The organism is Psychrobacter sp. ANT_WB68, from assembly GCF_008369115.1.
In the GTDB taxonomy this organism is placed as follows: domain Bacteria; phylum Pseudomonadota; class Gammaproteobacteria; order Pseudomonadales; family Moraxellaceae; genus Psychrobacter.
The window spans coordinates 1-115,343 of sequence record NZ_VOAZ01000004.1 but is presented as its reverse complement, the minus strand read 5'-3'; the positions used below and the strand labels follow the sequence as shown (position 1 = coordinate 115,343).

Below are 115,343 nucleotides of genomic sequence, written 5' to 3'. Positions count from 1 at the left end.
ACAATGTGTCTGCGCGCGCGATATCCGGTGTGCCAAAAGATAAATCCAGCAAACACGGCTTGAGTGGCAAAACTTAGTAACGCACCAATGGCGTTACTCTTTGCGACAACAAGCGCACTGGCATCACTCCCCAACCAGACGACATCTACTATCCAACCCATCACAATGAGGATAAATAAAATCCATGCTTGGCGTTTTAGGTAAATACCAATTTTATCTTTTTGGGTGCGTTTGGCAGGCTTGGTCATCGATATTTTTATAGCTCTATAACGTGGGGATAATGTAGCACAATTGCGACAAGGTTATCCGTGAATGGCTCACTCTACAGACGTTATCTTTTAACCAAATTAAAACGCCACTTATTATAGGGAGCAAGGCCATTTTAAGCAAGTAAAATATGCTTTTTATCAAGCATTTACTTGTTTAGCAGCCAAAACCTCTCTACAAAGTGAATAAAGTATGGCTAATACTCCATAAAACAGCATTTTATCTACTATTCACTGAAAATTACTAAGCGCACTGCGCCTTACTTCTTTTTTAAAAGACCTTTTTTAAACAGTTTTACTAACTGTTATTTTGCGAGCCATTCATTGAACGGCACTGATTAAAAAGTGCTTATGCGATACATTGGCGGATTTGCTGCGCCATTGTCTGCCAACCGCTGACAAAATCCTTACTATTGCTCATATCTTCCGCTTGCACGGTAGCTTTCACGGGTTGTAACTTCGCAAGCAAACCTTTAGCAGGACTGATCGGGCTGACCAAACACATCTGTTTGACTGGGCGCTGCTCATTCAACCAACGTAGTTGACTGGCTTTTGGTGCCAAATGATGGTCCGTGCTTAGGCTGCCAATCAGCTTTAGCTTAGTGCTGTCTTCCATATATTGATAAGCATCGTGATACGCCCAATACGGTAGCGCTTTTTGAGTAGAATTTTTACTGGCTGCTGCCACTGCTCTATTCATGCGCTGGGCAAATTTTTGTGCATTGGCATGGTAGAGATTTTTATATTGTGGATTGGCATGACTATGAATGACGGCAAGCGCCCGAGTAATGGCTTTAGCATTTTCGGGATCGAGCCAAATATGCGGGTCTAAGGTGCCAGCAATAGGTTTACCTTTGACATCACGTAACGGATGACGCTTAAACGCATCAAACTTAAATAAAGCAATCGCATTTGGCGCGCTATTAAGAGTGCTTGCTAAATTATTTTCTAGTGGCTCACCGAACCAAACCACAAACTTGCTATCCTGAATCGCTTTGATATCGCCCGGGCTGATACTACCATGATGCCCCACCTCCCCTGCTTGCAACAATTGCTTAGCAGATGGCGTACCTTCTGTCACGGCTTGGCTTAGTAGAAACAGCGGATAATTACTCACACTGACCGTTGCTGCTTGGGCGCTCATCATTAACGAGCCAAATATAATGACGCCAGTCGTTAATGATCGCTGTAAGGTCATAGGTAAACTTATAAAACTTTTAAAGAATGAAATCATAATGGCTGCTTTTGAGGGTCAATGAATAATAGTGCGAATAATCATTTTAAGACATTGTTTTGATTAAAATAGGCACATGTACCGATAAGTTAGAACGACATACGCGCTTTTCTATCTTAGTATGTTATACTATAACAATATAAAAAACCATCATAAAAAGTGCCTTGTATGAAAGTGCTGGGTTATGTTTAGTTTAGGAGCTTGCTTCATGTCTAGTCATTCATCTGTTTGCGATCATGTGCAAGATTTCACACCGTCCGATGTGAATGAGCGCCTCATGGCCGCAAAAGAGCAATGTCGCTCAAACGGTGCGCGCTTTACACCGTTGCGTCAACAAATCTACCAACTGGTTTTAGAAGCCAATAAACCAGTGGGTGCTTATGATTTGATCACGCAATTGCAGCAAATGCGACTTAATGAGCCTGAAGCCAAAAACCCTGCCTCAAATAAGCAGACAAATAATCAGATGCAAAAAAACGTCGCGCCGCCGACTGTGTATCGCAGTTTGGAGTTTTTATTGAGTGAAGGCTTGATTCATCAGCTAACCTCTATCAATGCTTATGTACCTTGCTGTCATCCACGCGCGCAGCATACGGCAGCATTTTTAATCTGTGCGCAGTGCCAGCGTGTGCAAGAATGTAGCAGTTTACCGGTGCAAGAAATCATGAGCTTTGCGCAACGAGATGTCGGCTTTACGGTAGAACGCAGTGTCATTGAGCTCAGCGGTCGTTGCCAAGCTTGTCAATAAAGCAGTTGATTGTCAGCATTTTAGGTTAACGCTTTTATCCTTAGCTATGCTTTTATATTTAGCTATGACGGTTCCTTTACTCACTTATCATTAACATATCAGTAATGCCCTATGACCTTATCGACTTCACCAACCCAGCCACCCTCTGTCATTGATATAAGTGATAGGACGATGAATAATGCCCCCAAATTACTGAGCTTAAGCGATATCAGCTATCATATCGGTCAGCAACGCATCCTCTCGCATATCGATATAGATATCGCTGTCAACGAAACGGTCAGCCTCATAGGTCCTAATGGCGCGGGCAAATCAACGCTAGTTAAACTAGTTTTGGGTTTGATCGAGCCGACGAATGGACAGATAACCCCGCATCAAAAGTTACAGCTGGGTTATGTGCCACAGCGTTTTACGGTACCGCCCATTTTACCGTTACGCGTTTGTGATTTATTGGGCCAAGCAGACAAAAAGCGTTTAACGGCTGAGCAGCGTCAATTCATATTTGAAAACTTATCCTTAACGCACCTGCTATCACGGCAAATGCTGCATTTGTCAGGCGGTGAAACCCAGCGGGTATTATTGGCGCGCGCTTTATTAGATAAGCCCAATTTATTGATTTTAGATGAGCCGATGCAAGGGCTTGACCCTGATACTGAGGTGTGGCTCTATCAGTTTATTGATGAGCTACCGGAGTTTTTACGTTGCGCCATGTTGGTGGTTTCGCATGATTTGCATTGGGTCATGAAAGGCAGCAGGCGGGTCATTTGTCTCAATAAACATATTTGCTGCGAAGGACAACCGAGCGAGCTTGCCATTAGTTCGGAATTTCAAAAGCTCTTTGGACACCATTACGAGCAGCCGTACGTCCATCAGCCACACGCTTGCGAGCATCATGCCCCAAGCGAGATATAATCAACAACTAATCTTCTTAAAGCAAAAAATCGCCTTGTATTTTTTCTAAAAACGTTACGGATATCTATTATGACCGCTTGGTTAGCAATCATTGCCCCTGCTTGGATCGCTGGCAGTATTTTAGCCTTACTCTCTGCGCCCTTAGGGTGTTTGGTATTATGGCGGCGCATGGCATTTTTTGCCGATGCATTGGCGCATGGCACTTTGCTAGGGGTGGCGTTAGCAGTATTGTGGCAATTACCCATGGGCATTGGCATTGCCCTTGTCAGTGTAATGGTAGTGCTAGGACTGGTGTTAATTGATGATGAGCGTTTGCCCGTCGATGCGGTGTTGGCCGTGGTTGCAGTGTCGCTATTGTGCTTGGGTTTATTGACGTTAACCCAGCTGACCGATCAGCAAGCCAATGTCTTAGGTTTTTTATTTGGCAATTTGCTCGAGCTTGATTGGGCAGATTTACCCTTAATTGCAACCAGTGTTTTGGTTGGCTTAGGGTTACTTATTTATATATGGCCGGCACAAATCAAACTGGCTACTCATGAGGCATTGGCACGAATTCAAGGTATCAATCCCACCCGTCAGCGGCTGTTTTTTATGGGCGTATTGGCTGGGTTTTGTGCCATTGCCTTGCAAGCAGTTGGTAGCCTTTTAATCAGTGGTTTACTGGTATTGCCCGCACTGACAGCACGTCTATGGTCAGCCTCGCCAAAACAAATGGTCATTATCGCTTTGATTATCGCACAACTTGGCGTCACGCTTGGCGTTTGGGGCAGTATTTGGTTTGATATTCAGACTGGACTTGCTATCGTCTTAGTGCTCGCAATTTTATTCTTTGTTGCGCTGATTGTCTCAAAGTTAATAAACATAAAATCAGGCACAAAATCCCTAATGGCAAAATTTTGGTCAGCACGCCACTAGATATCTAGAGATATGGCTGTGTTTATACCTGTCACAATAATGATTCTTTCAGTGATAAAACAGCTATTCAATTAGCCTTTATCGAACTTTATTTCATCAATATTGCTAGAGCTTTACACGTTATAATGTTATAAACTTTCTCTAATACTATTAAGAATATAGTTAATAAATTTTATAATCAAACCAATGCCTTATAGGTTTTTTTGATTTGATATTACTCTAAGTTGATATCGTTTTGATTGATAAGGGACTGAATCCAATGCTTAGCTATCCTGCCAGTGCTATCAGCACGCCAGACGGACAGGTAAATATTCTGCAAATTACTGATTTACACTTATCATCTCATGTGCCTGCTGCGGTTAACGAAACCAGCAGTGAAGTGGCAATTTGCCAGTACAGCTTTGAGGCAATTATCAAACAAGCCTTAAGTGAAGATCGCCGCTGTGACTTAATCATTGTCACAGGTGATTTGGTCAATAGAGTGCAGGCGGAGATTTACGATCATATTTTTGAGGTTTTGCAGGCGACCGGAATTCCTTTTGCTTGTATTGCAGGCAACCATGATGTCACCGATGAGAATGACAGTGAATTACCATTTTTCCAGCGTCAACTGCTCGCTAGACCGGCGGACGGGCGCCTACTGAGCCGACATATTATTGAAACAGAGCATTGGCAAGTACTGTTATTAGACTCCTCTATCGCTGGCAAAGTAGCAGGAGAATTAACGACAACCGACATTGATTGGCTATGCGAGCAGCTAGAGACTTGTACTAAGCCTGCGCTCATCGCCTTACACCATCATGTGATACCGGTTGATTCTGACTGGATTGATCAGCATATGGTAGAAAATGCGGATGCTTTTTGGCAACGAATGGCGGCATTTGAGCACTTGCAAGTGATTATTAGCGGGCATACTCATCAAGAGCAAGTCCGTTACCGTCAAGGGGTAACGGTGTATAGTACGCCTTCTACTTGTTATCAGTTTAAACCTTTTGAGGACGACTTTACTTATGATAAAAACGCCCTACCTGGATATCGTTGGTTGCAATTAGCCAACAATGGAAAGGTTGCAAGCTGGGTCGAAAGACTAGATACTTGACGACCAGTTTTATTGGCAAAAATTTGGCTAGAATAATAGCGCCAGAGCCTGTATCTTATACTGTTAGCCAATGTAAGAAAAAATAAGCACGGTCTAAGTTTTATTTAGACGAAATTATAATAGCTAGGATGGCTAAATTGACCACAAGCTAAGTTTTCACAGTCAGTAATTTGTCCAATTATTTAACAGCCAGTATTTAAATAAATAAATTCATGACAATATACTTGACCATTGATAGGTCGCTATCGTCCTATTGAGATAACCATATTATTAGATCAGCTGTGTTACTTGTGTTACTAAGTGGTAAAACGTTTTATAAAGGGACAATTTATAGCGTTTGGTAAATTTATAACGTCTTGTCTTTTGATATGTCGTTTTATTGAATTAATTTGAAAAAGTAGGATACCCATATGAGCACCCTGACCACGAATCCGAGTGATGTAAAATTTACCCCTTATGTACCTGCCAAAGACGAAGAGTATATGTCTGATGAGCAATTGGCGCATTTTAAGGCAATTTTATTAGATTGGAAGCACCAACTGATTGGCGAAGCGGATCGTACTAAGACTTATATCCAAGATGAGTCCAGCGCCATGCCAGATATCAATGATCGCGCCACTCAAGAAGAAGAGTTTGCCCTGACCTTGCGGACACGTGATCGTGAACGCAAGCTGATTCGCAAAATCGATAAATCTATCGCCGAAATTGAAAATGATGATTACGGATTTTGTGAAACTTGCGGCGTAGAGATTGGTCTACGTCGTCTGGAAGCCCGTCCAACAGCGACCCAGTGCATTGACTGCAAAACTTTATCTGAGATTAAAGAGCGTCAAAACCAAGGTGCTTAAATCCAGCTAATTAAAGACAGACAATCTTAACGTCAAGATAAACACGAGCGACCATTTATTGGTCGCTCGTTGCATTTTATATTCTTACTTTTTATAGGTCTTCATATTTATTGACACGTCACCAACAAAATAGGCATATTTGATAAATATCTTTTTAGCGATTTATTTATTATCCTACTTATATTCCCTACTTTGAAAACCATTCCTATTCCTATGCCAATTCCAACTCCAGCCGCATTGTCATCACAACCTATCGGACGTTTTGCCCCTTCACCCACTGGTGAGCTTCATCTTGGTTCATTAACGACGGCGCTTGCCAGCTTTTGTCATATCAAATCTATCGGTGGCAAATGGTTACTGCGTATCGAAGACACCGATACTGAACGCTGTGATGGACAGTTTACTGAGCAGATTTTGATAGATTTAGAGGTACTTGGGCTGCACTGGGATGGTGATGTCATCTACCAATCCGAGCGCATTGATATCTATAATGATTACTTGTCTTCGAGACTGCACTCACTGACGTATGGCTGTCAGTGCTCACGTAAAAGTCTTGAGCGTTACTGGGAGCGAAAAGCGATAGGAGAAAGCGCTGGCCCGCAACAGGCCAACCAGAAACTTCTGAACAGACAACGCTATCCGCGCTGCTGTCTAAATGCAGGTTTTGATAAAGACCAAAATAAGTTACGGATACAGTTGCCAAACTATCGCATGGGCTTTAAAGATGGTATTCAAGGCGTGCAATGGGATAATCCGCAGCAAACCCTAGGAGATATGGTAGTGCGTCGCCAAGATGGCATGATTAACTATATTTTGGCTGCTAGTCTCGATGATGGCTTGCAAGGGGTGACGCATATCATGCGTGGCTTGGACATTTTGCCGATGACCACGGCGCAAATCAGCATCATGCATGCCGCACGCTTACCGGCTATCGATCATTGGTATCATTTGCCGCTGATATGCAGTCCTGACGGTCAAAAGCTGTCTAAACAAAATCTTGCTCAGCCTATTGATACCCGCAATCCAAGCAATCTAATCGCGCATGCTTTAAAGCTATTGCAGCAGCCTGTCGTCGATAGTGATACCCCGACAAATATGCTTAAACAAGCGATAGCACAATGGGATAACTCACCGCTACAAAATATGCGGTCTTTAAATATGCCTAGCATTTAATATCATATATCTAATCAATAATAACGGCACTGGCTTTTTTCGATCTCAGGGCTTTCTTTATGAATTTTTAGCAGTACCGCTACCATCACTAAGCTTATTAACATTGATGAACCACCATAACTAAAGAATGGCATGGTCAAACCTTTGGTCGGAATCGCCCCCATATTCATCGCCGCATTAATAATCGTCTGCGCAATAAACACCACCGCAATACCAAAGGCGGTATAACTCATCCGCATCTGCCGACGTTTAAGCGCGTTATAACTGATGCGCATCGCACTACCGATAATGAGCGCCTCAAGTATCAAGATCATCGTGACCCCAACGAAGCCCAACTCTTCACCCGTAATTGCTAATAGGAAATCCGTATGTGCCTCTGGTAAATGCGACAGTTTCTGTACGCTTTCACCATAACCAACACCGGTAAACTGCCCACGACCAAAGGCAATTAAGCTGCGTGCCAACTGATAATCCGTATCTTGCACATCATCAAAAGGATCCAAAAACGACATCACTCGCACAAGTCGATATTGTACGGTCGCCACCATTAATACTGCACCGCCAACGGCGACAGCACCGAGCGCGATAAACTGCTTATAAGGCGCGCCTGCAATATAAAATATCGCAAAAACTGTGCCGATAATAACCACAAACGAGCCAAAATCTGGCTGTGCTAATAATAGAACGGTGATTAGTCCGACCACTATCGCAATGCGTAAAAAGCCATCCCAGCCATTACGGACCTCAAAGGAGCGCCGTACCACAAAGTCTGAGACAAATATAATCATTACCAATTTGGCGAGTTCTGCGACCTGAAAGTTAAAGCCGCCTAAACTTAGCCAACGCTTCGAGCCGTTGATGGGCGTGCTGAATAAGGTGGCGAATAACAATAGCCCCGTAATCGCCAATAGCATGAACTGGGTTTCAGTCTTATATAGCCTTTTTAGAGATACTGCTTTATAAGAAATACCAGCGATAAACAGACCGATACCCATGTATAGCAGCTGATTATAAAAGAAATGTAGTTCCGTCATGCCGCGACTGAGCGCAAAAGGAATAGAAGCCGAAGCCACCATCAATAAACTGAGCACCAGCATACAGCCGACACTCGATAATAAAGTTGCGCGCGCTGATGGCATGGAAAGAATGCCATTCGAGCCGGTAGCTTGTGGCGATTGAGGGGTCGAACGAAAAAGAGAAGAGAGCGCCATAATTTTATATACACTAGCAAACGAAAAAACACGGCGTTTATAAAACGCCACCGTTTAAAAAATATGAAATAGATTTTATCCAATAGATAATAGCAGACAGCTGATCTTTGACAAACCTTGCTTTATTGGCTGTTTACCTTGTCGATATTGAGTAACGACATGGCAAGCTGCCTCGTTTGGCTGGTTTGTTACCAGCTTCTCCGTATGCCCCACTGGCTATATTTGACAGTAGCAGCAATTTATAAGCAAAACAATCATTTATCAAAAAACGCCTGCCATTTTCAGCAAAATAATTAAATCATCTAAAAAGCTGATGGTCATACCATCTAGTGACAAGCTATTTCAGGACAACCTATCTTATGACACATTGTCCAATTGCCTAACAAGCTGACTAAAGTGCTCGCCACGGGCAACAAAACCACTAAACTGATCAAAGCTGGCGCAAGCGGGCGACAATAGCACCGCTTGTACTTGCGATAAGCTGCTTGCCGTGACTTGTTGAATCATCGCAAAAGCGCCTTCTAATGTCTGACATTGATGTAATGAGACATTGTCATCACGGATACCTGCTGCTCGTAAATGCTGCTCAATTTGCTGACTATCTTCGCCAATAAACAGCACTTGGCTGACGTACTGATTGATAAAAGGCGTTAATTCGCCAAATTGCTGCCCCTTACCCTGACCGCCCAAAATTAACAACAGCTTCCCGTCTTTGGGTGCATATACTGCCCCCAAACCTTCGACAGCGGCCATCGTTGAGCCAATATTGGTACCCTTAGAATCATTAAAATAATCAATTCCATCGACCGTGGCGACATACTCGCAGCGATGTTCAAGTCCTGTGAATGCTTGCAAAGTGTTAAGCATACTATCAAGCGGCAAACCGGCAAGCTCGCCAAGTGCCAAAGCTGCTTGCGCATTGAGCAAATTATGACGACCTTTAATGCGCAGTTTATCCGCCGATAGCAAACGTTCTGTCCCGCGTGCCAGATACGTCTGCCCCTCTGAGTCGGTAATAAGCCCATACTGACCTTTATCAGGGGCATGAATACCTGTGCTCAAGCGTGGCAAATTATCCGCTACCAACGGGCGCGTCAAGGCATCTTCGCGATTGATAACCACTGATTTGGCACCTTGAAAGATACGATGCTTGGCTTGATGATAGCCGAGCATATCGCCATGACGGTCTAAGTGGTCAGGTGACATATTAAGTACCGTTGCCACCTGCGCGCCTAAATTGGTCACGGTCTCTAACTGGAAGCTCGATAGCTCAATAACGGCCAACTCCATCTCGCTATTTGACAGTAAAGTCAGTGCTGGTACGCCAATATTGCCGCCTACGCCAACATTGACCCCAGCATCCGCCGCCATTTGTCCAACCAATGTGGTCACAGTACTCTTGGCATTAGAGCCAGTAATGGCAATAATTGGTACGCGGCAAGCCTCACAAAACAACTGAATATCGCTAACGACCGGAATATTTGCTTCTCTAGCAGCGGCAACTGCTGCTGTTTTCAATGAAATGCCAGGGCTAATAATAATCCGATCGGCTTGTTGCAATAACTCTGCATCTATCGCCCCGAATTGGCGAATCTTAACGGCCGCAGGTAACTGGTCTGCTAAGGTGGGGTTCACTTGATTATCAGTCACGGCGACTTGGTAGCCTTGTGCGGTCAAATAATGCGCCACCGACAGTCCCGACTGCCCCAAACCAACCACGACTTGTAAACCACTGCCTTTATGAAGTAAGGCTTCTGTTGCGGTGCTGGCGGTCATATCTATTCCTTCTATCTATTGAACAAACAAAATTGTATCAAGTATTAAGCATATAGGTTTTATAAGCAGCTTGGATATAAACCTAGCTCTAGGTATACGCGCTATATATCGCCTGAGTGAGACGCTTTAGATGAAGAGCATCATAAAGGTATCACTCGGATTTCGGTACTGGTTTTTTGAGACTTTGCGTTATTATGCGCCTGTTTTTATATTGAGTCGCTAATGCTATAATAGCTGACTCAATAGGAGCCGCTATTATAGATAGCGCCATTTTGACCAAGTATTCAATTTAGCATTTTAGTTTAGCATGTTGTCACACGTATCGCGCTACTGTCCCATCTCTTCAGCAACGATTCATATGGTGGTAATGGTATGACAGGCAAACTCTGCCCTATATTTTGGTGCTTTTGTCTGACAGATTATTTATCTTCTTCTACCACAACAGATCATTGCCAACACTTATTCATCATTTTAAAGACTGTCATCATATTGATTATGGGTGATGGCATTTGCGATACCGTTATAAAGGTCGATAGATAGCCAAATAGCTAGCTAGTACTAAAGTAGATAGTCGTGCAAAAGCCATATTGCTGCATGATTACCTATTTAAAGAACGATTATCTGCATCTATCGCTATGACCTATTTTTTATAATGTAATTATGGTCGATATCATGCTCGACATAGTTAGTCACGATACAATCATTTCATCGCTAAGCTTTAAATGATTGCTTTTTTTGCCTCTAACCCTATGCAGTTTACTTATGACATCTTTTTTTGGCAGTTTGCGTGAAGAGTGGTTTTCCAATATTCGCGGTGATACGTTATCAGGTTTGGTGGTAGCACTGGCCTTGATTCCAGAAGCGATTGCCTTTTCTATTATCGCTGGTGTCGACCCAAAAGTCGGTTTGTATGCATCTTTTTGTATCGCTGTGGTGATTAGTTTTGTCGGTGGACGTCCGGGTATGATTTCAGCCGCGACCGGTGCGATGGCATTGGTAATGGTTGATTTGGTTGCCGAGCACGGTTTGCAATATTTACTTGCTGCGACCTTATTGTGCGGCGTTATCCAAATAATCATGGGTATCTTAAAGCTTGGTAACTTGATGCGCTTTGTGTCGCGCTCGGTGGTCATTGGTTTTGTCAATGCACTGGCGATTTTAATATTTGCTGCTCAGTTGCCTGAGCTTAATCCGATGACTGAGCGTGTCGGTATGACAGTTTATATTATGACCGCAGCTGGGTTGGCGATCATCTACTTATTTCCGCTGATTCCTAAAATCGGTCGCGTGATTCCGTCACCGCTGATTTGTATCGTTGGCTTGACTGCTGTCGCCATGTATATGAATCTTGATATTCGTAACGTCGGCAGTATGGGCGATTTGCCAGATTCTTTACCCGTGTTTTTGTTGCCTGATATCCCGCTCAACTTGAATACCTTACTTATCATCGCGCCTTATTCAATCGCACTTGCCATTGTAGGCTTACTAGAATCTATGATGACCGCGACCATTGTCGATGAATTAACCGATACGCCAAGTGATAAAAACAAAGAATGCCGTGGTCAAGGTATGGCTAATGTGGTGTCGGGATTTTTTGGTGGTATGGCGGGTTGTGCGATGATTGGGCAGTCGATGATTAACGTCAAATCAGGCGGTCGTACGCGTTTATCAACGCTCATAGCCGGTGTGGTGCTACTCATTATGGTGGTATTCTTGAGCGAATGGGTGAGCCTGATACCGATGGCAGCATTGGTGGCCGTTATGATTATGGTTTCTATTGGCACCTTTAACTGGCAGTCTATTCGTGAATTCAAAACCCATCCAATGTCCTTTAACATCGTTATGCTAGCCACGGTTTTGACCACTGTCTTTACCCATAATTTAGCCTATGGCGTCGGCGTTGGCGTGCTGCTTTCAGCTTTAGCGTTTGCCAACAAAATCGGGCAATTCTTAACTGTCTTCAGTGAGTATGATGACAGCAGTAATAGCCGTTATTACTACGTGCAAGGGCAAGTTTTCTTTGCGTCTACGACCCAGTTTTTACATAGTTTTGATACCAAAGAAGCCTTAGACAACGTACAAATTGACGTCAGCCAAGCCCACTTTTGGGATGTGAGTGCGGTTGACGCTTTGGACAAGCTGGTCATGCGTTTGCAACGCGAAGGTATTGATGTCAAAGTGGTTGGACTCAACAGCGCTAGCCGCACCCTTATCGATCGTTTTTCAATTCATGATCGCCGAGATATTGGGCTCTTGGATTAAGCAAAACTGCATAGGTATTATCAAGCTGAGATATACGCTTGGTTTATTTATTAGCAATTATATTGGTATATAAACACAGGCTCGCTGGTTAAAGGTATCTCTTTAACCAGCGAGCCTGTGTTTTCATTATTGAGATATGTGGTGCCTTTATGAGTAATTTGAAGCCAGATAGCGTGATTGCCTGCTTAGACTGTCCTAATCATGTGCAAGCTGTTTTAGATGCCAGTATGTGGGCGTCTATTCGCCTGCAAGCTCCCATCGGTCTGCTACATTCCGTGCCAAGCTTACAACAAAAAGCAGCCGTTGATTATTCAGGTTGCCTAAATATTGATGATGAAAATGTCTTGCTAGATCAATTTACGGCAAAAGAACACTTCAGCAATAGTGAACTAAAAGCCCAAGGTAAGCTGTTGCTACACCAAGCTACCAGCTACTGCGAGCAGCAACGTCATAAAATCAAGACCTATACCCTACATCGGCATGAACACTTGAGTGAGAGTATCGATTACGTCGATGACAAAGCGCAATTAATCGTTATCGGTCATCATGTCACCTGCAAATCAACCTTGAGCCAGCTTATACGGTTGAGCCACTGCCCCATTTTGGTGACTCATGCACCATTTTTGCCCCCAACCACGGCGTTATTCGCTTTTGACAATAGCCCTACCTCGAATAAGTTGCTTAATTGGCTGTGCAAAACGCCGCTTATTCGTGCTTTGACAGTGCATATTGTCATGGTTGCCAAAGAAAGTGCAGAGAACTGCGATGCGTTACGTGAAGCCTATGCGCGTCTAAAGCAAGCTGGTATCAAATCTAAAAAAGCCTTACTTGATTGTCACGATGTGACGGCCGCCTTAAACGATTATCAAAGCAAGAATGACATTGGTTTGCTCATGACCGGTGCTTTTGGGCAACCACGTTTGCTAGCGTTACTAAAAGGTAGCGAGACAAAAAAACTGCTCGGCCGCACAAAAACCCCGTACTTACTCTTCCCTAAGGCATAAGCAAACATAACACTGCTACTTTATTTTATTGTAGAGGCTTAATTTTAAGCGTGATTTATCGCGCTTTGAATATCCCATCTAGCTTAAGCTTCTACAACTTCCTCCTGTTATACCTGCCCTTTTCTTTGCCAGCATCTTTTATCAAATCATCACATGAAATAAAGTGATAGCCTCCCCAAGTGGTTAAAAAGTTGGTTATAATAAAGTTTTCGTTCATTCAACGTTAAAGGTTGATTTCACTAACTTGTATCAATAAATGTGCTATTTATCGTTATGATATAAGTGCTATTCATTGTCATTTTTATAAGTGTTTTTGAGCGCCTGTGTGCAAACCTACTTACCCCCTTGAGTAGATTTGGCACAGTTCTTGAAGCACTGTCCGTAAGCATGGCAATAGTACGCGGCAGCAAACTGCATCTATTAACCTGCGACATCGCCCATATAAGGATTTTTTTATGAAGCTAATCACTGCGATCTTAAAACCGTTTAAGCTCGATGATGTGCGTGAAGCGCTTTCTGACATCGGTGTGAAAGGTGTCACCGTCACTGAGGTCAAAGGTTTTGGTCGGCAAAAAGGTCATACCGAGCTCTATCGCGGCGCCGAGTACGTGGTGGACTTTTTACCCAAAGTAAAAGTCGAAGTGGCGGTGATGGATGAAATGGTTGAACCTGCTATCGAAGCCATTACTCGTATCGCAAGTACTGGCAAAATTGGCGACGGCAAAATATTTGTGACCAATCTTGAGCAAGTCATTCGTATTCGTACGGGTGAGACAGGTCCTGATGCTATTTAATACTTAAGCGCCAGACCACCTATGAACACTGATTGATAGGTCATCTCGATTTCTATATTGCATATATTCAAGGGGGAATTAACATGCAAAATCAAATATTTGAGCTCCAGTACGCGCTAGATACGTTTTACTTTTTAATGTGTGGGGCGCTAGTCATGTGGATGGCCGCCGGCTTTACCATGTTAGAAGCAGGACTGGTACGCTCAAAAAACACTGTCGAAATCCTCACCAAAAATATAGCCCTCTTCGCCACCGCCTGTAGCATGTATATGATATGCGGTTATGCAATTATGTATGATGGCAATCTGTTTTTGACTGGTATTGCCGGTACTGAAACCTTAGTAGCAGACGCGTTGGCAACCTCAGCTGAAAACGGCTTTGGCGGCGATGCCGTTTACTCCCGTGCATCTGACTTTTTCTTCCAAGTCGTTTTTGTTGCTACCTGTATGTCAATCGTTTCAGGTGCGGTGGCTGAACGCATGAAATTGTGGTCTTTTTTGCTCTTTGCCGTCGTCATGACAGGCTTTATTTACCCGTTAGAAGGCAGTTGGACGTGGGGCGGTAAAGAAGTCTTTGGTTTATATAGTTTGGGCGACTTGGGCTTCTCAGATTTTGCTGGCTCAGGTATTGTCCACATGGCTGGAGCCGCTGCCGCGCTATCAGGTGTCTTGCTCTTAGGAGCGCGCAAAGGTAAATATGGTCCTAATGGTGAGATACGCGCCATTCCGGGGGCCAACTTGCCACTGGCTGCGCTTGGCACACTAATCTTATGGATGGGCTGGTTTGGCTTTAATGGTGGCTCAGTGTTGAAGCTTGCCGATATCACTAGTGCCAATTCCGTCGCTATCGTGTTTTTGAATACCAATGCCGCCGCTGCGGGTGGCGCCATTGGCGCACTCATTATCGCTCGAATCATCTTTGGTAAGGCAGATTTGACCATGCTCTTAAATGGTGCGCTAGCAGGGCTCGTCGCTATCACCGCCGAACCTTTGACCCCTTCAGCGCTTCAGGCAACGCTATTTGGAATGGTAGCAGGCGTCATTGTAGTGATATCAATCCTAGTATTAGATAAAATCAAAATCGATGACCCAGTCGGTGCTATTTCGGTGCATGGCGTGACTGGCTTTTTCGGCCTACTGTTGGTCCCGCTGACCAATCCTGCCGCTACCTTGCTCGGTCAAATTGCCGGTGCCGCAACTATCTTTACTTGGGTGTTTATGAGTAGTCTGATCGCTTGGAGCATTATTAAACTGGTGATTGGTCTGCGTATCTCTGAAGAAGAAGAATACCAAGGGGCGGATATAGCCGAATGCGGTATGGAAGCCTATCCAGAATTTATAAGGTAAATGCTATCTACGATGGTTTTACTGTTGATAGATTGATCATCAATAAAACCAGTATCACTAAGTCTATGATTAATAAAAATCCATACCATTAAAAATCCCGCAAAACCTTTCGGTTATGCGGGATTCTTTATTCTTTATTAAGACTTATCCTAATGAAGAAGATGCAAGTCACTTAAACTTATTTCTTTTTCCACGTTTGGCTACGTGAGAATGGCCCTAAGTGACCTTTTAGATCCAAGGTGCTGCCGCTTAAGTTAGCGGTCAACTTATAAGTCTTGTTCTTTTCAGGGTCAGTGATCTTACCACCACTATATTTACCATTACCATCAGCTTTTAGTCCAGAAATGATCGTCATACCAACGTGCTTCTGACCTTTCTCTGACACAGTACTAATCAGCTTACCCGTTAACACACCATTTGACTCAGTGATTTTAACCACGCCTTTTGGCTTGCCTTCGTCATAGGTTTGCCAAGTAGTATTGGCTAATGGATCAGCGGCGAATGCCATGCTTGCGAAACTAATACCAACAACTGCTAATGTAGTTTTTGCAAATAATTTCATAAATTGACTCCCTTCATTCAATGATAATTAGAAACACTGTGTTTCTGATGTCCTACGCTTATCCTTTTATCAACAATCTTTTATTACCAGCAAGTCAACTCTATACTTAGTTTAAGTTAGTGACCAGCATTAGTCTTTAATTAATGCCTAGCTTTTCATAAAAAGTTTGATCGACATAAGCGATGTCTTGACTCATTATAAGCAATTTTTAGGTTTTGCCTAGTAATTTTTTATAGTTTATTATTTCTATAAAATCAAAAGCATATCAAACAGTTATAGGAACGGATTGTCTATGATTTTGCCCGATTGGTCATCTTTTTCTTTTGACTTGTCATTATTATTACTATATTGACTTCTATTTTCAAATGCCAGCATAATTTTACTGGTGAGCTCGTGTAGCTGCTGTGCTTGCTCATATCCCGCTTCATCAAAGACCAGATTAATGTCACCATAAATAATAATTTTATCTTCTTGATTTTCAATTATCAAATCACCAATCTGCATACTTTGATGATTATTTGCAAATGGGTCAATCATTTAGTCCTCCTTTGCCTTAATAGTGCATTACGTAATCTTTCAATGCTGTGGGGATTTAGTTATATTCAAACGACTTATGCCTGTAATTGTGCCATGAGCCAGTCAACGATTGCTAGGACAAATAGCATCCAAACTGGCTCTTCTTGTGAGGTTTCGGGCACATCTGCTACTTCGCCAGCCTTTAACGGCAAATCAAATGCTTGTGCTTTGGTCTGCGCGTCAAGTACGGGTAAAACGTCGATGCCAATTTTGGTGGTTAATTCATCAACACTAATCACATCTATACGCTCTGATTCATCATTGGGCGCATAATAAACCCCTGCTTGGTTACTCGCTGGTATATATACCGCCTTAAAAAAATGACTGGGTACGAGCACACGATCTGCCAGTTGTGTGGTCTTTTTACCAGTAAATGCCACCCCTGTAATCGTGTAAACCTCACCGTACTGCTGGGTTAAATAGCGCGTAGCAGATTCAATATTGCGCCAAATATAACGATTATTACGCGGTGACTGTGGAGCGATATTGGCAAGACTAAAGCTATCGTATTGTTGGCTGCGGTTGGCCATATTGCCATTGGGTGCTAAGTGTCCACGATCGTAACCAGAGCCTGAATAATCAGACAGTTTGGCGCGCATGGATTTTGGCAGGCGGCTTTCTTCATGAAAGCTGTCTTCACGGTCAATTGCTTTGGCTTGCTGCAGGCGCTTACGGTCTAAATGCTCTGCCGACCACAGTGGGGTACGCGATACACCAGAATACATGACGGCAAAACCGTCCATACAGAGTGCTTGGGTATTGTTACTGAGCTTAGGGTTGGTAAACTCAGGGTACACGCCACCATAAAAAGATTGGCTACATTTACTCAGATCATCAGCCTGTGCAGACGATAACCCTATTAAGACAGTGAACACTGTCATTATGATGTTATTTTTAACCCGTGCTTTATCTTTAAAAAAACTTATCATGCCACTTTCAACCATCTATGCCTGCCATTACGTATGCGCTATCCTAGCAGGCACTTACCAATAAAGAAAGATGCCGCGTAAGTGGTGACATTTTAAATGCTATCCGCTATACTTAGGCAGCCAAAAATCTTGGTCTTGCAAAAAACGGTGAAGTGGGTGAGTGGCTGAAACCGCACGCCTGGAAAGTGTGTATACGTTCATAGCGTATCGAGGGTTCGAATCCCTCCTTCACCGCCAATCTTATATAATACCTCTTTTCCCAATCTGTCCCATCTTATCCTAAACGACCCTTAAAACCTTTAATAGCAAGACTTCCAGTCTATGCTTATTATCTATTGCTGTCCCAATCATTCCCGTTCAATCCTATGTATCCCACGTATTGTGTTGGTCTATTCGTTGGTCTATTATTCATATACACCTCAATTAGACCAACATTCTATCTAGATTTATACGCCTTAGAACAACATAATCGTCTCTAGGCTTTAAACATATAGCTTGTAGGTACAAGGAATAGACCAGCATGTTAAGTGATGCCAAAATTCGTAAGCTTAAGCCAACTGATAAATGCACCCCTTCTCGTCCAGACAAATATAGTGATCAGCAAGGTTTGCAATTACTGGTACGTAGCTCAGGAACGCGAACATGGGTAAGCGCTTATCGCTTTGATGGTAAGCAGCAGAAAACTACTTTAGGTACATACCCAAAAATGGGTTTGGCAGAAGCAAGAATAGCTAACGCTGACATTAAAGCTTTAGTAGCTAATGGAATCAATCCAAAGAATAAGAAGCGTCAAGACAAGCTTACGAATGAGCAAGCCAAAATGTTCAATGATTATGCGCTTGAATGGCTAGAGGAGCGTGAGCGCAACGTAAAGCCTCGCACCTATCAGCAGGACTATAATCGCATGTACAAAGACGTTATACCTAGCTTTGAAGGCATTGCTTTAAAAGACGTATCGTTCGAAGACTGTAAATTAATGGCAGATGACATTGAAAGTAGGACTAATAATGAAGGCACATCACCACGAGAAGTAACCAGACGCACTATTGATCTCGTTGGAAACATTCTTAGAAGAGCTATGAGAGAGCGCCTAATCGAAGTAAATCATACAGATGGACTTAAAGAGCTATATCCAAAAGCGAAGACTAAGCACATGAAACACGTTGAGCTCAGTGAGTTACCTAAGCTCTTACAAGACATTGAAAGCTATCATGGTCATGATCAAACTCGATTGGGTATGAAATTTCTAGCGTATTCTTTTTGTCGTACTATCGAACTCAGAATGATGAAATGGAAGCATATCGACTTCCCTAACCGTCTATGGCGTGTCGATATCGATAATCTTAAGATTGCGCGTAAGCACGTTGTTCCTTTATCAGATCAAATGCTGGCAGTTTTGGAAGAAATGCAACCCATCACCGGACGATACGAATACGTGTTTTATCATACTGGTATGCACCAGCCTTATAGTGAAGAGTTTGTTAATAATGCTCTAGACATCCTTGGATATGGCGGTAAACAGACTGGGCATGGCTTTCGTCACATCGCCTCAACTAACTTAAACGAGCTTGGCTACATGGGCGATGCAATCGAAAAGCAGATGGCGCATGATAAAAAAAGCAGTATTCGCGCAGTTTATAACCACGCGCAGCACTTAGAAGAGCGCCGTAAGATCATGCAGGTTTGGGCTGATTTTTTAGATTTGCTTAGAGACAAAGGCGAAGTTGTAGACTTCCAGACAGCCCGTAAACAGATTGAAAAATCACTTACTGAAAAGGCTAAAACAACACTATCAGACATGGATAGCGATACCTTGATAAAGGCCTTGATAAAGAAAGGACTTAGTTCTGAAGATATACAACGGCTAGCTCGCACAGTCCAATGAATATCGTTATGTTGATCGTGTGCTACATAAGCAATGCCATATCTGTCTCTGCGCTATAACTGTAAATTATAAAATAGATTAGATCAATTATCCTTATCTAGCTCTTTGTGCTCTTTTGCTATCCATTCATTGATGAGCTTATTTGGTGATGTACCATAAAGCTCAGAGAGCGCACTTAGCTTAACGAAATTTCCTTTAGTTATATTTACCTGACACTCGCTTTTTTCTACGACTTTAACTTTGCGATGAACTCTACCGTTCCAAGCATTTTTCATACTATTCAAATAATAATCTCTTACGTTATTTACGTTTTTCTCTTCCCATTTACCACCTTTTTTTATTGAAGGATAGATATAGCATTCTTCACTCGATAAATCAGGTAAGCAATCAATGGATGCTAAAACTTGCGCATATTTTTCTTCGGAGTTAGCAGGAATAAAAGCCTCTGATACAATCATTTTATTACAATCTATTAGATAATCAAATAAAAAATCTATCTGACAGTCATTACTTTTATCTATCCATTTGACAGATTTACTTTTAATTCTTTGTTCTAAATATAGTTTCTTAAAAAGACAAATGACATCTAAAATAGATTCAATATTTTCTGTTCTATTAATTAGTATCGGGGAAAAACTAAAAATACCCATATTACTTCTATTAATACGGCTAACTCTAACTATCAATTGAATTAAATCTAAATAGCCCTTTTTATCCAGAGCTGGCATAGGGATGCCTGAATCTAGTATTTTCTTTCCCAAATATAATGCTGATCTTAAATCATTTAAAGCCCAATAAAAAAAACTTAAAGGAATAGTATGAGTAGCTTTTTTTTCAATTAACAAATCAACTCCAATGTCTTTACTAAACTTATTCCTGTTAATCTTCTTTAAAAGTAAATTATATAAATCGTCTTTCTCGTAAAAAATATAATTACCTTTATTGTTATATAAGTAATCCTCGATATATAACAGAACCCTAACGTCAGAAACTGTCATACAGTTTAAAACCTCACTACATCTTTCTAGATTTCTACCTCTTAAATATCCATCACTTAATGTGACTCTATTCTGTAATTTGCTCATCAGGCTCTACTTAGACAATAATAACTTACGAGAATATATAGTATTTCCATAGTTATTTAAACTAAAAAACAAATATTACATAGCATAATGACCAGTATTAAATAATATATATAAAATAAATCATAGTAAAAACGTACTATCTTTCTCTACTAATACCAATATAATTAAGCCATACAACCCATTTTTTAGATAATTATACATATGAGATCGCATAACTAGGTATGGATTTCTTATTTACAACGAAATGTATATTTTAGAGACCTATATGACTTAACTCTATTTTCGATATACTTTGTTTCTTTCCCTGTCCTACTCGTATCCACATGTTACAAATGAAAGAATACTTCCGAATGCTTCGTAATTCTCTTAGCAGGGTATATATATTATCTATTAATACACTACTTCAGTATTACAATTATCAGAATCAATAGTTGATCTAACATCCTAAAATAAAACGCGCCTCCTTCACAGTATGAAACTATACTTTACAGGAGAAATAAAATGCAGTATTACACTCTATCTTTCAATCAACTACTAACAGAAATTGATGTATTCATTGACCGTATACTAAACGATAATATGAATGCTGACGAAACAGCACTAGTATTAAATAATTTATATCCAGAAATGAAGTGTTATTATGATCACAGGCTAACTTACACGGAGACTGTGAAATGGTTTATCGATACTTGCGGGATATCCGATACTGAATATTCTTCTTCAGAGACAGAATGGGATTCTGAATCCGTTGACCGATTCATTTATAAAATAAAAAAATATTTACCTGAATACCTTCAAAGTAGAAAAAAATTTGTATTGGAAGAGAAAAGAATAACAAAATCTTTAAATACATATTTAAACGAACTAATTGATCACTATGCCCGGCTTTTATTTGTGAGAGTTGATTTACACTATCGTGTGGACTATCAAGACGGGGATGGCATTGATTCTTTTGATTACTATATGACAAGGTTTAAACAGCATATGAGTAATAAGAAAGGGTGCTTTAAAGGATTGGAAGGTTATGCGTGGTCGTTTGAACAAGGATACCAGGGAAGCTGTGGCTTACATTGTCATCTGCTTCTAGCATATAACGGAGAAAAGCACGAAGAAGGTGAGGCCTTTGGGGAAATGGTTGGAGAAAAATGGATGTCCTTCATTGACGGGCAAGGACATTACTTTAATTGTAACGATAAAAATTACGTCAATAGGTTCGAAAGATTAGAAATAAGAGGAGTTGGACGTATTCATCGTAAAAATGAAACTGAAGTCCAAAATGCTATTAAAACGCTAAGCTACTTAACTACTAAAAAAGACAAGTATGAACAAAGATTAAAAGCCAAATTGCCTGGCATGCGTACCTTTGGACATGGTACGTACCGCAATACAAAACGCCGAGGACTACCACCCATAACAAAATAATTTCAAATGTATATTACTGTAATGAGATAGTGCATTCGTAGTTATTACAACGCCTCATCCAACCAATAAAGGTCTGCCTAGTGCAGGCCTTTTTTATGCCCAGAATAATAGGAGCCCTTATGAAATCCATCTGTCCACATTGCCACTCATCTGCTGTCTACGAGCTGAGCAATGTTACTAGCAGCAATCTTATCGAAGAGATGTTATCCCCCACGGTGTTAGTCGGTCTTAGCGTCAGTCTGTGTAAATCACTTAAATTTCATCCAGTGATAGGCGTTATTGCAGGGACTGCTTTAGCAACCGTTGTCCAGCTCACTCAATCAAATAACACTTTATCAATGCTGGTCAATCAGCAGTATTGCTGTAGTAATTGTTCTCACATTTTTAATTAATTAACCAACTAACTCAATAATGAAAAGGAATATAATCATGGCACATTTAATCGAATCAATGGCATACGTTGGCGAAACCCCTTGGCATGGCTTGGGTAATGAGCTGTCACCAAAGCAGCCACTAGAAGTATGGGCTAAACAGGCAGGGCTTGATTGGCGTATTGAATCATCGGATGTCAGTTACATGGCAAATAACGATAAAGGGCATAATCTGATTCTGCCCTTTGCTGAGCAGAAGGTTTTATACCGCTCTGATAACTTTGAGCCGTTATCGGTCGTTAGTCAGCGCTATCAAGAAGTACAGCCGCGTGAGATCCTAGAATTCTATCGTGATCTTACGGAACAGTCTGACTTTGAGCTTGAGACTGCTGGGGTATTGAAGGGTGGTCGTAAGCTATGGGCATTAGCCCGTACAGGCCAGTCAGCAACGCTTAAGGGCAAAGATGTCAGTAATGGCTATCTGTTACTTGCAACGGCTTGCGACGGCACTCTAGCGACCACAGCACAATTCACATCGATCCGTGTGGTCTGCAATAACACTTTAGCAATTAGCTTAGCAGACGGTTCAGGAGGCGTGGTGAAAGTACCGCATTCCACCTCGTTTGATGCCGATAAAGTGAAGCAGCAATTGGGCGTATCGGTTAAGCAGTGGGATGAGCACTCTTATGAGATGAAGCAGCTATCAGAGCGCCGTGTGACCCAAGCTGAAGCGGCTAATTATCTCAGCCGAGTATTTAACGATCAGGATAATAACATCATCTTATTTAACAGTGCCAAGAAGGAGAAAGACGCGGTTCCCAATGCAAAAGCCATGAATAAGGTGATGCAGATGTTTAACGGTCAAGGTCGTGGAGCCGATCTTGATGCGGCTCGTGATACTGCTTACGGCTTGCTGTGTAGCATTACTGAGTACGTTGATCATGAACGCCGAGCAATGAATAACGACAACCGTCTTAACTCAGCATGGTTCGGTGCAGGGGCAAAGCTGAAGCAAAAGGGCTTAGAGGAGTCATTACTGATGCTTGCTTAACCAGCCACGTTTAAAGCCCAACAACAAAATTGACCATGCCCTTGAGCGTGGTTTTTTTATGCCATCTTTTTAATAAATAGTATTAACCAATAACAAATCTAACGAAGGAGTTCATCATGAACACAATCGCATTGAAGCATATCGCTCAGCTAAGACAAACCAAGCGTGCAACCGTTAAGGTGAAAGCGCCCATCACCACCGCTCAATCAACCACTGCAAAACGTCTGGTCAATACCAAAAATTTAAGTCATGAGGAATGGCTACAAGTTCGCAAGCAAGGCCTTGGTAGCTCTGACGCAGCAGCTGCCTGTGGTATCCATCCGTACTTGTCGATGCTGGAGCTGTGGATGATCAAGACCGGTCGTCTACATTCACACCTAGACGATAATATTGATGGCTATTCTCCCCTGTACTGGGGCAATACGTTAGAACCCATGGTCGCTAAATATTATCAACAGCACACAGGCAATAAAGTACGTAGAGTAAACGCTATCTTGCAGCATCCTGATCCTGACACCCACTTTATGCTGGCTAATTTAGATTACGCAATCACGGGTAATGATGAGGTGCAGATATTAGAGTGTAAAACCGCAGGGGAACATGGTGCCAAGCTGTGGAAGCATGGCGTGCCTTTGTATGTGACTTGCCAAGTGCAGCATCAGCTAGCCGTCACTGGTAAACAGGCTGCGCATATCTGCGTCTTAATCTGTGGACACGAAGCGAAGATATTTAAGGTTGAGCGAGATGAGCGCCTAATTGAATCCATCATAGAGCACGAGCGGCAGTTCTGGGAATACGTAGAAACCGATACACCGCCAACGCCTGATCATTCTGAATCCGCAGCTCGCGCCTTAAAGCTGCTTTATCCAATCCCTGAGCCGTCAAGCAAAGTTGATCTGAGTGAAGATGACGGAGCTAATAAGCTGTTTGAGCAACTGCTTAGCTACCGTGACTATATGCAAGAATTAGAGCAGCGTCATGATCAAGTAAAGCATCAGCTACAAACGTTAATTGCCGACAATGAGATTGCGGTATTCGAGAAAGGGGCTATTTCATGGAAGCGCTCGAAAGACAGTGTTGGCTTGGATAGCAAAGCGCTAACCAAAGCGCACCCTGAATTGCTTGAGCAGTTTAGTAAAATCCGTCAAGGCAGTCGTCGCTTTGTCATTCTTAACGACAGCTAAGCTAATATTCACTCAACCACCAACAAATCAATCTAGTCAATAAACTAAGCGCATAACGAGCCCACCTGTAATAGGTGGGCTTTTTTTATGGCTAAACACATTTTACTAAATACATAAGGAATATCGCCATGATTAAAGGTCTCACCATAACCCCGCCAGTTCTTGGTCGCATCAGCATCGGACGTGTCATCCAAAAAGATGGCAAGCGTTTACCTGCTAAGGACGACCAATTCACTATTACCAGCCAAGTGCAGAATAAAGACGGCTGGATCAATCATCCACTAGATGAAAAGCTACGTGCAAATAATGAAGGCAAACTCAGACAAATACCGGTACGCATGCTGTTTAATGATCCTGAACTTAATTTGCGAGCTGAGTACACGCTATTTGATAGACAAACCGGACGCCCACTATGCGTCGGCGACGGTGAGCAGTGTCAGCGTCGAACCAGTAAAGGCGTTGAAAGCCATCCTTGCCCGTCGCCTGATCGCTGTCCACTGGCACAAGGCGGTGCTTGTAAGCCTTATGGCAGACTGTACGCCAATCTGTCTGAAGACGATGAGCTTGGCACGTTTATCTTTCGTACCACAGGCTTTAATAGTATTCGCACACTAGCAGCACGCTTAAGCTACTTTGCTGCGATATCGGGCAATAAGTTGTCGTGTCTGCCACTACAGCTAACCCTACGTGGTAAAAGCACTACGCAAAGCTATCGCACACCAATTTACTTTGTGGATCTAACGCTACGTGATGGTGTAACACTAAAGCAAGCGGTACAGGATGCGCAAGCAATTGATAGCGAGCTGAGTGAACATGGCTTTGATCAGGCAGCGTTAGAGGTAGCAGCTAAACAAGGCTACGTGAACTCATGCTTTGAGATTGATGGCGATGATTTATCTGATGTTGTTGAGGAATTCTATACGGTGGACACAGAGAGTATCGGTAGTAATCAGCAGGCTCATGTGAAAAACAGGTTAGCTAATCATAATGTGACCAGTATTGAGCAAGGGCTAAAACAAAGTGTTACAGCAGTAAGCTAACGCATTCAAAGCAGATACAGAGCATAAAAAAGGAGCTGATCGATTCAGCTCTTTTTTTCATTGCTTCAAAGAGGCGAAGCGATAGGACTGTATGGGATAGAGTGAAAAAATATGGGACTCGATAAGTATATGAGAGGAAACGCTCTCATTCACTTACAAGGAGCAAATCATGGAAAACTTAAACGACAATATACAACACAACTTATCAGCTTCTAGTACATCACATATACCGCGCATGTTATCGCGCAAGCAGGTCATACATCACACTGGGCTTGGTAATTCGACGATTTACAGTATGCTAGATAAGAAATCTAACCGCTACGATTCAACATTCCCTTGTCAGGTAAATCTATCACGAGGGCGAGTAGCATGGGTTGAGAGTGAAATTGCAAAATGGTTAGAAGATAAGATGGAAGCTAGGTTCCAATAGATAGAGTAAATAAGCCACAAAATGTGGCTTATTTTTTTTGAAAAAAATAATGATATTTACCTAAGTATAAGGTATCTACTAAAAATAATTTAGTGTTCAAAAACTACAGTTTTGTATATAGTAACTCCGAGTATAAACAAATATAGGGTTTCTTAATATATTCTCAAATTTTATTTTTTGAATATTCAGAAAACAGGCTTATGAATAATTTAGTTCTAGCTGCAGCACTATCTATCTTTGCTCTATCAACTGATGCCGCCATCACTAAGATTAACAATTCACTTGCTAGTAATTTCAAAGTTGAAAATCTACTATTCTCTGAAAGTGCTAGCGATGCACAAGGTAAAAGCTTGCTATATATGGTGAGATAACTAAATGCGAACATGCTCAGTAAGCGCTTAAGTGTAGAAATACTAACTTAGATCAAGATAAGAATAGGATAGCGTACCATGCGAATCGATATATCCATGTGGTTAATTGGGGCCGCTTTGCTATCTGTAACTGCATGCACACCCGCTCAAGACGAAAGGCTTAAGTTCGTTTCTGGTTACATTACGGTGCATGAAGCGTTTTGGAGTGTTGATCATAAGACACCCTATCCTTTCACCACATCAGGCGAGATATCCTGTGTTTATTACCCTAACGGTGTTGAAGTGTATTTCGAGCCACTAGGCCATATCGAAGACTCATCTATTGGCACGCCTTTGAATAAAGCCGCTGCTGAAGCTCTAAAGCGTAATGATATGAAACCTAATGTGCCCTATAGCATCAAGAAGGGTGCAGATTTGAGTGAAGCTATAGAAGCTGGGTTGAAAGCGTGTGATGAGATGCAAGCTTAACGGAACAAAATAAAAAAAATTTAAGAAATATATTTTGTAATTAACTTTAAATAAGGATGCTGAATTTTGAATTTCGATGACATGAAAGAAACTCTAACTGACCTAATTAAACTATACCGAAAAAGAGGATCGTCCCTTAGAAGTCAGGTCAACCCTCTTATTAATAAGTCCGGACTTATCACCCAAGCTTCTTGGAATAATACATTTACTCATCTTGAGCAGTATGAAGAAAGTGAGATTACTAGAGAACAGTTTTCTGCGACTATAGAAGCGTTTAGAAAAGATTTATTTAACAAAATTTTATATGATAATAAATTTATCAGCATAATTAATAAACCTTCAAACTATGCTGAAATAAAACAATGTCTAGAGGCATTTACTTCTGAACCTTTCGATGACATCAATGCAAGTAAATTAATAGAAGATGAAGATGAAGATTGCTGTTACAAATCAATATCAGGATCTACTACTACATATATTTTTAAAAAGATCAGAAAATATAGCGTAAAAGAAGATTTAAAAGTGAGTGCGCTAAAGCTTGAATATCAAAATGATGGCTACGACAAGTTGTTTGCCTATGTTGATATTTCTCTGCCTTGCTTTGATAGCATCATAATGGATGATGAGAGGAAAATTATAATTCTAGCCGCAGACTTATCAAGTATTTTTCAAGTCGATAATTTACGTGGAGCCGTAGCTAGTTTAAAAACTATAATTAGAAAAGGTAGCTCTGAGGAAGTTAAGATTTCAGATAAAAATACGAATTTTTTTCCAGCAATTCAGAAGTTCTATGAAGAAGTTATTGGTAATGTTAAAGAGTTAGCCTTTAAGACCGATGACGGTGTTGCACATTATGAAAATGCTAAAAGAGGTATCTCTTGCATCAAAGATGGGGATTTTCATATTGGAGGGACAGATGTAGCAGATATTGAAGCTTATAAGATTAGAAAAACATATAGTACATCTGATGTTAATCAAGAAAATTCAGTTTATTTAGTAAGCTCTTGGTATGTTTTAAACGGGAATTTGGGAGAAAGAAAGCTGGGTGAGGCTACAATTTCAGCCTCATCTTACAAAGAGTTTTTTGTTATAGTTGATAAGTTACTTGACTGGTCGATACTAAATGACGAAATATAGAGACAACCTAAAAGCAGAATACTTTAGCGTCCTTAATGAGGTCCGCTACTTCCATGATTCTGATGCTCAGGCAGAATTAGTAATGTTGCTATGTAAAAATATTATAGACTCAATACTGAGCGTTAGGTCACCTGAAAAGCTATTAAACATAAATATTCATCGCATGTCAAAATTTGCTAAATCCAGCAATGAAGATACTCTAAAGCTAGCTACCTATTTTTTATCTTTACCTCCTCTTAGCATTATTGATTGGGTATATGAGGCTAACAATATATTTTCTAATTCAGGGCACTGCGATGAAGAAGTTCTCGAATTGGAACAAACTTATATTACTTATGCCGTAAATAAACAAGAATATGTAAATCCATTTAACGGAGAGTTTATTAGTAAAGAGCAGTTCGAAGATATGATAAACGTAGTCTTTCGAGTAAGTAATGAATTTGTTCTTAGATACAATAAAGTGAGGGGCTAATTTCGATGAAATTCAGCGTTGCCTCACCCCTAGAATTAAGTCTGATCAATCGTAAAAATGCTATAGAAGACAATGATTATGATGCATTTGTAAACCAACTAGAAATTGATATATCTCTTCAAATTAGCGAAATTCAAGGCTATTCTTCACTGTATTTTAACAAGAAAGAAGATGAAATAACGATTTTTTTAGTTTCTAATCTCAAGAGTATGGGCTATTACGGTAGCTTTCATGATACCTACCACAACGGTCATGTAGATTTATTCATACAGGATAACCGATTTAAATGGTTAGGTGAATGCAAATTACATGCTGGAAATAATTATTCCGAGAAAGGTTTTAAGCAGTTAACCACTCGGTACAGTGATGGACACGAATTTGGTAACAAAGGTGGAATATTAATTTATAATCAGCTGAAAACTAAAAAAACGTTAGAGTGTATGCAGGAGTGGCATAATCATCTTAATAGTGACCCAGCTATACAGCAGCTTGATTTAAAGTGTTTGGATATTGACCCAGAAAATGGTAGACAGTATTTCGATAGCACTCATACCCACGAGAAGTCGGGAATGCCCTATAAGATTAGACATTTCTTTATAAACTTATCTCATAATCCACAAGACAAGCAGTCTAAAGTCTAAACTACCTACTCTAGAAATAAAAAACCCGCCATTAAGCGGGTTTTTTATTGCCTACTCTTTACCCAATCCGCCACAAACAATAGCTAACCATATAGTCCATAAAATCGCATAGGGTTTTCAATAAATAGCTATAGAATTCGCAGACTAATAATAAGGAACAACAAATGTCTCCATTCAAACGCCATCTATTAATTGCGGTTGGCATAGTGATTGCCTTAACCATTGCCGCTATAACCATAATTATTATTAATGTTGGCGAAATCTCTGACCCGTATTTAAATGAGAGACTTATCGATAAAAATAGCTTTGAAGGTGAATGGCCGTTTACAGTAGAGGAAGGTGTTATCAGGTGCGATATCGTTGGACAAGATAAAGCACTATCGTTCAATGCCTTGGACGGGTCAACTTACGCCCTTAATGATGCTGCAGAAGCGTATTCCAGTAAGGATACTTTAGGCTGGCAACCTACCGCTACTTCAAGCATTAAAAGCACTGATAGCAATATAGACGACGTTATTAAATCAGGGTTAACCCTGTGCATTGAGTAACATTTCAAACAATAAAAAACCCACTAATTTAGTGGGTTCTTGGCGCTCATGCATACAATTGCAGTCTAGCTGCAAACCTTCTTCGACTGACTGATCTTGCCATTATTACAAACAAACTTACCATTCTGGCAATGCGATACACCGCCCATACTTTTAGAACAAGGATAGTTCTGAGCATTCACCTGCATAACTGGTGCCATCATAATCATAGATACAACAAACGCTGACCAAAGCTTCATAGGCTACTACCTTAATAATCGAATAATATAAATTCGACCATAGCACTCTCTATTTCCTTTATCAATGCACACTTATGAGCGCTATATCAGTTCACCTATTTAAATACAACTTAGCCATACTATCGAATCTGATTCGAACCTATTTTTAATTGAGCATTACTTGTGCCGATAGCTACCGAAATTATTCACTGTGATTATTTCTTAATGTAGAACAGCTAGTAAGGAGTGAAACCATCAACGCACTCTTTCGATGCTCTGATTAAGTAAATTTTAAGTATAAGAGTAACTTTATTAACGGAACATTTTTACTGAATTTTTATTGTTATAAGCTTAAAAAACTAAGACACTTTGCCATGGAAGCCATTAACAACAAGGCTTCAGGTCTCTCTGGAGACAGCCTTAAAACCAAGTCGTTAACATCTATACATAAAAACTAGCTTCGATTTAAGCACTCATCCTATAAACACTGTCATTACCACCACGGTAGCTGGCAAAGATATGCTGATATACGTCTATTGCTTTTGTATCAACATCTTCATCACTATATGACTCTTGGGGTAGCCACAACAGATTGTCATGAATAACGATCTTAACTTGGGCTGTTACTTCACGACTTTCTCGCCAACGCTCTATACTTAACTTTTCTGCTTTTAATTTATCTAACGTGTCCTTAGCGACTTCTTTAACTTTTTTGACATCTTCATTATTAAGCTCTTTTCCTTTAGTTAACAAATCGAAAATTGCCAACACTTCTTGATCGCCTAGATTTTCTCTTACAGCTCTCTGCTCTTCAACAGATAGATCTTTAACAAAATCGTTCAGATCATTGAAAGCCTTCACTGTATTCTCTAAAGACTTACCAGCATTGTAAGCATCAATGATCTCTTTATAACGCTCATAGAACTCCACCCTTAAAGGATTCTCTTTTAACATTTGCTCCAACTTATTTTCAATAACCTGTTGAAGCGTATATGTCATAGTATTTTTTTGATCAGACTTTGCGAAAGCAGCTTTCAGCTTGTCAAAATCCAAGTTACTTAAATCAATATAAACACCATCTGTATTATCACTCTGTTTTACGCTAATGCTATCGCTCACTAAACTTTGTAGCTTCTTCATCACTTCAGTGATATCTGCTGATTTGGCTTTTTTATTGAGCTGCTTATAAATAGCCTCGATAGCGTTATGATCTTTAGTATGAGATTTGGCTTGTGGCTCAGGAAAGAGAGCTTTGTATTTTCTGAAAACGTTTTGCGCCATAACCTCAAAAGTTGCGCGGCTTTTCTCATTTAAACACACACAGTTTTCTGCTTCTTGTAATTTGCTAATTCTAAGCATTGGACTGGCATTCTTGAGAGATTCAAGATCAAAGCCCAACGATCCAAGATGCTTGATGGTTTCTTCAATAGCAATTTTCAGCTCTACCTCTAACTCAGATAATTCAGGGATTGGCTTTTCAGGACCTGTTCCTTTACCACCTCCACCAGTACCACCTTCACCATATACAGAATATGCTTTTTCTAACTGCTCATAGACATTACCGTAATCAACAATTAAGCCATTCTCTTTCTCATCGTCATAGACACGGTTCGCCCTTGCAATGGTCTGCATTAGGGTATGACCTTTAATAGGCTTATCTAGATATACGGTAGATACACACTGTGCATCAAAGCCTGTGATCCACATCGCGCAAACAATCGCTAAACGAAATGGATTATCAGGATCTTTAAATTCCTTTTCTAGGTCTCGCTCAACCATCTTCTTACGGTGGGTAGCGATATCTAATCCAAGCTTTTTAAACTTATCAACTTCATTCTGCTCGCCACTAACCACCACACATACTTCAGTTTCAGCGACTTTATTGTATTTCCTTCCTAGCTCCTGAGCTTCTTGTACATCTTCTGCATTATCAATACGCTTTTGTAGATCAATTAGGTATTCACCCCAATAGCGCTTAATAAGATCATACATACGTACAGCAGTAGGCTTATCGAGAGCGACAAGCATCGCCTTACCCTGATAACCACGTTCATTGAAGTGCCATACTAAGTCTTTAGCAATGGTCTCTAATCGGGATTGTGCAGTGAGTATCGGATAGTTTCTACTAAACTTATGAATAAGCTTCTGTCTTTGATCTTCGGTTAGATTCTCATCCTCTAAAACTTCAGCCATCTCTTCATCAAGTTTTGGGTTATCAATGTTAAGCAGCTCTCCCTTATTAAGATAACGAAGAGGCAAAGTCGCCCCATCTTCAACGGCACGTTTAAAATCATAAACAGAAACGTATTCACCAAATATATCTTTGGTCAGTTCTTCTTCATCTTTGATAATCGGCGTACCTGTAAATCCCAAATACGACGCATTAGGTAAACCATAAAACCGCATATTGCGTGCATAAGTACCACCTTGTGTACGATGGGCTTCATCCGATATCACAATGACGTTTTTACGATTAGTTATTAATGGATATTCGCTCTCTTTATTTGGGTCAATAGAGAACTTATGAATCAGGGTAAATATGTACCTATGGTTTTCCGATAGTAGCTCTCGCAAGTGCTCGCGCCCTGTCATCCCAGACTTTTTACCTGCAATTAAGTCTTTTTTATTAACAACACCAACGCCCGAAAAAGTGTCATAAATCTGACTTTCTAACTCACTTCTATCAACTACCAATAAGAAGGTATAAGACCCTCCCATCTTCCGATGGATTTTCTCGCATAAGAAAACCATTGAGTAAGACTTACCACTGCCTTGAGTGTGCCAAAACACACCAAGCTTGCCCTGCAAATCTTCAATATTATCGACTTGGTCGATGACTTTATTAACACCTATATATTGGTGGTTTTTTGCCATCAGCTTAACGACTTCACCATAGGAGGTATCGAATAATAGAAAGTTCTCAAAAATATCCATTAAGCGTCTTGGATCACAAGTACCACGTATCATGGTATCTAAGCTAACTACCCCTTCTGCATCTTCCTCGATACGCTTCCAATCAAGGAAATACTTATAAGGGCTGGTTACCGTTCCTACCTTGGAATCTGTACCATTACTAAGAATAACGAAAGCGTTGCAATGAAAAATAGCAGGGATGGTATCTTTATAGTCAGTGAAGTTATCATCATAAGCGTGGCGTAGATCTTGATGATGAGCTTTTAACTCAAAGAACACTAACGGAATGCCATTAACAAAACCCACTATGTCAGGACGACGGTTATATAGATCTCCAACTACTTCTAATTGACTTACCGCCAAAAAGCTATTATTGCTATAGTCTTGATAGTCAAAGATTTTTAGATCGCGCTCTTCAAGTTCATTATCACTATTAGTAAACTTAACAGGGACACCGTCTTTTAGCAGCTTATACTTGTCTTGATTGATCCTACCAAGCGTTTTATCTGCCGTTTTTTGAGTAATCATATCGATAGCTTGCTGATAAGCGGTGTCAGGTAAATTAGGATTTAACTTAACCAAAGCATGACGTAACGCACGAGTGAGAACCACCTCCGACTTATCTTCTCTGCCAAGCAATCCGTCCTTACCAAAGGTTTCATTATGCCAAGCAGTGATGACTTCCCAGCCTAGCTCGGTTAATGCTCCTTTGGTCGCTTCCTCAACCATGCCATCTTCTGAATATTCGTAGCTCATTATTACCCCTATAAATTATAATTTTTCTATATTTTTATACTTCGATAACGCCCATCATCAAACGTGGTAAGAGGATATCTCGAGCTTCTTTTAACTTATTATTCTGTTCTATATATATTTGAACTGACCTAAATATAGGTGCACACAATTCTTCAAACTGTGTTCTGATTTTTTTTGGAGCAAAGTTCACAATATATTTTTCAAAGCAATCTGTATTAACTCGTTGTCTACCATCTGAACCAACCATACTTTTTATAGCGTTTTCACGAAACCCTTCTTCTCTTGAAGCACAGTAAATGAAATACTTCCCACAACTTTTTGTTTCTCTTAAAACTATATATTCTGTCGAACCTGTAGCAACCGAGTCATCATTTTGCATAAACTGCACAAACCCTGTTTTGCCATTTTCTAGACAAGGAGTGATTCTTGCAAAAAGAGTATCTCCATTTTTAAATTTTGTCCCACCAGATACAGCTCTTTCTTCTATAGGATCTATAGACATAGAAGATGTCGAAATAGAACTCATCGGGATAAAAGGAGCAATTGCACCTTTTTTTATAGATGTTTTAGGGTTTATATCTACTACATCTGCAAACGTTTTATATACCCACCCTTCAGGCAATCCTGTCTCTTCATCGACCAAAGTATCTTCATAGTCAGGAAATTTCATACGTATAAACCATTCTTCATAGGTAAGCTGTGCTTGCTCTTCTAATAGCTCGATACGTTTTTTATTATGTTCTATTAAATCATCGTAGGCGGATAAAATATTAGCAATTTTTTGTTGAGTTTCTTTAGAAATAGGGATTTTCACTTGCATCTCTTTTAGGTCAGAAGCGCTAAGCTCTATTTGGTTAGTAGCCCCTTTACCTAAAGAAGTTATTAAAGGTTCATAATATCTAATTAGATATCCTAAGAAATATTTATCTACTAAATCATTTCCTCTGACAATCGTGACATGAGTATCAACTGTAGTTTCTTGATTTATATTTTTTACTATAGCTGTTCTACCTAGAGTTCCTGTCCCCGTTGAATTAATTAGAACATCGCCAGGCCGTATAAATTTCTCATTTGATATTTTCTTAGACTTGGAAGTCATGCGAGCTTCCTGGAGTGAAAGAGACTCCTCACGAATACATTTCTGGTTAATAATTGGATAACCATCAATTTCTACGTATTTAGGCGAAACACCTCTTTTAATAAGCTCGGTAATAGCAGCTAAAGGAACTTTATTCCAACCATTTCTCATAGCTCCACTCCCAGAATTTTTTCCATCAATTTTGATGCTTCTTTATTTAATTCAGAAAGCTCTGATCGAATCTCAGTCATACGTTCCGCATGATCGAAATCCATATCAATATCAATATCGACCCCTACATAGCGTCCTGGAGTTAGACTATAACCTCGTGATTTAATATCATCTAAATTCACAATCTTACATAAACCTTGGACATCCGTATATTTACCATCAGAAAAGTGCTCAGTAAACCACTCATTATTTTTACTAACACCTAGACTATCACCACGGAACGCATTTATTAGAGCCGTTAAACCTTCTAATTGTTCATCACTAAAATCTTGAATCGTACCACTGACTTTACGATAAGTATTACGCGCATCGATCATCAAGACCTTGTCTTTATTTTCAGCTTTTTTATCTTTATTAAAGAACCATACATGACACGGTAATGATCGCGTATAAAAGAAGTTATTAGCGATAGAGACAATACACTCGACATCGCCTGTCTCTATCAACTGCTGACGTATAAGCTTTTCTGCATTACTTGCGTCAGTCGCCGATGATGCCATAACAAAGCCTGCACGACCAGTAGCGTTAAGATAACTGTGGAAGTACTGAATCCACAAGTAGTTGCCATTACCAATTGTGCCTTTTCCTGTTAACGGCGCGCCAAATGGCAATCGAGCATCTTCTGTGAGAAACTTATTCTTCCCATCGATACCACTCACGTTAAAAGGTGGGTTTGCCATAACAAAATCACACTTACCAGTGAGATTATGCGGGTTGGTATAGAAGCTATTACTCTCTATTATTGAGCCTTCAATACCATGCACAGCAAGGTTCATCTTAGCAAGCTTAGTATTATTATTCTTAAGCTCTGTACCATAGACCGTGATAGCCTCGTTAACACTCTTGTTTGGCGTGTGATCTTGAATGAAGTGAGCCGTCTGTACAAACATACCGCCGGAGCCACATGCTGGATCATGGATAATGCCATGATCAGGCTGAATAAAATTAACGATTAGATTAACCAGTGATGGCGGCGTGAAGAACTCGCCCCCTTCCTGAGCACCAGCACCCTGCATTGAGAACTTCATCAGGAAGAACTCATAAATGCGACCAAAGATATCACCCTTGGCTTTTTTCACCGTATCTTTGTTAAATACGCGCACAAGATCGCGTAGTAGCTTGCTATCAAAGACTTGGTAGTTTTTAGGAAGAATACCTACTAATGATGGATACTCTTCCTCAATAAGTTTCATCGCGTTATTAATTGCCTCAGCGATGTTTTCACTTTCAGGTAGTGCAGCTAAATAATCATATTTGGCTTTTTCAGGTAGTAGAATCGATCCTGCAGCTACGAAGTCGTCTTTGGTCACCTCGCGCTTTTGACCAGTACGAGGATTGATTGCTAAAGACTCTTGAATTTTAACCTTGGCATCTTCATGGCGATTTTGTACAAATCGTAAAAACACTAAGCCTAATAAAGGATCTTTGTATTCAGCAGCGGTAAGGGTTGAGTTAGCACGCAAGTTATCAGCCGCGTTCCATAGATCACTTTCGAGTTGTTTGATTGAAATATCCATAAACTATCATTTTCCTAGCGTACATTTAAGTTGTTTTAAATTTGGTTGTTTGAAGATCTATAAACTCCAAAGCTCACTTTGTCTGGCATATTGCTCTAATAATAGCTGTTCAATAGCCTGTTGTGTTTCTCTGCTTTTATCTATACATGCGATTGCCTGCTCTTGCTCTTCTAAAGACGGCACTATAACAGGTATCTGCTTGAGCTCTTTTAATGAAATGTTGGGTATGGTAGCCCCTTTAATCAGGCGAGAAATTTGAGTTTGCCCGATATCTGATTTTAAATAAGCGTATAAGACCTTTGGGTTAACTTTGTCAGAAGTCGTCCTTATAACTATCGCTGATCTGTTTACCATCCAGCACTTATCACCTGTCGTTGGTATATCTTCAGGTACGATCCCAAGCTTACCGGCACTGCCTTTTAGTATAAAAATAATATCATTTGGCTGTAAAAAACCTGTTTGGTTCTTCACACGTTCTGACTCTGATATATTGGCTTCTTTGGTTGGTGTAGAGATATCACCAATGTCGTTTAGTTCACTAGCGCCTACTTCTAAGACAGTATAGTCACCTTCGTCTGGCCTAACAGACAAACCACGCTCAAAACGAACGATACTATCAAGAGTAACTGTCGTTGCCGCTTCAAGGATTTTATTGACCTTCTTTTCCTTTGGATCTAAAAGATAGCGTCCTACACTCAGGTCATAGTCATTTTTTTGGATGTCTAATGATGATACTGAGGCTGCGCAATCTAATTCTTTATCAGAGGCTAGATAGTTTAAAATAATATCGATATTGCTTAAGCTTAGTAATCGCCTGGTTGTCTTTTCAATAAACTCTTCACCAGTTACATCTATAAATCTTACCGCTTCATTATTGCCATTTGGCTCAATCAGTAATAACGATGTTTTTACAGCAGTTCCTGTCCAGATACCTGACGGTAAAGAGATAACTGCTTTGAGCATACCTTTATCAACCAAATGCCCTCTCAGATCTTTCTCCATAGTAGAGTATAAGAATCCTTCAGGAACAGATACAACAACGGTTCCACGACATTGTTTAATCAAATGCAAGATATTAGCTGATTCAACTTTCTTAGTCGGTATGATAAACCTATCGTAGGTATCGATATTATCAGAAATATGCTTTGGCACCATTACGCCCATCGGTGAAAAACTCACACCATGATCAAACGTCTTGAGTTCATTTTTTGATGTTATGTAGGCAGGCTTATCCAATGCATCAGAATATGATACCTCAAACCTATTTTTGCTCATCAACGATAAAGCGTCTGCTATCATTCCTGACTGATTTATTGTCTCATAGCAAACAGCTTTAGACTCCTCGCTAGCTATAATAGCTAAAGGAAGTGAAGCAGGTGACATTAGATAGGTCGTCTTACCACTTTTATCCCCTAATAATGCATTTGCTAGCAGGTATACGCTGAAGTCTGCAAAACCCTCACTAGTGGAGGAGGTAAAGTTTGAAATGATCGTTCTGATCGAATCAACTGCTGGGCTTTCTAGAGTGATATCCTGATACTTCAATAAAGTACTTATCGCGCTGTGAATAAATGGCAGTGGAAGATCCTCTAGAGCATTATCATATGAGAAAACCCGCTGTATCTGGCTATCCTCACTTGCTTTAAGAGCGTCCATAAGCGCTAACCATTCGCCTTTATATTCCGCTAAACTTTGACTTAGCTTTAAACCATTCGGAAGCTTGTCTTGTTTTGATAACACTAAAATAGTCATTAGCTTTAATGCGACTTCATTGTGCTTTCTAATACCATGTTGATGCATTAGGTCATATAAGCTCATGACCAGCTCTCTAGTTTTATATTTTTGCATAAGATGAAATTACCTTTATTATTTAGTATTGAAAGAAATGCTATTTAAAAGCAAGTCTTCGATCATAGCTGTCTAATTTGTAGGTAGTAATCAATGTATCATTTTCAGAAACAACGACTACTCCACCTTTTTTCAAAATATTCTTTAGCGTCTTAATAGCCTTTTGAATCTCTTTGACATTAAGATCTGCGCCAGAACTTATTTTCTCATAACAGCCTAATTCCATCTTACTCTCTCCTTTTACACGCTAGAATAAACTTAAGCTCTACGAGCAGTTCTTCTGCAAGTCGTTTGTTTATAATGATTTTATCGCCATCCATCTCTCCGAAAGCCATAACAATATCTAGTTCGGCTTTACCTATAGCACGTTGACTCATCCTTGATACTAAATGCGTTGAAGCTTTCATAAGAATTTCCTTGCAATCATTGTTTGATGCAAGTATTAAACCATAGAAACTCAGTGGTGTAAATAGTATTGATATAATATTTTTATAATTATATTGGTAATTTTAGGATATTAATGGTTTTATAAAATTATTAGCTGATTTATCATCAGTTATTAAGCATAGTAGGGTCTAAATTAATCAGCAGATGTCATGGATAAAAAATTCGATTATAGTAGACAGTGATATAAGCCAATTAAATAAGATAAGGGGTTAAGCCATGAAAACACTAGTATTGTGTATGTTAGCCGTACTTAGCTTAAGCGCTTGTACAACGGGTATGAATAACAGCGTAGTAATGAATACGCCTAATAAAGTCGTCACCCACTACCCCGTTGAGACTGCCATGCTCAACGTCTATACCCGAGCGTATAGTGATCAATTATATACGCTGATTGATGAAGAGCTGGTTGTGATAAATACCAAAGTAACGCCAAAAGGTGCAATGATCTTTAATAATAAGCAAGTACAAGGCGCTGAGATGGTTACTACTACGACAGTAAATGATCAAGTGGTAGATAAGTCAGTAGGCAGCAACTACTTTACTTTAGAGCCACTGGTGTTTCATGGCTTTACCAGCGACGTAGGTGAGTATTCAATTGCAACCCAAACCAAGACTATACCCAAAATAGCCAGCATAGATGATTCAAGTACCTATCTTACTGAGCAGGTTTATAGCGATAGCAGTAAACGTAAAAAGATAAAAACGTATACGCAAACATGGTCATTAAAACGTGAAAGTAATAACACCGCATGGCTGTGTATAGAAAGCTCAGAAAATCTACTGCTTAGCTACGACCCTGATGGGACATCGACGGAATGCTACAAGATAAATGCTCGAGGCGATATTTTAGATAGCAATGTGACTATGAATGGTGATGAGACGATTTTGTTTAACAGTATGTAGTTATTGCCTCTAGCTATAAAAATGAAGCAAAAAAACAGCACCTTAAATCGGTGCCATTTTTTAGGGTGTGATATAACTCCATACTAATTATCATATTTTATTCCCTTTCAAACACAGGTTTAAAATATGATAAAGTCACATTATATTTCTAAAGGTATCTATTAATTTCTAAATACCTTATTTGAAGTCACTTGATGCTTTTGTACACCATCATTGAATAGTCTTGCTACGACCTCACTCTGTTGCTGATTACAAAGCGTGTGCATTTGCAACCATACCGATATCTCACTAAAAGCCTGATCATGCCATCCATTCATCATTTTCGCTAAAAGAATATTATCTCCTTTTTCTCTTTCTCCTATGATAGATGTGATAAAAGATGCTTTTTCTACCAGTTTTTTATCTTGCATATAAGCATTAACATTATGCAAACGCATAGCAGTAACTGACTGCCATATAGCGACAGTTTCAAGAGCTGCTAAAAGGTAATATTGTGGTTTGCTATAGCCAAAGCTGTTACGATCAAGCTGCTGATTATTCAATATTATTACTGAGTCTGTCTGTATTTCCGCATTCAGCGTTTGGAACTCCCATTTATTGCCATCAAAACAGATGATGATGCCAATAGCAAAATCAATATCAGTATAATCGACTGGATCTTCTTTATCAGATGTATAGAAACTATCTATCGCTATACTGTCACACTCATGCGCCATAACCTTAGCAATAAAAAATTCCATATCTTGTTTATAGGGAGGCTTTCCATAAAGATCCATGCCTAAATCGGCTGCCATAATTTCAAGATCAGCGATAATGCGTACACGCATAGTAAATGCATCAATGTTGTAACCCAATTGTTGAAACTCTTCAATTACTAGCTTTAAATTCTCTTCAAGCTCTTCTTTATCATAATACCTATGTCGCTTTATACGATCTAGTATCATAATTTTAACTACATTAGACTTAAAAAGGATTCGCTCGTTATTATCAAATAAATTTTTATTCACACTCATTCCCTATGTAATGCTGTTTTAGATAAATTAAGGCTTAATATTAATTGGTATAGTAAAAATAACAGATTAGGTTAGATTTTAATAGCGGCTTCCACAGCATACACGACACCATATGACGCAATAATTCTTAATCTCATCGTCTCAGTGACTGCTCAGGTAAATATGCGCTAGCTACGCAAGCATCCATGATTTCTAAGTTAGCTACGATCGACGACTCTGATAAGTTGATAACAGAAAATTGTATATCGACAATATTGAAAGTAAAGAACTTAAACATGGTTATTAATAAGCGAAAGTAATAGAGCAGCATGGCTCTGTATAGAAAGCTCAGAAAACCTATTGCTCAGCTATGACCCTGAAGGCACATCGACAGAATGCTACAAGATAAATGCCAAAGGCGATGTCTTACATAGCAATGTGACGATCAATGGTGAAGAGACAATTTTGTTTAACAGTGCGTAGTTATTACCTCTAGTTATAAAAGCAAGAAACGGCACCTCAAATAGTTGTCATTTTCAAATGATCAAATATTTATGTCAAAAATCCTAGCCACGAATGTTATTGTCTTGTTATATACTTTTGTTTAATGCAGTATACGCAATACATTTCATCATCCTTTATCTTTGAGCTACCTATGAACATCAAACTATCAATTTCACTTTTACTATTTCTTGGCGTTTTATCAGGTTGTTCAAAGAATACCGATAGTGTTGATACTGCCAATACATCAATAGAAAATGTAGCAGAAGAGCAAATACCTATAGAGGACGAAGTAGAAACGGATCTAGAGGCAGTGGAGATAGATGATAGTGAAGTCAACCAAACACCAGAAGATGGTGGTGTAGTTGAGGGTATGGGACACGATTATAGCGACCCTTACTATACAAAGATAATTAACGATTCTGGTAATGAAGTCCAAGATGATTTAGCTTTTGAAGAAAGGGGCGATATCATTTCCGATGAGTTCGCCGCAGACCACGATGATGGCGTAGTTGAAGGTATGGGCCATGACTACAATGACCCTTACTATACAGATAGATAAAGTTATCTAAACCGAAGTAGGTAATGGCATAAGCATTTATAAGTTATACATGATTTGCATGTTAAATATTAAGTAGAATATTTTTTGTTCCAACTTGGAAAGATCTGCAACACGTTATAAGAGCATTTTTCAATAATAATATAGGTCTATAAACAGTTAGCTCTGCTCTTATCTTTTTAATTACTAATATTCACATTTTGTTACAATATATTTGATTTTTACAGCTTTCATCTACTATGCTTATCAAGCGTTGGTCTATTTGTTGGTCTAATAGCTATGCATTAAATTATAAAATTATATAAATCAATGCCTTGCGCCATAAGTTTGACTTCCTCCTTCACTGCCAATCTTAGTTATTCCCTGTTTTCCATATCTGCCTGAACATCCTCTATAAATACCCCTTAAAATTTTCTACATAAAGCTTACTGCTTATATTTGTCATGCCTCATATTCATAGATTGAGCAATCGCTCTTTATTTCAAACATATCTTCAAAAGATTTGAAAATTAATAACTTACCGTTCATCCTACTATAAAGGTCATTCATCTGTTCATGATAGGTTTAGTAATATCTCTGTGTAACAATGTGTCTATTAACAAACATAATTTCAATACTTAGAGGTATGACATGAAATTTCAAAAATCTTTATTGACCGCTACTTTACTTGCCGCTGCTAGTTTGACTGCTATTTCTGCAAATGCTGCTTCAACTGCTACCAATACTTTCCCAGTTAAATTAGTTGTTACTAGCGTATGTAACGTAAAAGCAAATACTACAGGTATTGACTTAGGTACTACACAAGCAGGTCTAGCAACTGCTACGACAAACAAAGGCGGTACAAACATCGTTTTGAACTGCTCTACGGGTGCGCTGCCTATTATTAGCTTAATTCCATCAAATGCCAGTACAGTTGGTCTGGGTGAAGTAAAACTTGATTCTGAAGTTGTCCCATATCAATTAACTTCAGACTCAGCTGGTAGTATTGTTTGGGGTAATGCTGTTGGTAACCGTGTTTCTCCTGCCGCAGCTGTTAAATATGCAACAGATATTACTGTTCCTGTATACGCTGCCGTTACTGGACCTGCTGACGTTAAACCTGGTACTTACTTAGATACTGTTACCGTTTCTGTAGCTTACTAATAGCTATGTTAAGTCTCTGTCTACGCCGTGTTGCGATACACGGCATTTTCTCTGGTTTGCTTTTATCTAGCAGTATGGCAATGGCGAGTGGCCTACAGGTCTCTCCCATTTCCCTTAGTTTGCAGGCCAAAGAAAATGCTAGTGGCCTTACGCTAAGTAATACCGGTGATGATGTAGTACATGCGCAAGTGCGTGTGTACCATTGGTCTCAGAACGACAAAGGCGATCAGCTCACCACATCTCGAGGATTATTGGCCAGTCCGCCAATGATTGAACTGCAGCCGGGTGAAAAGCAACTCATTCGGATTATTCGTGCATCTGCTCCTCCCAGTGGCGCAGGCGCTGTAGAAGACGCTTACCGACTATCAATTGATGAAATACCAGTGAAATCTGCTGAGCAAAAGACTGGCTTACAGTTTGCGCTAAGCTATTCACTACCTGTGTTTATACAGCCTGTAGGCATTAAAGAGACTTCACCAAAACTACAATGGAATTATACCGTGCAACCAGATGGTAATCAGGTTGCTATGCGTGTTAGCAATAGCGGTAATGGGCGCGCTCAATTAGCCAAACTCAGCATAGAAGATGCTACTGGCAAGAATATTGAAATAAATCCGGGCTTACTTGGCTATGTTTTACCGGGTGCCACTATGCAATGGACACTCAAAGTGCCACCAAACGTATTAAAAAATAGCGGTAAAATTAAGGTAATGATTAATGGAACTGACACGATTCAAGACGTCACGTTGGACAGTCCAGCTCGCTAAAGTACTCTTTCTGCAGAGTGTTGTCATTTCAGTTAGCCATGCCATAGAACCTAATGAAGTTGCATCTAAGGAAAATGTGTCCGTAGAATCTCTTTCTGCGAACACTCCCGATGTTCGGCTGACTCACCTCGGTCTGGACAGCTATAATACTGCTAATGCTGGTGGCCTCGATCTATATTTAGACGTCACTATTAATGGCGCTAGTGCAGGTTTAGCCCACTTCGACTTTCGTAAAGGTGAGCTTTGGGCAAGTACTGCTATCCTGCAACAGCTCGGCTTTATCTTGCCACCCGCCACAATCAACCCAGTACGTTTAAACAGCCTGCCTGGTATAAAGGTTGATTATGATGCCCGCCAGCAGACGGTCAATATTATTGCACCTTTAAGTATGCTCAGTCTAGCTACCACCGTCGTTAACACTCATAATAGTAAACGCACATCTCCTACTGCATCTCCCGGTATATTATTAAATTATAATCTCTATGGCACCCAGTCAGAGAACAACTCAACCAATCTAAGCGCCTTTACCGAAGTGCGCGCCTTTAATGCCAAAGGTGTCTTAAGCTCGACTGCATTGACCACAGGCCACCGCTTTTCTAATAACAGTGCTAATGACGGTAACAACAACCGAGACTGGGAAGGTAGAACTGTACGTCTAGATAGCAGTTGGAGCCAGTCATTTTCAGATAAGCTAATTACGGTTCGTGCTGGTGATATTCTCACGGGCGCATTATCTTGGACGCGCTCTACACGCTTAGGTGGTTTACAAATTGGTAGCAATTTTGATTTGCAACCTTATATGACGACTACCCCACTGCCAGCATTTTTCGGCTCTGCCACTTTACCCTCTGCGGTAGAGCTGTATGTCAATGGTCTCAAGCAATATAGTGGCGAAGTTCCTGCTGGTCCTTTTGAGCTAAACACAGCACCTATAATTAGTGGTGCAGGTAATGCTCAGCTCGTATTAACCGATGCGTTAGGACAAAGCTCTACGGTTAATTTTTCACTTTATGATACTCATCGACTGCTACAGCCTGGTCTGGCTGACTGGTCTATAGAGCTTGGTACCGTACGTGAAAACTATGGTATAAAATCCTTCGATTACGGCAGCGGTATGGCCGTCAGTGGTACTTTACGTTATGGGGTGAACAATCGCTTTACTGCAGAAACCCATGCCGAAGCGACCAAAAATCTCGCTAATGCAGGCATTGGTGGAACGTGGGTATTGGGTGGACCAGGCGGTGTCTTATTTGGCTCATTAGCAGGCAGTAATAGCCAGGGACAAAGCGGCACCCAATATAGTGGCAGTTATTCATGGAATAACAATCGCTTTAATATCGGTCTTAATACTCTAGGCACCACTGGCAATTACCGTGATGTGGCCACCCAATACGGATCAACCCCCATACGTCAAAGCAATCAATTTTCAACAGGTTATAGTACGCAGTCTCTAGGTAGTTTTGGATTAAGCTATAATCAGGTGGACTATGCGGAGGAAGACACTGCACAATTTGCTAGCGCCTATTGGAGTAGATCTTTTGGCCGACGCCTCAGTATAAATGCCAACTATAACCACGACCTGAATAACTCTGAAAACAATAGTGCTTCGATTGGCGCCTCTTTTTCACTGGATCGTAATATCTCGTTCAATAGCAGTGTCCAGCATACAGACGATCGCAATAATTTTGTGGCTGATGTGTCACAATCAGCTCCAAGTGCTGGTGGTTTAGGCTGGCGTGCACAAGCACGGCACAGCGCAGATAGAGATGGTGAAAATAACAACAGTGGCGGATTGGCAGAACTAAATTATCTCGGTCGCTATGGCCAAGTACAAGCAGGTGTTAGTAGTTATGATGGTAATTATTCTACCTTTGCCAGTGGTACAGGCTCACTAGTCATGATGGGTGGTGGATTATTTGCCGCACGCCAAATCAACGATGGCTTTGCCGTGGTCTCTACTGATGGTATCGCCGACGTGCCAGTGTTGCTACAAAATAATGTCATTGGTACCACTAATAGTCGTGGTCTATTGCTGATATCACCGCTCAATGCTTATCAAGATAATAAGATTGGTATCGATCCTATGGACTTACCTGCTGACTTGCGTATCGACCAGGTCAGTATTAGTTCTACACCGACTGACCGCGCTGGTACGTTGGTGGCATTTGGTATTACACAAGCGCGCTCTGCCTCTGTTATCCTTATAGATAGTGATAACAAACCCATAAAGATTGGTAGTCAAGTGCGGTTGATTACCAAGAAGGATACTGCGTCGGCTATCGTCGGGTTCGATGGCGAGGTATATTTAGACACGCTTGATGAGCATAATGCACTAGAAGTTACTACTCCATCTGGTGATATCTGCAAAGCCAGCTTTGATTATCAAAAGCAAGGTGATGGCATTCCGATACTAGGGCCATTCACATGCCAGAGGGTACAGTAATGAAAATAAATATACTTCAGTGGCGATATAGCCCATTTTTTATGTTGCTAGGATTTAGTTTATTAGGGATTAGTACCGCAAATGCAGCGATCAACTGCACGGCTACAATGTCGGATATGTCATTTGGTAACGTCTATCCTCAGTCGACCCAAACCGATAGTACGGCAACGCTCAGTTATAAATGCACAAACGGTGCGTCTGAGACTGTGTCAGCAAGGGTTTGTTTCAGCATCGGCTCACCTGGTGGTGCGAACCGCCGTCAAATGCAGAATGGTACGGCTAATAGGCTTAATTACGAGCTCTATCAAAACTTCCCCCCATCAACCATTTGGGGCAGCCAGTTTTTTGGCCCCAAAACACCGCTGGTAATAACGCCTATCACGATCCCAGCAAATGGGAGTTTCTCAGGCATCGCAACGATGTATGGGCGCGTACAAGGATCTCAAGTAGCTTTGATTCCTGGCACTTATACCAGTAACTATGGTAAGAGCGACACAGCTATTACTGTCAATGAGCGAAGTGGCAGCACTGCACCCAGTTCATGTGCTACTAATACCCAAGCAGACCAATTCGATTTTAGAGTTCAGGCTCGCGTGATTGACGAATGTAAAATTACTACTATAGGCGCCCTTGACTTTGGTAGTATTATAAGTGCTAGTACGCCAACTACAGTGCGCTCAAGTGCTAACCTAATTAACGTGACTTGTAGCAAGGGTATTCCTTATAACATTGGACTATCCCCTTCTAATGGCAACGTAGATGGTCTTGGGGTTATGAAGAACATCGCTAACACTGATACTGTACCCTACCAATTACAATCTGATGCTAGTGGGACAGTATGGGGTAATAGGGATGTTACTTCTACTAATGTAGGAAAAGGAGTAACACGCATTGGTACTGGCGTTGTACAAGGAGAGACTGTTTACGCTACCGTAGCTAATACAGACGTTAAGCCTGGTAGTTATTCAGATACCGTAACCGTTCATGTGAATTACTAAATTATTATTATAACTAAAGGATTATTACTGGGTTATTATGAATTAGAAAATATATCCTTAACAATTAATGCTATTAGTTTTAATGGTTAGCTACTATAACTGTCTCTCTAATAAAATCAGGAAAGGTTTTTCGTTGATATAAGTTAAGAAATAACACCAATATTACAATTTATATCTAAAATATCCTCTTAAACGCTAGGCAACAGAGGCAACCAAAACACCAATGCCAATAGCGTGGCTAATAATACGGGCGGCGTTATCAGCAGCCCGACCTTCATATACTGACCCCAGCTGATTTTATAGTTCTTTTCTGCTAATACGTGCAACCATAATAACGTCGCCAAACTACCGATAGGTGTGAATTTTGGTCCCAAGTCATTACCAATGACATTGGCATAAATCATCAACTCTCTAGTAGTAGTAGTAGGAACTTGGGCACTATCAATCGCCAGTGCTCCTATGAGCGTCGATGGCATATTGTTCATCACAGACGCCATAATAGCGGATAAAAATCCTGTACCGACCGTCGCAACGACTGTCCCTTGTTGACCTAACCAGTTGAGTATTTGCACGCCATAAGCGGTTAATCCCGCATTACCCAAGCCATAAACCACCAAATACATACCAATTGAAAATAATACGATTTGCCATGGCGCTTTCTTAAGAATATTTGTCATAGAAAACTTGGAATCACGACCACCTTGCCACCAGCGTCCAGCAATCGCCATTAGTATAAGTGCTGCAGCACCTGTTACTACGGAAATAACCAGTCCGAGCGATTCAGTCGCGAAATAGGCGATTAACAATAATGCTAATAGTGGAAAAGCTGCTCGACATACCAGCGGGTCTTTGATAGCTGATTGTGGTGAGCTAAGATTTGCCGTTGAGTAGTGTTTAGGAATATGACGCGCATAAGCAATCCACAATACCAGTATCGTCGCTAGGACAGAGACGATATTTACCGGTACCATCACTGCCGCGTAGCGACCAAAACCAATATCAAAATAATTGGCGCTGACGATATTAACGAGATTAGAAGTGACCAACGGCAGACTTGCGGTATCAGCAATAAAACCGGTGGCAATAATAAAGGCTAAGGCGGATTTGGGGGCAAAATCAAGACGCAGTAGAATAGCAATTACAATCGGTGTCAGCAGTAAGGCCGCCCCATCATTGGCAAAGAAGGTAGAGATAAATGCCCCCAATAGCACAATCATCGGAAACAACAAACGCCCTCGCCCATTACCAAGCCTAGCAACGTGTAATGCTGCCCAGCCAAAAAAGCCTGCTTCATCTAAAATAAGAGAGATGATAATTAGTGCCACAAAAGTAAAGGTGGCATCCCAAACGATGTCCCAGACAATACCAACGTCAGACCATTGCACCACACCAAATAATAATGCGATCAAAGCGCCGCCCATCGCACTCCAACCAATGCCAAGCCCTTTAGGCTGCCAGATGACTAAGACCAAAGTCACGATAAAAATAGCGAATGCGAGCATGGAGTAACCTGAATGGAGCAATTGCAGCAATGATGAAGGCAAGAATGAAACAATGACGTTAGAGCGATTTTTGATTGGCGCGTTGTGATACTTCCGCAGCACTCTCGACCCGTTCTGAATAGCGATCGGTCAGATATGCCGAGCGTCCACGGGTAAGCCACGTAAATTTGACCAACTCTTCACAGACATCGACGACGCGCAAATATAATGGTGACATTTTCATGCGATCATTTTCATCGAACTCCAAGAACGCTTTGGGAATAGAGGATTGATTGGGTATGGTAATCATACGCATCCAGCGCCCAAGAATACGCAATTGATTGACGGTATTAAAGCTTTGGCTGCCGCCACTGACTTGCATAATAGCCAGAGTTTTACCTTGGGTCGGACGCACGCCACCCAACGCCAACGGAATCCAATCAATTTGCGCCTTCATAATACTGGTGATGCTGCCATGGCGTTCTGGACTGACCCACAGCATACCTTCTGCCCACTGTGCCAGCTCACGTAACTCTTGTACCTTTGGGTGATTGCTATCTGCGTCATCTGGCAATGGCAGACCTGATGGATTAAAAACCTTCACCTCGCAGCCATACCAACGCAATAGACGGCTTGCTTCCTCAGCCGCCAATCTAGAAAATGAGCGCGCGCGTAAAGAGCCATATAACACCAATATTCTCGGTGCATGGCGTGGGTCGTTTACCCCTATCAAAGACTCAATATCAATGGCTTGTATTTGACTAAAATTAATATTGGGCAAATCAGTATTAAGTAAATCAGTAGAGCCAATATTGCTATCACACTCACTAATAAGCTTATCTTCTACGGCTAGAGTTGCTGTATCTTTAACATTTGACATGTTTGACGATTTCCCCATCTTCTTTGGTAAAACTACTGACTGGATTTTCCAGTAATTCGAATACTCGCTCCGCCGGTCGGCACAGCGCCGCGCCTTTATTGGTAACAACAATAGGACGATTGATTAAAATAGGGTGCGTTATCATGGCATCAATCAGTTGCGCATCGGTCAATGTTGGATTGTCTAAGCCAATCTCGCTATAGATATTCTCTTTACTGCGCAGGAGCTCGCGTGGGGTGATATTCATCAATGCCAACAGCTCAACTAAGTAATCATGAGACGGCGGTGTTTTTAGGTATTCCACCACTTTTGGTGTCTCACTTGAGGCTTGCATAATGGCAAGTGTATTGCGAGACGTGCCGCATTTGGGATTATGAAAAATCATTGACGTCATAAGGTTTTCCTCTTTTTGACTTAAGGTGATTGGATTTATTACATGTGGATATGAATAAACATCAATGTAATTGAATGAACATCCGATTAAAGAAACAGTAAACTAAAAAACAGCGTCTTTAAATAATAAAAGCAAAATTATGGAAAAAAAATTACTCATTATAGCGCGAGTCGTATTAGTGGTTCTCGGTGTTATTATCATGGTTGATTGTGCCGTGTTAATGGCGGTCGGCAAAATTAACTTTGGCACTGTGGTGCCCTTTTTATTGGGCAGCGTATTTGTCGCTCATGGGATATTTTGGCCTGCCATCCGCAAGTTCGCTAGCCAAAATCGGCGCTTCGCTAGGCTTTGGTATGCGCTATGGCTGCTGTTTTTTATCTGGCTTATAAGCTTTGGGCTATTTGTTCTCTCATTGGAGCAGCAAATTAAGCAGAGCGTGCAGCCTGTGCCTGCCGTGGCTGCCATTATCGTATTAGGGTCAGGTACGGTCGCAGGCAAGCCAACATCGACACTTGCTAAACGTTTAGATACTGCCGCACCGCTGATTAAAGCCCAACCAGAGGCGCTGGCGCTGACCAGTGGTGGTGTCGGTATGGGACAGGCGCGCAGTGAAGCCAGTATTATGGCTACCTATTTACAGCAAACGCATGGCATTGCCTTTGAGCGCATTTTACAAGAAGGCAAAAGCACCAGCACTGCCGAAAACTTAATCAATAGCCAAGTAGTTTTGGAGGCACAAGGTGTCTCTATCGCAGCTCCTATCGCCGTTGTGACCAGTGACTTTCATACCATACGCGCAGCAGCCATTGCGAAGCATCAAGGTTACCAGCAGCCTATTCTACTCGCCAGCCCGACACCGCTATCCATTCGCTATAATGCATGGTTTCGAGAGTACTTTGCCTTTGTCAGTGGTTGGCTACTTGGCGAATATTAATAGCCGTTAATAAAAGCCATTTATAAAATAGCTTGAGAAATAAAACAGATTTTCAATACATATAATAACGACAATAAATAATAACGGAAGGCAGCGCTATGCTCATCGACATCTTATTAACCATTCACTTTATACTGCTGGTACTGATATCCTTGCGCGTGCTGTCGCGCCATGATTTAACGGCACCGGCACGTTTGGCTTGGATTGTCATATTGTTTGTCCTGCCTTATTTTGGTGTATTGATTTATTGGATGTTCGGTGAGGTACATTTAGGGCGTAACTTTACGCGCGAACGTGCGGAAATCATTGAGAGATTACATCAGCATCATCCCGAAGTGCTCGGTAGCGAGATGGCTTTAATGCAGGCCATCAAGCCTGAGTATCAAGCAGCTTTTGCTTATTCGGCAAAAGCCACTGGTTTTCATACTACCGTAGGCAATCGTGCCGAGCTGATGGCCGATGCGTCTGAGACCCGTAGACGTATGATGGCCGATTTTGATGCGGCAACCGACCATATCCATGTGCTGTATTACATTTGGCTGACTGATGGGATGGGAGTCGATACCGCGCAAGCGCTCATTCGCGCAGCAAAACGCGGCGTCACTTGTCGAGCAATGGTTGACAGTATGGGCTCGCGTAAGATGGTCGGCTCAAAGATATGGCAAGAAATGAAGGACGCGGGTGTACAGCTTAGTGTTGCTCTGCCTTTAAAAAATATATTCAAAGTGCTGCTGTTCAGCCGTATTGACTTGCGTAATCACCGCAAAATTACCGTGATTGATGGCAAGATTGGCTATTCTGGTAGCCGTAACTGTGCCGACCCAGAGTTTCTGGTGAAACCAAAATATGCCCCTTGGGTTGATATTATGCTACGTATCGAGGGGCCCATCGTTGCGCAAAATCAGATGCTATTTGCCAGCGATTGGCTGTCTGAAAACCCCAATACCTCGCTTGATACTTTTTATTACGACAGCACGCCAAAGCCTGAAGGCTTCCCCGCCCAAGTATTTTCGGACGGTCCAACCCAGCGCCACGGTACCACGCCACAGTTTTTGGGTGCCTTGATTAGCCAAGCCCAGCAGACGCTCATCATTTCTACGCCTTATTTTGTGCCTGATTATTCACTGGTGAGCATCCTATGTGCGACGGCCTATCGCGGGGTTGAAGTGACGATGATTTTCCCTAAGAAAAACGATTCATTTATCGTTGCCGCGACCAGTCATAGTTACTACTGGCAATTGCTTGAGGCAGGCGTGAAAATCTACGAGTATAAGCCTGGGCTGCTACATGCCAAAACCCTGACTGTCGATGGTGAAATCAGCTTGATTGGCTCAACCAATTTAGACTTACGCAGCTTTGATTTGAATTATGAAAACAACGTTGTCTTTAGTAATAAAGCGCTCACCGCTGATATTATCGAGCGCCAATATCAATATATCACTGACTCCGATGAAGTGACGCGTGAAGAAGTCAAAAACTGGCCGCTGTCCTATCGTATTTGGAATAACATCATTGCCACCATGGGCCCGGTTTTATAGAATAACCCTTCTTAAAAAACTCAGTCAGGATAAAAAATTTTCATTAAATAGCATGCAGCAATCCTATTGAGCGGCCGTTTTTTGTAGAATATAGATAACAAAATTGGCTTCAGTCTCAAATGGTTTTATTGCAACCTCTGCTAGCAGCGCCTGTCTTTTATCGCTACGTGCACGGTATGCATAAGGGGTCATGGTCATTAAATCTGCCAACTCCTCTGCTGATAAACTTAGATGGGTACTAACGTAATGTGTCTCTAAAAGCTGAAAATAAGGAGCCAATTCGTCTAAAAACTTATCAGAGTCGTGCTCACGGACACTATCAAATAACGCCTCGCGCATCGTCGCTAAATGCCTCCTATCGGGCTTGGCAATGAGTAAATACCCCTCATCCCCTAATACTGCATTAAACGCTTCTGGCAAGATTGGGCTAAAAATACTGCTGATACCCGTCATACTATGCGCACGTAATGGCAGATTTGCAGCGCTGGTGACCAGCGGATAGATGGTGGTCGCCTTAGTAGCACTGTCTTTATATTGCTGATACCAAAGACGACCTAAAGCCTTACTGCTTTTCGCAAGCTCGACGACGGCAGGTTTACTGATATCCGCCGCAATAAGTGTATCCATGCCCGTCTGAGCCATTGCTTGGGTGTAATAGCCTTCGCCACAACCGATATCTAGCCAATTGATGGACTGGTCTTTCTGATTAAGTTTGGCTTTTTTTGCCGTCAGTAACATCGTCATCTTTTGGCAAATCAAGTCATTTAACGGCTGATAATGTCCCGCCTGCAAAAACCGCTTGCGCGCCTCAATAGATTGCTGACTGTCACCTGGTGCTTTGGACTTTTTTTGTTGAACGGGTAGTAAATTGACGTAACCCTGACGTGCCACATCAAAAGGATGAGCAGTTTGTTTTGGGTGCAAGCTGCCATCGCAGCGCCATGTATCTGCAGCGGGCTGTAAGGGTGACTGGCAAAGGGGACAAATAAATAAGCTCACAAGTATCTCAAAGTCATCGCAATATGGCTGCCATTTTAACAAAATTCAGGCTTACTGCGTGATAAAAAGGGGCGATAAAAAGCGCAGTAAATAAATGGTCAACAACCAACAAGAAAGCCACCTCATTTAGGATGAGATGGCTTTTAATACAGGATACTTATATTAACTTTCGAACGAGATGACTGTCTTAACGAAGTTTTAAGGTCATCAGCCCGAGAATCACAAGGATAATGGCAATAATCCAAAACCTTGCCACCACTTGCGTTTCTTTCCAACCAATCTCTTCGAAGTGATGGTGTAGTGGTGCCATCCGGAAGACACGTTTTTTACGCAGCTTATACGAGCCAACCTGTAACATGACCGACAATGCTTCAGCGACAAATAAACCACCCATAATAGCAAAGGCAATCTCTTGACGGGTCATCACCGCAATCGTACCGAGCATTGCCCCGAGGGCAAGCGCTCCAACATCGCCCATAAATACTTGAGCTGGATGGGCGTTAAACCATAAGAAGCCTAGCCCTGCCCCAATCATCGCGCCGCAAACAATAATTACTTCCGAGTTATAGGCAATATAAGGCACATGCAGGTAATCAGCAAAGCGCACGTCACCGGACACATAAGCCATCGCACCTAAACCTGCCGCGACCAAGACCACCGGCAAAATGGCTAAACCGTCCAAGCCATCGGTTAAGTTGACGGCGTTAGAGGCGCCGTTAATCACAAAGTAGGTAAAGATGATAAAACCAATACCAAATGGCACTGCTGAGAAGGGAATCATCCAATCTTTAAAAATTGGTAACAACAAATCCTGCATTTCACGCGTGGTGTTAATATCAGGCTGTAAAGTGGCGATGTAATATAAAGAAATCCCGACAAATAACGCGCCCATGGAAAGCCAAAAATATTTCTTACGGGCGATTAAGCCTTTGGGATCTTTATACTTAATCTTAAGCCAATCATCTGCCCAACCAACCGCGCCAAAGATAATCATGACGATAAGCAAAATCCACACATAAGGATTGTTCAATCTTGCCCACAGTAAGGTAGACACGCCTATCGCGCTCAGAATCAGCACCCCACCCATGGTCGGGGTACCAGTTTTGACTAAATGCGACTGCGGACCGTCATTACGAATCGCCTGACCGTACTTCAGCGCACGCAAACGTCGAATAACGCGCCCACCAAAAACCATGCTAAAGGCAAGGGCGGTAATGACCGCCAGTAACGCGCGCAGCGTCAACGAAGAAACCGCGTAAAACGGCGTATAGTACTGACCGAGCCAACTAAATAACCAAACTAACACCGCCTACTCCTCGACTAGCGCATTAATAAGTGTTTCCATTTCCATGGAACGCGAGCCTTTAAAGAGCACCGTACAAGGCTGCGCTTGCTGTGCTTGTAAATAAGGCTGTAAATACGCCAATAAGCTGTCTTTATCAGCAAAAGCATGGGCACTGATTTCCGCAATTTCTTGCGCGCCTGCCACCGTATAAGGCGCGTATTCACCGACACAAAGCAGAACATCGATACCTGCAGTCGCAATGGTACGTCCTAAGCTTTGATGCTCGCTAACCGCCGCCTCTCCTAGCTCCGCAATATCACCCAATACCATCACTTGCGTACCCGTTTGCGCCGCCAATACCTTAGCTGCTGCCCGCACCGAATGCGGATTGGCGTTATAAGTATCATCGATTAAACGATGCATACCCAGTAGCTGGCTATTTAAGCGCCCTTTAGCAGGACGGGCGTTTTCAAGTCCGACGACGATATCACTAATATCGATATTTAGCGCATGGGCACAAGCAGCAGCGGCCAAAGCATTATTGACATTATGCTCGCCCGCTAGTGGCAGATTGATATCATGGACTTGGTTGCCAATATGCAACTTAAACTCACTGCGCTCAGGCTCAACATCTAAATGGCTGGCACTGACATCGGTATTACCAAAGCCAATCACGTGTGATGTATGCTGCTCTGCGATACGGCGCAGCTTATTGGTAAAGTCGTCTTTGTCAGGAACAATGGCAAATTGATCATCGGTCAAGGTGCTATAAATCTCTGCTTTGGTTTGGCAAATGCCATCACGGCTACCAAACTCACCCAAATGCGCAGTACCAATATTGAGAATACAAGCCACATCCGGCTTTACAATCTCAGTAGTATAAGCAATCTCACCAATGTGGTTTGCGCCAAGCTCTAGGATGGCATAACGATGATGATCGGATAATTCGAGCAACATCATCGGCACACCCAAGTCATTATTTAGGTTGCCACGGGTAATCAGCGTCGGCGCTAGGCGTCCAAAGATACTACCGAGCATCTCTTTGCAAGTGGTCTTGCCGCTAGAGCCAGTAATAGCAATGACGGTTAAGTTTTTATGCTGCTGGCGACGATACGCAGCCAATTGTCCTAGCGCTAAACGCGTGTCATTAACGACTAATTGCGGAATATCAGCAGAAATGCGATGTGAAACGATGGCCGCGACCGCACCTTGTTCTATAGCAGTAGCGATGTAATCGTGACCATCAAAACTCTCACCGGTTAAGGCTAAAAAGATATCACCGGTTTTTATGGTGCGGGTATCGGTAGCGATACGAGTGCTGGTAATTGATTTGCTTGTATCCGTATCGTCATTGCTTGATGTCGCTTGACCTTCAAATTGCCAGTGTCCATCGAGTGTTGCGGTCGCCGCGAGCAGATTGTCTACTTGCCAAACATACAGCCCTTGCGACTGCATACTGTTATCGTTGTCGGCTGTCATAATGAGTACCTTATTATATGATGACTACTTATCTTTGATATTTAATGATATCTATTGTTTAAAAAGCATAAGAAATGAGTGGCAGGCGCAATTGTTTATCTATAAATGCTATACGCGTCCTGCTTGCTGTAAAGCGTTTTGCAAAACAACACGGTCGTCAAAGTCATAACGAACATGGTTAATTTCTTGATAGGTTTCATGACCCTTGCCAGCGATAACGACAATATCATCAGCCGCTGCTTGATTGACCGCATATTCGATGGCTGTTTGGCGCGCAGGTTCAATATGGGTGCGCTGATATTGCTCGCTTGTCATACCCGCTTGCATATCTTGCAAAATTGCATTGGGGTCTTCGGTACGTGGATTGTCTGCCGTCAATACGACTTTATCTGCACCCGCCAATCCCGCTTGCGCCATCAACGGGCGCTTACCCGCATCACGATCGCCACCACAGCCAAACACCGCCCAAAGCTGACCGTTACAATGGGTTTTTAGACTGGCAAGTACCTGACTGAGCGCATCAGGCGTATGGGCATAATCAACAATAAAACAGCCATTGATAGACGGCACACGTTGCATACGCCCTACGGCACCTTGTAGCTGCGGGACGACGGCTGCAATGCGCTCCAGACTCATCCCTAAGGCTACCGCTGCGGCAATCGCGGCGAGTAAATTGGCAACGTTAAAGCGCCCCAATAATGGGCTGACAATCGTTATGCTATGGTTTTTTTCATTGGTAAGATTGGTAAGCTCGGTACGCAGGCTAATCTCAACACCTTGTAAGCTTGGCGTGATGTCAGCGGCAACAAAAGTGGCGGCTTTCGCTGGATCTAAACTATAAGTCCATACTGTTAAATTGCTAGCGTACGCTGTGTCGAGCATCATCTGTGCATGCTCATCATCAATATTGACAATAGCGTGGGTCAAATCTGGAAAATGTGCTTTATCAAACAGCTTGGCTTTTGCCGCGGCATACTCTGCCATATCGGTATGATAATCCAGATGATCACGGCTTAAGTTGGTATAAATAGCCACTGATACAGGCATACCCTGCAAACGCTGCTGATCCAAACCGTGCGAACTGGCTTCCAATGCCAATAGTTCAGCATTCTCTGTACCCATTTGATATAAGAACTGCTGTACCGCTAAAGCATCACCAGTGGTATGACTGGCTTGCACTAGAGCGCCAAGTCTGCCATTACCCGCTGTACCCATTACTGCGCTGCTCATACCGGTCAGCTGCGTTAACTGCGCCACCAATTGGCTGATAGTGGTTTTGCCATTGGTGCCTGTCACCGCGACAACCTTTGGCAAGATCACAGCCTTCTGATATTGCAAACGCGCTTGAATCAAGTCGCCTAAAAAATCACGGATATTGGGCACATATAATACCGGGCAAGGCAAGGCATCTAATTGCTGCTGCGCCATAGCTTGAGCATTATCAATCAATTCAATGTTGGCATGCGGCGGTACATTAGCCGTAGTAAGCAAAGCGATGGGGTCAATTTCTGATAGGATAAAAGCCGCATGTTGAGCGGCTTGATAAAGATAGTCACGACTTTTTTGACAATTTGGCGTATGACTTTTTAATAACATAAAGACATCGTTAGCTGCTAACTGACGGCTGTCTAAGCAGAATTGATGAAATGGGATATTGGCAACCGAACTTTTTAGATTGGATAACTGACTGCTAGATGCTGCTAGCATCGTTGTCAATGCCTGCGCTAGACTATGTTTATCTTTGTGGTTTTGACTATGACTCTGCCTATCTTTATCGTTGCCACTAGCTTCAATCAGCTGTTGCAAGGTGACTGTGGTGCTGCTTGGCGACGAAATAGACGGGGTCATTGGCAATTCCTAAACGGTTAAAACACATCAAATAGTTAAGGGCTGAATATTTAAAAACTTACTTTTATGTCTACTGGTCTTCAGTTTTTAACGGCTTATCTAGTGGCACATTATACAAACGCAGCGCCTCCTTCATGACATTATGAAAGACAGGAGCCACTGTTAAGCCGGCATAAATCTGACCACGCGGGTCTTCGATGAGCATCACACCGACCAGCTTAGGATTGGACGCTGGCGCCATACCTGCAAAGACGTTGCGATACTGGTCGGTATAGTAGCCACCTTTAGGGTTAATACGGCGCGACGTTCCTGTTTTACCAGCGACGCGGTAACCATCAATTGCAGCACCCTTAGCCGTACCGCCAGGCTCAGTGACACTTTCCATCATCTGTACGATAGACATGGCTTGTTCATGTGCCATGATACGCTTGCTTGGCTGTGGCGGGCCATCTTTAATCAGGGTTAATGGATGCATCACGCCACCTGCTGCCAGCGCTGAATAGGCTTGCGCTACCTGCGCGAGTGTCACTTGCAGACCATAACCATAACTGACCGTCGCACGGCGTGAGGTTTCTTTCTCTTTTGGCGTCACCACCAGACCACTGCCTTCACCGGGGAATTGCAGCGGTGTTTTCGCACCAAAACCAAACTGCCTTTGCATATTGGTAATGGCATCAGGTGGTAAGGATAAAGCAATCTTAGTCGAGGCGACGTTACTAGATTTTTGCAGGAGTGTCGCCAAAGTAATCCGTCCCAGATTATTATGGTCACGGATGGTATAACCACGGACACGGATAGAACCAGGATTGGTATCGATTAGAGAAGTCGTCGTATATTTACCTGAATCTAAAGCGGCGGCAACGGTAAATGGTTTCATGACCGAACCGGGCTCAAAAACATCAAGCAGCGCACGGTTACGTTGGTTTTCACCTGTCATCTCATTGAGATTATTGGAGTTAAAGGATGGCCACGTCGAGAGTGCAAGCACTTGACCGGTTTGCACATCCACAATCATACCCGTTGACCAGCGCGCTTTTTGCAAGCGACCGGCCTTTTCTAACTCTTTATAAAGCAAGTACTGCAAACGTGAATCAATCGTTAACGCGACATCTTTACCGGGTACTTCTGGTTCAATCTGTTTGATTTCTTTAAGGCTATTTTGCTTGGCATCTTTAAGGACTAACACCTTACCATCATCGCCCGCCAGCTCTTTTTCATACTGACGTTCGATACCTGCACGCCCTTCATAGCCTCCTTCAGGGTCACTGGCATTTTGCCCCATAAAACCTAACAGCTGCGAATTTGGTTGCGGCTGTGGGTAATAGCGCTGGAAGAAGTTTTTCTCATAGACGCCCGGAAAATCAAGCGAGCTGACACTCTGAGCAATCTCAGGCGTGACTTTATTGAGTAGCGGCAGATAATGTGAGCCTGCGCCCGATGGCAACGCCGCTTTAACCGCTGCTTCATCGGTCACATCGATACTATCGTCGATAGCCGTGACTTTTTTTAGCTCAGTAACGGAGATATTGGCTGCTGCTGCAAGCGTGGTCAAATCCATATTATCCAAGCGCTTTTGCATACGCGCGACCAGCTTTGGACTATCGGGATTGGTCAAAATAATGCGTTTAAGCTCGTAATATTCGCGCGCATAATCATGCGGACTAAAGGAGACTGTCGCTAGTGGCGCACTGACCGCTAATGGCAAATCATTACGATCGGTAATCATGCCGCGATAAGATTTTTGCGTACGGACGCTGGTGATGAGCTCATTACCTTTGTCTTGGTAAAATTGAGCATTGGCCACTTGTAAATAATAAGCACGACCGATAAGGCCCACTAAAATCAGCAGTGCCAGTGCCCAAATCGTACGAAAGCGGTTTTTATCTTGCTCGACACCACCGCGAGAGGATGCACCAGACGCTTTACCCAAAAATGCTCTTTTGCTTTTTAGGTTTTTAACACTGGTATAAGCGCCCTGCTCTTCGTTCTTTTTGAGGCGACTAAACAGCTTGGCTTTACGGCCATCACTCGATTTATTATCAGGTTTGCTGCTTGTTTGCCCAGATTTGGCGGCACTGGCGCGGCGTAATGGCTTGGTGACTTTACCGCTGGCTGGTTTTTTACTGCTATTTTTAGCAGCAGCTTTACCACTGTTGGCATTGGCTTTTTTATCGCTCATCGTCCAGCCTCCGCTACATCAGCATCGTTTGTCGCACTGTCAGGCGTTACCTCGGGGGATAAGTCGGTGCTGGCGACGTTATTAACAGTATTTGAATTAACAACATCTGAGTCATTGGTTGCCACCGCATCTGACTCATCTGACTCAACTGGCGCTAGCGCGACCGCGGCGCCCGGTTGAATAATCAGCTTATCTTTAAGGGTTGGCGAAAACATACCCAGTTCGGCAACGGCACGACTGGCGATTTGCGGGGTCGCACTAAAGGTCTGCTGTTCGATGAGCAAACGCTGATGTTCTACTTGCAACTTACGCTCTTGTTTTTTCATGTCTTGCAAGGTTTTATAATCCTGATGATATTGCTGAACGCCTTCGGCAGTTTTAATACCGCTCCAGATGATGGCTGCCGCTAATAGTAGTAATATGGCCACATAAATACTGACCACATTAAATCGACGCACGAATAATTCGCCAACATCGGTATTAGGAGGCATTGCGGCGCGACGGTTTACAGGTTTGTCAGATATTGCCATGACGATCTCAAAAAGTGAACTTCAAAATATAAAAAGCGACAACCATTTATGAGTGATCACACTCTCATGAGCCATCAGCACCATCAATAAAAAAACGAGCAGAAACAAAACCAAGCAAAAAAGTAACTGCTGAGCCTAGCAGATAATGTTTACAGCTTTTTAACAGCCGCGTAAGTATTAAGACATTTCGCTATTTCTACTGATTGCGTATGCCTAATTCGTACGCGACTTAATAATTTGATTGAATCACTAAAATTCATCATCAAAAAACTGATTAACACTTACCTTTGCAAACCTACATGCAAGCCATAAATATTTGATTACTCATCGACCGGTACATAGTCAATATCGGTACGGGTGGCCATGCGCAACCACGCGCTACGTGAGCGTGGGTTTTGGCTGATTTCTGCCTTGCTAGGACCGACGCGTTTAGGCTTACTAAAGTAACGTGGGCGCTTCGGCGGCATCGGTAAGTTTTCATCTTCTGGATACTGCCCTTTACTATGACGCTGCAAAAACTGCTTGATGCGGCGATCTTCTAAGGAATGAAAACTAATGACTGCCAACTGCCCACCCGACTTTAAAATAGGAATACTTTGTTCTAAAAAGCTATCAACATCGCCAAGCTCATTATTGATAAAAATTCGCATGGCTTGAAAACTCTGGGTCGCCGGATGCTTGCCACGCTGCCAATTGGGATGGGCAACTTTTATCACCTCTGCCAGCTCAAGCGTAGAGGTATAACTGTCCATCTGCTTAATCGCACGCGCTATACGGCGGCTATGACGCTCTTCACCAAACTCATAGAGCACATTGGCCAAGGTTTCCTCAGCGACCGTCTCAAGCCACTCAGCGACCGACTGCCCACGACTGGTATCCATACGCATATCAACCGCGCCATCACGCATAAAACTAAAACCGCGACTACCGTCATCAATCTGTGGCGATGAAATACCCAAATCCGCCATCAGACCGTCAACTTTCGTGATACCCATTGCTGCTAAACTGTCGGTCAAGGTCGCAAAGCTGTCATGCACCACTTTTACGCGGCTATCGGTATTTGCCAATTCGCGAGCAACAGCAATCGCCGTCGGGTCTTTATCAAACACAATCAACGTTGCATCATCGGCAAGTTGGCTTAATAGCAAGCGACTATGGCCACCACGGCCAAAGGTTGCATCAACATAGATGCCACTTATTTTTAAGCTATTTTGGTCTGCACTGTCTGTTTGCTTAGGTAAAGATTTAACACCCAACACTGCAGCGACCGTTTCTTGTAACAGCACCGCATCATGGACAAAACTTAATTCATCAGCGGTGGTTTTATCTGTAACAGACTCTTGAGCAGGCTGCTTAGCAACATCGTTTTCGACAGTAGACGAATGAACTTCTGACTCAGCATTATCAATGACTGCAGAAGAGGTGGTTTTAGAGTTTTGCTTATTTTTTGGCTTATTATTCGATATGGACACAAACGACTCAGTAAATGACGGTCATTTTGACCGGTAATAGTAAAAAATCAGATGAAAATAAACAAGTTATGACTTACTTCACATTATTATCGCAAGGATACACTGGTAGTCAAGCGCTAGAGGGGCATTTCGTTAAAAATATCCCGTCTCTCTGTTATACTAGCGCTATATTTTACGCTATTTTTCACTATGGACGGTTATTGTTTCACCCGTATTTTTTACTAAAACCTTTGATTCATATTTGTCGTTACTATCTTTAACCGCTATTTTTTATTATCAGCTTTTACTGCCATATTCATTAACTACCACATTCTGAGATTCTTATGATGCAAACCTCTACTGCTAACAGCACCCGTCCTATCCGTACTCGTATTGCGCCATCGCCTACTGGCTTTCCGCATGTCGGCACCGCTTATATCGCGCTCTTTAATTTAGCCTTTGCTAAAGCCCATGGTGGCGAGTTTATTTTACGTATCGAAGATACCGACCAAACCCGCTCAACGGAGCAATCTGAAAAAATGATTTTGGATGCGCTGCGCTGGGTCGGTCTTGACTGGGCGGAAGGTCCAGATATCGGCGGTCCGCACGCACCTTATCGTCAGAGCGAGCGTAGTGAGATTTATAAAAAGCATGCTGAACAGCTTATTGAAAACGATCATGCCTTTCGGTGCTTTTGTAGCAGTGAAGAGCTGGATGCCATGCGCGCTGAGCAAATGGCCAATGGCGAAACCCCACGTTACGACGGTCGCTGTGCTCATTTAGCTGCAGAGAAAACCGAGCAATTGGTCAATGAGGGTAAACCGCACGTCATTCGTATGCGTGTGCCAACCGAAGGTGTCTGTCAGGTACAAGATATGCTACGTGGCACGGTTGAGATTCCTTGGACACAAGTGGATATGCAAGTGCTGCTAAAAACCGACGGTATGCCGACTTATCACTTAGCAAACGTCGTCGATGACCATTTGATGGACATCAGTCACGTATTGCGCGGTGAAGAATGGCTCAACTCTGCGCCGAAACATCAGCTGCTTTATGAATATTTTGGTTGGAAGATGCCAGTACTATGCCATATGCCATTACTGCGTAATCCAGATAAATCAAAACTGTCTAAGCGTAAAAACCCAACTTCTATCACCTACTATCGTGATGCCGGAGTGCTACCTGAAGCCCTGCTAAATTACCTCGGCCGTATGGGCTACTCTATGCCTGACGAAGCAGAGAAATTCACCTTAGAGGAAATGATTGCCAGCTTTGATATTCAGCGCGTGTCACTTGGCGGTCCTATTTTCGATATCGAAAAACTGAACTGGCTTAATGCAGAATGGCTACGCGCACTTACCCCTGAAGAACTCAAAAATAAAATCCTCGATTGGGCGAGTAACAGTGACAAATTAACCGCGATCGCAGCGGCGATTCAGCCACGTATCGAATTACTGTCTGATGCGGTTAATTGGGGTGGCTTTTATTTCCAAAACTTACCAGATATCAATGCTGAGAGCTTTACCCATAAGTCACTAACGGCTGAGCAAATCATAGAGATGCTACAACTGGCGCTTTGGCAGTTAGAAACCTTACCGACGTGGTCGGAAGAAAATATCTACGCCACCCTAAAAGGTCTTGCTGCCCATCTTGATATTAAAATGCGCGACTTTATGGCGCCTTTCTTTGTCGCCATTGCTGGTAGCACCTCATCGACGCCGGTCATGAACTCTATGGCGATTATCGGTGCCGATATGACGCTGATACGTTTGCGTCATGCCATTGATGTATTGGGCGGCTTGGGTAAAAAGAAACTTAAAAAAATAGAGAAACAAGCAGCGGAATTGCCAGACTTTTTGGCAGCGGAATAGTTGTTTGTTAATAACACTATTGATTCATAATATTATTAGTGAATAAAAAAGAGGGGTCAGGCTCATACTGACCCCTCTTTACGTTAATCTCAGCACTGGCATACGAATATTATTTATTTAAACTCTCAATTGGAAATAAAAATGAGCGCTAAAACCGTCACCATCGAAAGCAAAGATTATGTCTTTAACACGCTAAAAGAAGCGCAAAGATACTATGATGCCATCGTAAAAGAGCTATACAATGCCCAGCTAACCCTTACAACTGGTCAAGACTTTGAAGACCTAAAGTGGATATACACCACTTACTGCAATTACACCAAGCAGAATGTAGAACTATTAAAAGAATCTGACATCGTTGGCTTTAAAGGCATCAGCACAGTACAACAAAAGGGTGGGCAATATATCCCCACAGAATGTGCTGCAGTTATTTTTTCAGATGGTACAGAAGAAGAATTTTTTACTGATAAAGCCATTAAAGAGATCGCTAGTCAGCAAAACCCACGCTAATTTGGGCTTAATAAGTCGATAAAACACCATTAATCATATTTTTTCGCATATTTATCAATTATTTTGAAAATAGCAGTTGACAAGACTGCTGGTCTTACATAAAATACGCACACTCTTAGCGAGGGGCTATAGCTCAGTTGGTAGAGCACTTGCATGGCATGCAAGGGGTCAACGGTTCGACTCCGTTTAGCTCCACCATACTATTTATTGCAACGCTCAGTATTACTGAAAATTGATATAAATACTCGCTAGTAGGACGATATCAGCACCTAGGCACAGCTTGCTCTATTATCAATAGATAAGCTCTCTGATATTGTGAAGTACCGTTGTAACCACTGGTTATAACACTCTATGCGTCCCCATCGTCTAGAGGCCTAGGACACCGCCCTTTCACGGCGGTAACGGGGGTTCGAATCCCCCTGGGGACGCCACTATCCGGCGTCACTTATTAGCACTTTTGCTTAGCATCAGATTAGACTAATAAGCGAACAATAAAAAAGCCCAATCATCATATGGTGACTGGGCTTTTTTATGTCTGTCATTTCTTCAAATTGCTGTTAATCATTATTTAGATGCTTTAATGTGAGACGGGCTAGCTTTATTAAAAGCTCAGAGCACAGGGTGATTAAAAACTACTCAAGCTACTTCATTAGGTATTTTAATTCATCGTCGAGTATAGAGAGTATCTGCGTTTTATTTATGCCAAATATTTTACCAGTCTCGATTTCTTTTACATTGGCATTAGAAAGGTACTCAATTTGCCTATTGCTATATTAAGAACAACCTTTAGTGCTCACACTAACGACCATAACAAGAAACAAACTCTCTAATCGCCCAACCCCATTGTCTGTATTCTCCTTGATAGTACCCTTCTAGATACACCCACGGACGGTCTTTATTATCGTAAGTGGTTTCTGTGATATAAACTTCACGATCGTTGCGTAGTTTATTGATAATCTTACCATTCGGTTTATCACGAATATTTAATGGCGTGCCAGTAGGATCGGTTACTTTACAAACCTGCTCTGCATGCGCCGCCCCCATCCCAGCTGTGATAGTAAAAATAGATAGGGCGAATATACCAATCAATCGTTTCATCTCAACTTCCTTTTATCAATAAATACTTGATACGTTTTTGCTATCGTAGCAAAAACGCCTATGACCTATTATGCATTTTGTATAAAATATTTTGGTTTGATCAATTTCTTATAAAGAGTAAAGGTAAGTCATATCTAATGGTTTCTAATATTATTATTTGTGAGGTGAATTAAGAATTAAGCTATGATTAATGTCTCTTACTCTTATCATAAACGCTTTGATAGACATTTAGTAGGTTGCCTGTTGATTTATCATAATTGTTATTTACGGGTATGTGAGAAGGGTTAAAACAATTGAAATAAATGATACAGGAAATAATAATGAACGATGATACCAAGAAAAAATTTACTTTATTACTGGAAGAGTTAATTAACGCAACCTGCTCAGAATCTAGGCAAATAGAAATAAATATTGAACTAAATAAACTGTCTCCCGACCCTTTTTGGAGTGATTATATATTCTGGAGTGAGACGTATGTAAACGAAGACTTAAGTATAAATTATGAGGGATTTTTTGACAAAATTACTGAGTATCCAAATTCTAATGAGTATAAAACAAAGAGGCGCATTTTAGAGCTAGCACAAAAACTCGTTATTAGAGATTTTTCTGAAATTAGCGAAGTTGATATCGTAAATGAAATTAATTCACTATCTCCTGATATTAGCTGGACGAATTATCTTTTCGTCGATAAGACTTGCTTGAACACTGACGGCAGCATTGATAAAGAAAAATTCTTAAATACAATATTTAAGGAGAGCTGGAATGAGAACTTTAGATAACCAATGAAAATAAAATTTCAAATACTTGCTTTCTGTTTTCCCAGATAATAAAAAAGCCCAATCCCATACTTTAACTGGGACTGGGCTTTTTTTATTCTAAATATAACTAATCATTACGCAGCGTTTTTACTCTCAGCTGCCAATTGACGTAGTACATAGTGCAGTACACCGCCGTGACGCACGTATTCGCGCTCTTTTGGCGTCTGTAGCATGACGTTGACATCAAAGCTCTCAGACGAACCATCTGCACGTGTGGCCGTGACTTTTGCGGTCTTGCTCTCACCATTATCTAGACCTGTAATGCTAAGCACCTCAGAACCATCTAGATTATAAGTCGCAGCATTTTCGCCTGCTTTAAAGGTCAGTGGCAACACACCCATACCAACTAGGTTTGAGCGGTGAATACGCTCAAACGAGCTAGTCAATACCGCTTTTACCCCGAGTAAGATTGTCCCTTTAGCTGCCCAGTCACGACTAGAGCCAGAGCCATATTCTGCTCCACCAAGGACTACGAGCGGACGCTTGTCTTCTTTATACTTCATTGCCGCATCATAAATGGCCATTTCTTCGCCGTCTTGTAGCGTGGCGCTATCACCGTTGAAGTAATAGGTATAACCGCCCTCTTTGCCAGCCATCATGGTGTTTTTGATACGGATATTGGCAAAGGTACCGCGCGTCATGACCGCGTCATTACCACGGCGTGAGCCATAGCTGTTGAAGTCGGCTTGTAGCACGCCACGCTCTTGTAAGTATTTACCTGCTGGCGAGTCTGGATCGATATTACCAGCTGGTGAGATATGGTCAGTAGTGATTGAATCACCAAATAAACCCAAGATACGCGCGCCTTCGATATCAGGGATACCTTCTGGCTCCATGGTCATACCATCAAAGAATGGCGGATTTTTGATATAAGTAGACGCTTCGCTCCATGGATACAACTGGCTATCAGCTGAGCTAATGGCGTTCCATGCGGCACTACCGTCAAACACTTCACCGTAGTTTTTACGGAACATATCAGCGTCGATATTATTGGCAATCAGCTCATTAATCTCATCTGACGTCGGCCAGATGTCTTTTAGGAAGACATCATTACCGTCTAGGTCTTGTCCTAGCGGATGGGTGGTCAAGTCAATATCGACCGTACCTGCCAGCGCATAAGCAACCACTAACGGAGGCGATGCCAAGTAGCTTGCCTTAACATGCGAGTGAATGCGACCTTCAAAGTTACGGTTGCCTGATAGTACGGCAGCGGCAACCAAATCGCCTTCTTCGATAGCGCCTTCGATTGCCTCTAACAGCGGACCTGAGTTACCGATACAAGTGGTGCAGCCATAGCCAACTAAGTAAAAGCCCACTTTCTCGAGCTCATCCATCAATTTGGCTTTTTCAAGGTAATCAGTCACCACTTTAGAGCCTGGAGCAAGAGATGTCTTAACCCAAGGTTTAGCCGTTAGACCTTTTGCCGCGGCTTTTTTAGCCACTAAACCTGCGCCAATCATTACAGCGGGATTTGAAGTGTTGGTACAAGAAGTAATGGCCGCAATAACGACAGAGCCATCACGCAATTGATACTCTTCATCCTCAATTTTAACCGTGCAGTAAGTACTGCCCTCAGCACAGAAAGGCTTGGGTTTTGCCGCCAAATATTTGGCTTGCTCTTGCTTACCGCCTTCTTCATCAAAGCGAACCTTGGCTTCAATTTCCTTCTTACGGTCTTTGGTCATCACTTTCAGGGTTTCACCAAATTTTTCGTGCATATCAGACAGATTGATACGCTGTTGTGGCAAGTTTGGGCCAGCCAGTGCGGGTTGAACGGATGATAAGTCCAATTCCAACTTACTTGAATAAGTTGCTACTGGGGTATCAGCATCGTGCCATAGACCCTGCGCCTTAGCGTATTTCTCGACCAGCTCAATCTGGCTCTCTTCTCGACCTGACAGACGCAGATAATCAATCGCCATTTGATCAATCGGGAAAATACCGCAGGTTGCGCCATACTCGGGCGCCATATTGGCAATGGTGGCTCGATCAGCAAGCGGCATACTGTGTAGACCTTCGCCATAAAACTCGACGAACTTACCAACCACACCATGCGCACGCAACATTTCAACCACGCGTAATACCAAGTCTGTGGCGGTAACGCCTTCGGTGAGCTTACCCTTTAGCTCAAAACCAACGACTTGTGGAATCAGCATCGATGATGGTTGATTGAGCATCGCCGCTTCCGCTTCAATACCACCGACACCCCAACCAAGGACACCAATACCATTAATCATGGTGGTATGACTGTCAGTACCAAATACGGTGTCAGGATAAGCGGTCAGCTCGCCATCGACATCAGCCGCCATCACCACGCGCGCCAAGTATTCTAAGTTAACCTGATGCACAATACCGGTCGCTGGTGGAACAACAACGAAGTTTTTAAAGGCATTCTTACCCCAATGCAAAAACTCATAACGCTCATTGTTACGTTTAAATTCAATCTTTTCGTTTAAATCTAGTGCATCTTCGCGACCATAGGCGTCAACTTGCACAGAATGGTCAACGACCAATTCACTCGGGATAAAGGGATTGATTTGATCCGCTTTGCCGCCAAGCTTCACCACCGCATCACGCATGGCTGCTAAGTCGACCACTGACGGCACGCCAGTAAAATCTTGCAAGACGACGCGGGCGGGCATAAAGGCAATTTCTTTTGACGCTTCTGCCCCCGCGTCCCAATTGGCAACCGCCTCAATATGCTTTTTGCCGACAGATTGACCGTCGTCTTCATTACGTAATAGGTTTTCTAAGACGATTTTCATGCAAAATGGCAGTTTGCTGATGTGCTCGAAAGTTTCAGTCAGCTTCGGTAAACTGTAATAGGCATGTTCCTTGCCCGCGACCGAAATGGTGTCTTTTACATTAAAAATATCACTCATGGTAGCTTCCTTATCGTTGTTATATATCCTTGACATAAATCGTTATGAGTTTATGCAGATAATTGGTGGCTAAATAGCTGGTACTTAAATTTTTATTAAATGAATGTCATTACGTTTAATGGCTAGAGCTTAGTAGCTGATAATAGTAGCTAATAGAAATAGCCAGCTGTGTTGTTATATTAGTAAGAGCGGCATTAACAAAAGATATAAGCATCTCTCTAGCGTTTAACAGTAACGCCCTTTTACCATAACAAATAACCCGTGCTTTGTTAACGTCTAGACGTAGTCAAATCGTGGCACAATCGTAAACGTAACAATGCTTTAGCACTCGATTATCAAGGTATTTACTTGTCTTTTACTTTTGACGGCGACGACCGCTCCGAAAGACTTGGCAATCCTCATAAAAGCTAGGATTGGCATTCTCCGCCCAAAAGTGTGGCACACCCAAAATAGGTAATGGAGACAGTTTGCGCGGTGTTACATCTGGCTGTGATAATAGAGCGTCCATATAGTCAGTTACTTTCTGATCCAAGTGACCGATACGCTCAGATAACGATAAGGTAAAAAAGTCTTGCGCGACATGAATAACAATACTATGAGCGCATAATGCTTTGCGCGGTTGTAGTAGCTTTTCTAACAGTGCATGACCAAAAATATAAACCGCCGCTTGAGACTGGTTATTCGATTGCTTGGATTTATCCCATTTGTCACGCGGTGCAACCAAACTTCCCTGCCAATCAAAATTAATCAGCGCTTCACCAATACTAGACTCAGCTGTCACCAATATTGCGCCATTTTCATCAAACACCGTAATAGTATCGCGAACGCGTCCTCGACTGCTCCCAATACCTTGCTGCTCAATTTCAAGCATATGATAGTAATTGAGCAGCGCTTTAGTTTTGGGAAAGGTTAGCCAAATACTGCCGTTAAATAAATCATGCAAATTATCACGCGTCGGAATATTACCGGTCGTACCGATAAAGCTCTCGTACGCCTCGCCTTCTGGTAGCGCATCTTGTGAGACAAATCGTAAGGTTTTAGCTTGATTATTGAGCGCAGGTTTTGTTTGCGGTAGTGACTGTTGTAGGTCGTTAGCCTGTTGCTGCAATGCTGTATTTAAAACCTTGGCGATAATATCAGGCGTATGTTCTATTTTGTCTGTCTGAGCAGGCTCATTATTTAAGCCACTTAATTGAATGATGATTTTACTAATATAGCCTAACTGGTTTAAGTGACAGAGCCACGGTGCTTGCCAATCAATAGCAGCAAAGCTGTCGTCAAGCGTACTATTACATGCAGATGGGTTATTGGTAGAAGCATCAAAAGATGCAGTTTGATAATGCTTAGCAGGTAGATCAGTGGTGGTCATATTGACTATCTCTATTAGACGACTGGCGTGTCTATGGTATCATGGAGCGCTTTTTTACAGCTAGACGAGCCGCTCGAAATGACGTTTTCGCGCGCTATTTATTGATGAGTTTTTATGGCTAATTTTAACACCCACTTAAATGTCGCATTCATGGTCAGTGGTACGATGAGTTTGACTGTTTACAAAGCGGGATTGATTGATGATTCCGGGTTTTTAATGTGCGTGGCGCTTGGTACAATTGGGGGATTATTACCTGATTTGGATTCTGATAACTCAACGCCGATTAAGCTTGGGTTTAACATTACCTCATTTATTTTTGCCTTTGGTCTCGTGATGCATTGGCGTAGTGAGCTGAGTTTGCTGGCACTGATAGCGTTATGGCTAGCAGGATACGGCTTTATGCGTTATGTCGTATTCTCTATTTTTACCAACATGACCGTCCATCGCGGTGTCATTCATTCTGTACCCTATATGGCGATACTGGGGCTTGGAATGACCTATTTAAGCTATGATATTTTAAACTTACCGTTAACGGTTAGCTGGTTCTACGGCTTGTTTTTATTCGGCGGCGCGATGGTGCATTTGGCATTGGATGAGTTATATAGCGTCAACTTGATGGGCATGAAAATGAAGCGCTCATCGGGTACCGCCATGAAGTTCTATCAACATAAAGACAAATGGTGGTATCTGCTACTGTACGTCATCCTTGTACTCTTGGTATATTTTGCGCCACCGTTTGATGGGTTTTGGGAGCAGCTGAGTGACCCAGCGCCTTGGGCTCAGCTAAAAATCGGGCTGTGGCCAGAAATGATCAAAAATTGGCTGCAATAAAATTTGTAACGCTACTAAAAAACAAATAATAACTTGAGTAAATAATGTCGATTTCCATACAAACCTGCCCTTGCCAGATTAACCCGTCATCAGATGATATAGGCTCACCACTACTTTATAAGGAGTGCTGCCAGCCTTACCATAACGGGCTTTTTGATAAAGACTTTGATAAGTTAGACGGCATAAAAGCGGACACTGCTGAACGTCTTATGCGGTCGCGCTATAGCGCCTTTGTCTTGGTCAAGCCAGAGTACATCGTCAAAACTACACTGCCGGCGCAGCAAAACTTGCTAGACATAAAGGCTATTAAGAGTTGGGCAAAAGAGACAGATTGGGCGGGACTCCAAATCGTCACGCATATGCCAAAGCTAGGTAAACGCCATGCGCAAGTTGAATTTAAGGCTTACTTCAAGACGCCTGAAGGATTACAGGCGCATCATGAATTATCTGCTTTTGTAAAAACAAAAAACAAAGCTGATAATGATGCGAGTTGGTACTTTTTAGATCCGACCGTTTCTATGTCTGTCACACAGAAACAGCCGTGTATTTGTGGTTCGGGTGAGAAGTTTAAGCGCTGTTGTGGTGCTTATATCTAACTGATATTTAACCAATATTAACTATTTTCCAACTCTAAACACTCGCTCCAACAGCTCTTGCTACCGCGATGCCTTCTTCAATGGTCAAAAACTTGCGCTGGCTTGGGCTGTCTTTATAAATGACATCGCCATCTTGGAATATCAAGCATTCATTGACGGCTAACTGTTGCCATTTTTCATTTTCAGTGAGTGGCACAGTCACTAGAATCGTAACTTTATCGGTGTCTGTGGTCACATCGCTAAAGTTAATGGCTAAATCATCATCTGCTAATTTCGCTTCACCAAACGGCGCTTTACGCGTGAGATAAAACAGTAAGCTACCAGCATAAGCCAATTGCCATTGACCATTTGATATTAAGCAATTAAACAATCCATTAGCGGATAAATAACGACATTGAGTAGTCAAAAAATTGAACAGTGTTTGGTCATCGGGGCGAGTTTTGAAGCTGCTTTTCAGGCGATTAACGAGGTAGCAAAACGCCATTTCAGAATCGGTTGAACCGACTGGCTGACAATGTGAGGCATTACCATTGTCTTGCAGGCGCTGACAGCGTTTAATAAATTCGCTATTCATCTGCCCGTTATGGGCAAATACCCATTGTTCGCCCCACACTTCACGGACAAAAGGATGGGTATTCGCCAAACAATTCTGACCTTGAGTCGCTTTACGAATATGAGCAATGACGTTCATCGCTTTAATGGGATAATTATTTACCAAATCGGCAACAGGCGATAAATGGCTTGGTTTATTGTCATGAAACAGACGTAGGCCAGTCGAAGCATTACCCGAATCGCATTCGCTACGCTCAAAGAACGCTATACCAAAGCCATCTTCATGGCTGTCGGTCATGCCGCCGCGACGCCGAAACCCTGCAAAGCTAAAACCAATATCGGTTGGGGTATTACAGTTCATACCTAAAAGTTGACACATTTATTGATTACCGCCGTTATTGTCGTCTGGTTCAGGATTTAAATCGCTGCTTGAGACAGTTTCTGTTGATTCATCAAATATCTCATAAGGCGTGTCTGCATCGGTATCAATACTATCCAAAATACGTTTGGCATGTGCCACATCGGTATCTTGTACCCATAGCACAATACCTGAATTCATACCGGGCATCGCACTTAGCGGTTGTAAAGAAACGGTAATGCCATTATTACGCAGCAGATTGGCATGCAGCTCGCCTTGGATATTAGTATCGTAACGTGCCAGTTTGTGCCAGTTATCAACTTGATCGGTCATAGAATCCGCCTTTATGGTTTTGATAGAAGAATGGTCGAACAAAAACGATTTATGCTAATTGATCGAGCGTATATTTTTTAATGGCTAAATAACGACTCTTACTTAACTTATCACGTGCTTGCTCAGCTTGGGTGATATTGCTAAAAATACCGATTATCTGAGTATCTTTTTGAGCTGCTGATTGATTATCTAACAATACAAACACCGTATTTTGTGCTTTTTCGACATGCGACCAATGATAAGCAGCTAAACGCTTCATGAGGTCAGGATTTTTAACCATGATATTGTCGCCGGTACGTCCTTCGGTACGGTTATAATGAATAACGTTTAAACGTAGCAGCCAAAAGATAACCGCCGCTTTTGCCAACATTACCGGTAAGGCACATTTTTCATCGTCGCCAAGTGGGCGTTTCGACTCATAGCCTTGTAAAAAGGCCGCCATTTTACTGCGGTCAAAACGAACACTTTCACCGTGCTCTGCATCGCCCCACGTGGTACAAAAGTCATTAATAGTAATGGCAATATCCATCACATAATGCTCGACGCTGACTTCAGTAAAGTCCAACAGCCCCGTTAAGCGCTCTTCCCCTTTTTGTAGATTCCATAGCGTATTGTCGGCAAACATATCTAAATGACATAAGCCTTTTGGCAAAGTAGCAAGCGGCAAATCTTCATAAGACTGCCAAATATCGCTCATCAGCTTGGCCTCATCACCAGGCATAAACAGCCTTTCACGATCGCGCACATCGCTCCATGGGTATAAAGGGACGCCATATTGCTCACTTGGTTGCAGCGCTTGCAACGTTTCATGCAGCATCGCTAAAGCGGCGCCAATTTCGTGGCACATGGCCTGCGTGATTTGCTGTGGATGCGCGCCTGCCAAGCAAGGCACTAACGTAATCGCTTTATTGTCATAATGGATAACATAGCGCTTTGCATTGTCGTTAACATCATTATTATTAGCGTCGCTTTTCGAAGCAACAGAATCGATAATGGCTAATGGCGCGGCAACCGGTAACTTACCGTCTAATTGATTTAAAATAACCGCCATTTTTTCGATGTCTTCTGGTGGACGCTCTTCAAATAGCGTAAATACATAAGAGTGTGCGCCATCCACATCGTCAGTCGTCTGAATAAACCAGTTAGAGTTTTTGATACCTTGGGTAATCGGAATGGCACGTGCAAATGACACGCCAAAACGTTGGCAAAAAGCGGCAAACTGGTCATCGGTTAACTGGGTATAGACGGACATGACATCTCACTTATGGCAATTAAAAAAAGGTAGATAGGATAAATATCGACGGTGATGGCAATGATTGCACCGCTTATAGATAAACTTTGCTTAAAAGCACATTAATCTTGCGAAAACCTGCCTGAGATGGCGATGATTTTGCTAGACTAGCGCTTATAGAATGAATTGATTATAAGGCGAAAGTCCCTATGTTAGCAAAGCGTATCATTCCTTGTTTGGACGTTGATAATGGCCGTGTGGTCAAAGGCGTACAATTTGTCGATATTAAAGACGCAGGCGATCCTGTCGAAGTAGCAAAACGCTACAATGAACAGGGCGCTGATGAGATTACTTTTTTGGACATTACGGCAACCAATGACGAGCGTGATACGACGTATCATACGGTTGAGCGCATGGCAGAAACGGTATTTGTGCCGTTAACCGTCGGCGGCGGTGTGCGTAAGATTGCCGATATTCGTAATTTGCTCAATGCGGGCGCCGATAAAGTGGCGATTAACTCAGCAGCGGTATTTACTCCTGAGTTCGTTGGTGAAGCGGCGCAAAAATTTGGTAATCAATGTATTGTGGTTGCTATCGATGCCAAGCGCGTCGCTAATATTGAGGTTGATGGCATCATCATGCCGCGTTGGGAAATATTTACTCACGGTGGTCGTAAGCCAACGGGTATTGATGCGCTCGCTTGGGCAAGCAAAATGGCTGAGCTTGGTGCTGGTGAGTTATTGGTGACCTCGATGGATGGTGATGGTACCAAAAAAGGCTATGATTTGGCACTCATGAAGCAAATTACCAGTCGTGTGAATGTACCTGTGATCGCTTCAGGTGGCGTCGGTAATTTACAACATTTAGCCGAAGGGGTATTAGAAGGCGGCGTCGATGCCGTTCTTGCTGCCAGTATTTTTCACTTTGGTGAGTATACTATTCAGGAAGCCAAAGAATATATGGCAGCGCAAGGCATACAAATGCGTTTGTAAGACGTTGGTAAAATACAAATATAGCCGCAAAAAATGTTATCATAGCGCTAACTACTTATTATCATTTGGTTTTCGTTCATTTAACTGCTTATTTATCTGATAACTAGCCAGTTAAATAAGCTATTTGAACCTAGCAATATATTTAGATTCCTAATACTTAGATTCTTATACTTCTATTAATAGCCTATTCGGCAAAGGATTTTTTATGTCAAATTTACAACAGCAGCGTAATGACGTGACCCATATCGATGGTAATTTACATCAAAATGAAGACGTGCGTATCGGTATCGTCGTCGGTCGTTTTAACGGTTTTGTCGTTGAGTCATTGGTTGATGGTGCGATTGATGCGCTGCTGCGTCATGGCGTCTTAGGTAGCAACATCACCGTGATTCGTGTACCCGGTGCGTTTGAGTTGCCATTGGTTGCCCAACGCGCTGCTGAATCTGACCGCTTTGACGCTATTGTTGCCTTAGGCGCGATTATCCGTGGTAGCACGCCGCATTTTGACTTTGTCGCCAGCGAATCAGCAAAAGGCTTAAGCAGTGTGGCCATGGATTATAATATTCCAGTAGCGAATGGCGTATTGACCACTGACAGCATCGAGCAAGCGATTGAACGTGCTGGTACCAAAGCCGGTAACAAAGGCTCAGAAGCGGCTATGGTTGTACTAGAAATGCTTGCGGTACTATCACAGTTAGATATCGATGATGCTAGTGATGACGCTTAATTGCACTCATTACTAATGCACAGGTGAGTATTATTTTTATTGTTTGAAACGGGGCTATGGTTATAACGATAGCCCTCCGTACTTGATATTAGTATTTAACATTAGTATCGAACAACCATCTCCAAAACTGACTGGCAACATTTGCCAGCCGACTACTATTTAACATCTTATTTTTAAACTTATTATCTTAAAACCTAGGTACAAACCCCTTATGACTGACCAACTCAAGCGCGCTATTAGCGCTGCGCAAGCCGCACAACTCACTGATGGGCAAGCTGAAGCGACGCGTATCGCAAGCAGTAGTGCGGGCGATCAAACCTTCGATATGAGTGAAACCACTTATAAGACCAGCCACACCGCTGTCCGTAAGGCTCGTCGCTTCGCCATGCAAGGTCTATATGAATGGCTGGTCACTGACCGTCGTTTTGATATCGATGGCAAACTTGGCTGGAAGGCCAATGCCCCACATGATATCGCTGCCCGTACACGTGCGACCAATGCCATGCATACCGTACATATCGGCTATTATCATGAAATGATGCGCGATATCCCAGAACAGATTGACGCCCTAGATGCGTTAATTAGCCAGTACCTAGATCGTGAAATCAATAAGCTTGATACCGTAGAGCACGCCATCCTTTTAATTGGTACTTATGAGCTACAAAACCGCTTAGAGATTCCGTATAAAGTCGTGCTTGATGAGGCAATGAAGCTGAACAATCATTTTGGTGCCACGGATGCGCATAAATTGATTAATGCGGTACTGGATAGAATGGCAGTTGAGCTGCGTGCGCTTGAAGTAGAGTCGGATAGCAAAGCTAATCTGCGTACCTCACAAAAAGCGGCGGCTAAGCCTGCAGTCAAAACTGATGACAGTGCAAACAGCAGTATCAACATCGATACGAATACCGTTGTAGAAGAAGCAACGGCGTCAAACAAGCCACGTATCAGTGCCAATAATGCCAGTGTTAAACGCAATAGCGCCAGTAAAGCATTAGCAAATATCATTGATTATAAGATAAGTAAGCAAAATGAAGCGGCAAAAGATGTGGTTGTTGCCGACACTATCGTTGATGAAAAACCTGTCGAAAAAAGTAGTGCTGATAACAATGCTATTAGCGAAGGCGGCAATGTAGATGCTAATGAGGACAATGCTGAGAATAATAGCGCAGCAGATGCTGGACTACACGACTCTAATATCGTCAACGCCGACTCAGATGAAGCTACCTCAGATATCAGCTTGTTAGATAATACTGAGTTAGACAATACTACATCAGACGACACTGCGTCAGATGTTACTGATACAAAAAGCAAAGACTAATCATGAACGAATTTGAGCTGATCGAGCGCATATTTTCCCAAATGCAAGCCGCGCAATCATTGTCCAACGATGTCGAAAAAGGCATTGGTGATGATGCAGCGGTGATAAGCTTGCCGGCAGGCGCGCGTTTGGTCAGCTGCATTGATACCCTCGTTCAAGGTCGACACTTTAGCGCCGATTGGGAACAAGTAAATAAGCTGGCATTTACCATCGGTTATAAAGCGGTGGCGGTGAATGTCTCAGATATTTCCGCAATGGGCGCGACCCCGCATAGTATTTTATTGGCATTAGCCTTACCTGAGCGTTTGGCAAATGAGCCATGGCTGACCGAATTTGCCAAAGGTTTATTTCATGCCTGCCAGCTATTTGGTGTGACGCTTATTGGTGGTGATACCACGCGCAGTGATAACTTAATACTGAGTGTCAGCGCGCAAGGATTACTGGATGCCAACACACCAGCTGTTTACCGCTCAGGTGCGCAAGTCGGTGATAAAGTCTATGTCTCAGGTACATTGGGTGATGCCGCTTATGCATTACAGCACCCTGATAATACCATCGGTATTGAGCTTGCGCATCGTCTACATATGCCAACGCCGCGTATTCAATTAGGTGCAGCACTTGCCAAACTTGGTGCGACTGCGATGATAGATATCTCTGACGGTCTTTATCAAGACCTTGGACATATCTGCGAACAAAGCGCTGTTGGCATGCGTATTCATCTCGATCAGCTACCTACCAGCAAAGCATTGGCAAACGCTGAGTTAACTGAGCGCTTATTGTATCAGCTGGCTGGCGGTGACGACTATGAGCTGGCTTTTACCTTGCCTTCCCATATCGAGCCACCTATTAATAATAGCGCCAACATACCTGTCACCTGTATCGGCGAAGTGATAGCCGTGGCAAACAGGACTGATGCTGCTACGAATTTACGTCCTGATATTTTTTATCAAGGACAGCCAGTTACACCCACTCATCCCGCCCCCTTTCCTACTTGGCCCAATCTGACGGGTTACCAACATTTTGCAGGTTAAGCCATGATTGATCACAACCTATCTAAACCTGATATCCGTAAAGCCAATGACTGCCCACCTTTACCCAACAATGCGAGTCTGCCTGATCGTTTGGTTTATTGGCTTGGTATTGGTCTAGGAAGTGGTCTGCCCCGCCGTGCACCCGGCACTTGGGGCACGGTTGGAAGTTTAATCGTTGCAATACCATTATTAAGTTTAGGTTTCGTGCCGTTTTTGACTATTACCATTTTAGCTTGTTTGCTTGGTAATTCGATATGCGGTCGTACCTCAGAGCTGATGGGCGGTCATGATAACCCGCACATTGTTTGGGATGAATGGGCAGGCATGTGGATTACCTTATTGCCGTTGTCTTATATGGGCGTTGCTAATGGTAATTTTTGGCACAATATCTCGCAACCTTTTTCTATCGCTGCTCTGATTATCGCTTTTATACTCTTTCGCTTTTTTGACATTATTAAACCGCCACCGATTAGTTGGGCGGACAAAAAAGTCGCTGGCGGTCTAGGTATTATGCTGGATGACATTATCGCAGGTATTATGGCAGCAGCCGTTTGGGTCGCTATTTATACCACTATCCTTTAACTGGCGAATTAGCCACGCCTTCCTCTTTTATAATCCATTGTTTTTTTAATCTACCTGCTTTTTGTAGTTATGCATTGGTGACGATGGCCTATTCATCAGCAAGTCACAAGCAATGAAGGTTACAAAGATGTCACGACATAACATTTTGGTTAAATGACGATTTGCGTTATAATTTAAGCTTATATTTTGTTACATTTGTAGGCTATTATGACTTCTCCTCTTTCGGTAATCATCCTCGCTGCGGGCAAAGGCACGCGTATGCAGTCGGCTAAGCCAAAAGTGCTGCAGACACTGGCTGGCAAGTCGTTATTGGGTCATGTGCTTGACACCTGTCATCAATTAACGGTTGATGACACCATCATTGTGCATGGTTTTGGCGGCGAGCAAGTCCAAGCAAATATTAATGAGCAATATGCGCATCTGCCTATTACTTGGGTTGCCCAAACTGAGCAATTGGGGACAGGACATGCGGTAAAAGTTACCCTGTCTGATTTACCAAAAGAAGGACAAAGTCTGATTCTGTATGGTGATGTGCCATTGGTCAGTTGCCAGACGCTAGCGACGCTACAAACGGCCAATACCGACGGCATGTCGATGTTGACTCTAACGGTTGAAAACCCCTTTGGTCTCGGTCGTATCAAACGTGATAAAGAGGGCAATATCGAAGCCATCGTTGAGCAAAAAGACGCCAGTGCTGATGAGCAGAAAATCCAAGAGATTAATAGCGGTATCTACTGCGTCGATAATGCGTTATTGCACAAATACCTACCTAAGCTGTCTAATGACAACGCGCAGCAAGAATACTACCTAACTGATATTGTTAAAATGGCAGTTGCTGACGGCATTAATATTGTCGCCATTGAGCCTGAACATACCTTTGAGATTGAAGGCGTCAATAACCGCCAACAGCTTGCCAACTTAGAGCGCACTTGGCAGGGCAAACTGGTTGCAGACCTGCAAGAAGCCGGTGTCCAGTTTGCAGACCCGAGTCGCGTTGATATTCGTGGTACCTTAACTGCCGGTCAAGATGTGTTTGTTGATGTTGGCGTGGTATTTGAGGGCGATTGCGTCTTAGGTGATAACGTCTATATCGAAGCGGGCTGTGTGATTAAAAATGCCCACATTGGTAATGCTTGCCATATCAAACCTTATTGCGTGATTGATCGCGCTGAGATTGGTGCAGGCGTTGACGTTGGTCCTTTCGCCCATTTGCGTCCTGAAACGATATTGTCTGACAACAGTAAGGTCGGTAATTTTGTCGAGATTAAAAAATCGACTATTGGTCATGGCAGCAAGGTTAATCACTTAAGCTACGTCGGCGATGCAACGGTCGGAACCGACGTTAATATCGGCGCGGGTGTCATTACCTGTAATTATGATGGTGTAAACAAATCACAAACCATTATCGAAGACAATGCATTTATTGGCTCTAACGTCAGTTTGGTTGCTCCCGTAACGATTGGTGATACCGCTACTGTTGCCGCAGGTTCAGTGATCACTAAAGACGTTGATGCCCGTGCCTTGGCTTTTGGACGAGCGCGACAAACCCAGAAAGATGACTTCCAGCGTCCGACTAAAAAGTCAAAATAGTAATCGTCAATCAAGAATACTTTGAATACCGTTTATTGAAGTAATACCAAGCAGCATGACAACTTTTGTGATGCTGCTTCCTTATATTTATAGAGTCAGGATTGTTAGCATAAAAGCTCATAAAAGCCATCCTAGTGTAACTTTCTATTATTTATTCACGGAACATTATCGTATCTCGAAGCATTTGATCTGTTAAGCATCGAAAAATCAAAACATGAAACATCGAATTTAAGGAATCGTTATGTGTGGAATCGTTGGAGCAGTAGCTGAGCGTAATATCGCCAATATCTTACTTGAAGGTCTTAAACGTCTAGAATACCGCGGTTATGACTCTGCCGGCCTGGTCGTCATTCGTGATGGCGAGCTTCACCGTGAGCGTCAAGTGGGCAAAGTACAAGCACTGGTCGATGCCGTCGCAGTCAATCCTGAATTTTTCGACGGTCATATCGGTATTGCGCATACACGCTGGGCAACGCATGGCGAGCCGGCACAGCGTAATGCGCATCCGCACGTATCAGGCAAAATAGCGGTGGTACACAATGGTATCGTTGAAAACTATGCCGAATTAAAAGAAGATTTAATTGCTAAAGGCTACGAGTTTACGTCGCAAACTGATACCGAAGTTGTCGCCCATTTAATCAATGATATCTACAAAAACACCCCTGATTTGCTGGAAGCAGTTCGTGCGGTTATTCCTTTATTACATGGCGCCTTTGCCCTTGGCATCGTCCATATCGACTGCCCAGAAGAGCTGATTACCGTCCGTTTAGGCTCGCCTTTGGTGATTGGCGTTGGTATCGGTGAAAACTTCATCGCCTCTGATCAATTGGCACTTTTGCCAGTGACCAATCGTTTTATGTATCTAGAAGAAGGTGATATTGCCAGATTAACGCGTAATAGTATTCAGGTTTATGCGGATGGTATTGAGGTTAAACGTCAAATACATGAAATTGATGCGGCACAGCACAACGCAGATAAAGGTGAGTTTAAGCATTATATGCTCAAAGAAATCTATGAGCAGCCAGATGCTGTTAGACGTACCCTTGAAATGGCGTTAGATAGCGACAAGCCATCTAAACTGCGCGACGATTTTTTACAGCGTCATGAAGCGCAATTAAAAGGCATTAAACACGTTCAAGTCATCGCTTGTGGTACCAGTTATCACTCAGGTTTGGTCGCCAAATATTGGTTTGAGAGCCTTATCCGTGTGCCTTGCTCGGTTGAAGTCGCTAGTGAATTCCGCTACCGCAATCCGGTCGTAATCGATAACTCCTTAGTGATTTGTATTTCGCAATCTGGTGAAACAGCAGACACTTTATCGGCGCTACGTGATATTCAAAAGAATACGCCAGTAGGTCTAGTGAGCTTAGCCTTATGTAATGTCCCAACATCGTCTTTAGTGCGTGAGACGGATATATTCTTACCAACGCTTGCTGGTCCTGAGATTGGGGTTGCTTCTACCAAAGCCTTTACAACCCAGCTTGCAGCTTTGATGTTATTGATCTTAAAAGTAGGTGTGGTTCAGCAACGTATGACGAGCGAAAACTTAACGACCTTAATTGGTCAATTACAACAGTTGCCTGGTCAGCTACATGCTAGCTTGAACCTCGATGCGCCTATCAAAGTTATGAGTGAGCATTTTGAATATAAGAAAAGCTGCTTATTTCTAGGTCGTGGTTTGCAGTTCCCTATTGCCTTAGAAGGTGCACTAAAGCTAAAAGAAATCTCTTATATTCACGCCGAAGGTTATGCAGCAGGCGAACTGAAACACGGACCGTTAGCGTTGGTTGATAAAGACATGCCTATCGTGGTGCTGGCACCGAAAGACAGTATGTTTGATAAACTCAAAGCCAATATGCAAGAGGTACATGCGCGTCACGGTGAGTTGTTTGTATTTGCCAGTGAGTCCAGTCAAATGGTTGCAGAAGACAGATTGCACGTGGTCTATGTGCCTGATGTTTGTGAGACGCTTGCCCCTATCGTCTACAGTGTCCCTGTACAGCTGTTATCGTATCATGTGGCGGTTATGCGCGGAACGGACGTGGATCAGCCTAGAAATTTGGCCAAGAGCGTGACAGTCGAATAATATTTACTTATTTCGATTATATGTCAGCGAGTAATAAAGTATCATACTGAGTGATACTAAATCCTTTGCCATCTCATATTAATGAGATGGCAAAGGATTTTTTTATGGGCAGTAATATTTATAATAAAATGAAATTAAATCATTCCTTTAAAAAGGAAGTAACATCCCACGACGGTTAATAATACCGCAAAACATTTTTTTAATAGTCGTGGTGATAATATATGAGCGACTTTTGCACCTAACTTAGCGGTGAAAAAACTCATAATGCTAATGCCTAAAAAAGCATAAATGTGCACAAAGCCAATCGTATTGGGCACATTGACTTGCTGCTGCAGCCCAAAAATCATAAACCCTAATGCACCGGCAATGGCGATAGGCAAGCCACAAGCCGCTGAGGTGCCAACTGCTTTTTGCATGACCACCCCATAACGTGTGAGATAAGGTACCGTTAAGCTGCCGCCGCCGATACCAAAAATGGCAGAAGCCACACCGATAACCCCGCCTGCCGCTAATTGCTTAGGTTTTGAAGGAAGGGCTGTATTATCATTAATATTGCTATCTATCCTCTTATTGCCTCCCGTAAACATCTTATAGGCGACCCACAGCAAAAACACCCCAACAACGAGCTGAAGGTACAGCCCAGATATCTGTCCTGCAATCCCTGCCCCTAAAAAACAGCCAATCGCTAAACCTGGTGCCAGATTTTTAAAGACAGGCCACATGACTGCGCCCTTTTTATTGTGTGCCATTAACGAGCTGATAGACGTGACGATAATGGTCGCCAGTGAAGTACCTAAAGCCAAATGCATGATATTATCAGGACTGTAACCCATTTGGGTAAAGACGATAAATAATAGTGGTACGATAATCGTTCCACCACCCACTCCAAAAAGACCCGCAGCAAATCCTGCTAGAGCGCCTATTATTAAGAAAATGATTAATTCCACAGGATAATTACTTCTCGTTTAAATGATGGGTTAAAAAGTTATTTTTGCTAAATGACAATTTATTAAAGCACTGACTTAAGCGATTTCTACTTGACCAACTTGATGATAAGCACGATTAAAATAAACCAAACTTTCATCGATACCGCCTTGTTGCTCAGCTTTTTTAATGGCGACAACTCGGCACATAAAAATACTGTGCGTGCCAACTTCCTGAATGTGCTCAATCTCACAGTCAAAATTCACCAACGCGTCCTCTAAAACAGGAGCTCCCGTTTGTAATTGCGTCCAAGAGCCATATGCAAAACGCTCTTCCGAACTCAATTTCGAGGCAAAGGCATTAGATAATTGTTCATGCTGTGCACCTAGCACATTGACACTTAAGGTTTTATTTTCGATAAAATGGGCATGTGAGCGCGATGTCTGTTTCATACACACAAGCAAGGTTGGCGGTGTATCAGTGACGCTACATACCGCCGAAGCGGTAAATCCATGAGCACCAGAGCTACCTTTGGTAGTGATTACATTAACCGCCGTTGTTAATAAAGACATGGCATTTCTAAAGTCGGTTGCTTCAATCATATCTTTAATCATCGCTTGAATCCTAAATTTGAGCTCGGTAAATACAGGTATAGTTGGCAAGTAGTGGCAAATACTAAGCAGTCAGTTCTTGACGAACGATCTCTGCGCCCGCGCTTAATGCTTTCAATTTGCCTTGTGCCACTTGGCGAGACAACGGTGCCATGCCGCAATTAGTCGAAGGATAGAGCTTATCCGCATCGACAAATTGCAGGGCTTTGCGTAGCGTATTGGCCACCTCTTCAGGCGTCTCAATGGTATTGGTTGCTACATCAATGGCACCGATCATTACTTTTTTACCGCGAATCAATTCAATCAATTCCATGGGTACATGTGAGTTTTGACATTCAAGTGAGACAATATCGATATTAGACTGTTGTAATTTCGGAAACGCTTGTTCATATTGACGCCATTCTGAACCCAGTGTCTTTTTCCAATCGGTATTGGCTTTGATACCATAGCCGTAGCAGATATGCACCGCCGTTTCACATTTTAGACCTTCGATGGCTCGCTCTAACGTGGCGATACCCCAATCGTTGACGTCATCAAAGAACACATTAAAAGCAGGCTCATCGAATTGGATAATATCCACGCCAGCCTCTTCTAATTCTCTGGCTTCTTGATTCAGAATTTTAGCAAATTCCCAAGCCAATTCTTCACGACTTTTATAATAACCATCATATAGCGTGTCAATCATCGTCATTGGGCCCGGCAGCGCCCATTTGATCGGCTGATCCGTTTGCTGGCGTAAAAACTTCGCATCTTCCACAAATACAGGTTTTTGACGGCTTACGCTACCCACGACTGACGGTACACTCGCATCATAGCGATTACGAATGCGCACGGTCTCACGCTTTTCAAAATCGACACCATCAAGATGTTCAATAAAGGTGGTCACAAAATGCTGGCGGGTCTGCTCGCCATCACTGACAATATCAATCCCTGCATGACGTTGTTCTTGTAATGTTAAACGTAGCGCATCTTGTTTGGCTTCAAGCAATTGCTCGCCTTCTAATGCCCAAGGTGACCAGATTTTCTCAGGTTCTGCTAGCCAAGAAGGTTTCGGTAAGCTGCCCGCAGTTGACGTCGGTAATAATTTTTGTGTCGGTAATAATATTGTCATGGGATTCATCTTCTTATTCATTTGTATTCTATATTTTGGCTAGAGTTAGATTGCTTAGGCTGCCTGTTTTTTAGCCGTTTCTTTTTGATCCGCTTCTCTTTGAACAGTCTCGCTTGCAACATCATAGCTTGCCGACCATTCTTCAAGAATGGCTTGATATGGCTTGATGAACTGCTCTTCAGTAAATTTGCCTTGCTTTACTGCCATCTGGCTACGCTCTTCACGGTCATAGACAATTTGCGTCAATGAATAATCTTGGTACTTCAAGCTGGGTTGATACACCTGACCTGCGGTAGAGTTGGCATTGTAAATTTCAGGTCGGTAAATTTTTTGGAAAGTCTCCATGGTACTGATTGCACTGATTAGCTCAAGGTCGGTGTAATCACTTAGCAAGTCACCGGCAAAATAAAACGCTAAAGGCGCCGCACTATCTGTAGGCTTAAAGTAGCGAACGGTTAAGCCCATTTTATGGAAATAGTCATCGGTCAACGAATAGTCATCTTGTCTATACTCGATCCCTAATACGGGATGCTGATTGGTCGTACGATGATAGGTTTTACTGGTAGACACACTCAGGCAAATCACCGGTTTTTTAGTAAAGTTGGCTTGATAGGCTTCTGAGTTCAATAAGTATTGAAACAGCTTGCCATGTAAATCACCAAAATCCTGTGGCGGTGCAGATTTCGGATTTTTATCGAAATACTCCGGCAGGACGACGCTAAAGTCATAATCGCGCACGTAAGAGGAGAAACTGTTGCCAATCATACCATCAATACGGGTATTCTCTTTATGGTCAACAATCGTTGTTTGCAGTGTTTCGATGATAGGGAATGTATGACCATTACCCTCAACATCCATATCGACAGAAATGATATCGACCTCGACAGAATAACGGTCTGCGGTCAGATTATCCCAATGTGCCAAGGCGTTAAAACGATTATTGATCATTCTTAAGGTTTTGCGTAAGTTCTCTTGACGATGCTCGCCACGCGCCAAGTTCGCAAAGTTAGTAGTCAGACGCGTGCTGTCTGCAGGATGATAGTTTTCATCAAAACGTATACGCTTAATTGAACAGCTAAATTCTTTACTCATGGTGATCCGCTACCCTAATCTACTCTCATTATTTGAGATAAAACCAAATTTGTGTATGAGATGAATCATACCTCAACCAATACATGAATGAAAATGATAGTATTTAAATTAAAGATGAGTAAGATTCATGTTGGTAAAACTGGATTGGATAGTAGAGAATTTGCCGGATTACTTGATGAGATACAAAGCCTGTAAAAGATTTATATTTATGAGGATAAATTCAGTTATCTTTAATTTAAAATACGATACTGACCTACTCCAAAAGCATTTCCTATCTTAAGAAGGTTTTTGAGTCTGATAAATAAACAAGCTTACGCACACCAAAATAGCACCGAAAATAGTTAATGCGCTCAAAGTGCTATCAAAAACCAAACTCTCTAATATCATCGTTAATAAAGGCAGCAAGAAGAACAAGGTGCTTACTTTATCTGCGGAGCTATATTTGAGCATAAGCATCAATAATAAATATGCCCCTACAGAAACCACTGCGCCCATCCATACTAATGATAGTAAAGAGGAAGCATTGACCTCAAAGGATAATCCTTTATAAACAATCACCGCGGAGAATATCAAAAATGAAAATATAGTCTGAATTAACAAGGTTAAGATAGGCGGCGTTTTAACGTTAGCTTGAGCAATAGCACCAAACGTGATGGAGAGTAATGCCAGTGTGGAAAGTATCATACCTAAAGCATTTATCTTATCAACGCTATGATAGCCCAATGTTGATAAAACTAAGCCTGAAAAACAAATCGCTAGTAGTATTAAGTTTTTAACGCTAACCGTGTTTGCACTTAATAGTGACGTTATAATTGGCTGCATACCAAGAACCAGTATAATGATTCCAAGGGATAGCCCCGTATTAATAGCTGAGAAGTAAAAGGTTAAATAGAATACTTGTAGCAACAGACCTGAAAATATAATGCCTTTGAGCTGGTCTTTCTTAAGCTCAGTGATAGCTATCTTCTTATGGGCAGATTTTAGATAGATGGCTAGTAGCAATGACAAAGCGATTGCTGATCTTAAAAATAAAAAGCTCCAAGAGTCAGTATATTGCAAACCAACTTTTGCAAAGATGGCTCCGCCACTCCATATTGCCAAAAATCCTATAGGTGCAGCAAGATTTACAATATCCTGCTTTGATTGGGTGTGAAAATTCAATTTTATATCCTTGAGCAGCGTGCATTTGAATGATGCCGCTATGATAATAAAATTGATTCTCCAGAGTTTGTTGGAATAGATTGGAATATATGCTGATCAGCCGATTCTTTGGTGCTTCATATTTTGATTGCTACAACGAAGTCTGTATGGTGTCTGATGATAGACGCTAGAAAAACGACGTATGAAGGCAGACACATTATCGTAACCACACTTCTCAGCCACAATCGTAATAGGTGTGTCAGTATTTAGAATGAGGCCAAGGGCAGATTTCATACGAAGGTTGGTAATATAAGCGTGGGGCGTACAACCAACATGCTCTTTGAATAACACCTTGAACTGACTTTCGCTCAGACAGGCAATGTCAGCAAGTGACTTTATCGTGTGGTTAGCGGCGATATCATTCTTGATAGTGTGAACAACGGCAGTTAAGCGAGTATCCAGTCTCTTACTCATCTGCATATGTCCAAGAAGCTGTTTTAATAACTCAAACATTATCCCTTCTATCTGTTGGTTGTAAGCAGAGGTCAATTGCTTTTCAACAAAAGAGATATATAACAAGGTTTTTTCGTCCATTGAAAAATGCGCTTCATTTAATGTCGACCCTAAAAAACCTATATCCTCTATATTTATTACTAAAAAACGAAAGTCTTCTCTCGCCTGAAATTGATGGTGAATACCTTTTTTGATAACCAATGCTTCTCCATAAGAAACATTAATGGTCTGATTGCTAATGACCATTCTAATGTCACCCATCAATGGTATAAGAATTTGATGGTAATCATGAGTATGACCTTCAAGTTGGCTGTCATAGGTCCTGATAAATAAATGATTTATTGGCTCAATATTTTTCATGAGGTCTATTCACTGTCTAAAATACTTTTAGGTAACAGCACTTTAAAAGAGTGTAGCAAGGACACTATCTTAGCGATTAATGAACCGGATGCTTTGAATGCTAGTCTTATTTTAAGATACCTCAATTTTAAGATAACCCAAAGGAACCATTCATTTCGCTCTTTAAACCTATTAATAGATCACTATAAACATACCACTTAAATGTAAAGTTGTTATTAATTCCAGTAGCTTGTTAAAATCCTTCAACGCTAAAATGCTAAAACGAGCAAATTATTGCTTGACTGCCTCAATCTGAATATTCAACTCAACCTTTTCCGTCATACCCAATAAGGTGTATTTACTGATACCCCACTTTGTCCGATCAATAGTCGTCGTAAAATCGCCCCCACACACCGATTTTTTTAGTATCGGATTGAAATAGCAATTAAACTTGGTGGCAGTAAGGGTAATAGGATTGGTTTTACCATGTAGCGTTAGCATGCCATCCACTTGACTGACAGCTGCGCTGTCTTTATCAGAGCTGGCTTTATCAGTCGAAAAATGCCATTGAGTCGACTCAAAATGCGCCAATGGAAATTTTTCAATATCAAAAAAATCTGCGCTTTTAAGGGTAATATCAAAGGCTTTATTGCCCGTATTTAAGCTATTTAAAGGAATAGTAAGCGCTATATAACCTGTCTTAGCAGCTTTGTCATATTCGAGCTGACCAGTTAAGTTATAAAAACCACCGGTATTGGTCGAGGTATTAAAATGGTCGATGGGTAAGCATACGTTATCATGGTCTATTACTCACCCTTCAGTATTTTTACAGGCTCAGTTCTAGCAGCACTATATGCGGGATAAATAGTAGACAATAAGACAACAATTAGCGCAGAGACTAAAATAAGTACGATATCTATGAGCTTAATTTTAGAAGGGAGCGATTCAACGAAGTAATTATCAAAAAGCCCCAAATCAAAAGTGACATTGATCCAAGCTGATACGCTAGGAATGCTAAGCGAAAGTGTAATTCCTAAGGCTAGACCAATGAATATACCGAAGACGCCAATGATAGCGCCTTGAACTATAAATATACGTGAAATAAGACTGGGTGAGGCGCCAAAGGTTTTTAATATTGCAACATCTGACCTCTTCTCTGTCACGCTCATCACCAATGTTGAAATAACATTAAACGCCGCAACTAAAATAATAAGAAATAATAGTAACGACATCATAGTTTTTTGCATACGAATGGAAGTATACAAGCTGCCATGAGTCTGTGTCCAATCACCACTCGAGAATGCAAGATTTTCTTGGGAACTCTGGAGTAGTACAGCTTGATCAGAAATACTTGCCAATGCTTTTTGGGCGGAATCTTGAGAGAGGAAAACATCTCTTAAATTTAGGCGGATACCAGTAGCACCATGATTTAAGCCCACTACGTCAGAAGCACCGTCCATGGAAACATAACTCATCCACTTATCTATCTCTTGGCTGACATGAAATACGCCAGTGAGGGTATAGGTGTGAAATGTAGGTGTAATACCGACTGTAGAGCTAGAGGGCTTAGAGATTATAATACCAACTTCATCGCCAAGTTTCAGAGCATATTTATCGACGACATATTCACCAAGGATAATATTATTACTACCAGTATTCAAACTATAGAAACTACCTTCTACCATACTTTGTCTAAGAATAGAAACTTTAGCATGGGATTCAGGCTCTATACCATTTATTATGGTGCTGTTAACCTCTCCCTCTAGTGACAACATACCTCGAGCCTGAACAAAAGGTGCCGTAGCTATTACATTGCTATCGTTTTTTTCTATGATTTTTGCAAACGAGTTCCAATCATTGAGAGGAATGGACGAATAAACTGCTGCCTGTGGCACCATTCCTAATATTTTCTTAGACAGTACTTCTTCAAAACCATTCAAAACTGATGTCACTACGATTAATGCAGCAACACCCAGTATTAAACCAGCCATAGATACTAAAGATATAAAAGATAGAAACTTATTGGAACTTTCTGAACGGGTAAAGCGCAATCCTATAAAAATGGGCAGGGAACGGCGCATAAGTTAATATCTCTTATCTGTATGTATGGATAGCTAAATTAGAACGTTTTAGTCAATTCGACTGATACGTCATTTTTATCGTACTCTTCAAAAGGCGAATTACTGGTTACTTTATTATAATTCCAGCTTAGTCTTGGGGTTAAGCCTAAGAAAGAGAATCCTCTATTCCATGCTGTAATACCAGCACTATATTCTTTGTTTTCACGCTGAATACCAAAGAAATCTTCACCATCGAAATTGCGTTCCGCATAACCAAAGTCTAGCCTGGTAGTATATCCTTTTGGCCACGTCTGACCCCAACCTACTCTAACACCTGGACGATCATAAGCTAGCGAATCATCTTCAGAATCTCTAGTGGAATAATCTACCCCAAATGTCCAAAATTGCTGCCCATTTGGAAAATATATAGCAGTATTGGCTAATAACCAATCTTCACCATCATTATAATCATAAAGATCAATATATTCTGAATTTGCATAACGCGCTAAGCCTTGATAGCGTACTTTTGGACTGAGCCATTGATTTAAGTTAACCCTAATACCTGTAGTATCAGCATAACTTTTTAAATCACCATCTCCACTTCTGCCTTGAGCATATAAACGTTTATTATAAAATGGTACTAATTCTACTTCGGTAGTTGAATTCTGGTAACCTACTCCCACACCGATACCCGCGGTAATATCGTTGTAGTTCTTATTATCCCAGTAGTATTGACCATAGCTATTAAGATGCAAAGCCGTATACATTTTATTATCATACAACCACTTTCTGTCACCATTTAAACTAAAATTTAAGCCCTTTCCTGATTCTCTTGGAGAGGTATAGGTAAGTACTGATCCGTCCTCTCTGATTATACTGGTTCCCTGTTTAGGAGAATTAGTGATATTGTTATCATTTACATAAGAGACAGATCCATTGAAGCTCCAACGATTTTGAGAGTTGATAGAATCTAAATATTTATTAATAACCTGTACATCGCCTTCCGTAGTAGCATCACTACGTAGTCTTTCAAACTCTGATTGCGCTGCATCAAACTGACGATTATAAAATAGGGCCATTGCTAATTGAAACCTTAGAATTTCAACCTCAGGCAGCTGTGCATTTACTTTTCGGTAAATATTTACTGCTTCGTCAAAATCACCCTTTTTAGCAGCAATAATAGCATTACCCCAATCAATAACAGAGGGGTCATAGTTAGGTACTTGCTTATAGTAGGGCAGTAATTCTTCTAAAGAATCAGCATTACCTTGTTTTAATAGGATTGACAATAAATTTTCAAATTCTTCAGGGTTGGCACGAAGATACACAATAGTCTCTTCCTTGCTCATTTGTGGCCCTGAATCATTAGAAGGCAAATCAGTAGATAAAGTCTCGAAATTATCAGGACGTACTTCACCTATCTCTTTATTAATAGACTCAATAGAATTGTCTTGAGGAGCTAGAGGAGCACCAATAGCCAAAGAACTTACAGAATAACAACCTGAAATCAAAATTAAGGCAGTATACATAGTAGAGTGTCGAAAATATTGCATAAAGGTTCCAATCAGTTAATTGTTAATTACCAGATGCACAAACGACCACTCTAAGGTGGCCGCTTGTTTACTAACTATTAGGTATCAATCTAACTATTATTCAGTTTGGTTAGCGTTACCATCTTTTGGTGGCTCAACTGGCGTAGTTGGAGCAACAACTTTCTCTGCACCAAACACACCGCCCCAAGCTGCATTACCATATCCTGAATTAACAGAGTTTACAGCACCACCAAGCTCATCAGCATTCTTTCCAAAGAAAGTACCTTTGAATGTACCTTTATCTTTGTTAGAACCATAAGCTAACTGTGATTCACCTTTAGCAGTATTACCAAATACTTTACCATTGAAGTTTACAAGTTTATCTTGTTTAAAGACATTTGCGCCTTCAGCTGGTTTGACTTCCCATACATTGAAGATATTACCAGCGATAGTTCTATCACCCATATCTACAGTAGCTTGGACATAGTTGCCTTGACCATTCACTGCTGTATTACCACCGCCAAACGAGTTACTGTTTGGATCACCTTTGTCGCCATGATATGAGTTATCGATACCATACATTAACGCATGGCCAGCATAGCTAACTTTGCCGCCTTTGGCTTGCAAAGCATCCATCTGAGCGATAGTAGTTTCGTTAGTACCGCGATAGAAGTAGGTATCTACTGTTTCTTTACCAGCAGTTCCTGCAGAATCTCTATCTTGAGCATCTGATATAACAGATTGATAGTACTTGTACTCTTTACCTTCAAGTTCAGCGTCTGTCAACTTGTCAATATTTGAAGTAACACGGCCGTACTGAACATCGTCAAGCTTAATAGCTTTAAATGATGGCTTATCAGTCGTGTTCACTACCAAATTACCTGCAGCATTTGTAGTAGTTACAAAGCGAACACTGTTTTTGTCAGAAGCATTATTAGTTGCACTGTTATCAGTGTTACGGTATTTATTACCGAAAATGCGAGTATTCAATTTCGAACCAGTAATTGCGTTGATATTGTTTTTAGCAGCTGAATCGTTTTCCTGACCTTCAACGGTGAAGTTCGTATCAGTGTCACCTTTACTGATAACAACTAAACCATTCAAGCTATTATTAGCACTTGCTACGTCAACACCGTTAGCAACGTTATATTCTTGAAGCTCTTTAGTATCTGCAGGGCTCTCTTTAGAGAATCCTTCTACAGCTTCACCAGCATAACGAATTAATGCTTGATCACCTTCAACACGTTTAACAGTTTCACGACCGATAACGATGTTGTTAAGCTTTTTATTTTGGATGTTAATACCATTCAAAACAGTAGCATTACCAGTCTTAGCATCTGCAGGGTTCAACTCACGATCGAACTCAGCTTCAGTTCCGCGTACGTACTGTTGGCCACCAACTGTCGTTTCTTTCTTAAGATCTAGATTACCTTCTGCTGCCGCACCAGTATTGTCTTCATCACCTTGGCCTGGAGTTGGCGTAGGAGTTGGCGTAGGAGTTGGCGTAGGAGTTGGCGTAGGAGTTGGCGTAGGAGTTGGCGTAGGAGTTGGCGTAGGAGTTGGCAACTGTGGAACGTAGTTGCTGTCGTTATCGCTACCACAACCTGTTAAAGCCGTTGCTGCAAAAACAGCACTCAGGGCTACTGCTAAATACTTTTGTTTCATGTTCATTTCCTTATATCTATGTAAGAACTACTCATGTGTAGACAGTACTGTATATTTCACCATCAGCTACAGCTAGTAGCAACAGCTCGGTTTAACGTTAAGACTACCAAACCGTATACTTTATGTCAACGTAAAATTCTATAAGGCAACATCAGTAATATTGCGTTATATCATTATAATTTTCAGTGAAATTTATAGCGCTACAATAAAACAATATTTGGTTAAGTTCAACACTTTTATCGATCTACGATCATTTATTTGTAAAATATATATCCTAATTCCCATGCAGATTCAATGTTCTATGAAAAAGTAAGCATTTAAAAACATCTCTCTGAATCATGAACAACTATCTGATTGCCAAATATCTAGTTCAAATCATAATAATTAACATTTAATAACAATTATTGCTTGACTGCCTCAATCTGAATATTCAACTCAACCTTTTCCGTCATACCCAATAAGGTGTATTTACTGATACCCCACTTTGTCCGATCAATAGTCGTCGTAAAATCGCCCCCACACACCGATTTTTTTAGTATCGGATTGAAATAGCAATTAAACTTGATGGCGGTAAGGGTAATAGGATTGGTTTTACCATGTAGCGTTAGCATGCCATCCACTTGACTGACAGCTGCGCTGTCTTTATCAGAGCTGGCTTTATCAGTCGAAAAATGCCATTGAGTCGACTCAAAATGCGCCAATGGAAATTTTTCAATATCAAAAAAATCTGCGCTTTTAAGGGTAATATCAAAGGCTTTATTGCCCGTATTTAAGCTATTTAAAGGAATAGTAAGCGCTATATAACCTGTCTTAGCAGCTTTGTCATATTCGAGCTGACCAGTTAAGTTATAAAAACCACCGGTATTGGTCGAGGTATTAAAATGGTCGATGGCAAAGCGAACATTGCTATGAGTAGAATCGAGATGATAAGTAGCTGCCTGACTACTGACCGTACTTACGAGAGCAGCTGCCGATAATGAGACGATGGCTAATGGATAAGTATAACGCTGAAGATATCCAGATGATGTATGATTCACTAGGAAAATAGACATGAGACAGTCCCTTGTCGTGGGGTATGAGCAGTTGCCCATTCAGCTTTTTGTTAAATAAGCTATTTTTAGACAAACAGTATTTGAGTGGAGAACAATTCAGCAAAACTGCGCTTAAATATTATAGGTCAACCACTTCCTGTGTGATTGACCTAAAAACTACTTTAGCAATACTGATTATTTTTCGATAACTGTGCTTTCCTTATCTTTGCCATGCGGTATCAACCATTTGCCAAACCATCCTGATAAGTCATCCATCAAGGTATACACTACGGGTATGACCACCAGGCTTAATAACGTTGAGGTAACCAAACCGCCCAATACCGCTGCAGCCATCGGACGGCGAAAGGTGGGATCAGCATCGCCCCAACCAAAGACCAAAGGCATCATGCCCGCGCCCATCGCAATGGTGGTCATAATAATTGGCCGCGCACGCTTACGGCACGAATCAATAATGGCATCAAAACGCGCCAAGCCTCGACGTTGAGCAATCAATGCATAATCGACCAATAAGATAGAGTTTTTGGTCGCAATACCCATCAGCATAATAAAACCAATCATCGATGGCATCGATAGACTGCTATTAGTAATCACCAAGCCGACAAAAGCGCCACCGATAGACAATGGTAACGCCATCAAAATGGTAAAAGGCTGCAAGATACGACCAAACAATAAAATAAGCACTCCTAAAATACAGACCACACCGACCGACATCGCAATCACAAAGCCACTGAATAACTCAGCCATGTTTTCTGCTTGCCCTTGGTCAATAATAGTAATAGAGGCTGGCAACTGCTGCATACTTGGTATGCTCTTAACCGCTTGTACCAAGTCGCCCAGCTCACCATTGGCAGGCTGAACGGTAATACTAATCGCCCGCTCACGATCGAGGCGGCTGATTTGCGCAGGGCCAGTACCAAAATCTAATGACGCCACTTCACCTACACGCACGCCTTGTCCCGCTGGTAAGGCACTCGGTACATATAAGCCTTCTAACTGACTGACATTTTGCTTGGCAATATCAGGTAAACGTACCACTATGGGTATCTGCCGCGTATCCAAATTAAGCTTAGATAAACGCTGCTCATAATCCCCAACGGTCGCCACCCGTAAGGTGGTGGCGATATCTTGTGTCGTCACGCCTTTATCGGCCATTGCTAGCCTGTCTGGCGTCACTGTCAGCTCTTGGCGTGGCAGACTGCGATCACTGGTAACAGCACCCGAGCTTGGTAACGCCCGAATCTCTGCCATCATTTGCTGAGCTGTCTGTTCAAGCAATTGTGGGTCGGTACTAGTCAAAGAAAAATTATAACCCGTCTCACCGCCACTCGATAAACCAACGGTAAAGCGCGCACCCGGCACTTCTGACAACATACTACTGATTTTACGCTCAATTTCTTGCTTAGAGCCACGTTCTGCTCTCGGAGCAAGCACCACATCCAAACCCGCAATATTTTCAGCCTTACCGCCAGAGCCGGCTTCCATTGCCGCCTGTGCTTCTCCTACCGAGGTAAAGATATGAGTCACTTCAGGCATGGCTAAGATGCGCTCGCTGGCCAGCGCCGCAACACGCTCGGTATCTTCTAGTGCCACATCAGGGGTCAGCTCAATCTCAACCCGCGTCTGATCAATATCATTATCAGGAATAAAAGAGGTTGGTAATAATTTCACCAACGCCAACGATGCCACGAACAATAGTAAAGTCGCAGCCATCGTAATCCAGCGATGATGCAATGTCCATGAGACTACTTTAAGATACCAGTCCATCAACGCGCTTTGTTTTTCGACGTGCTTTTTTTCTGGGCGTAATATATAAGCAGCCATCATTGGGGTAATAAGGCGCGCGACCATTAATGATGCGAATATTGATAGTGCTGCTGTCCAACCAAACTGACGGAAAAACTGTCCAACGATACCGCCCATAAAGGCAGTCGGTAAAAATACCGCAATTAAGGTAAAGGTGGTCGCGACTACTGCTAAGCCAATCTCGTCAGCCGCTTCCATAGCGGCTTCATAAGGCGTCTTACCCATACGCAAATGGCGGATGATATTTTCGACTTCCACAATCGCATCATCGACCAGTACGCCAATGACCAGTGATAGTGCCAAGAGCGAAATAATATTAAGACTAAAGCCAAATAAGTACATGCCCAAAAACGTCGGGATAACGGACAACGGCAATGCCACTGCAGCCACAAAGGTGGCACGGATATTGCGCAAAAATAAGAATACTACCACTACAGCTAGCAAACCACCTTCTATCAGCATGCGTAAGGACGCTTGATAGTCTTCGGCAATGGGTGTGGCTCGATCATAGACTTTTTCAATATCGATATTGCCGACATCGGCTGACAACTTGGCTAACTCTGCGTCAACCAACTCCATGACTTCAACTTCACTAGCACCGCGCGAACGTGTAATATTAAATGCGACTACCGTTTGCCCATCGAGCTTGGCAATAGAGCTTGGATCAGCAGCGCCATCGGTGATTTGCGCCATACGCCCAAGTGCTTGCGTACCGCCAGTAGGAACAGCGACTTGTAAATTATTTAAATCGCTGGCGCGCTCAACGGCGCCAAGCACACGAATAGTCTGTGTGGTTTTGCCCACTTCTGCTTCACCGCCAGAGCTGTCTTGCTGGATACCGGTGATTTGATTGGATAACTGAGTGATAGAAAGCTTAAGACCACTTAAGGTAATAGGGTCAGCAGCAACCGTAATCTCTCGCTGTAGCCCACCGATGCGGCTGACGGTACTGACACCCGGTATGTCGGAGAGACGCTTGGTAACCGTATCATCAACGAACCAAGACAAGTCTTCCACATTCATATTTTCAGACGCAACAGAATAGGTAACAACGGGAAATCCTGAGGTTGAAACCTTGGTAATGATGGGGTCATTGGCTGCAGCTGGCAAATCGCCACGCACTTCACCGACTGCCGAACGCACATCGTCAACCGCTTCTTGAATGTCTTTTTCCAAGACAAACTCGGTGACCATGGTCGCAGCGCCCGTCTGTAGGGTGGTGCGAATATGCTTGACTCCCTCAATACTGGTGAGCTTATTTTCAACTTTTTTTGCAATATCATTTTCGAGCTGCGATGGCGCGGCACCCGGTAAGGTAACGGTAACTACCACCGCTGGCAGGTCAATATCAGGAAACTGCTGCACCTTCATTTGCATAAAACCGTAGAGGCCGCCCAAGGTCAGCAGTACAAACAGCAGAATAGCTACTAAAGGATTTCTAATCGAGTAAGCGGAGACATTTAAACTCATGAACGCGCCTGCGTGGCTATGCCATTGGTTGCGGTGTTTGCCGTTTTACCAGCTTGGCTACCCGATTTATCATTAGCTGTATTAATGCTATTAACAACCCGTACCAAGTCCCCATCGTTTAGGAAGCTACCACCTTGCTTCACAAGTCGACTTTCTGCAGGCAGTGGTTCTGTCAGCGCAACACTATCGCCAAAACGTTCGCCAAGGGTCACGCGTTGTTGTTTGATACGTCCTATGTTTTTACCGTCTTGGCTACTGACATTGGTCACTAGCATCACATAATCATAGCCATCATTGCTGACAATGGCACTATTCGGTACGGTCTGAGCACTAGTACTACCCAATAGAAATTCACCCGTTTGGTACATGCCAGCACGCACTTTTGAGTTAGCAGCGAGGCTAGCATAAATAGTGATTTGACGGTTATTATCGGCCGTTGGTGCAATACGGCTTACTTGCCCCATCACAGAATCGCCACCCGGTAAGCTGACACGCACTTGCGTGCCGACATTGACTTCACCAAGGAGTTTAGGATCGATATCCGCGCGCCACTCTAAAACACCACCTTTAATAATGGTAAATAATGGCTCACCACCAGCAACCATGCCAACTTCAGCCATTTTTTCACTGATAACACCACTGACCGGTGCGACTACATTGGCATTATTGACACTTAAACGCTGGGTACTGAGGCGCGCTTTGGACGCTTGTAGTGCCGCCTGTGCTTGCAGTTTAGAGGTGCGATAGCGATCCGCTTCTTGTCTACTAATGGCATCTATCTCAATCAGCGGCAGGACACGAGCTGCATCGGCAGTCGCATTGGCAAGGGTTGCTTCTGCTTCGGCAACATCTGCCTCAGCTTGCAAGACTTGTTGCTCCATGGCATCGGTATCAAATATCGCCAGTACTTGCCCCGCTTTGACGCGATCGCCCTCTTGGACCAATATACGTTCGATAGCAACGCCGTTTACTTTGGCGCTGACATTAGCGACATCTTTAGCGTTGATGGTGCCATCCGCACTCAGCGTGTTACCAATACTGTCTTGGCTTGGCGATACTGTTTCGACTGATAATACCGCTTGCTGGTTGCTGCTATCTTTTGGGTCGGCAGTTGCGCTTTGCGCACTGCTAGCCGCTGGTAACTCATCACTCGCTGCTTTATCGCCGCCCCAGTATTTACCAACCAACACCCCAATGACAAGTACGATAGCCAATACTGGCAATAACCATAACGGGAATTTTGATGATGGTTTAGGCGCTCGCGTATCAGCTTGGCGGTATGGCGGCAGCTCTGCTTTGCTAATCGCATCAGCATCGACTACTGGCTTGTCATTAGGGTCTTGAAGATCACTCATAAACGGTCTCTATAAATAAGAGCAATAATGAATATCTAGCTACTACTCACCATTTTACTATTATAAAAATAGCTAATGATAAGGTTAAAAACTAGGCTGAAAATAGTGATAGATTTTGGACATTGTAGCTTATCTCATCAGCGCGTCAATAAGTACAGATATCTTTCGAGTCTATATTTTTATGCCAAGACTATAAAGCAAGCTACTGAATCTAATTGAAAAATTACTACTGACTACTATGGTTATTAATCTTCTATGCCATCTTCGGTAAGTTTGAGACGACCAACTTGCTTAGCGCTACACGTACTTTACTTTATTTCCGCTTCGAGCCAACTTTGATTATGCCTATTACAATAGCATCAATAAAAAGTATCGATGAAAGTTATCGATAAATAGTAATGATAAATTTAAAGCAATAAAATCAACTATAAAGTATATTTAGAAAAACTTACACGCTAGCTACAGTTTAATATTGAGTTATTTTTGCAATCTGCTAGTATCAGTAATGTACTCATTAAAACCATTATACTGTCATGGTGATATAATCAATTAGTAGAACAGTTTAGTCTTAGGCTGCTTTGACTTTGTAATGATGCTAAGACAACTGGTAAACAGTAGTTCGAATCACAAACCAAGGAGTCAATTATGGCTAATAAAGAGAAAGTAAAAGATCTCAAAAAAGATATCAAAGATACTAAAGCGAAGATTGAGAAGCAAAAGAAAAAGCTTAAAGATCTTAAAAAAGATGTAAAAAGGGCAAAAAAAGAAAAGCCTGAGAAAAAAGATAAGAATGAAAAGAAAGATAAATAATTTTTCTTTTGAACGTTTCTTTAAGAATATTATCTTTTAGACACGAAAGAGGATAGCACTAGCTATCCTCTTTTTTATTTACTAAAACCTCTGCTAAGCATTGGTATATCGACTGGCCTCTGGCATCCAGCGGTGTATCAATTGGCTTACGTCTGCTTTACGTGTTGGGTCAGCAATAAGATGCCTCGCTAAGCGCTGCGCAATGGCAAATAACTGCTCATCCCGAATAAGGTCCGCCAAATAATAACCGACGTTACCAGTTTGGCGTTTACCTAATAGCTCACCAGGTCCACGCAGCTCTAAATCTTTTTGCGCAATGACAAAACCATCAGTACTTTCGCGCAGGACATTTAAGCGCTCAGTGCCTGTCTCCGACAACGGCTTTTGATATAGCAGTACACAATAGCTTTTGGTCGAACCACGCCCTACTCGCCCGCGCAATTGATGCAATTGCGATAATCCCAAGCGCTCGGCATTTTCGATGACCATGAGTGAAGCATTAGGTACATCAACGCCAACTTCAATGACCGTGGTGGCAATCAACAAGTCAAGGTTACCGGCTTTAAACTCTTGCATGATGGCTTGTTTGTCCGCAGATTTCATTTTGCCATGCACCAAGCCAATGCGAATATCCAAGCGCTCATTTAAATCTTCATAAGTCGCTTCCGCCGCTTGTGCATCAAGGACGCTAGACTCTTCTACCAATGAACATACCCAATACGCTTGCCTGCCTGCCTCACAATTAACCGCAATACGTTCAATCACTTCATCACGGCGGTTACGGTCAATGGTCACTGTAGTAATTGGCGTACGTCCAGGTGGTAACTCATCAATGATAGAGGTATCCATGTCACCATAGACGCTCATCGCTAACGTACGCGGAATCGGGGTTGCGGTCATAATCAGCTGATGCGGCGTGCTATTTGCCACGCCCTTATTAGTCAAGGCCATGCGCTGCTCAACGCCAAAGCGGTGCTGTTCATCGATAATGACCAGTCCTAATTTGGCAAACTGTACTTGCTCCTGAAATAGTGCATGAGTGCCAACCACCACTTGCACGCTGTTCTCGCTTACCGCCTCTAGCGCTTCGCGACGCTGCTTTGCCGTTTGCTTGCCAGCGAGCCAGCCGACACCGACGCCTAGCGGTTCAAACCATTGTTTAAAATTAACCAAATGCTGCTCTGCTAAAATTTCTGTCGGTGCCATGACCGCTACTTGCCAACCGCTATCGAGTGCATAGCCCGCTGCTCCTGCCGCGACTAGGGTTTTGCCTGCGCCAACATCACCTTGTACCAATCGTAGCATCGGAATAGAGGTCGCCATATCAGCCGTTATATCTTTCATGACTCTTTTTTGTGCGCCGGTTAAATCAAATGGTAGCGCACTAAATAATTTATCGGCAAGCGGGCTTTGGGTGGCGCATTTGGGTGCTTTATACTGATGTAATTGCTGACGGCGATATAATAAACTGAGCTGATGCGCGGTCAATTCTTCAATGATTAAACGCTGACAGGCAGGATGGGTGCGGGCACTTAATTGCGTCAGCAGTTGATATTGTCGCCCCGCGTCGGTATAGGTAGGCGGCGTATGCAGCAATACTAAGGCTTCAAATATGGTTAAATTGTAGACATTATTATGAGTCGTGCTTACAGTCTCTGACTTAACTTCATTATTTACACTATTATCGGGCACACTACGCGCGAGCGTTGAAAATATATCGTCTGCATACTCTGTTTCTACAACCAAGGATTTAGCAGGCTCAAAAGGTGCTAATGGTAAATCAGCGACAACGTCAAAGTCAGCAGGCGTGAACAAGGTCATCGGTAAACCTTGAGCACGAACCGTTTGCAGCGCAAGTTTGATTAGCGTGCGCAGCTTATTTTGATGCAAGCCTTTAACGCTAGGATAAATCGGCTGTAATCCCGTATTGACGACGGCCTCATTGCTGCTAATAATTTGATATTCAGGATGATGTATCTGTTTGCCGTAACGACTGACTTTAACTTCACCAAATATTTGCAGCTGTGTGCCAAGACTCATCGTTTGCGCAAGACCTTGATACACCTTAAAAAAACGCAGCGATATCGTGCCAGTATCATCATCTACCACCACTGTCATACCACTACGCTTGGTATCGACATGCACCACCCGCCCGGTAATCAAGGCGGCTTGGCCATGCGCCACATCGGCTATCGATAGCAGTCGGCTACGATCTTCGTAATCGCGCGGCAGATGCAGCAACAAGTCAAAAATACGTTCAATACCCAATTGGGCTAATTGCTCGGCCACTTTTGATCCCACACCCGCCAGCGCCGTCACCGGCATATCGAGCGCCGAAACGGGCATATCAGATCTTATACGGTCTGATGGATTCACTGTCGTGTGCTTAACCGATATGGGCATCAATCATCCTAATGATATAAAGGTAAATACTATCTAATTAACGGTCTTATTTTAAAGTATATGTTTTAAAGTCTGTGCCGACTTATAAAAGTTATAATCATGAATCTGCTATAAAACACTCAGTCATAATGATTATAACGGACAAGCGACTTGCTTATGCTAAGCTATTTAGCAATACGGCGTCTAGCTGATTTCTGCATAAGCTATTAATGATGGGTTTACCACGCAGCCTTTTATTTTACATGATGATTTTTGCTAAGGTTTTTTATGTTTTCACCTGCTAACCATTACCCCTATCGTCATTTATCACGATTATTACGATTCAGCATGCTCAGCATATTAGGACTATTTATTAGCGCGTGTCAGAGTCTGACACCAGTTGCTGAGACAGTCACGCCTATAAACAATCAACCAAAAGTTGCCTTAGTCTTAGGCGGCGGCGGTGCGAAAGGCTTTGCCCATATCGGGGTGATTAAAGCGTTAGAAGAAAATGGTATCACGCCGACGCTAGTAGTCGGCACCAGTGTCGGTAGTCTAGTTGGCAGCTTATATGCCAGTGGTTATAACGCCAAACAGCTTGAACGCTTAGCACTAAACACTTCTGATAGCGAATTGACAGATTTCACCTTATCCAACCAAGGCTTTATCGAAGGTATTAAGTTAAAAAGCTTTATTAATACAAAAGTAAGCGGACGCGCTATAGAGGACTTTCCGATCAGCTTTGCCGCAGTCGCTGCCGAAAAACACACGCTAAAAAAGGCCGTTTTTAGCAGTGGCGATGCGGGTCTTGCGGTGCAAGCCTCCTGTAGTGTGCCCAATATTTTTATTGCCCCGCGCATTCCCGAACAGGTCGGTAAAAAATATATCGATGGCGGTGTGGTCAGCTTAGTACCGGTCGATACCGCACGTGATTTGGGTGCCGATATTATTATCGCCGTTGATGTGACTGCTGCTAACGTTAATAGTTCTACTAACAATAAAGTGCCGACTATCAATTCATTAACCAGTTTTTGGGGCTTTCTTGAGAGCAATATGGTAGCAAATTTTTCTAACGCTACTAATGTTTCTGATACTGGTAAAGCAAGTAGCATTCGTTCTGCATCGATGCGCCGTGAACGTGATAGCGCTGATATTATCATTATCCCAAATGTCAGTCATATTAGCTCGCTAGATACCAGCCAGCGACGCGCTCTAATGACGGCTGGCACACAAGCCACTATGCCGCAAATTGCTGCAATTAAACAACTTATTAAAGAACAATCACTTAAAGAAAAAGCACAGAGTAAATATGCGACTCTTTAGCAGCTCCTTAATTGATAAGTAAACAGCAAGTATAAAAAGCCATCCTGCCAAATCTATATCTTCTTATATATACTTTAAAAAATCGATGATAAAAAAGCACCGCAGCGTTAACTGTGGTGCTTTTTTAATCCAGCAAATTTAAAGAATTAACTTATTTAACGCGTGCACGATATTTCACTACCACCGTATCATTAAGGCCAACGCCTTCTAAATCCCAACGTACCGCTTTATAGAATTTTAATGGGATTTCTTGCAGTTGATTATCAACCTTGCCACGTAATGGCATACGGGCAAAAGTATTGCCATCGGCACTGCCGTATGGAAAATCAGGTGATACCGCACGTAGCAATTCTACTTGCTCTGGAATACTCATGGTGACCGTCATTTTACGAACACGATCGGCATTGGTATTGGTAAAATATCCTTGATACTCTAAGACGTTACCTGACTGCAAACGCGTATTGGCATTAACTGGCACCAACAGTTCCTGACCATTTGCATCAACACTAATCAGTGACGCGGTGATTTTGCTATTGACCGCTTGCGCATTTGAGCCACTACCTTGGTTGGCATTCGCCTGCAATACCAATGAATTATCAACGGCTTGCTCTGGCGTTGGCAACATCGCTGATGCTTGTGTCACTGCCATTACGCCAACGAGCGTACCGGCGACAACATGAAATAAGCGGTGTCCGCTCCATGCACTGAACGGGTTTGCAAAATGGTTACTTTTCTTCATGACATTCATTATCCCTAGTTAATGTATCGATAAAACAATCTTTTAACAAAATCATATATTCATAAAAACACGTCAATAAAATATAGAACAACTGATACAACCAAACGGTTTTTAAAAGTATTTGCTGCTAAGCAAGCAGCTATCCTATTGCTCAAACGGTTATGTTATTGCTTAAGTAGCATCATATATCGTCACGGTTGTTACTGTGAAATTTTTGCCGTTGTTATTTTTATCAATTATCTGCGTAAGCTATCGGTAAAGCAATAGCACTTAGCATAACAAAAAGCGTTTAGTGGTACACTAATCCCGTGTTGAGGTTGTGTATATCATCCATTTACTACCAAAATTCGTTAACACGGCTGAAATAAAAGATAGCTCATAACGACGTTTTTTGCTATGGTAATTCATTAGCGACAGGCTTTTTCTGTCACGCTCCTTTTCTTATTCTAACGACTATTGCTCCCATTATGACTACTAGCGCCATGCCACAGATTAATCCTGAATACGTTCATTGGTTCCGTAACTCTGCCCCTTACATTAATACCCATCGCGGTAAGACTTTCGTGATTATGTTTGGCGGTGAGGCGGTTAATCATCCCAATTTCAGTACGCTGATTCATGACTTTGCTTTATTGCATAGCTTGGGTATCAAGCTGGTATTAGTGCACGGAGCACGACCGCAAATCGAAAAAAACCTTAAAGACGCAGAGATTACCTCGCCATTGCATCAAGACATCCGCGTGACCCCGCGCGCCGCAATGCCTTCTATCTTACAAGCGGTTGGCGCGATTCGTTTGCAAATCGAAGCCCAGTTGTCGATGGGATTGGCAAACTCACCCATGTATGGTTCGCGCATTGATGCGGTCTCGGGTAATTTTGTCACCGCTCGTCCTTATGGTATTCGTGATGGCGTTGATTATCAGATGACAGGTGAAGTGCGCTCTATCGATGTTGAAGCCATTAAAAACAACCTTTTACATGACCATATCGTAATTTTAGGTTCTATGGGTTACTCAGCAACTGGTGAAGTGTTTAACTTATTGGCTGAAGATGTCGCCCTCAGTGCCGCTGTGGCGCTTGGTGCCGATAAGCTGATATTTTTGGGCGAAGAAGCCGGTATCAATCATGATAACCGCTTGCTGCGTGAGATGATTCCAAATGAAGTCGATCGCTTCTTACGGGATCGTGATTTAAATTGTGAGATTAATTACTTCTTAAGCTGCGCCAGTACTGCTTGCCGCCAAGGGGTTCATCGCACCCATATCATCTCATATGCCAAAGATGGGGCGCTACTCGAAGAGCTATTTACCCGCGATGGTTCTGGCACTTTGATTAGTCATGACCCTTATGAAGAGATTCGCCGCGCCAATATCGACGATGTGGTCGGGCTGATTGAGCTATTATCACCGCTAGAAGAACAAGGTATCTTGGTCAGCCGCTCACGCGAGCGCTTAGAACAAGAGATTGATCACTATAGCGTCATTGAGCGTGATGGCATGATTTTAGGCTGTGCTGCGCTATATCCGTTAGATGCGGATTCGGCAGAAGTGGCTTGTGTGGCGGTACATCCTGAATACCGTAGCGGCAGCCGCGGTGCTGACTTATTGGCATTTTTAGAGCAGCAAGCACGCAGCCATGGTTTGCATAAGTTATTTGTTCTGACCACTCGTACCGCGCATTGGTTTGTCGAGCAAGGTTTTGCTGAAGTTGAGGCGAGCGCTCTTCCTGAAGCGCGCCGTGAGAAATATAATAACGGTCGTAACTCTAAAGTATTCCAAAAGACTTTATAATTTAAAAAAACCGATAAGCCACGCGTCAGTGAGTTAGCCATTCATCAATCAATTGATAATTAACCATTAACTACCACGCAGCAAAAAGCCCTCATAATGTATGAGGGCTTTTTTATTTTTCCTAATTGCTATTGATTAAAAGACCAATAACGCCTTATTTTACTTTTAATAGCTCAACGGTAAAGATAAGCGTGCTGTTTGGCTCGATACCTGCGTTACCTGCCTCGCCATAAGCGATATCTGATGGGATGTAGAACTCGTATTTGCCGCCCTCTTTCATCAACTGTAGGCCTTCAGTCCAGCCAGCAATGACTTGGTTTAGTGGGAATTCGATTGGTTCACCGCGCTCATAAGAGCTATCAAATACCGTACCATCAATCAATTTACCTTCGTAGTTGACTTCAACCACGTCAGTGGCTTTTGGTGATTTGCCCGTTCCAGCGGTTAATACTTTGTATTGTAAGCCAGAAGCGGTGGTTTTCACGCCTGCTTTTTTGCCATTTTCTGCTAAGAATGCCGCACCTTTGGTTTTATTTTCTCCAGCCTTTGTTTCCATATCTTTAACAAATTTCTCTTCTTGCTCTTTTTGATAGGTCATCAATACTTCTTGCATTTGTTCTTGCGTCAATGCTGCATCTTTGCCTTCATAGCCGTCACGGAAGCCTTTTTCAAAGGTATCAAGATTCAGATCGCCGACCGCTTCTTTATTACCTTCTGCCATCATATAACCCAAGCTGTAACCCACTTTTTCATTAGCAGGGCTTTTTTCAGTCACTGAAACGCTTTTGCTGGCGCTTTCTTTATTACCATTGCTAGCGTTACAGCCGGTGATTAATAACATCGCACTAGCAAGGGCACTAATGCTTAAGGTAGTAATTTTTTTCATAGAATACTCTCAAATTATAAGGATAGTGGCAAGATGTCACATTCTTCTATCATAACAAATCTTAGTTTTGGGAGCTATGATTCCCTTGAAATTATCGGTCAAATGTACAGTCTATGTTAATATTTGCCACAAAAATAACAACTTATCACACAACTATAGTAAGTAGTTAAGCTTTCTATCTTTAAATCCATCATTACATCAGCTAAGCTAAATTGGTTAAGGTATGAAGTAACAGAACGTAGATATTGTTAACAATCAGTATAAGTTATTGACTGTTATGTGTTTAGAAGCGCTTTTTAAATAATTTAAATTAAAAATACTAATAATTGGCTATGTGTTTTCTGCAAATAGTACTGTTTATATTCAATAACATGCATTATTTGACAGCTGATACATGAATATTCAAGGAGGACAGGATGAATCCAATGTATACATCGTTCAACGGTTATCTGGGTGGCCCTATTGGCTCCATCATCGGCGCTATTCTAATTTTCATCATTGGCTGGCTCGTGGCATTGGGTATCGCTGCCCTTGTACGTGGTGTGTTATCGAAGGTAAATCTCAACCAGCAGATGAGTTCTTCCACTGGTAAAAGCTACGATTTAGAGGGTATTATCTCAAAAATCGTTTTTTGGTTTATTTTCATCATCGCCATCGCTGGCGCGCTCAGTCAACTAAATCTAAATTCTATTTCAACCCCATTTGCTAACATGGTCAATCAAGTCTTGACCTTTATACCTAATATCATTGCTGCGATTGCAGTTGGTGTGATTGGTTGGGTGATTGCCACCGTTGTTCGTACGGCGATTAACGCGGCGCTAGCAAAAACCTCGATGGATGAGCGTTTAAGTGCCAAAGCTGGTGTTAAACCATTGAGCAGTACCATTGCTGATATGGTTTACTGGTTTATCTTATTGATTGTATTGACTATGGTACTTGGTCAGCTACAGCTTAATGGTTTATTTGCACCATTGACCAATATGGTTGATAAAATCTTCAGCTTTATTCCTAATATTCTCATCGCTGGTGTGGTCTTTGTGGTGGGTTATATCATCGCCAAAGTCGTACGCGGCATTGTGACCAATTTGGTTTCTACTTTTGATGTGCAAAAACTGGCGTCAAAAGCAGGTTTAAGCGAGCAGAACAGCTTACCTAATATTGCTGGTTCACTAGCATTTTTAGTGGTTATTATCCCAACGATTATCGCTGCTTTAAATGCTCTGCAAATCGATGTAATTGCTCGCCCTGCTACCAACATGCTCAACAAAATCATGGAAGCCTTGCCAAACATCTTTATGGCAGCTGCGATTTTAATCGTGACCTTCTATGTGGTACGTATGGTCGCCAACATCATCAAAGGGCTACTTGAAAACACTCAAGTCAATCAACTGCCTGCGAAAGTTGGTTTAGAACAGACGATGGGCGATAAGAAAATCTCTGACCTAGTCGGTTATGCGATTATCTTCTTTGCGATGTTGTTTGCTGCTATCGCTGCCGCTGATTTACTAGGTTTTGAGCCTATCTCGGCCATCATCACGATGTTTATCGCTTTTGGTGCCAACATCATCCTAGGTGCAGTTATTCTATTTATTGGCTTTTGGCTTGCCAATATCATCGCGGGTGTCGTTGAGCGTTCGGAGCAAGGTTCACAGTTCTTAGCAAATATCGTGCGTGTATTGATCATGGGCTTAGTACTAGCCATGGGTCTTAAAGCGATGGGCATTGCGGATTCTATTGTTAACTTAGCCTTTGGTTTAACCCTAGGTGCGGTTGCGGTGGCATTTGCCCTATCATTTGGTCTTGGTGGTCAAGAAGCAGCAGCTCGTTTCCTACGCAAGATGCAGGATAAAATGGATAGAGAACGTGATGAAGCAAAAGTGAAGTCTGCTTTGAAACCTAACACGTCAACTCAAGATAAATTCGCGGCAGCAGTTCGTGAGAATACACCAAATGCAGCTAGCAACACGATGCCTGCATCAACAGTATCAACAACCCCTGCCACTACAACACCAAATAATAACTTAAGTTCACAAACTAGTGCGCCTAGTCATTTAGGTTCAAGCAGCGACTTGGGTACAGACAATCATTTAGGGTCTGACACGGTTGATATTAATCATATTGAAACGGATGATAATAATATCAACAATAGCGGTTTCACTACCAATAAAGACAACGATAACCTGAAATAATTTATCAGGTGGTAGTGCATAGTTATTAGTTTCATTTACAAAAAAAGACAGCTTAGGCTGTCTTTTTTTATGGTTGCTGATTAAGTATTTTATTTGAAGTTTTGCTATTCAAACTTCCTATATTTAAATTCGTCATTGCATGCTGAAATAACAATCTTTAAGCCTATTCCTACTAGCTAATCAACGTACTGACTTCCTTGTCGTTTTATTTCTAGCTCTGCTGCTGTAAGCATTGTATTTGCTTGCTAAGCTGCCCACCATCACTCATATCTATAGTTAAATCTTCCATAAAATAACGGGCAGGAAAACCATGTTTTAGGCGCTTGAATATTAGGTAGTACCATCTATAACGCATCGGGCTGCAAACAGCAGGCTAACTCATCGCCGAGATTGTGTTTATTAGGAATTATAGTAGTCGAATTGGATACAGTCCCAACCTTTTAATATCAAATACATATGACAGCGCATGCCTTGTGATTGATACACAGTATGCTAGTGTAATCTCCGTTGGCATAGCTTTTATGCAAGAGATTAAACAATATAAACGCAATTATACACGGTCGCTTTCATAGCAATGAGTTGTTATGATGTCATAAAAGCCATCACATTCGCGCTAGCGTATAAAACATTCTAGCGCAGGTTTAACAAGCTTCTCTATATAATGACACTCATATGATAACAAGGACTGAACATCATGAAACGCTTTAAAGAAAAAACCGTTATCGTCACCGGTGCGGGCTCAGGTATTGGCCGCGCGACCGCCATTCGCTTTGCAAACGAAGGCGCTAACGTTGTTTTAGTCGGACGTACCGCTGACACCTTACAGGAAACCGCTGAAGCGTTTCCGCAGGATCGAACTTGGATTCATACCGATAATTTTTTGACCGTCGTTTGTGACATCAGCGTAGAAGCTCAAGTACAAGAAATGATGAAAAGAGTCATCGACAAGTTTGAGAGGATAGACGTTTTGGTAAATAATGCCGGTAAAGCCATGCAAGGAAAAATCACTGAGCTGTCTTCTGAAGACTGGAAGTCGGCCATCGATATGAACTTAAATGGCACTTTTTATGTCTGTCAGGCTGCTATGCCACATTTGATTACGACCAAAGGCAATATCATCAATGTCTCGTCGCTATCTGGAATCGGTGGTGACTGGAATATGGCCGCATACAATGCTGCTAAAGCTGGCGTTACTAATCTAACGCGTACACTGGCCTTAGATCATGGGGCTGACGGCGTGCGCGTCAACGCCGTTAACCCAAGTGTTACTAAGACCGATATGACCAGTGCCATTCAAGATGACACTAGTAAAACCGATAAGTTTTTAGATCGCTGCCCGCTCGGACGTCTTGCAACGCCAGAGGATATTGCTGCCGCCATTACTTTTTTAGCCAGCGATGACGCCTCGATGATTACTGGTGTTAACTTGCCAGTTGATGGCGGTGTCAGCGCATCAAACGGTCAGCCACATTTCTAAGCAATAATCTGACTCGAATATTTTCGAGTTAACATTAAAAGAAGCCCTTGATATTTTGATATCAAGGGCTTCTTTAATTGTGATAAAGGTTTAATAACAAAGCTAAAACCTTTAATCAATGGAATTATTAATATCCTGTAGCGGTTGCGATAAGCGCTCCGGATGTCTTGGCATCACCCCTTGATATTGTGCATATATTTTCGGCAGATCAGCATCAATATCACCGCTTGGATAAACCAACGACATAAAACGTATTTCCTTGGTTTTATAATCCATCGCTACCGGCAAAATCGGCACACCAGCGCCTACTGCCAAATAATAAAAGCCAGATTTCCAATCTTTGGTATATTGCCGCGTACCTTCTGGCGCTAATCCCAAAAATAGCGGCTTACCTGTTTTGAATTTATCGATACTGGCTTGCAGCACTGAGCCTTTATTGCTGCGATCGATAGGAATAACTCCTATCCAATGCATCAATTGTGCGACTCCTGGTATTTTAAATAACGTGTGCTTGCCCATGATGCTAATTTTTAAATCTAGGGCAAATAAGCTCGGAATCGCATAAATACCATCGACGTTAGAGGTGTGCGGCAGCGCCAATACCACCGCCTGTGGGATATTTGGAATTTCGCCAACCGTACGCCAACCAGCGGCTTTTAATAACGCCGACCCGATAATTGGCGCGACTTTATTCCCACGCCTTGGGACCAAATTACCCAATTTCTTTTTGCTCAATGTCGGTAATACTTTCGAGCGCATAGGCTTAGAAGCGTTTGATTTAGAACGATTAAATAGCTTTGATGTCATAACGGCACCATGTAATAAAAGATAGCTACATAATAACATTAAGCTTGTGCCACTTAGCTGAATTTTACAGGCTTTTATTACGTGATAGCTTACTCAATTATTTACATATATGACTCTATATAAATAAAGCCTGCAAAAATAACACCATTACGGCTTCTCTCCTACCGCCTTAGGGAATATCTGCTAAGTTTCCTTTGTTCTCAAGCCAAGATTTGCGATCTGCCGCGCGTTTTTTGGCCAATAGCATATCCATCACACTGTTAGTAAGCACCATATCATCCATATCTAGCTGAACTAAACGCCGAGTGTCTCGGTTCATGGTTGTCTCACGCAATTGCTCCGCACTCATTTCACCCAAGCCCTTAAAGCGCGTGATTTGGGCTTTCTTATTGCCTGGCACATTGGCCAAAATATGTGCAAGCTCGGGCTCATCGAGCGCATAATGCACCTCTTTACCCACATCAACACGGTATAAAGGCGGCATTGCCACAAATAAATGACCGGCATCAACCAAGGCAGGAAAATGCTTCACAAACAGTGCGCAAATTAATGTCGCAATATGCAGACCATCAGAGTCTGCATCTGCCAAGATACACACCTTATCATAGCGCAGCTCAGACAAATCATCTGAAGCAGGATCGACACCGATAGCGATGGCGATATCATGAATTTCCTGACTCGATAACACCGTATCTGACGATACTTCCCAGGTATTTAGAATCTTACCGCGCAAAGGCAATATCGCCTGATAATGACGGTCGCGTGCTTGTTTGGCACTACCACCCGCAGAATCGCCTTCTACCAAGAATAGCTCTGCGCCATCACGTAAATCCCCACGACAATCCGCTAACTTACCCGGTAACGCAGGCCCTTGAGTGATTTTCTTACGCGCAACCTTCTTTGCAGATTTAAGACGGCGGCCCGCTTTATTAATGGCCAGCTCTGCAATTTGTGCACCCATATCCGCATGCTGGTTTAACCACAAGCTAAAAGCATCTTTTGCCAAAGTTTGTACCGCCGCCGCTGCCTCACGACTTGATAAACGCTCTTTGGTTTGACCGGAAAACTGAGGCTCAGAAAATTTAAGCGACAAGATATAATTGACCCCATCCCATACATCTTCTGCGGTCAGCTTAACACTGCGCGGCAATAAGTTATGAATATCACAAAACTCGCGTAGTGCCTCTAAAATACCGGTACGCAAGCCATTAACGTGGGTACCGCCTTGAGCAGTCGGGATAAGATTGACATAGCTTTCTTGAATAGGCGTACCGCCATCAGGCAGCCAAGAAAGTGCAAAGGTGATACCTGCACGCTCACCCGTTTTCGCATCGTGATTATAATAGAACGGTGCTTCAGGTAGAGTTTCAAGACCATCTAACTGCTCGTTTAAGTATTCAACGACACCATCAGCGAACTGCCAAATGACTTTTTCATTATTAATATCATCAACAAACTCAATCGTCAGTCCTGCGGCCAAAACCGCTTTGGCTTTTAGATTGTGCTTAAGCTGTTTAACGTTAAATTTCGGCGTATCAAAAAAGCTGCCATCAGCCCAAAAGTGTACTTTGGTACCGCGCTTACGTTTATTTGAGCTAACAGTTTCGGTTAAAGGTGTGACTGCGGCGCCATTCTCGAACGCCATTTCGAACTGTGTACTATCACGCCATACGGTCACTTCTACTCGCGTTGATAGCGCATTAACGACAGAGATACCCACGCCGTGTAAACCACCTGAAACCTCATAATTGGAGGTCGAAAATTTACCACCGGCATGTAAGCGGGTTAAAATTAGCTCAATACCTGTTTGACCGAACTCAGGGTGAATATCGGTTGGCATACCGCGGCCATCATCTTCAACTGATAGCGACCCATCACTGTGCAATTGGACTTTAATCGTTTTAGCATAACCAGCCAACGCTTCATCAACTGAGTTATCAATGACCTCTTGGGCTAAATGGTTAGGGCGAGTGGTATCGGTATACATCCCAGGACGGCGACGTACTGGCTCAAGTCCTTCTAAAACTTCTAACGATTGCGCATTATATTGACTCACAAATGCATCCTTAACTATTCATGTGCGATTGATTCTATTAAAGCATTATAACGAAAAATAGCGACGGTAACGGTAATAGTCAGTCGCTCACGTCAGATAATGTCGTCTCTTTCTAGGCGAAATTCTATATCGGCTTCTATATCAGGTTTATTAACATTTAAATTAACTGCTGTAGCATATCAATCACCATAGGCAATTGCTCACCAAAATCACTAAACCGATGGTCGCCACCCGCTTGTACCGTTACCGTCGCTCCCTGCTCCGTATAAAACTGTTCAGACAACTTTGGATTTAACAGCTCATCGCCTTCTTTGATTAACACAGAAACCTTATCAGGGCAATTAACTTCTAATAACTGATGCGCTTCAAACCATTGCAAATCTGCATTAGTAATATTCCAACCGCCCGCTGTCGAGTAAATAACTTGATTACTCAAATACTCATCTTTGACAGCATTTTTTAACGCCAAATTCTTAGCAAATCGCTGTAGGGTAACATGTGGCTGCGTGCTAGGGTTTAATAGTAGAGCTGGGCAGCAAATATGGTTACTAACTAACGTAGAAAAATAACCACCTAATGAACTGCCGACCAACACCGTTTTTGACAATTTAAACGGTTCATCTTCAACATTTTTATTATTGTTCAAGTTTTTGATTAACGACAATATCTGACTAAAGACTTCATCTGGTGTTTTGTTCAAGTCAGGGCGCACTACATTGATATCAGAATGATATTGGCGGCAATAATCCTCTAACAACCTTCCTTTAGTAGAGTTAGCATCACTGTCTAGCCCATGAATATAAATAATGTTCACGTATAATCTCACTTATTAATTTTGTTATGATTGCTGTATATGGATAATAAAATTCAGCATAGCATTGAGTCAATAAAAACAGTAACAATAAAACCGCGCATGATTATTCAGCGTTTACGACATAATAGTGTTTTACAATGAGCTTACGCACGTTGAAAGAATAACAAAAATAGCGATGGAGCCGCCATGAACCAGCAGTTCGAACTGTTTGAGATTGCCAATCCATGCATTGGTGTGTGTCAGAGCAATAAAAAAGGCTACTGCTTTGGCTGCTTGCGTAGTCGACCTGAGCGTCAATTATGGCATGAGATGACGACAGAGCAGCGCCGTGAGGTGTTACGGCTAGTCTCTGGACGTAAGCTGCGTATTGAACAGATGAGACAGCGTAAAGGTGAGCAGTTAGGCTTCGATTTTGAAGAAGTAGTAGAGACGGATGAATTGTTTTAAGAGATAAATATTATGATATAAAGCTCACCAAGCTCAAATAAGAGAGTTTGCCCTTAAAACCCAAATCCGCAGACAAAGAAAACCCCCTTACACAAAGTGCAAGGGGGTTTAG

General features: G+C 42.2%; 100 protein-coding genes and 3 tRNA genes (1 of these 103 running past the window's edge). 52 read left to right on the top strand and 51 right to left on the bottom strand.

Translation table 11 applies throughout. From position 1 onward, the window contains the following. Both FQ084_RS11645 and FQ084_RS11640 read right to left on the bottom strand, forming a co-directional pair. Window positions 1-248 carry the 5' portion of an ATP synthase subunit I gene (locus FQ084_RS11645; protein ID WP_149490805.1) on the bottom strand. Its footprint begins 160 nt before the window's first position, so only the first 248 of its 408 coding nucleotides appear in the window; it begins with the start codon at window positions 246-248; the stop codon falls past the left edge of the window. 367 nt (window positions 249-615) lie between these two features. Next, window positions 616-1,464 (bottom strand): metal ABC transporter solute-binding protein, Zn/Mn family, encoded by an 849-nt coding sequence (locus tag FQ084_RS11640; protein WP_262880764.1) that lies wholly within the window; start codon window positions 1,462-1,464, stop codon window positions 616-618. A 244-nt stretch (window positions 1,465-1,708) separates the two neighbouring features. On the opposite strand from FQ084_RS11640, the gene FQ084_RS11635 reads away from it, so the two are divergent. From FQ084_RS11635 to gluQRS, 6 genes are all read left to right on the top strand, one after another. Further along, the gene (locus FQ084_RS11635; protein ID WP_149490803.1) at window positions 1,709-2,248 is read left to right on the top strand and encodes a transcriptional repressor; all 540 of its coding nucleotides are present in this window, start codon (window positions 1,709-1,711) and stop codon (window positions 2,246-2,248) included. A gap of 171 nt (window positions 2,249-2,419) precedes the next feature. After that, entirely contained in the window at window positions 2,420-3,157 is a 738-nt protein-coding gene (locus tag FQ084_RS11630; protein ID WP_149490877.1) for a metal ABC transporter ATP-binding protein, read from the top strand. A 69-nt stretch (window positions 3,158-3,226) separates the two neighbouring features. Further along, the gene (locus FQ084_RS11625; protein WP_149490802.1) at window positions 3,227-4,072 is read left to right on the top strand and encodes a metal ABC transporter permease; all 846 of its coding nucleotides are present in this window, start codon (window positions 3,227-3,229) and stop codon (window positions 4,070-4,072) included. A gap of 259 nt (window positions 4,073-4,331) precedes the next feature. Continuing rightward, window positions 4,332-5,171 (top strand): metallophosphoesterase, encoded by an 840-nt coding sequence (locus FQ084_RS11620; RefSeq protein ID WP_149490801.1) that lies wholly within the window; start codon window positions 4,332-4,334, stop codon window positions 5,169-5,171. A gap of 410 nt (window positions 5,172-5,581) precedes the next feature. After that, window positions 5,582-6,019 carry an RNA polymerase-binding protein DksA gene (dksA, locus tag FQ084_RS11615; RefSeq protein WP_149490800.1) on the top strand — a complete coding sequence of 146 codons (438 nt, stop codon included), beginning with the start codon at window positions 5,582-5,584 and terminating at the stop codon, window positions 6,017-6,019. Window positions 6,020-6,232: 213 nt separating this feature from the next. Next, entirely contained in the window at window positions 6,233-7,192 is a 960-nt protein-coding gene (gene gluQRS / locus FQ084_RS11610) for a tRNA glutamyl-Q(34) synthetase GluQRS (RefSeq protein WP_188032962.1), read from the top strand. 14 nt (window positions 7,193-7,206) lie between these two features. Here gluQRS and ftsW read toward each other — a convergent pair whose 3' ends face one another. Both ftsW and murD read right to left on the bottom strand, forming a co-directional pair. Then, window positions 7,207-8,403, bottom strand: coding sequence for a putative lipid II flippase FtsW (ftsW, locus tag FQ084_RS11605; RefSeq protein WP_262880762.1), 1,197 nt, complete (start codon window positions 8,401-8,403; stop codon window positions 7,207-7,209). A gap of 357 nt (window positions 8,404-8,760) precedes the next feature. Continuing rightward, window positions 8,761-10,179, bottom strand: coding sequence for a UDP-N-acetylmuramoyl-L-alanine--D-glutamate ligase (gene murD / locus FQ084_RS11600; RefSeq protein WP_149490799.1), 1,419 nt, complete (start codon window positions 10,177-10,179; stop codon window positions 8,761-8,763). Between the two features lie 762 nt (window positions 10,180-10,941). Between murD and FQ084_RS11595 the strand changes: the two genes are divergently transcribed. From FQ084_RS11595 to FQ084_RS11580, 4 genes are all read left to right on the top strand, one after another. Beyond that, complete coding sequence (locus tag FQ084_RS11595) at window positions 10,942-12,441, top strand: SulP family inorganic anion transporter (protein ID WP_149490798.1); 1,500 nt, start codon at window positions 10,942-10,944, stop codon at window positions 12,439-12,441. Window positions 12,442-12,590: 149 nt separating this feature from the next. Continuing rightward, window positions 12,591-13,445 (top strand): universal stress protein, encoded by an 855-nt coding sequence (locus tag FQ084_RS11590; protein ID WP_149490797.1) that lies wholly within the window; start codon window positions 12,591-12,593, stop codon window positions 13,443-13,445. A 455-nt stretch (window positions 13,446-13,900) separates the two neighbouring features. After that, a complete protein-coding gene (locus FQ084_RS11585) occupies window positions 13,901-14,239 on the top strand; it encodes a P-II family nitrogen regulator (RefSeq protein ID WP_011514651.1) in 339 nt (112 codons plus the stop codon). An 83-nt stretch (window positions 14,240-14,322) separates the two neighbouring features. Beyond that, a complete protein-coding gene (locus tag FQ084_RS11580; RefSeq protein WP_149490796.1) occupies window positions 14,323-15,585 on the top strand; it encodes an ammonium transporter in 1,263 nt (420 codons plus the stop codon). Window positions 15,586-15,763: 178 nt separating this feature from the next. On the opposite strand, the gene FQ084_RS11575 is transcribed toward FQ084_RS11580, so the two are convergent. The 3 genes from FQ084_RS11575 to FQ084_RS11565 all read right to left on the bottom strand — a co-directional run bounded on the left by FQ084_RS11575 (window position 15,764) and on the right by FQ084_RS11565 (window position 17,652). Next, window positions 15,764-16,147, bottom strand: a complete 384-nt coding sequence (locus tag FQ084_RS11575) for a DUF2147 domain-containing protein (protein WP_149490795.1) — start codon at window positions 16,145-16,147, stop codon at window positions 15,764-15,766. 273 nt (window positions 16,148-16,420) lie between these two features. Further along, entirely contained in the window at window positions 16,421-16,684 is a 264-nt protein-coding gene (locus FQ084_RS11570; RefSeq protein WP_149490794.1) for a hypothetical protein, read from the bottom strand. A gap of 74 nt (window positions 16,685-16,758) precedes the next feature. Beyond that, a complete protein-coding gene (locus FQ084_RS11565) occupies window positions 16,759-17,652 on the bottom strand; it encodes a DNA/RNA non-specific endonuclease (RefSeq protein WP_262880761.1) in 894 nt (297 codons plus the stop codon). Window positions 17,653-17,798: 146 nt separating this feature from the next. On the opposite strand from FQ084_RS11565, the gene FQ084_RS11560 reads away from it, so the two are divergent. Further along, window positions 17,799-17,889: transfer RNA gene (locus FQ084_RS11560), tRNA-Ser, on the top strand. Window positions 17,890-18,172: 283 nt separating this feature from the next. Beyond that, the gene (locus FQ084_RS11555) at window positions 18,173-19,537 is read left to right on the top strand and encodes a tyrosine-type recombinase/integrase (protein WP_149490792.1); all 1,365 of its coding nucleotides are present in this window, start codon (window positions 18,173-18,175) and stop codon (window positions 19,535-19,537) included. 83 nt (window positions 19,538-19,620) lie between these two features. On the opposite strand, the gene FQ084_RS11550 is transcribed toward FQ084_RS11555, so the two are convergent. Then, a complete protein-coding gene (locus tag FQ084_RS11550) occupies window positions 19,621-20,622 on the bottom strand; it encodes a hypothetical protein (protein ID WP_149490791.1) in 1,002 nt (333 codons plus the stop codon). A gap of 501 nt (window positions 20,623-21,123) precedes the next feature. Between FQ084_RS11550 and FQ084_RS11545 the strand changes: the two genes are divergently transcribed. The 12 genes from FQ084_RS11545 to FQ084_RS11495 all read left to right on the top strand — a co-directional run bounded on the left by FQ084_RS11545 (window position 21,124) and on the right by FQ084_RS11495 (window position 29,757). Continuing rightward, window positions 21,124-22,044 carry an inovirus-type Gp2 protein gene (locus FQ084_RS11545; protein ID WP_149490790.1) on the top strand — a complete coding sequence of 307 codons (921 nt, stop codon included), beginning with the start codon at window positions 21,124-21,126 and terminating at the stop codon, window positions 22,042-22,044. Between the two features lie 119 nt (window positions 22,045-22,163). After that, window positions 22,164-22,436 carry a hypothetical protein gene (locus FQ084_RS11540; RefSeq protein ID WP_149490789.1) on the top strand — a complete coding sequence of 91 codons (273 nt, stop codon included), beginning with the start codon at window positions 22,164-22,166 and terminating at the stop codon, window positions 22,434-22,436. Window positions 22,437-22,473: 37 nt separating this feature from the next. After that, window positions 22,474-23,466, top strand: coding sequence for a DUF932 domain-containing protein (locus FQ084_RS11535; RefSeq protein WP_149490788.1), 993 nt, complete (start codon window positions 22,474-22,476; stop codon window positions 23,464-23,466). Window positions 23,467-23,582: 116 nt separating this feature from the next. Continuing rightward, complete coding sequence (locus FQ084_RS11530; RefSeq protein WP_149490787.1) at window positions 23,583-24,650, top strand: YqaJ viral recombinase family protein; 1,068 nt, start codon at window positions 23,583-23,585, stop codon at window positions 24,648-24,650. Window positions 24,651-24,778: 128 nt separating this feature from the next. Continuing rightward, window positions 24,779-25,690 (top strand): hydrolase or metal-binding protein, encoded by a 912-nt coding sequence (locus FQ084_RS11525; protein WP_149490786.1) that lies wholly within the window; start codon window positions 24,779-24,781, stop codon window positions 25,688-25,690. 169 nt (window positions 25,691-25,859) lie between these two features. Next, window positions 25,860-26,120 carry a helix-turn-helix transcriptional regulator gene (locus FQ084_RS11520; RefSeq protein ID WP_149490785.1) on the top strand — a complete coding sequence of 87 codons (261 nt, stop codon included), beginning with the start codon at window positions 25,860-25,862 and terminating at the stop codon, window positions 26,118-26,120. Window positions 26,121-26,320: 200 nt separating this feature from the next. After that, on the top strand, window positions 26,321-26,491 hold the full coding sequence (locus FQ084_RS13290; RefSeq protein ID WP_188032961.1) for a hypothetical protein: 171 nt from the start codon (window positions 26,321-26,323) through the stop codon (window positions 26,489-26,491). 78 nt (window positions 26,492-26,569) lie between these two features. Further along, window positions 26,570-26,959, top strand: coding sequence for a hypothetical protein (locus FQ084_RS11515; RefSeq protein ID WP_262880760.1), 390 nt, complete (start codon window positions 26,570-26,572; stop codon window positions 26,957-26,959). A gap of 66 nt (window positions 26,960-27,025) precedes the next feature. Next, a complete protein-coding gene (locus FQ084_RS11510) occupies window positions 27,026-28,096 on the top strand; it encodes a hypothetical protein (RefSeq protein ID WP_149490784.1) in 1,071 nt (356 codons plus the stop codon). Then, a complete protein-coding gene (locus tag FQ084_RS11505) occupies window positions 28,083-28,568 on the top strand; it encodes a hypothetical protein (protein WP_149490783.1) in 486 nt (161 codons plus the stop codon). Before FQ084_RS11510 ends, FQ084_RS11505 begins: the two co-directional genes overlap by 14 nt. Before the next feature lie 5 nt (window positions 28,569-28,573). Further along, on the top strand, window positions 28,574-29,209 hold the full coding sequence (locus tag FQ084_RS11500; protein WP_149490782.1) for a hypothetical protein: 636 nt from the start codon (window positions 28,574-28,576) through the stop codon (window positions 29,207-29,209). 164 nt (window positions 29,210-29,373) lie between these two features. After that, window positions 29,374-29,757: a DUF2511 domain-containing protein gene (locus FQ084_RS11495; RefSeq protein WP_149490781.1), complete on the top strand. Its 384-nt coding sequence runs from the start codon at window positions 29,374-29,376 to the stop codon at window positions 29,755-29,757. 65 nt (window positions 29,758-29,822) lie between these two features. Here the strand turns inward: FQ084_RS11495 and FQ084_RS13285 are convergent, their stop codons facing one another. From FQ084_RS13285 to FQ084_RS11465, 7 genes are all read right to left on the bottom strand, one after another. Then, window positions 29,823-29,996 (bottom strand): hypothetical protein, encoded by a 174-nt coding sequence (locus tag FQ084_RS13285; RefSeq protein ID WP_188032960.1) that lies wholly within the window; start codon window positions 29,994-29,996, stop codon window positions 29,823-29,825. 444 nt (window positions 29,997-30,440) lie between these two features. Further along, complete coding sequence (locus FQ084_RS11490) at window positions 30,441-33,644, bottom strand: type I restriction endonuclease subunit R (RefSeq protein ID WP_149490780.1); 3,204 nt, start codon at window positions 33,642-33,644, stop codon at window positions 30,441-30,443. Between the two features lie 34 nt (window positions 33,645-33,678). Beyond that, window positions 33,679-34,893: a restriction endonuclease subunit S gene (locus FQ084_RS11485; protein WP_149490779.1), complete on the bottom strand. Its 1,215-nt coding sequence runs from the start codon at window positions 34,891-34,893 to the stop codon at window positions 33,679-33,681. After that, on the bottom strand, window positions 34,890-36,470 hold the full coding sequence (locus FQ084_RS11480) for a class I SAM-dependent DNA methyltransferase (RefSeq protein WP_149490778.1): 1,581 nt from the start codon (window positions 36,468-36,470) through the stop codon (window positions 34,890-34,892). The genes FQ084_RS11485 and FQ084_RS11480 overlap by 4 nt, the downstream gene beginning before the upstream one ends. 57 nt (window positions 36,471-36,527) lie before the next feature. Continuing rightward, complete coding sequence (locus FQ084_RS11475) at window positions 36,528-38,318, bottom strand: N-6 DNA methylase (RefSeq protein WP_149490777.1); 1,791 nt, start codon at window positions 38,316-38,318, stop codon at window positions 36,528-36,530. A 40-nt stretch (window positions 38,319-38,358) separates the two neighbouring features. After that, a complete protein-coding gene (locus tag FQ084_RS11470; RefSeq protein ID WP_149490776.1) occupies window positions 38,359-38,544 on the bottom strand; it encodes a 6-phosphofructokinase in 186 nt (61 codons plus the stop codon). A gap of 1 nt (window position 38,545) precedes the next feature. Beyond that, window positions 38,546-38,725, bottom strand: a complete 180-nt coding sequence (locus FQ084_RS11465) for a hypothetical protein (protein WP_149490775.1) — start codon at window positions 38,723-38,725, stop codon at window positions 38,546-38,548. A gap of 256 nt (window positions 38,726-38,981) precedes the next feature. Between FQ084_RS11465 and FQ084_RS11460 the strand changes: the two genes are divergently transcribed. After that, on the top strand, window positions 38,982-39,668 hold the full coding sequence (locus tag FQ084_RS11460; RefSeq protein WP_149490774.1) for a hypothetical protein: 687 nt from the start codon (window positions 38,982-38,984) through the stop codon (window positions 39,666-39,668). Between the two features lie 161 nt (window positions 39,669-39,829). Here FQ084_RS11460 and FQ084_RS11455 read toward each other — a convergent pair whose 3' ends face one another. After that, window positions 39,830-40,675: a hypothetical protein gene (locus FQ084_RS11455; RefSeq protein ID WP_149490773.1), complete on the bottom strand. Its 846-nt coding sequence runs from the start codon at window positions 40,673-40,675 to the stop codon at window positions 39,830-39,832. Between the two features lie 640 nt (window positions 40,676-41,315). On the opposite strand from FQ084_RS11455, the gene FQ084_RS11450 reads away from it, so the two are divergent. From FQ084_RS11450 to FQ084_RS11430, 5 genes are all read left to right on the top strand, one after another. Further along, window positions 41,316-41,723 carry a hypothetical protein gene (locus FQ084_RS11450; RefSeq protein WP_149490772.1) on the top strand — a complete coding sequence of 136 codons (408 nt, stop codon included), beginning with the start codon at window positions 41,316-41,318 and terminating at the stop codon, window positions 41,721-41,723. A 627-nt stretch (window positions 41,724-42,350) separates the two neighbouring features. Continuing rightward, window positions 42,351-42,863 (top strand): spore coat protein U domain-containing protein, encoded by a 513-nt coding sequence (locus FQ084_RS11445; protein ID WP_149490771.1) that lies wholly within the window; start codon window positions 42,351-42,353, stop codon window positions 42,861-42,863. 5 nt (window positions 42,864-42,868) lie between these two features. After that, window positions 42,869-43,630, top strand: a complete 762-nt coding sequence (locus FQ084_RS11440; protein WP_149490770.1) for a molecular chaperone — start codon at window positions 42,869-42,871, stop codon at window positions 43,628-43,630. Between the two features lie 76 nt (window positions 43,631-43,706). Next, the gene (locus FQ084_RS11435) at window positions 43,707-46,073 is read left to right on the top strand and encodes a fimbria/pilus outer membrane usher protein (protein WP_262880759.1); all 2,367 of its coding nucleotides are present in this window, start codon (window positions 43,707-43,709) and stop codon (window positions 46,071-46,073) included. Beyond that, window positions 46,055-47,071, top strand: coding sequence for a spore coat protein U domain-containing protein (locus FQ084_RS11430; protein WP_149490768.1), 1,017 nt, complete (start codon window positions 46,055-46,057; stop codon window positions 47,069-47,071). The genes FQ084_RS11435 and FQ084_RS11430 overlap by 19 nt, the downstream gene beginning before the upstream one ends. A 188-nt stretch (window positions 47,072-47,259) precedes the next feature. Here the strand turns inward: FQ084_RS11430 and FQ084_RS11425 are convergent, their stop codons facing one another. The 3 genes from FQ084_RS11425 to arsC are packed head-to-tail and all read right to left on the bottom strand — an operon-like array spanning window position 47,260 to window position 49,826. Continuing rightward, window positions 47,260-48,573, bottom strand: a complete 1,314-nt coding sequence (locus tag FQ084_RS11425; protein WP_149490767.1) for an arsenic transporter — start codon at window positions 48,571-48,573, stop codon at window positions 47,260-47,262. Between the two features lie 58 nt (window positions 48,574-48,631). Beyond that, complete coding sequence (arsH, locus tag FQ084_RS11420) at window positions 48,632-49,432, bottom strand: arsenical resistance protein ArsH (RefSeq protein ID WP_149490766.1); 801 nt, start codon at window positions 49,430-49,432, stop codon at window positions 48,632-48,634. After that, window positions 49,419-49,826 carry an arsenate reductase (glutaredoxin) gene (gene arsC / locus FQ084_RS11415; RefSeq protein WP_149490765.1) on the bottom strand — a complete coding sequence of 136 codons (408 nt, stop codon included), beginning with the start codon at window positions 49,824-49,826 and terminating at the stop codon, window positions 49,419-49,421. Before arsC ends, arsH begins: the two co-directional genes overlap by 14 nt. A 139-nt stretch (window positions 49,827-49,965) precedes the next feature. On the opposite strand from arsC, the gene FQ084_RS11410 reads away from it, so the two are divergent. Continuing rightward, window positions 49,966-50,760 carry a YdcF family protein gene (locus FQ084_RS11410; RefSeq protein ID WP_149490764.1) on the top strand — a complete coding sequence of 265 codons (795 nt, stop codon included), beginning with the start codon at window positions 49,966-49,968 and terminating at the stop codon, window positions 50,758-50,760. A 98-nt stretch (window positions 50,761-50,858) separates the two neighbouring features. Continuing rightward, window positions 50,859-52,298, top strand: coding sequence for a cardiolipin synthase (gene cls, locus FQ084_RS11405; protein WP_149490763.1), 1,440 nt, complete (start codon window positions 50,859-50,861; stop codon window positions 52,296-52,298). 63 nt (window positions 52,299-52,361) lie between these two features. Here cls and FQ084_RS11400 read toward each other — a convergent pair whose 3' ends face one another. From FQ084_RS11400 to rsmH, 7 genes are all read right to left on the bottom strand, one after another. Continuing rightward, the gene (locus tag FQ084_RS11400; RefSeq protein WP_316620761.1) at window positions 52,362-53,297 is read right to left on the bottom strand and encodes a putative RNA methyltransferase; all 936 of its coding nucleotides are present in this window, start codon (window positions 53,295-53,297) and stop codon (window positions 52,362-52,364) included. A gap of 187 nt (window positions 53,298-53,484) precedes the next feature. Continuing rightward, a complete protein-coding gene (mraY, locus tag FQ084_RS11395; protein ID WP_149490762.1) occupies window positions 53,485-54,603 on the bottom strand; it encodes a phospho-N-acetylmuramoyl-pentapeptide-transferase in 1,119 nt (372 codons plus the stop codon). Between the two features lie 3 nt (window positions 54,604-54,606). Further along, complete coding sequence (locus FQ084_RS11390) at window positions 54,607-56,061, bottom strand: UDP-N-acetylmuramoyl-tripeptide--D-alanyl-D-alanine ligase (protein WP_149490761.1); 1,455 nt, start codon at window positions 56,059-56,061, stop codon at window positions 54,607-54,609. A gap of 108 nt (window positions 56,062-56,169) precedes the next feature. Further along, complete coding sequence (locus FQ084_RS11385) at window positions 56,170-57,909, bottom strand: UDP-N-acetylmuramoyl-L-alanyl-D-glutamate--2,6-diaminopimelate ligase (protein ID WP_149490760.1); 1,740 nt, start codon at window positions 57,907-57,909, stop codon at window positions 56,170-56,172. A 70-nt stretch (window positions 57,910-57,979) separates the two neighbouring features. Further along, window positions 57,980-60,088 carry a peptidoglycan D,D-transpeptidase FtsI family protein gene (locus FQ084_RS11380; protein WP_149490759.1) on the bottom strand — a complete coding sequence of 703 codons (2,109 nt, stop codon included), beginning with the start codon at window positions 60,086-60,088 and terminating at the stop codon, window positions 57,980-57,982. Then, window positions 60,085-60,618, bottom strand: a complete 534-nt coding sequence (locus FQ084_RS11375) for a cell division protein FtsL (protein WP_149490758.1) — start codon at window positions 60,616-60,618, stop codon at window positions 60,085-60,087. The genes FQ084_RS11380 and FQ084_RS11375 overlap by 4 nt, the downstream gene beginning before the upstream one ends. Window positions 60,619-60,938: 320 nt before the next feature. Next, window positions 60,939-62,090, bottom strand: coding sequence for a 16S rRNA (cytosine(1402)-N(4))-methyltransferase RsmH (gene rsmH / locus FQ084_RS11370; protein WP_262880757.1), 1,152 nt, complete (start codon window positions 62,088-62,090; stop codon window positions 60,939-60,941). A 323-nt stretch (window positions 62,091-62,413) separates the two neighbouring features. Here rsmH and gltX point away from each other — a divergent pair, with 323 nt between their 5' ends. The 4 genes from gltX to FQ084_RS11350 all read left to right on the top strand — a co-directional run bounded on the left by gltX (window position 62,414) and on the right by FQ084_RS11350 (window position 64,878). Further along, entirely contained in the window at window positions 62,414-63,940 is a 1,527-nt protein-coding gene (gene gltX, locus FQ084_RS11365; RefSeq protein ID WP_149490757.1) for a glutamate--tRNA ligase, read from the top strand. 141 nt (window positions 63,941-64,081) lie between these two features. After that, entirely contained in the window at window positions 64,082-64,447 is a 366-nt protein-coding gene (locus FQ084_RS11360; protein ID WP_149490756.1) for a hypothetical protein, read from the top strand. Between the two features lie 122 nt (window positions 64,448-64,569). Continuing rightward, a tRNA-Ala gene (locus tag FQ084_RS11355) sits at window positions 64,570-64,645 on the top strand. Window positions 64,646-64,802: 157 nt separating this feature from the next. Then, window positions 64,803-64,878 (top strand) — tRNA-Glu (locus FQ084_RS11350). A 367-nt stretch (window positions 64,879-65,245) separates the two neighbouring features. On the opposite strand, the gene FQ084_RS11345 is transcribed toward FQ084_RS11350, so the two are convergent. Continuing rightward, complete coding sequence (locus tag FQ084_RS11345) at window positions 65,246-65,545, bottom strand: hypothetical protein (RefSeq protein WP_223144874.1); 300 nt, start codon at window positions 65,543-65,545, stop codon at window positions 65,246-65,248. Window positions 65,546-65,865: 320 nt separating this feature from the next. Here FQ084_RS11345 and FQ084_RS11340 point away from each other — a divergent pair, with 320 nt between their 5' ends. Continuing rightward, a complete protein-coding gene (locus FQ084_RS11340) occupies window positions 65,866-66,324 on the top strand; it encodes a hypothetical protein (RefSeq protein WP_149490755.1) in 459 nt (152 codons plus the stop codon). 113 nt (window positions 66,325-66,437) lie between these two features. Here FQ084_RS11340 and acnA read toward each other — a convergent pair whose 3' ends face one another. Next, window positions 66,438-69,245: an aconitate hydratase AcnA gene (gene acnA, locus FQ084_RS11335; RefSeq protein WP_149490754.1), complete on the bottom strand. Its 2,808-nt coding sequence runs from the start codon at window positions 69,243-69,245 to the stop codon at window positions 66,438-66,440. Between the two features lie 355 nt (window positions 69,246-69,600). Next, the gene (locus FQ084_RS11330; RefSeq protein WP_149490753.1) at window positions 69,601-70,614 is read right to left on the bottom strand and encodes a DUF3025 domain-containing protein; all 1,014 of its coding nucleotides are present in this window, start codon (window positions 70,612-70,614) and stop codon (window positions 69,601-69,603) included. Window positions 70,615-70,728: 114 nt separating this feature from the next. Between FQ084_RS11330 and FQ084_RS11325 the strand changes: the two genes are divergently transcribed. Together FQ084_RS11325 and FQ084_RS11320 are read left to right on the top strand one after the other, a co-directional pair. After that, entirely contained in the window at window positions 70,729-71,445 is a 717-nt protein-coding gene (locus tag FQ084_RS11325; RefSeq protein ID WP_149490752.1) for a metal-dependent hydrolase, read from the top strand. 44 nt (window positions 71,446-71,489) lie between these two features. Continuing rightward, a complete protein-coding gene (locus FQ084_RS11320; protein WP_149490751.1) occupies window positions 71,490-72,041 on the top strand; it encodes a YchJ family protein in 552 nt (183 codons plus the stop codon). 34 nt (window positions 72,042-72,075) lie between these two features. Here FQ084_RS11320 and FQ084_RS11315 read toward each other — a convergent pair whose 3' ends face one another. The 3 genes from FQ084_RS11315 to FQ084_RS11305 are packed head-to-tail and all read right to left on the bottom strand — an operon-like array spanning window position 72,076 to window position 74,536. After that, window positions 72,076-72,972, bottom strand: coding sequence for a class II glutamine amidotransferase (locus FQ084_RS11315; protein WP_149490750.1), 897 nt, complete (start codon window positions 72,970-72,972; stop codon window positions 72,076-72,078). Continuing rightward, on the bottom strand, window positions 72,973-73,284 hold the full coding sequence (locus tag FQ084_RS11310) for a putative signal transducing protein (protein WP_262880755.1): 312 nt from the start codon (window positions 73,282-73,284) through the stop codon (window positions 72,973-72,975). Window positions 73,285-73,333: 49 nt separating this feature from the next. Beyond that, window positions 73,334-74,536, bottom strand: a complete 1,203-nt coding sequence (locus FQ084_RS11305) for a homoserine kinase (RefSeq protein ID WP_149490749.1) — start codon at window positions 74,534-74,536, stop codon at window positions 73,334-73,336. Window positions 74,537-74,724: 188 nt separating this feature from the next. Here FQ084_RS11305 and hisF point away from each other — a divergent pair, with 188 nt between their 5' ends. The 7 genes from hisF to glmS all read left to right on the top strand — a co-directional run bounded on the left by hisF (window position 74,725) and on the right by glmS (window position 82,844). Next, window positions 74,725-75,507, top strand: coding sequence for an imidazole glycerol phosphate synthase subunit HisF (gene hisF / locus FQ084_RS11300; protein ID WP_149490748.1), 783 nt, complete (start codon window positions 74,725-74,727; stop codon window positions 75,505-75,507). A 205-nt stretch (window positions 75,508-75,712) separates the two neighbouring features. Beyond that, window positions 75,713-76,234, top strand: a complete 522-nt coding sequence (gene ribE, locus FQ084_RS11295; protein WP_149490747.1) for a 6,7-dimethyl-8-ribityllumazine synthase — start codon at window positions 75,713-75,715, stop codon at window positions 76,232-76,234. 211 nt (window positions 76,235-76,445) lie between these two features. After that, window positions 76,446-77,555: a transcription antitermination factor NusB gene (gene nusB, locus FQ084_RS11290; protein WP_149490746.1), complete on the top strand. Its 1,110-nt coding sequence runs from the start codon at window positions 76,446-76,448 to the stop codon at window positions 77,553-77,555. A gap of 2 nt (window positions 77,556-77,557) precedes the next feature. Next, entirely contained in the window at window positions 77,558-78,586 is a 1,029-nt protein-coding gene (thiL, locus tag FQ084_RS11285; RefSeq protein ID WP_149490745.1) for a thiamine-phosphate kinase, read from the top strand. A gap of 3 nt (window positions 78,587-78,589) precedes the next feature. Continuing rightward, on the top strand, window positions 78,590-79,168 hold the full coding sequence (locus tag FQ084_RS11280) for a phosphatidylglycerophosphatase A (RefSeq protein WP_149490744.1): 579 nt from the start codon (window positions 78,590-78,592) through the stop codon (window positions 79,166-79,168). Between the two features lie 207 nt (window positions 79,169-79,375). Beyond that, a complete protein-coding gene (gene glmU, locus FQ084_RS11275; RefSeq protein ID WP_149490743.1) occupies window positions 79,376-80,758 on the top strand; it encodes a bifunctional UDP-N-acetylglucosamine diphosphorylase/glucosamine-1-phosphate N-acetyltransferase GlmU in 1,383 nt (460 codons plus the stop codon). A 241-nt stretch (window positions 80,759-80,999) separates the two neighbouring features. After that, window positions 81,000-82,844 (top strand): glutamine--fructose-6-phosphate transaminase (isomerizing), encoded by a 1,845-nt coding sequence (glmS, locus tag FQ084_RS11270; protein WP_149490742.1) that lies wholly within the window; start codon window positions 81,000-81,002, stop codon window positions 82,842-82,844. Between the two features lie 134 nt (window positions 82,845-82,978). On the opposite strand, the gene FQ084_RS11265 is transcribed toward glmS, so the two are convergent. From FQ084_RS11265 to FQ084_RS11205, 13 genes are all read right to left on the bottom strand, one after another. Beyond that, window positions 82,979-83,791, bottom strand: coding sequence for a sulfite exporter TauE/SafE family protein (locus FQ084_RS11265; protein WP_149490741.1), 813 nt, complete (start codon window positions 83,789-83,791; stop codon window positions 82,979-82,981). 75 nt (window positions 83,792-83,866) lie between these two features. After that, window positions 83,867-84,370 (bottom strand): flavin reductase, encoded by a 504-nt coding sequence (locus FQ084_RS11260; RefSeq protein ID WP_149490870.1) that lies wholly within the window; start codon window positions 84,368-84,370, stop codon window positions 83,867-83,869. Between the two features lie 73 nt (window positions 84,371-84,443). Then, window positions 84,444-85,490, bottom strand: coding sequence for a methionine synthase (locus tag FQ084_RS11255; RefSeq protein ID WP_149490740.1), 1,047 nt, complete (start codon window positions 85,488-85,490; stop codon window positions 84,444-84,446). A gap of 54 nt (window positions 85,491-85,544) precedes the next feature. Next, window positions 85,545-86,582: a DUF1852 domain-containing protein gene (locus FQ084_RS11250; RefSeq protein ID WP_149490739.1), complete on the bottom strand. Its 1,038-nt coding sequence runs from the start codon at window positions 86,580-86,582 to the stop codon at window positions 85,545-85,547. Window positions 86,583-86,858: 276 nt separating this feature from the next. Continuing rightward, window positions 86,859-87,743 carry a DMT family transporter gene (locus FQ084_RS11245; RefSeq protein ID WP_149490738.1) on the bottom strand — a complete coding sequence of 295 codons (885 nt, stop codon included), beginning with the start codon at window positions 87,741-87,743 and terminating at the stop codon, window positions 86,859-86,861. 96 nt (window positions 87,744-87,839) lie between these two features. Then, window positions 87,840-88,595, bottom strand: a complete 756-nt coding sequence (locus tag FQ084_RS11240; protein WP_149490737.1) for a helix-turn-helix transcriptional regulator — start codon at window positions 88,593-88,595, stop codon at window positions 87,840-87,842. A gap of 270 nt (window positions 88,596-88,865) precedes the next feature. Continuing rightward, window positions 88,866-89,381 (bottom strand): YceI family protein, encoded by a 516-nt coding sequence (locus FQ084_RS11235; RefSeq protein ID WP_149490736.1) that lies wholly within the window; start codon window positions 89,379-89,381, stop codon window positions 88,866-88,868. Then, window positions 89,381-90,655, bottom strand: coding sequence for a lipoprotein-releasing ABC transporter permease subunit (locus FQ084_RS11230; RefSeq protein ID WP_149490735.1), 1,275 nt, complete (start codon window positions 90,653-90,655; stop codon window positions 89,381-89,383). The genes FQ084_RS11235 and FQ084_RS11230 overlap by 1 nt, the downstream gene beginning before the upstream one ends. 38 nt (window positions 90,656-90,693) lie before the next feature. After that, window positions 90,694-92,163, bottom strand: a complete 1,470-nt coding sequence (locus tag FQ084_RS11225; protein WP_262880754.1) for a surface lipoprotein assembly modifier — start codon at window positions 92,161-92,163, stop codon at window positions 90,694-90,696. Window positions 92,164-92,283: 120 nt separating this feature from the next. Continuing rightward, on the bottom strand, window positions 92,284-93,831 hold the full coding sequence (locus FQ084_RS13280; protein WP_188032958.1) for a transferrin-binding protein-like solute binding protein: 1,548 nt from the start codon (window positions 93,829-93,831) through the stop codon (window positions 92,284-92,286). Between the two features lie 401 nt (window positions 93,832-94,232). Then, a complete protein-coding gene (locus tag FQ084_RS11215; RefSeq protein ID WP_149490733.1) occupies window positions 94,233-94,883 on the bottom strand; it encodes a YceI family protein in 651 nt (216 codons plus the stop codon). A 174-nt stretch (window positions 94,884-95,057) separates the two neighbouring features. Then, window positions 95,058-98,156 (bottom strand): efflux RND transporter permease subunit, encoded by a 3,099-nt coding sequence (locus tag FQ084_RS11210; RefSeq protein WP_149490732.1) that lies wholly within the window; start codon window positions 98,154-98,156, stop codon window positions 95,058-95,060. Beyond that, entirely contained in the window at window positions 98,153-99,511 is a 1,359-nt protein-coding gene (locus FQ084_RS11205) for an efflux RND transporter periplasmic adaptor subunit (RefSeq protein WP_149490731.1), read from the bottom strand. Before FQ084_RS11205 ends, FQ084_RS11210 begins: the two co-directional genes overlap by 4 nt. 645 nt (window positions 99,512-100,156) lie before the next feature. Between FQ084_RS11205 and FQ084_RS13275 the strand changes: the two genes are divergently transcribed. Further along, window positions 100,157-100,321 (top strand): hypothetical protein, encoded by a 165-nt coding sequence (locus FQ084_RS13275; RefSeq protein WP_188032957.1) that lies wholly within the window; start codon window positions 100,157-100,159, stop codon window positions 100,319-100,321. 93 nt (window positions 100,322-100,414) lie between these two features. On the opposite strand, the gene recG is transcribed toward FQ084_RS13275, so the two are convergent. Next, complete coding sequence (recG, locus tag FQ084_RS11200; RefSeq protein ID WP_262880753.1) at window positions 100,415-102,724, bottom strand: ATP-dependent DNA helicase RecG; 2,310 nt, start codon at window positions 102,722-102,724, stop codon at window positions 100,415-100,417. A 327-nt stretch (window positions 102,725-103,051) separates the two neighbouring features. Here recG and FQ084_RS11195 point away from each other — a divergent pair, with 327 nt between their 5' ends. After that, the gene (locus tag FQ084_RS11195) at window positions 103,052-104,026 is read left to right on the top strand and encodes a patatin-like phospholipase family protein (RefSeq protein WP_262880752.1); all 975 of its coding nucleotides are present in this window, start codon (window positions 103,052-103,054) and stop codon (window positions 104,024-104,026) included. A 151-nt stretch (window positions 104,027-104,177) separates the two neighbouring features. On the opposite strand, the gene FQ084_RS11190 is transcribed toward FQ084_RS11195, so the two are convergent. Then, complete coding sequence (locus FQ084_RS11190) at window positions 104,178-104,765, bottom strand: hypothetical protein (RefSeq protein ID WP_149490729.1); 588 nt, start codon at window positions 104,763-104,765, stop codon at window positions 104,178-104,180. A 467-nt stretch (window positions 104,766-105,232) separates the two neighbouring features. On the opposite strand from FQ084_RS11190, the gene argA reads away from it, so the two are divergent. Beyond that, window positions 105,233-106,555: an amino-acid N-acetyltransferase gene (gene argA / locus FQ084_RS11185; protein ID WP_149490728.1), complete on the top strand. Its 1,323-nt coding sequence runs from the start codon at window positions 105,233-105,235 to the stop codon at window positions 106,553-106,555. A 154-nt stretch (window positions 106,556-106,709) separates the two neighbouring features. Here the strand turns inward: argA and FQ084_RS11180 are convergent, their stop codons facing one another. After that, window positions 106,710-107,441, bottom strand: a complete 732-nt coding sequence (locus FQ084_RS11180; protein ID WP_149490727.1) for an FKBP-type peptidyl-prolyl cis-trans isomerase — start codon at window positions 107,439-107,441, stop codon at window positions 106,710-106,712. 416 nt (window positions 107,442-107,857) lie between these two features. Here FQ084_RS11180 and FQ084_RS11175 point away from each other — a divergent pair, with 416 nt between their 5' ends. Both FQ084_RS11175 and FQ084_RS11170 read left to right on the top strand, forming a co-directional pair. After that, window positions 107,858-109,630: a mechanosensitive ion channel gene (locus FQ084_RS11175; protein WP_149490726.1), complete on the top strand. Its 1,773-nt coding sequence runs from the start codon at window positions 107,858-107,860 to the stop codon at window positions 109,628-109,630. 694 nt (window positions 109,631-110,324) lie between these two features. Beyond that, the gene (locus FQ084_RS11170) at window positions 110,325-111,107 is read left to right on the top strand and encodes an SDR family NAD(P)-dependent oxidoreductase (protein WP_149490725.1); all 783 of its coding nucleotides are present in this window, start codon (window positions 110,325-110,327) and stop codon (window positions 111,105-111,107) included. Between the two features lie 111 nt (window positions 111,108-111,218). On the opposite strand, the gene FQ084_RS11165 is transcribed toward FQ084_RS11170, so the two are convergent. From FQ084_RS11165 to FQ084_RS11155, 3 genes are all read right to left on the bottom strand, one after another. After that, window positions 111,219-111,914, bottom strand: a complete 696-nt coding sequence (locus FQ084_RS11165; protein WP_262880751.1) for a lysophospholipid acyltransferase family protein — start codon at window positions 111,912-111,914, stop codon at window positions 111,219-111,221. Between the two features lie 169 nt (window positions 111,915-112,083). Then, complete coding sequence (gene parE, locus FQ084_RS11160; RefSeq protein WP_149490723.1) at window positions 112,084-113,970, bottom strand: DNA topoisomerase IV subunit B; 1,887 nt, start codon at window positions 113,968-113,970, stop codon at window positions 112,084-112,086. 157 nt (window positions 113,971-114,127) lie between these two features. Beyond that, on the bottom strand, window positions 114,128-114,784 hold the full coding sequence (locus FQ084_RS11155; RefSeq protein WP_149490722.1) for a YqiA/YcfP family alpha/beta fold hydrolase: 657 nt from the start codon (window positions 114,782-114,784) through the stop codon (window positions 114,128-114,130). A gap of 186 nt (window positions 114,785-114,970) precedes the next feature. Between FQ084_RS11155 and FQ084_RS11150 the strand changes: the two genes are divergently transcribed. Continuing rightward, window positions 114,971-115,231: a DUF1289 domain-containing protein gene (locus tag FQ084_RS11150; protein WP_149490721.1), complete on the top strand. Its 261-nt coding sequence runs from the start codon at window positions 114,971-114,973 to the stop codon at window positions 115,229-115,231. Window positions 115,232-115,343 lie beyond the last annotated feature (112 nt).

Coding starts and splice junctions, on each gene's coding strand:
- FQ084_RS11640 (WP_262880764.1), bottom strand. CDS start 1,464: ATGACCTTACAGCGATCATTAACGACTGGCGTCATTATATTTGGCTCG.
- FQ084_RS11635 (WP_149490803.1), top strand. CDS start 1,709: ATGTCTAGTCATTCATCTGTTTGCGATCATGTGCAAGATTTCACACCG.
- FQ084_RS11630 (WP_149490877.1), top strand. CDS start 2,420: ATGAATAATGCCCCCAAATTACTGAGCTTAAGCGATATCAGCTATCAT.
- FQ084_RS11625 (WP_149490802.1), top strand. CDS start 3,227: ATGACCGCTTGGTTAGCAATCATTGCCCCTGCTTGGATCGCTGGCAGT.
- FQ084_RS11620 (WP_149490801.1), top strand. CDS start 4,332: ATGCTTAGCTATCCTGCCAGTGCTATCAGCACGCCAGACGGACAGGTA.
- dksA (WP_149490800.1), top strand. CDS start 5,582: ATGAGCACCCTGACCACGAATCCGAGTGATGTAAAATTTACCCCTTAT.
- gluQRS (WP_188032962.1), top strand. CDS start 6,233: ATGCCAATTCCAACTCCAGCCGCATTGTCATCACAACCTATCGGACGT.
- ftsW (WP_262880762.1), bottom strand. CDS start 8,403: ATGGCGCTCTCTTCTCTTTTTCGTTCGACCCCTCAATCGCCACAAGCT.
- murD (WP_149490799.1), bottom strand. CDS start 10,179: ATGACCGCCAGCACCGCAACAGAAGCCTTACTTCATAAAGGCAGTGGT.
- FQ084_RS11595 (WP_149490798.1), top strand. CDS start 10,942: ATGACATCTTTTTTTGGCAGTTTGCGTGAAGAGTGGTTTTCCAATATT.
- FQ084_RS11590 (WP_149490797.1), top strand. CDS start 12,591: ATGAGTAATTTGAAGCCAGATAGCGTGATTGCCTGCTTAGACTGTCCT.
- FQ084_RS11585 (WP_011514651.1), top strand. CDS start 13,901: ATGAAGCTAATCACTGCGATCTTAAAACCGTTTAAGCTCGATGATGTG.
- FQ084_RS11580 (WP_149490796.1), top strand. CDS start 14,323: ATGCAAAATCAAATATTTGAGCTCCAGTACGCGCTAGATACGTTTTAC.
- FQ084_RS11575 (WP_149490795.1), bottom strand. CDS start 16,147: ATGAAATTATTTGCAAAAACTACATTAGCAGTTGTTGGTATTAGTTTC.
- FQ084_RS11570 (WP_149490794.1), bottom strand. CDS start 16,684: ATGATTGACCCATTTGCAAATAATCATCAAAGTATGCAGATTGGTGAT.
- FQ084_RS11565 (WP_262880761.1), bottom strand. CDS start 17,652: ATGATAAGTTTTTTTAAAGATAAAGCACGGGTTAAAAATAACATCATA.
- FQ084_RS11555 (WP_149490792.1), top strand. CDS start 18,173: ATGTTAAGTGATGCCAAAATTCGTAAGCTTAAGCCAACTGATAAATGC.
- FQ084_RS11550 (WP_149490791.1), bottom strand. CDS start 20,622: ATGAGCAAATTACAGAATAGAGTCACATTAAGTGATGGATATTTAAGA.
- FQ084_RS11545 (WP_149490790.1), top strand. CDS start 21,124: ATGCAGTATTACACTCTATCTTTCAATCAACTACTAACAGAAATTGAT.
- FQ084_RS11540 (WP_149490789.1), top strand. CDS start 22,164: ATGAAATCCATCTGTCCACATTGCCACTCATCTGCTGTCTACGAGCTG.
- FQ084_RS11535 (WP_149490788.1), top strand. CDS start 22,474: ATGGCACATTTAATCGAATCAATGGCATACGTTGGCGAAACCCCTTGG.
- FQ084_RS11530 (WP_149490787.1), top strand. CDS start 23,583: ATGAACACAATCGCATTGAAGCATATCGCTCAGCTAAGACAAACCAAG.
- FQ084_RS11525 (WP_149490786.1), top strand. CDS start 24,779: ATGATTAAAGGTCTCACCATAACCCCGCCAGTTCTTGGTCGCATCAGC.
- FQ084_RS11520 (WP_149490785.1), top strand. CDS start 25,860: ATGGAAAACTTAAACGACAATATACAACACAACTTATCAGCTTCTAGT.
- FQ084_RS13290 (WP_188032961.1), top strand. CDS start 26,321: ATGAATAATTTAGTTCTAGCTGCAGCACTATCTATCTTTGCTCTATCA.
- FQ084_RS11515 (WP_262880760.1), top strand. CDS start 26,570: ATGCGAATCGATATATCCATGTGGTTAATTGGGGCCGCTTTGCTATCT.
- FQ084_RS11505 (WP_149490783.1), top strand. CDS start 28,083: ATGACGAAATATAGAGACAACCTAAAAGCAGAATACTTTAGCGTCCTT.
- FQ084_RS11500 (WP_149490782.1), top strand. CDS start 28,574: ATGAAATTCAGCGTTGCCTCACCCCTAGAATTAAGTCTGATCAATCGT.
- FQ084_RS11495 (WP_149490781.1), top strand. CDS start 29,374: ATGTCTCCATTCAAACGCCATCTATTAATTGCGGTTGGCATAGTGATT.
- FQ084_RS13285 (WP_188032960.1), bottom strand. CDS start 29,996: ATGAAGCTTTGGTCAGCGTTTGTTGTATCTATGATTATGATGGCACCA.
- FQ084_RS11490 (WP_149490780.1), bottom strand. CDS start 33,644: ATGAGCTACGAATATTCAGAAGATGGCATGGTTGAGGAAGCGACCAAA.
- FQ084_RS11485 (WP_149490779.1), bottom strand. CDS start 34,893: ATGAGAAATGGTTGGAATAAAGTTCCTTTAGCTGCTATTACCGAGCTT.
- FQ084_RS11480 (WP_149490778.1), bottom strand. CDS start 36,470: ATGGATATTTCAATCAAACAACTCGAAAGTGATCTATGGAACGCGGCT.
- FQ084_RS11475 (WP_149490777.1), bottom strand. CDS start 38,318: ATGCAAAAATATAAAACTAGAGAGCTGGTCATGAGCTTATATGACCTA.
- FQ084_RS11470 (WP_149490776.1), bottom strand. CDS start 38,544: ATGGAATTAGGCTGTTATGAGAAAATAAGTTCTGGCGCAGATCTTAAT.
- FQ084_RS11465 (WP_149490775.1), bottom strand. CDS start 38,725: ATGAAAGCTTCAACGCATTTAGTATCAAGGATGAGTCAACGTGCTATA.
- FQ084_RS11460 (WP_149490774.1), top strand. CDS start 38,982: ATGAAAACACTAGTATTGTGTATGTTAGCCGTACTTAGCTTAAGCGCT.
- FQ084_RS11450 (WP_149490772.1), top strand. CDS start 41,316: ATGAACATCAAACTATCAATTTCACTTTTACTATTTCTTGGCGTTTTA.
- FQ084_RS11445 (WP_149490771.1), top strand. CDS start 42,351: ATGAAATTTCAAAAATCTTTATTGACCGCTACTTTACTTGCCGCTGCT.
- FQ084_RS11440 (WP_149490770.1), top strand. CDS start 42,869: ATGTTAAGTCTCTGTCTACGCCGTGTTGCGATACACGGCATTTTCTCT.
- FQ084_RS11430 (WP_149490768.1), top strand. CDS start 46,055: ATGCCAGAGGGTACAGTAATGAAAATAAATATACTTCAGTGGCGATAT.
- FQ084_RS11425 (WP_149490767.1), bottom strand. CDS start 48,573: ATGCTCGCATTCGCTATTTTTATCGTGACTTTGGTCTTAGTCATCTGG.
- arsH (WP_149490766.1), bottom strand. CDS start 49,432: ATGTCAAATGTTAAAGATACAGCAACTCTAGCCGTAGAAGATAAGCTT.
- arsC (WP_149490765.1), bottom strand. CDS start 49,826: ATGACGTCAATGATTTTTCATAATCCCAAATGCGGCACGTCTCGCAAT.
- FQ084_RS11410 (WP_149490764.1), top strand. CDS start 49,966: ATGGAAAAAAAATTACTCATTATAGCGCGAGTCGTATTAGTGGTTCTC.
- cls (WP_149490763.1), top strand. CDS start 50,859: ATGCTCATCGACATCTTATTAACCATTCACTTTATACTGCTGGTACTG.
- FQ084_RS11390 (WP_149490761.1), bottom strand. CDS start 56,061: ATGACAGCCGACAACGATAACAGTATGCAGTCGCAAGGGCTGTATGTT.
- FQ084_RS11385 (WP_149490760.1), bottom strand. CDS start 57,909: ATGACCCCGTCTATTTCGTCGCCAAGCAGCACCACAGTCACCTTGCAA.
- FQ084_RS11380 (WP_149490759.1), bottom strand. CDS start 60,088: ATGAGCGATAAAAAAGCCAATGCCAACAGTGGTAAAGCTGCTGCTAAA.
- FQ084_RS11375 (WP_149490758.1), bottom strand. CDS start 60,618: ATGGCAATATCTGACAAACCTGTAAACCGTCGCGCCGCAATGCCTCCT.
- gltX (WP_149490757.1), top strand. CDS start 62,414: ATGATGCAAACCTCTACTGCTAACAGCACCCGTCCTATCCGTACTCGT.
- FQ084_RS11360 (WP_149490756.1), top strand. CDS start 64,082: ATGAGCGCTAAAACCGTCACCATCGAAAGCAAAGATTATGTCTTTAAC.
- FQ084_RS11345 (WP_223144874.1), bottom strand. CDS start 65,545: ATGAAACGATTGATTGGTATATTCGCCCTATCTATTTTTACTATCACA.
- FQ084_RS11340 (WP_149490755.1), top strand. CDS start 65,866: ATGAACGATGATACCAAGAAAAAATTTACTTTATTACTGGAAGAGTTA.
- acnA (WP_149490754.1), bottom strand. CDS start 69,245: ATGAGTGATATTTTTAATGTAAAAGACACCATTTCGGTCGCGGGCAAG.
- FQ084_RS11330 (WP_149490753.1), bottom strand. CDS start 70,614: ATGACCACCACTGATCTACCTGCTAAGCATTATCAAACTGCATCTTTT.
- FQ084_RS11325 (WP_149490752.1), top strand. CDS start 70,729: ATGGCTAATTTTAACACCCACTTAAATGTCGCATTCATGGTCAGTGGT.
- FQ084_RS11320 (WP_149490751.1), top strand. CDS start 71,490: ATGTCGATTTCCATACAAACCTGCCCTTGCCAGATTAACCCGTCATCA.
- FQ084_RS11315 (WP_149490750.1), bottom strand. CDS start 72,972: ATGTGTCAACTTTTAGGTATGAACTGTAATACCCCAACCGATATTGGT.
- FQ084_RS11310 (WP_262880755.1), bottom strand. CDS start 73,284: ATGACCGATCAAGTTGATAACTGGCACAAACTGGCACGTTACGATACT.
- FQ084_RS11305 (WP_149490749.1), bottom strand. CDS start 74,536: ATGTCCGTCTATACCCAGTTAACCGATGACCAGTTTGCCGCTTTTTGC.
- hisF (WP_149490748.1), top strand. CDS start 74,725: ATGTTAGCAAAGCGTATCATTCCTTGTTTGGACGTTGATAATGGCCGT.
- ribE (WP_149490747.1), top strand. CDS start 75,713: ATGTCAAATTTACAACAGCAGCGTAATGACGTGACCCATATCGATGGT.
- nusB (WP_149490746.1), top strand. CDS start 76,446: ATGACTGACCAACTCAAGCGCGCTATTAGCGCTGCGCAAGCCGCACAA.
- thiL (WP_149490745.1), top strand. CDS start 77,558: ATGAACGAATTTGAGCTGATCGAGCGCATATTTTCCCAAATGCAAGCC.
- FQ084_RS11280 (WP_149490744.1), top strand. CDS start 78,590: ATGATTGATCACAACCTATCTAAACCTGATATCCGTAAAGCCAATGAC.
- glmU (WP_149490743.1), top strand. CDS start 79,376: ATGACTTCTCCTCTTTCGGTAATCATCCTCGCTGCGGGCAAAGGCACG.
- glmS (WP_149490742.1), top strand. CDS start 81,000: ATGTGTGGAATCGTTGGAGCAGTAGCTGAGCGTAATATCGCCAATATC.
- FQ084_RS11260 (WP_149490870.1), bottom strand. CDS start 84,370: ATGATTGAAGCAACCGACTTTAGAAATGCCATGTCTTTATTAACAACG.
- FQ084_RS11255 (WP_149490740.1), bottom strand. CDS start 85,490: ATGACAATATTATTACCGACACAAAAATTATTACCGACGTCAACTGCG.
- FQ084_RS11250 (WP_149490739.1), bottom strand. CDS start 86,582: ATGAGTAAAGAATTTAGCTGTTCAATTAAGCGTATACGTTTTGATGAA.
- FQ084_RS11240 (WP_149490737.1), bottom strand. CDS start 88,595: ATGAAAAATATTGAGCCAATAAATCATTTATTTATCAGGACCTATGAC.
- FQ084_RS11230 (WP_149490735.1), bottom strand. CDS start 90,655: ATGCGCCGTTCCCTGCCCATTTTTATAGGATTGCGCTTTACCCGTTCA.
- FQ084_RS11225 (WP_262880754.1), bottom strand. CDS start 92,163: ATGTATACTGCCTTAATTTTGATTTCAGGTTGTTATTCTGTAAGTTCT.
- FQ084_RS13280 (WP_188032958.1), bottom strand. CDS start 93,831: ATGAAACAAAAGTATTTAGCAGTAGCCCTGAGTGCTGTTTTTGCAGCA.
- FQ084_RS11215 (WP_149490733.1), bottom strand. CDS start 94,883: ATGTCTATTTTCCTAGTGAATCATACATCATCTGGATATCTTCAGCGT.
- FQ084_RS11210 (WP_149490732.1), bottom strand. CDS start 98,156: ATGAGTTTAAATGTCTCCGCTTACTCGATTAGAAATCCTTTAGTAGCT.
- FQ084_RS11205 (WP_149490731.1), bottom strand. CDS start 99,511: ATGAGTGATCTTCAAGACCCTAATGACAAGCCAGTAGTCGATGCTGAT.
- FQ084_RS13275 (WP_188032957.1), top strand. CDS start 100,157: ATGGCTAATAAAGAGAAAGTAAAAGATCTCAAAAAAGATATCAAAGAT.
- recG (WP_262880753.1), bottom strand. CDS start 102,724: ATGCCCATATCGGTTAAGCACACGACAGTGAATCCATCAGACCGTATA.
- FQ084_RS11195 (WP_262880752.1), top strand. CDS start 103,052: ATGCTCAGCATATTAGGACTATTTATTAGCGCGTGTCAGAGTCTGACA.
- FQ084_RS11190 (WP_149490729.1), bottom strand. CDS start 104,765: ATGAAGAAAAGTAACCATTTTGCAAACCCGTTCAGTGCATGGAGCGGA.
- argA (WP_149490728.1), top strand. CDS start 105,233: ATGACTACTAGCGCCATGCCACAGATTAATCCTGAATACGTTCATTGG.
- FQ084_RS11180 (WP_149490727.1), bottom strand. CDS start 107,441: ATGAAAAAAATTACTACCTTAAGCATTAGTGCCCTTGCTAGTGCGATG.
- FQ084_RS11175 (WP_149490726.1), top strand. CDS start 107,858: ATGAATCCAATGTATACATCGTTCAACGGTTATCTGGGTGGCCCTATT.
- FQ084_RS11170 (WP_149490725.1), top strand. CDS start 110,325: ATGAAACGCTTTAAAGAAAAAACCGTTATCGTCACCGGTGCGGGCTCA.
- FQ084_RS11165 (WP_262880751.1), bottom strand. CDS start 111,914: ATGACATCAAAGCTATTTAATCGTTCTAAATCAAACGCTTCTAAGCCT.
- FQ084_RS11150 (WP_149490721.1), top strand. CDS start 114,971: ATGAACCAGCAGTTCGAACTGTTTGAGATTGCCAATCCATGCATTGGT.